The following is a 115,343-nucleotide window of genomic DNA, read 5'->3' as shown; positions in this document are numbered from 1 at the left end:
CTATCCGTCATAATAGAGAACGTTTTAGTCACCGGTACTTTTAATGGATTGCCGTCTGTATTATGCACGGCTTGCGTAATATGCAATGTGTAAGTTTCTCCACTACGGTAATTACCTGCTGGTGGCGCGATATGTACTTTCTTGTCGGAGTCTGAGTATGTTATTGCATTGGTCTGCGTTACTCCTTTAGAATCCTTGATATAAATTGTGTCTTCGCTGACCGTATCTTTATTTACTGGTTTATTGAACGTGACTATCCACGTCTTGTCCGGATTCTGATCAGGCGAAGGGTCCTGCCAAGTAGCAGCTTCAGTTGATAGCGTCATCGCAAGGGTGATCAGAAAAGCGATGACAGCTGTTGTGATAAGTTTTGTCATAGATTTCAAATCTAGTAACCTCCTTTTGGTGTTGATTATACAGGTTATTACTAGATTTGACATATAGAATTACAGAATTGTTCAATAGTATACAGAATACGGCACACGCATTCATCGCGTTGAATTGAGCTGATGGTATGTTTAAGGCTAGCCGACTCCATAACCAGAATAAGTCCTTCTGCTGGAATATAATTTTGTTTCCAAAATATATTGTAAGCAGAGGGACTTATTTTTTCATAATCGCATATGTCTACGTATCGATTCTTTTAAGCATTCATTACTAAACCATTGTTCTCTAGTATAGATCGTGCTGGTGTGTAGTGTAAATCCTGTGCTTCCGCAACAGCTTTATATGTGACATGGCCATTCATCGTATTTAAACCTTTTCGAAGTGTTTCATTGTCTAGAAGGGCCTGTCTACATCCTTTATTGGCAATTTGAAGTGCATAAGGTACAGTTACGTTTGTCAATGCTACTGTAGATGTCTGTGGTACTGCACCAGGCATATTCGCCACTGCATAATGAACTACATCATGTTTTGTATAGATCGGGGCATCGTGTGTAGTTACACGATCTGATGTTTCAAAGATTCCTCCTTGATCGATCGCGATATCTACAAGGACCGATCCAGGTTTCATAGATTGAACCATTTCTTCAGTGACAAGCTTAGGCGCTCTAGCTCCCGGGATCAGTACTGCACCAACCACAAGGTCTGCTGCTTTGACTGATTCAGCGATATTAAATGGATTGGAAACAAGTGTCTGAATATGATTGCCGAAAATATCATCTAATTGACGTAAACGATCTACTGACAAATCCAGCACTGTCACCTGAGCACCCATCCCTATTGCAACACGTGCAGCATTTGCTCCTGCCTGCCCACCGCCAATTACTACGACTTTCCCTCGAGAAACACCTGGTACTCCTGCTAGCAGAATACCTTTTCCACCTTTCGTTTTTTCAAGATACTGGGCACCAATTTGTGTGGCCATTCTTCCTGCCACTTCGCTCATCGGTGCGAGCAGAGGTAATGATTTATTAGGCGACTGAACCGTTTCATAGGCAAGTCCTGTTACTTCACTTTCTAAAAGAGCTTTAGTCAACTCCATCTCAGATGCTAAATGTAAGTATGTGAATAGTAGTAACCCTTTACGAAAATAACGATATTCAGAGGCAATTGGTTCCTTTACTTTCATCACCATTTCAGCGCTCCATGCTTCTTCCGCTGTCTGAACGATCTTGGCGCCCGCCTCGACATACTCCTCGTCTGTAAAACTTGATCCTAAACCAGCTTCCGTTTCAATAAGTACTTCATGGCCAGACGAGCGCAGTGTGTACACTCCTGCGGGGGTCATCGCAACACGATTCTCGTTATTTTTAATCTCCTTTGGTACACCAATCAACATACCCATTCCTCCTCGGATCAAATGCATACTATTGTATAGTTTTCAGTTTTCTGAGATTTAGCGGTATAAGACATCCATATTACAAGACGCTACTTACTGTATAGAAAAGGCACCTCTGACTACACTTCACTAGTAGACTAGAGGTACTTTAAACACAATTACGAGATTACAACCTGTTATTCATTCTCTTTAAATACTTTTTTAATAACGGATACAATGAAGTCTACATCTTCATCCGTACAAGAAAGTGGCGGGCAAAGTGCAAGAACATTATTGAATCCTTCTACTGTCTCACCATTTCGACCGACAATCAGTCCATTCGCTTTACATTCTCCAATAATTTTCGTGATTCGCGCATTCGTTGCAGGCTCTTTTGTTTTTTTATCTTCAACAAGTTCAATCCCCATCAAGAAACCAATACTTCTAATATCTCCCACATAGGGATGATCCTGTAAGCATGCCAGTTCATCCGATAACCGCTCGCCAAGTTCTGCTGAACGATTGATTAGATCTTCACGTTCCAAAATCTCTAAGTTCTTTAACGCGACTGCACAAGCAGCCGGGTTTCCACCAAACGTATTGACATGACGAAAATGACTGTGATCTTCGCCTGTATCAAACTTTTCATAAATATCTTTGCGGATTGCTGTCACCGATAATGGAAGGTATGCGCTAGTTAGACCTTTCGCCATCGTCACAATATCCGGCTTCACATTGTAGTGCTGATGTCCAAATGCTTTTCCCGTACGCCCAAATCCACAAATCACCTCATCAATGATTAATAGGACACCGTGACGGGTACAAATTTCTTGGACTTTCTCTAAGTACACCGGATGTGGGATTAAGATTCCACCTCCCGTAATGAGTGGCTCCATAATAATCCCCGCAATTGTATCTTTTTGTTCCCAAATAATTTTTTCTTCGAGCTCTAAAGCACGCTGTATATTATAATCCTCCACTGAGATCCCTTCAGGTTTTCGATAATTATCTGGAGGTGCTACATGTAAAAATCCTGGTACTAGCGGCTCATACTTATATTTACGCAAAGCTTGACCCGTAGCAGATAGCGCTCCCATTGAGCTGCCATGATAAGCACGATAACGGGAGAGGAATTTATATCTCGAAGGTTCCCCATTTTGCTGGTGATACTGACGTATAAGCTTGAAGGCTACTTCATTCGCATCGGATCCGCTATTTGAATAGAAGATTTTATAGTCGTCTCCTAGCATTTCATTTAATTTGGCAGCTAGTTTTATTGCCGGTTCATGGCTTTGTGTCATGGGCACATAAGCCAGCTTTTTCAATTGCTCATATGCTACTTGAGCTATCTCTTCTCTTCCATAACCCACATTGACACACCAAAGCCCTGACATACCATCTAAATACCGATTACCTTTATGGTCTGTAATCCAGGCGTTTTCGCCACTTTCAATAATCATCGGAGGATTTTTTTCATTATATGCTGAAATATGATGCCAAACTTTATCACGATTTTGTTCCGTAAAGGACTTTTTATTATTCTGATCTTGTTCATGTAAAGTTTTCAATAGCATTGCCTCCCCTTTTATCAATATTCGTGACGTGCAGTCAACATTTTCTTACGTGTGTAAAACTCGATACCATCACGGCCATTTGCATGCAAATCACCATAAAATGACTTCTTATAGCCGGAGAATGGGAAGAACGCCATAGGTGCTGGTACGCCTAGATTTATACCAAGCATTCCTGCATCAATTTCTTCTCGGAATTGACGAATCGCCTTTGAGCTATCTGTATATAAACAAGCACCATTTGCAAAGTCTGATTGATTGGTAAGCTCAATCGCATCATCCAATGTTTCTACTCTAATTATCGAAAGAACCGGTGCGAATATTTCTTCTTTCCAAATTCGCATTTCCGTTGTAACTCCTTCAAAAATTGTCGGCCCTACGAAATAGCCTCCTTCTGAAGTAGATTGATCGCCTCGGCCGTCACGTACGAGAGTCGCTCCCTCTTTGATCCCCGCTTCGATATATGAAAGTGTTTTATCCTTATGTGAATCTCGAATGACTGGTCCGAGGAATACTCCTTCGTCTAATCCATTTCCAATAGTTATTTTATTAGCTTCATCAACTAAACGCTCCACAAGTTGATCCGCAATATCTCCAACTGCGACTACAACTGCAGCAGCCATACATCTCTCACCAGCAGAACCAAATGCTGCATTGGTAATATTAGTGACTGCCAAATCCATATTTGCATCAGGCATAACAATCGAATGATTCTTGGCACCTGCCAGCGCTTGAACACGTTTACCATGAGCCGTTCCTGTTTTATACACATACTCTGCTACCGGCTGTGATCCAACAAATGAAACGGCCGGGATATCTGGATGGCGTAAGATTCCGTTAACGATATCATGTGCGCCATGAACGATATTGAACACTCCTTCTGGTAATCCGGCTTCAGTTAATAGCTCCGCTAATCTATTCGCCAGGAGTGGTGTACGCTCTGAAGGTTTTAAAATAAATGTATTTCCTGCTGCAATGGCAAGCGGGAACATCCAACAAGGGACCATCATTGGGAAGTTAAAAGGTGTAATCCCTCCAACAACTCCTAAAGGATAGCGATACATGCCCGATTCGATGTTTGTTGCAATATCAGGCAGTTGGTACCCCATCATCAATGTTGGTGCTCCCGAAGCAAATTCCACACACTCGATTCCGCGCAGAACTTCGCCATAGGCTTCCGTATAATTTTTTCCGTTCTCTATAGTAATCAGTTGTGCCAGCTCATCCCAATGAGCAATCAGAAGTTGTTGATATTTAAACAGGATACGAGCTCTTTGCGGCACAGCAGTTTTCTTCCAAGTAGAAAAAGCTTTTTTCGCTGCATCTACTGCAATTTGTAGATCCTCTTCAGTTGAAATAGGTACTTCTGCAATAATCTCACCTGTAGCTGGATTTGGCACCTCTTCATATTTATCAGTGAGTGATTTTACCCATTGTCCATTAATAAAATTTGAAAGCGTTTTCTTTTTCACAACTATTGTATTCATTTTCATTCCTCCTATTCATCTAATCTTGCTTTACAACAAGACTTGAGCTAAACTACTTTCTATAGTTTAACAATTATTCTAAATACTTTCATTTTACATTGTGTAACATCGTACTGAAAATCTTTTCACGTTATGGAGGTCTTTTTTCATGAATGAACTTTCTTTGACCGTTAAAGATGTTTTAGCTCGCGAAACGTTCAAGCACGCTAAAGTCGTAGCTGGAAGTAATGGATTGGATCGTCAAGTTAGATGGTCACACGTATTAGAGGTAAGTGAATTCAGTTCACTAGTTAACGGCGGTGAAATCATCTTAACTACTGGCCTGCATCTGCAACTCGATAGTGCGACACAGTTAAAGTATATAAAACAGTTAATCGAACTGGATGTTGCTTGCCTTTGTGTTGAAATAGGGTATTACGTTAGTGAGATACAGCAAGAAATTATTGCACTCGCTGATGCACAGCAATTTCCTATAGTGGTGTTCGAAAAAGCAGTTAAGTTTGTCGATATTTCACAAGATTTACATACCGTTATCATTAACCGCCATTATGAAATGCTGTCTAAATTGGATACACTATCGAGAAGGTTTAATGAGTTAAGTTTAATGCCCAATGGAATTTTGAAGATTCTCCACGAGTTACACTCACTGTTTAATCAACACGTCTTGTTTATATCTGATGAAGCGAAATCCTATTACTACCCTGTTGAATCGAGTTCGTGGAAAAAAAGCATAAAAGAATTTCTTAGTGAGAGCCCTACGCAAAAACTAAAACAAGACATCTATATAATCGATGATCAGGCATTTGTTTTGTTTCCAATCAATGGTTTAGGCCAAGCTCTTGGATATTTATGCCTTCATCTTCCACAAGCAACAGCTGATAAGTTTGCCATTTTAATCTTGGATAGAGCTTCTCTGGCGATCGCTCAAATATTACTACGGATTCGTACTATTCAAGAGAGGAATCAATATAATGAAGATGAATTTGTGCGTAATTTACTGCATGGGCGTCCTGTAGATCAGGAAGATATTCAATCCTACCTACCAACGAAAAGCCCGAATACCCATTACAGAATCTTTGTCATTGAGTTGGATACTAATGAAACCACTATAGATGAAAATAGTTGGGAAGAAATCCGCTTACAACAATCTATGACAATTCGTTCTGTCTTTAAAAGACATAGTTTCTTTCCAACTATCTCCGTAACTAGAAATGAAATTACGATTATTGCATCATTTATTGCTTCAGGTAAACATGTAAAGGATATTAATCGTTTCACCCAAGTAGCCAAGCAATTAACTAGCATGGACGACGACAGTCTCTTTAACGAACGCGAATATACATTTGGTATCAGTTTAGTTCACCATAACCAATCACAAATCAAGGAAGGATATACAGAAGCAAAAAGAGTAATTGAACTCAAACAACTGATTTTATTTGAAAGTGATTTTTATGAAGACTTGGGGATCTATAGACTTTTACTTCTACTCAACGAACAAGAATACCTTGAACACTATGTAGAAGATTACCTACAAGATCTTATTGATTACGATAAAAAGACCGATAGCAACTTATTCGAAACGCTCCGTATTTATCTTGAGTGTGGTGGTTCAAAAAAAGAAACCGCCGATCGTCTATTTATCGTAAGACAAACACTGTATCACCGACTGGAAAAGATTGAATCCATAATGGGTGAGAACTTTATGTCTCCACTAAATCGGATTGCACTCGAAGTAGCCATTCTAGCTAAAAAAGTCTTATCTTGAGTGACATCTCTTTCTACATACAGCCACTGCTCATCTGCATTTAGTGAATAGTGGCTGTATACGATTACATATTTCACTATGACCGCCGTGGAATCCTGTTATAACGGATGATAGCTTCCGCTAATCGCATCCACTATGAGCTGCCCTGATTTCTCATTATCCATCTTGAAATCCGTTAACCAAAACGGACGATAAAAGAGATTCCTATGAACTTCTGTGATTTTAGGCATCGTAACAAACTTGGCTTTCGAAGAAGCATTGTCAAAAATAAACCTTTCAGCCATATCGATCGCTTCTTCTTCTCTAATCATAAGCGCAGGGAAACGACCAACTTCTACTTTCATTCTAGAAAAACTTGGCCGAACATCCACCATCGCTCCTCTTCCCCCAAGCCCATCTATTGTACAAGCTGCTTTCCCCTTAAACTTCAGTAAGCTTTTAGCACTCACTTGATATTCAAAAAAGTAATATGGGTAGTAAATAATATCTTGGATTTGAAAATACGTTTCTTTTTCGTATTGTTGCAATCCTTGCAATACCTCTTCTTTAGTAAACTCGATGTCTTGTAGTAATATAGCGCTCATAAGTACCTACTCCTGTAAGTTATTTATTGTCTGCCAAAAACTTGGATACATTGCTAGCTTCGGGAGCCAAATCGCGTGTAATGTTACGGTCAAATTCTTTTGAAAATACACGTTTGCGTCTGGACTGTTCGAACGCTTCCAGTATTTCACCTGATGGTTTACGACCAAATCGACTTCCGATGATCATACCTAACAGAGATACGATTAAACCCGCCAAGAATGGATGAAGTCCCGTAGATGTTTCAAGCCCCATGGAAGTCCAAATAATATTTGTTGAAGCTCCACCAATCATTGCGCATAGGCAGCCAATATAATTCGCTTTTTTAGAGTAAACAGAGGCAACATAAGGAACTAAGAAAGCATTTCCTAAAGTACCAAAAGCGAATAATACTAAAGCAAACACGGATGGTGGCTCATAAATGGCTACTACAACTCCCACCACTCCCCCCAATAAAATGCATAATCGCGAAACTAGAATCATCGTCTTCGGAGTAGCATCTTTATTGATGAATCGTTGATAGACGTCACGCGAAAGAATAGAGCCTGCCTGCATCAAGATAGAGTCTGCAGTGGACATTACCGCTGACATAATAGCTGAGAGTAATAGTGCCGCAAAGATTCCTGGGAATAACGTATAAGCTAATTCTGTAATAATCATTTCCGGGTCAGCAATTGTGGGTAGTAAGATAATACCAATCATTCCTAGAATGTACGGTACAAAGATAAAGAATTGATTCCATATAGCACTAATTATGACAGCGCCTTTTACAGTTTTTGTACTTTTCATCGACATATGGCGAACTACTACATGTGGAAGTCCCATATATCCAATGGAGTAGATGAGTATTGCACCGAGCACCATCCCCCACTGACCATAGTAGGCTAGGTCTTTCCCCCAGATACTCAAATACGAAGGATCTATAGCTTTCAGCGCAACGTTCAACCCAGTGATTCCGCCTACATGGAAATACGCGAGAATACCGATCCCTACGACACCAAGTACCATGATTAAGCCTTGTACAAAAGAAGTGTATGCAACAGCTAGATATCCGCCTGCCACAGTATAGATAATAATGACGCTAATCCCGATAATCAGAGACAGTTCATAAGTAAAACCTGTCAGTGTAGACATTGCCTTACCTGCCGCAATAAACTGAGCGCATACGTATCCAAACAAAAAGACAATTGAAATAATCGAACCTACCACTCGAACACTTGGGCTTTCAAAACGTTTTTCTAAGTACTCAATCGGTGAAAGCGCTCCCAATATTTCAGACATTCTTCTCATTCGCTTACCTAAAACGGACAGGTTAATAATCGATCCACCTGCATCTCCAATAGCGTACCAAATGGCATACCAGCCATATTTAAAGGCCATCGCCGGAGCTCCCATAAACATGAAACCACTCATTGCTGTAGTTTGCATGGTCATTGCAGTGACTGCCGGTCCGAGAGATCGACCACCGAGTAAGTACTGTTCTGTAGAGGCTGACGATCTTCGCGAAAACCACAAGCCAATCGTTAATAGAATCCCTAAGTATACAATGAAAATTATCCCATCAATGCTCATTGAATGCCCCCCTATCGCAACTACTGATTTTGGTTTTGATTCTGTTCTTTTTCCATCTTCTCTTCCATATCATCGTCTTTTTTCATTTTAAAATAGATAATGGTTGCTAAGCCTAACCATATGAAAGGCCATGGAACAAACCACCAAAATGTTTCTACAGGAAATCCAAGCATATATTCACCTCCCATCTTAATAGAATCTAGCTATTCTAAACCTTTGACATAGTATAGTAATAATTGGACAGTCATACATTGGACACATTGTTATTTAGTGCCAAAAACCTTTAGTCACTATGTCTTGCATATCATTTTCAACGAAATGATTTATGCTAGAGATTTACTAACAAACCTAGAGAACGTCTTATATCCTTGTGCAATATGTGCTACTCACGCTTATAAAAACATCAATATTTGTAGCCAGTTGAATTCTTCCATAATAAAAGCCATCCGAAGATATTCGAATGGCTATCTTTGCTGGATACTACTATTACATCCTTTCATAAAATCGATATAGAACATTGCTTACTTCTGATAAATAGCTTGTTTTTCATACTCTATTCTTCCATCGATCATCGTCAATTCTACAGTTACATCTTTAATACTCTCTATATCTACTGATAGAACACTTTGATCCAGCACAACCAAATCAGCTAATTTACCCACTTCAATACTGCCTTTTTGTTGTTCATCAAAACTCGCATAAGCACCCATGTATGTATAGGCTTTAATGGCATCAAGCACACTCACTCTCTGACAAATTCCTACATCATGGCCTGAAACAGTTTTTCTATTCACTGCCGCATGAATACCAAGAAGAGGATTATGGTCTACTACAGGCGTATCAGAGGCAAATGCAAAAGGGATTCCCTTTTCTAAATAATCATTTGCTGGATACATCACATTTACGCGATCACCGTAATATTCGAGATAGGCATCACCATTCACATACATGAAAGCGGGGTTAGGAATGACTACAACTCCTAATTCCTTCATCCGTTCCTGAAGATCTATACTAGCTATTCCACCATGCTCAATACGATGCCGGTGATCTATTCGCGGATGTTTCTCTAGCGCCTCTTCAATACAATTCAACACCATTTCAATCGCACGATCACCTTGTGCATGCGCAGTGATTTGGTATCCTTTGCTGTGAGCTTCTCCTAGAACTTCATTCATTCTTTCCTGGTCGTAATATAATATGCCTGTATCTGTCGGGTCACTGTTATATGGTTCTCTTGTGGCTAAAGTGGGGCCTGTACTGCTGCCATCTGTAAAGAGTTTAGCCGGTCCAATTTTAAACCATTCATCGCCATCTCCAGTAACTACGCCTGCATCGATCATATGCCGAACGAATGACTCAGAATCCGTCAATGATCCAATGAGAGCGTAGACACGGTTTTTCACATCACCCGAGTCTATACTTTTTTTCATCAGCTTTAAAATATCTGGTCCCCATCCGTAACTACCGGCATCATGCAAACTCGTTATGCCAGACTCCACAAATATCTGAGATGCTAATTTCAATCCACTTGCAATTTCGTCTGCACTATAGTCTGCTATAGAGAATAGTTGCATATGTGCATTCTCAATCATTTTTCCTGTTAATTCTCCATTTGAATCACGCTCGATCTCACCGCCAGCAGGATTTTCAGACTCCTTTGTGAAACCTGCTAGTTCCAACGCTTTGCTATTCGCGATAGATGTATGATTACAAACTCGAATTATCACAATCGGATGTTCAACAGATATTGCATCGAGCTCTTGTATAGTAGGGAAACATTTCTCTTTAATCGCCTGTTCATTAAAGCCCGTAACCCGGATCCACTCTCCCTTTGGAGTATGCTCCGCTTTCTTTCTCATTTCCTCATATAAGATTTCCAACGAATCAATTTCGAGATTCGCACAGTTTATACCGAGCAAGTTCGTTCCATAAATAGTTAAATGTAAGTGCGGATCTATGAAACCTGGAAGAAGGGATTTTCCTTCCAGGTCGATTACTTTTGTGTTTTCTCCAATAAGCCTACCAACATTCTCATTCTGTCCCACTTCGATGATCGTATGATCTTTTATTGCTACTGCTTCCATAATGGAAGAATCCTTATCGACCGTGATCACTTCTCCATTAGTAAATACGATATCTGCATGCACGATAGATCACCTCTCTGTACTAAATTATAATTGGATTGATCAGCTACGAATATAAGTATCTTCTTCCTCGCTTCTCTCTGACTTTGTCAGCAAACTTACTATGATCATGATAATAACATTCACAATCAGTCCAATTATTCCTGCGTGGATACCGAATGGCGTGGAGTCTGCAACTAGTTGGAAATAGAAATTCAACATCGCTCCCACTACCAATCCACTGATTACTCCTTTTGCCGTTGCTCCCCGCCAATACAAGGCACTGTAAACTCCCGGAGCAAATTGTACAATCGCTCCATAAGCTCCTAAGAGTAAGACAATTAATCCTTGACCTCCGAAAATGGTAATAATATAAGCCAATCCTCCGATGACGAATACACCTATACGCATAATCTTTAAAACGGTCTTATCTGATAGATCTTTGAAAATTGTACGAATCACACCGTCCGTTGTTTCCAAGGTTGCGTTATGTGTAATCGCATCAGCAGATGACATGGCAGCCGCTAGTGCACCTGCACCAACTAGCCCATACACCCAACCTGGTAGATTCATGACAGTAGTGATCAAGAATGGGAGTATCTGATCCGCACTTTCAATCAAATTCGCATCTACAATTCCTTTTGCTGCAAATCCAACCAGCAATAAAGGTATTAAGAATAGCGCGAAAATCGGGTAAACCAATACTGTTTTCTTAATGACTTTAGGGCTGGATGCATATGACTTTGTAAATAGATGTGGCCACATCAAGAATCCAATTACGGATACTAAAATAGTCGTTGTAAATGGTATCGTCCCCATCGTAGATCCTTCTTTTCCTATCTGTAAGAATCCAGGGCTTTCTGCAGCTATATTCGTAAACATGACTCCCACTGAGTCGTGTAACTGATTTACGATCGCTATCCCTACAACCCATGAAATAATGATCATGAGTAACCCTTGGAACACGTCAGACCAAGCCGCAGCTCGTAGTCCTCCTGTTGCCACATAGACAACAACAATTCCGTACGCAAGTAAAGCTCCGAGCCAAAAAGGAATTCTACCCTCTGTCATAATATTAAAGATGTGTGCCATCCCTGTTAACTGGGTAGCTAAATATTGAATAGAAGCTAATAATGCAAGTAAACCAACTATTATTCCGAGAGTCTTACTTCTATAACGAATTCTAAAAAATGAAGATAACGTGTAAAGATTGAACTTCTTTCCAATCTTAGAAATCTTAGGTCCGATAATATACCAAGGTAGTATCGCAAATGCTGTATAGATAATAATATAAAAAGCAGGTGCTCCTTTTTCATAAGCCCAACCAGGTGCGCCTAAAAATGAAAATGCACTAAATACAGCTCCCCCCATCAAGAACCACATGACGATTAAGCCTAATTTACCTCCTGCAACAGCAAATTCATCTAGGGAACTGGAATCTTGGCCCTTACCCGCCCACACTCCAACAACCAAGGCGATTACCAAATAGCCAATCATAATAATTAACGCAATTTGCCAATGCTCCATCATTCATCACCTTCTTCTAACTTATGGTCCGGATCAAATCTATACAAAATTAAAACACCTAAAAATGTTAATAAAATTAATAGAATGATATAGAAAAATGAAAAAGGTAGTCCCATAACGATAGGAGTAGCTCGGTTTGCTAACTCGAATAAAGGGAATATTAACAATAAAAAAGGAATAGTAACGATCACTATATAAATAGTATTGAACTTCTTTTTGCTCATCCAATCCCTCCATTAACTATATTCTTTTTGATTTATTACGTTTTACAAGCCATTCTATAAACAGTCTTATAGAGTAGCTCCACTCCAAGCGCAATATCCTCTGGCGAACTATATTCTTTCGGGTTATGACTAATACCATCCTTTGAACGAACAAAAATCATCCCGTAGTCACACACATAGGACATTTCAAGCGAGTCATGAAAAGGGCCACTCATTAATTCCGGTGGAGTTAAATTCATTTCCGCACTTTCTTCTCTCATTATCTGCATAATATTTTCATTACAAAATCTAGGTTCATTTCGCGTATCTTCACTGACTTTATAAGACAAGCTATGTTCAACTGCAATTTTTTCTAGCTCTTGAAGGAGAACTTGTTCAATTTGATCCCGTCGACTTTCATCAATATCCCGCAAATCAACTGTAAAAGTGACTTTTTCAGGAATGATATTACGAGAGTCAGGAAATACTTCCAAACTTCCGACTGTACTAACTGTTGGTGCTCCGGGAACCTCTTGGGCTAACTCATTTAGCTTTACAATGACTTTAGCGGCACCTACTAAAGCATCTTGACGCATAGGCATCGGCACAGATCCAGCGTGACCAGCTAAGCCTTCCATTTCAACAGTCAACCATAAAGGGCCAGAAATACCCGTAACAATTCCAACAGGTTCATCTTTGGCTTCCAATACAGGTCCCTGTTCAATATGAAGCTCTAAAAATGCTGCTATTGTAGAAGGGTCAATAAGGGACTCTTGAAACTTTGATGGGTCACAACCAAATTTGATGAGCGCCTCACGCCTTGTCACTCCATTCTTATCACTCCGTTCGAGCTCTCCCTCCTCTAATTTCCCTAACATGCCTCTGACACCAAACAAGCCCTTATTGAATCGTGATCCTTCCTCATCAGCAAAGGCATATATAACAATAGGTATTTCAGGCTTTATTTCCTTATCGTGTAGCGTTTCCAACACTTCAATCGCCCCGATTACTCCAAGCGCCCCATCATACCTTCCACCATAAGGTTGCGAATCGATATGTGAACCAATTACTAAAGCTGGCGAATCATTCGCTACCCCATCCATTCTCCCGATTAAGTTTCCAAATTGATCAATCTCCGTCTTTAAACCGATTTGATCCATATACTTTTTCACATGTAACACCGCTTCTTTATCTTCAGGTGAGTGTGCAAGTCTGGAGACTCCAGTGGAACCAATTTTCCCTATTCTTCCTAAAACTTGTAGATTATCATTCAATCTACCTGCATGAATTGAATATGTTAACGCCTTCATTTAGACACTCCCCTTTGAATTAAATCTTTCCGTTACTTGGTATGCATACAGTTGTCGCAATTTTCATTACACTTCATATAAAGGTATTGCATAGTTACACAAACGGATAGTCTTATACAATTTTGAATACCACGTGAGAACAGACCAGCGTAGTAACCTCGCTTCCTCTTGTAAATAAAGTCCAAGCGTTTACATTCTATGCATATGATAATAACTTGTACTTTATACAATAATGATTGTCCTACGAAGCAGTTGGTTACCGGACCATGTGAGTCAACTACTCTATTACATGGGGCATCTGATCTATCGCGGGCCGTAAACGCTCTATTACGCGGGATTTCCGCTCTATCGTGGGCCGTATACGCTCTATCAGGAGCCACAACTGCTCTATCACACAGGATTTCCGCTCAATGGTAGACCGTATACGCTCTATGATGTCGGCTATCCGCTCTATAGTGTCAACCGCCATGTCACATGGGACATCCCGCTCTATTGAGGCCCATAACCGCTCTATCACATCAGCTATTCGCTCTATAATAGCCCGCAAACGCTCTATCACAACGACTACTCGCTCTATAGCAGTCCGCAACCGCTCTATCACACGCCATATCCGCTCAATCCCCGCCCCACCACTCTCCCACCCACAAACCCCTCCAAAACAAAAAAGCCCCCCAGCCAAAAAATCTGGCCAGAGAGCTTCCCCTAAACTAAATCTAAAACTCACTCTTTAATTAACTCCAAATCAACCGGAATATCTGCGTCTACGTCTTCGCCGTTCAACATAGCAACCGCTGCTTCCATTGCCTTAACCCCAATCTCCTCGGGCTTTTGTGCAATCGTTGCAGACAACTTACCGTCTTTGACCGATTTAATCGCGTCGTCTGTTGCGTCGAATCCAATGACTGTAATATCCTTACCAGCTGACTGAATCGCTTCCAATGCACCTAACGCCATCTCATCGTTATGCGCGAATACGCCTTGAATGTCTGGGTTAGCTTGTAAAATATTTTCCATGACCGTCAAACCTTCTGCACGGTTAAAGTTCGCTGTTTGTTTCGCTACAATATTCACTTTGCCGTCAACCGCTTCGTTAAAGCCGGCTCCACGGTCACGTGCTGCGGATGAACCCGCGATCCCTTCAAGCTCTGCTACTTGTGGGTTATCTTCGCCAAGCAACTCGATCATGTATTCTCCAGCTAACACGCCGCCTGCTTTATTATCTGAAGCAATGTGGGATACAACTTCTCCACCTTCTGCTCTGCGGTCTACTGTGATGACCGGAATGTTCGAACTGTTTGCTGATTCCACCGCAGATACAACTGCTTCAGAATCGGTTGGGTTAATGATCAACAAATCTACACCTTGTTGAATTAAATCTTCTACGTCACTTGCTTGTTTCGACGCATCATCTTGTGCATCGACAACGATGACTTCTGATCCAGACTCTTTCGCCTGTTCCTTCACGCCTTCACTCAATGTTACGAAGAATGGATTGTTTAGCGTCGATACCGAAAGCCCAACTTTATACGCTTTTTCGCCTTCATTTCCAGCCTCGTCTTTTTCATCTGATGAAGATTTGGAACCGGGTTGTTCTAATGAACATGCAGCCAAAACGAGGACGACGGCCATAAGTAGTAACCATTTGATATTTTTCATACAATTCACATCTCCTTATGCGGTTTTTTTGCGATCTAAGAGTACTGCGATTAATATAACTGCACCCTTTACAACCTGTTGGAAGAAAGAGGATACGCCTATCAAATTCAAACCATTATTCAAAACACCAATAATCAATGCACCAATCAATGTACCGACAATCCAACCGCGACCGCCAGTTAAGCTTGTCCCGCCAAGTACAACGGCAGCAATGGCATCGAGTTCAAACATATTACCTGCTGTTGGCTGTGCGGAGTTTAGGCGTGATGTCAAAATTAATGACGCAATTGCCGTTAGACCGCCTGCCAATGAATAGACATAAATCTTCACTCGATCGACATTAATTCCGGAAAGACGTGACGCTTCTTCATTACCACCGATCGCGTACACACGGCGTCCGAATGTCGTTTTCTTCAATATAAAGTACAGCACTGCAAAGGAGATGGCCATCGTGATGACCGGAACCGGGATACCGAAAATATATCCTTTACCGAGCATTTGGAATGTGAATGAATCGCCAAGCCCTGAAATCGGACGTCCTTCAGTATAGACTAAAGTCAATCCACGGAATATCGTCATCGTCGCAAGTGTCGCGATAAATGGCGCGACCTTCCCTTTCGCAATGATCAACCCGTTGATTGCACCGAGCAACACACCTAGTAATACGCCAAGTAGCATGGCTAAAATTGGATCCATACCGCCTGACATCATACCCGCTGTCACGGCACCGGTTAATGCGAGAATCGATCCAACTGATAAATCAATTCCACCGGTTAAAATAACAAATGTCATCCCGAACGCAATCAATGCGTTAATGGACACTTGACGCAATACGTTGAACAAGTTGTTCAGCGTTAAAAAACTTGGACTCATTACGGAAATAATGACGACGATCAATAATAAACCAATGAACGGTCCTAATTTCTGTAATGACGATTTCATATTAGTCTTGGACAACTTTGTCACCTCCTGTTGCAAAATGCATAATTCGTTCTTGTGTCATTTCTTCTTTCGGTAAATCTGCCATCAACTGGCCTTCGTGCATGACGAGCACGCGATCTGCCATGCCGATTACTTCCGGTAGTTCGGATGAAATCATTACAATCGCGACTCCACGCTCAGCCAATTCATTGATGATGCTGTAAATCTCTTTCTTCGCTCCAACATCGACGCCTCTTGTCGGTTCATCCAAAAACAGAATATCCGGCTCAATACCAAGCCATTTCGCGATGACTACCTTTTGCTGGTTACCGCCACTTAACGACTTGACGATTTGTTCAGGTCCAGACGTGCGAACACCGAGACGTTTAGACATCGTGTCATACAAGTGATTCTCTTTCGTTCGTTGAATAACCCCTGAATTAGAAATTCGATTGAAGTTCGTCAGGCACATATTTTCCCGCACCGAAAATTCGAGAATCAACCCTTCAGATTTCCGGTCTTCCGTAACGTATCCAATCCCAAGCTTCTTCGCCTGCAAAGGATTCGTAATAACGACTTGCTCCCCGTCAATGAAAACCTTGCCCGCAGTCGGTTTCTTAAAACCGAAAATCGATTGAATCACTTCCGTACGACCAGCACCCATTAAGCCGGCGATCCCGACGATTTCACCTTTTCGCACTTCAAACGACACGTCTTCAAAATAGTCATTGCGCGAGAGACTTTCTACTTTCAATTTCACATCGCCTATTTCACACGCACGCGCTGGGAATCGTTCGCCCAATTCACGTCCGACCATCATCTGCACGATCTCATCAAACGTCGTATCCTTTATATTCCGCACACCGACGTATTGACCGTCTCGCAGAATGGTAATGCGGTCGCACATCGCGAAAATTTCTTCCATTCGGTGCGAAATATAAACGAATGAAACGCCTTCAGCTTGCAACGCGCGAACCGTTTTAAATAACGTTTCAATTTCACGATCCGTCAGTGCTGCAGTCGGCTCATCCATCACAATCAGTTCAGCATTAGAAGAAACCGCCTTCGCAATCTCAATAATCTGCTGTTTACCGACAGATAATTCACGCGTGATGGTACGTGCATCAACATGCAAGCCTAACTTCGATAGAATTTCTTCTGCTTGACGATTCATTTCCTTCGTCTTCAAAATTCCTGTTTTCCCGAAAGTCTTTTCTTTCCCTAAATAAAAGTTCTCCGCAACTGTCAAGTCAGGTAAAATATTGAGCTCTTGGTGAATAACCGCAATGCCCGCAGCCTCGGCTTCTTTAGCATTCTTGAATTCTACTTTCTTCCCTTTGACGTAGATTTCTCCTGAATCACGCGTATAGATCCCTGTCAAAATCTTCATCATCGTAGACTTCCCTGCACCGTTCTCTCCCATGAGCGCATGAATTTCACCTTTGACTACAGTAAACTCCACATTGTCGAGTACTTTATTTCCATTAAAACTTTTCGATATCCCGTTCATCGCAATCATCTCTGCACACCCACTTTCAGAATATGACGCCTGACTGTACGATAATATTGGCATAAGGTGTCGACTCTCCTGTACGAATAATAACTTTCGATTGTCTTGATTGTTGTTTTAATTGATCATGTGTCAGCTCATCTATCGGACATTCTAGTTGTGTAATTTCATTATAGATTGTTGGGTTCTCTGCTTTTATTTCGCCTGCAATATATACTTTTTCTGCTTGAAAGTCTTTCAGTAATTCCAATAAAATCTCCGTGAATCCTGGTTTCCCAAGCGTATACGAAAGATCGATGCACGGAACACCTTCAGGAATCGGCAGACCGCAATCTGCAATCGTCAATTGATCGGTGTGACCCATTTTAGCCAGCACAGCCGCCATATCGCGATTGATCATGCCATGCTTTTTCATCGACTCTCCTCCAAACGCGCTTCCACTTCTTCAACTGAAGGCATGCCACCTTGTGCGCCGAACTTTTCTACAGAAAGGGAAGCGGCCGCATTCGCGAAACGAACCGCTCGTTCCAGTTCCATTCCCGCTACTATTCCATGTGCAAGGGCTCCGTTAAACGTATCACCTGCGCCTGTTGTATCCACGACATTTGTCTTAAAGCTTTCTACGATGACATGCTTTTCTCCATCAAAGAATCGCGCACCGTCGTCGCCTAAAGTAATAATTAAACGGTTCGGATACTTCTCTAAGGCGCTCACCATATCCATGCCGAAGATTTGTTCACATTCCGTTTCATTCGGCGTTAAATATGTAATTGAAGGCATCATATCGAGCTCGAATCCGCCCGCTGGAGCAGGATTCAACATCACCGGAACACCAATCGCTTGGCACTTCGCTAATGTATAAATAACAGTAGGAATCGGAATTTCCAATTGAAGCATCACCAAGTCACTGCGCCTGAGCTGGTCTTCTATTTCGTCAATATGAGACGGCATCAACAAAGAGTTGGCACCTGGTACGACGATAATCCGATTATCCCCTTCTGACAACAAAATATTTGCGATGCCAGAAGCTCCGTCTACAGTCGCTACACCGGTGACGCCGACTGTATTTTGTTGAAGATTATTTACAATACTCGTACCAAATAAATCATTTCCCACACACCCAACCATATGTGTTTCACTGCCAAGTCGCGCCGCGGCAATTGCCTGATTCGCACCTTTTCCACCCGGCACTGTATCGAACACATTGCCAAGAACCGTCTCGCCCTGATCAGGGAAATTCTTCGTGCCAACGACCAAATCCATATTGGCACTGCCAATCACCGTTATCATCATGCTTCACTCCTTGTTGTTTGGCGAATAAGCAACTCTGCCGGAATCAATACTTCACGCTCCGTCAACTCTTGCCCTTCAATTAATTTAATAAGCATCCTCGCTGCCATCGCACCGATTCTATACAAGTCCTGCGCTACCGTCGTTAAACCTGGTGTTAATTGGCTCGCCAACATCGTACCGTCATACCCAACGATTTGAAGCTGACTCGGTACATGAATCCCCGCTGAATACGCAGCTTTCATAGCGCCAGCTGCCGTCACGTCACTGCTCGCAAAAATTCCGTCAATCGGCACTTCTTGCAACACCTTCTTCACCATTGTCTCCGCTATATCAAAATGGAACGGACATTCAATTACATGTGTTTCTACATTTTTACCCTTCACTGCATCAGTGAACCCAGCAAATCGATCATCGGCAGGACCTAATCCCGATGGCCCCCGCATACAAAGAATCTGTGTGCAACCACTATCCAATAAATGCTGCGTTCCAATACGAGCACCTTCGCGGTTATCCGTCGCAATATACGGGATCGACGAATGAATTCTTCGGTCAATCGCGACAATCGGAATATCCAAACCCATATAATGATCCGCTTCCGCATGACTCGTCGCAACGATGAAACCCGCCACATATTTCTGTTGTAGCGTCTTAATATAATTAATTTCCTTCTCCAAATCCTCATCCGAGTTACACAAAATCACTGTGTACCCGTACGCTAGCGCAACATCCTCGATCGCACGCGCCAGTTCCGGGAAAAACGGATTGACGATATCCGGAACAATCAAACCAATAAAAGTAGATTGTTTCGTACTAAGAGAACGGGCAATCATACTAGGCTGGTAGTTCAACTCATCCACCGCCTTAGCAATCACCCGTTTCGCCTCTTCACTTATGTATCCTTTATTATTTAAATAGCGTGAAACAGTCGCTACTGAAACGCCAGCAGCCTTAGCCACATCCCGTATATTTGCCAACTATTTCACCTACATTCTGTTCTATGTGGTACCGGTTACACATAATGATAACAGACTAGGTTTTTTAGTGTCAATAGTGAACTAGTTTTGCGTCGGGTGGGGTTTATTGAGTGAATATTAGGTTAGATGCGGGAGTATTGTTGTTGGGGGATTTGGGGGATTGAGCGGTTGTACAGCTGCATAGAGCGGGTGGCGCGGGCTTTAGATCACTTGAGCCCACACATTGAGCGGCAGTGGACTTGGATTGAGCGAATGGCGCGGGCTATAGATCACTTAAGCCTACACATTGAGCGGACGGCGCGGGCTATAGATCACTTGAGCCCACACATTGAGCGGCAGCGGACTTGCATTGAGCGGCAGCGGACTTGCATTGAGCGGATGGCGCGGGCTATAGATCACTTGAGCCCACACATTGAGCGGCAGTGGACATAGATTGAGCGAATGGCGCGGGCTATAGATCACTTAAGCCTACACATTGAGCGGCCGCGGACTTGCATTGAGCGGGTAGCGCAGGCTATAGAGCGCTTAAGCCCACACATTGAGCGGCCGCGGACTTGTATTGAGCGGATAGCGCAGGCTATAGAGCACTTAAGCCTACACATTGAGCGGCCGCGGACTTGTATTGAGCGGTTAACGCGGGCTATAGAGCACTTGAGCCCACACATTGAGCGGCAGTGGACATAGATTGAGCGGATAGCGCGGGCTATAGAGCACTTGAGCCTACACATTGAGCGGCCGCGGACTTCCATTGAGCGGATAGCGCAGGCTATAGATCACTTAAGCCCACACATTGAGCGGCCGCGGACTTGCATTGAGCGGATAGCGCAGGCTATAGAGCACTTAAGCCCACACATTGAGCGGCCGCGGACTTAAATAGAGCGGATACATATCTACATAGAGCACTTACCCCAAACAATAGAGCACTCACCGAACAACAATGATCACTTCCCTTCCACACAATCTCCAAAGCCAATCAAGATGTCTTGTCTATACATATCTATAGAGGTAAAATGAAATTAGAGTCATAGATAATATCCATAGAGGAGAGATCCGCATGACGAAATATCGAGAAAACGAAACTGTCCAATATGAAATACCTGTGGACTTACGCAAAAGTATAGATTACGTCAGTGGGAATTTATTTATTACAAATCAACGTTTCATCTTCCAGCCATACAACATGCATTTTAAAAGAGATATTTTGGAGTTCAATATTACCGACATCAATAATATTGACTCTTCTTACGTGTTGGGTATTGTCCCAAACGGAATTACCGTCGAGTTAAAAGATGGTACGCTGCATACATTTGTTTTAGAAAGTTCACTTTTTGTGAAGTGCGATGATATTATCAAGACGGTTTGGGATTTGATGTAAATATAATGAAGTTTGAGAGAGCTGCCCAACTCGCGGACAGCTCTTTTAAACATTATGGCGCGGTTCCTCCCCCAGCTCTCCAAACAAAAAAAGACTGCCGCTAGAAGTCATCACAACAAACATGACTTCCAGCGCAGTCTTTCTATCTATCGAATCATTTCCATCACATCACAATATTACTTTCCTTCGCCTTCTCAATAAACTTATCACTCGATTTATTGAAGAACTTCTTCAATCCAAGTCCTACTACGAGCGATAGCGCGAAGTAGATCATTAAAAAGAGGATTTGTTTTAACGCTACTGCCCAGATAATTCCGCCGATCGATTCACGCAATAACGTAATCGCATGCGTGAATGGCATAAATGCAGAGATCTTTTGGAAGAACTCTGGTGCCATTTGGATGGGGAATGTCCCGCCTGATGCACCGAGTTGCATGACCATCAACACGATCGCGATCACTTTACCCGTGTTACCGAATACGGACACGAGCGTGTAGACGATGGAAACGAATACGACACTGATCAGTACACCGAATAATACAAATGGTATCTTGTCGACGACGTAGACATTCATAATGAATAACTCGCCGAGTGTGACGATCAACGACTGAACCGCACCAATACCCGCGAAGATAATTAACCGTCCAAGATACGTTTGATAGCTCTTGAAACGTGTCTTTTCTCGGATATCCACTTTTAGCGTGGATACCATGAGCAATGCGCCCACCCACAATGAAAGGGTCGTATAGAATGGGCTCATTGCGGAACCGTAGTTTGGAATCGGATATAAGGCATGTTCATTTAAGACGACCGGTTCAGCGAGAAACTTACTGACGCCTATCGGATCCGTCGAGAGAACATCTAATAATTTATCCAAGTCCCCTTCATCTTCTAACTTACGGATTTTTTCTGCCATTGTTTCAATCGTATCACGAGCTTCTGGGAAGAGTTGCTGAGCTTTCTCCAAATCTTTTTTCCCAAGAACCACTCCTGCATCCGCTTTTTCAAGCGCAGTACGTAAACGTGGAATCCGTCCATTTACTTCATCTAGTACGTCGGACACGTCATACAACGCATTGGTTGCATCACGCATCGCGGATTTATACTTTCTCGTCAAATCACTATTGACGAAATCGATAGCTTCACCAACTGAACGATCCAATTCGCCTGATACACGATCGACTTCGGCCAAATGCCTTTTGCCGTTCGCTTTCGATTCATTGATCCGACCAACTAAACCGTCAACGGATGAATTGGCAGATGACAAGCTTTCTTGAACCGTTTTAATTCGTTCGATTTCGCCAGACAGCTTATCCGAATTAATGAATTTCTCAAGATCCTTTAATCCATTGTTAATGGAACCAATTGCTGAAAGTCCATTATCGATTCGGCCGACCATCGTTTGAAGAGCACCGATCGTAACCTCAGGATTTTCTGCTGTCTCTAGTAAGCCTGCGAGCTTCTCATCAATTTCTGTCTTCGATGCTTGTAGTTCATTGAAGCGATCACGCAGTCCCTCATCGAAAGTTTGTAACTGTTCAATCGCATCTTTTATCGCTTTTTGGCTATTCGCATCAAATTGATTTCGTGCATCGACAATCTTTTGCTGACTCGCCTGTAGCTGTCCTTGAAGTTGATTCAACAACTCGAGGCTCGGTTTCTCGCCTTTATTGATGGCAGCTTGCACTTTATCGATAGCTTGTTTAGTCGATGATAACTGATCACGTAACGCGACGAATCGTTGTTGCAGACCGCCAAGTACGTCACTGCCTGTCACTTTACCCGCAGCTTCTAAAACAGAAATCACAGAATCCACTTTTCCAATCTGACTTTCTATTGCAGTGGACATACTGTCGAGTTGTTCTTGATATTGGCTGAAATCAATGGATTCACGCTTATCGATCAAGCCTTGAACGACTTTCTGCGCATCGCTATTCACTTCAGTCGCACGATCCAATAAGCCCGTAATATTCGCAGACAGCTCATTTAGCTGCTTCATCAGCTTTTGAGTTTGCGGGGATAATACATTTTCGTAATTGCCTTTAATTTTATCCATATCTTCAGCGAGTTTATCCGACAACGATTGTGTTTGCGTAATTAAATCGGTCGCTGGATTTTTACCGCTCTGCAAATCGGAAATGATCGTTTCCAAATTCTTTTTCAGACGGTTTAAGTCTGTGGCGCTTTCATTCAAGGAGCTCTGCAAGTCTTTAATATTTGTTGAGTCTTTTAGATTCTGATCCTGTTTTTTCAAATACTCATAAATATCATCTAAACGTGCATTCGTATCTTCCAATTTGCCTTGCTTATCACGTAGCGAATCGACAATACGATCGACGTCTTCCCCTTTGCCTGACAGTTCACTCGTCAAATCAGGTACTTTACGGAATGCTGTTTGCGCACTCTCCAAGTTGGATGTAATGACGCGCAACGTGTTATCCACGGTTTTTTCATTCTCTTGCAACTTACTGATCAAACGTGCATTCAACTTTTTCGCATTGGCATGCACCGCATTGACGTCGTCAAGCACAAGATCTACGCGATCGATAGAAGTATCTGCAAAATCCAAACCTTTATCTACCATCTGTAATTTCGAATAAATATCTGGAATATCATATTCCAATTGATAAATTAAGTCACGTAGCTTTTCAATATTTCCACGATTGCCTTCCAGTTCAATACCTAAATTATTGAATACCTTAATGACTGCCTCATTCGTTTGTTCAACGAATGTTTTATCGATATTTTCTACGATAGCAGACGCACCTTTCCCCGCAACTTTCGGGGAAATTGCATTGATTTTTTCGTTAATATAATAATCTAATGTTGGCTTTTTCATATCGTCTGTAACGATACTGCTTAAATTCTCTGAGAAATCTTCTGGAATGATGATCGCAGCATAGTAATCACCGTGTTTCACGCCTTTTAACGCTTCCTCTTTCGTTACGAACTGCCAACCGAGATCATCGTTGGTCGTCAGCGAGACGATCACTTCATCTCCGACATTGAATTCCTTGTCCTCGATTTTCGCCCCTACGTCTTCACTGACGACCGCAACTTCCACGCCTTTCGTATTGGAATACGGATCCCACGACGCGAGGATATTCATCCAGGCATATAGCGAAGGTAGAAACGCAATCGCCGCTATGACAATGAGTGCTGCTTTATTCTTGAAGATATTTCGGAGATCCCGTCTGACTATAAACCATATTTTATTCATTTCGTATAAACCCTCACTCTATATTCCGTCATGTGCACGTTAGACTAACAAACTGGAGAAGATCGTCCCGTTTAAAACGTCCGTTATTTGCTTCTCTGTCAGCTGTTCATCATGCGTTTTGGACCAATCATTAACTAGTGCTACATAAGATCTGAATAAAAGAAATGCAATCAGCTCGCTGTTGCATGGCTTCAATTCACCTTTTGCGACTCCTCGCTCAATCTTTCCTGCAATGAATTTTAATATTTCCTTCTCTATAGAAGTTAAAGCATCTCCTACAGCCGGCGTACGCAACTCTTTCTCTTCTTCAATTAATTTAATGAATAACTGATGCGTCTCGCGAAATTTCAGCAACTGCATAATACGTGCATGGGCATTCTCTTGAAACGACGCACCTTCTATAGCTGTCCGTTCAGAAACATCTTTCATTTCTGCGACCATTTTCCAGACAATCGAATGAAATAACTCTTCTTTATTCGAGAAAAACGTATAGATTGTACCCTTCCCCACGTTCGCGATCTTCGCTACTTGATCCATCGTCGTTGCTTTATATCCGAACATCGAAAATGATTTTTCAGCCGCCAACATGATTTCTTCTCTACGATCCATTATGACACTTCCTTTAGAAATGACCGTAATACCGTTTCGGTCTGTTAGTCATTATATTACATAGATTAATGAATGAATGCAAGATATTGCACAAAAAAACTATCATACAAGCCATATTTTATGACTTGCATGATAGTCTGCAGTTTTCATTCGATTACGAATACTTTTCGAATAGGTTCTTTAATCACTTTCCCATTTGCTGACTTCACTTCGGTAATCGTCAAATAGTATAGCTCGCCTTGTGTATATTTAGTAGTTGGCTTAATTTTTAACGACTTTCCATCTTCTCCAAGCGTTGTAGAAACCTTAATGATTTCGCCTTTTGCATTTCGAACAACTACGTTATCTAAGTTCGCAGGATCATTTTGTAATGTACCAGAAAACTTGATGTTCCACTCTTTTGTCGTTTTAATTTCACTTTCAGAATCAAAATAATTATACGGTTGATCATTATCGAGCACTACCGCTTGCACTATGCCTGCAGGCAGTTCAAGACCTGTTAATGCATCCAGTACTTCGCCCGTCTCCCCAATTTGAACGATCATAATTCCATCCAACACTTCTGTTTTCTCTACTTTGGCAGGTTGGAATTCTCCTGTCTTTTCATCTTTCACTTGAATTTGTAGCTTTCCATCTGTAATGGTCGCTTTTACGTTTTCAGGTGTATCGACTGAGTGTTCAGGTGTAGGATCTGGTTTTGGATCTGGTTTCGGTGTTGGAGTCCAGTTATCCCCTATATCTTCCCCCAAGTTCTTCGTGTACTGCCAACGTAAAATATCATCTTTCTCTAATTCATAAATTCCGGCACTATACTGCGGAAACTCACCATTGACTGAATACATCCAGCCACTTAGTGGACCGCCATCAAATTCTCCTAAATTATTTATACTCTTGACGTATATAGTTGGACCTATTCCAGAAAACTTGATTGGTATGGAGCGATTATCTACTTCACGTTTTAGTATCGTGAATGCCGTATCTCCCGACTCAATTTTAAACTGTTTCGGGCTAATAATATCCCCAGTACCCATTGTCCGTGTTTCTACAGAAAACGTAATATACGTTGGATCTGCTGGTGGAGTTACTACTGGCTTAATTATTGAATTCTCATATTGAGTAATTGCTTGTTTCAAATCACTGATTGCTACGATCACCTGTTGCTGATCTACTTCTTCATTCACTTCTATTGCTTTCGCATCTACGATTGTTGATTGCAGTTGATCACGTGAAGCTTTTGTGAATGTTCCTGCAGTTGTGCCTTCTTGAGTGGATGCCAATTTTTCCTCTGCTGTTTGAATAGCCGCTGTTAATTGTGCTTTATCAACAGTTTCTACTGGCGGCTCTACATTTTCCACATCAGAAAATTGTTGCCACACGGATTTGCCTGTTTTGATTTCTTGTAGGGCAATGAATGATTGCTCTAAAGCTTTCGCATTGACCCATTGATCAGCAGGTAAAGTAAAGGCAAATGCCCCATTTTTCGTTTGGAATTTGCTTAATGCATCTACAGGTGATTTCCCACCCTTTTGCCAATCAGCCGATGTAACGTCTTCTCCTAACGCAACAAGGCCTGAGATTACAGTCGCAATACTATTAGAGTTTTCTCCCCAAGCGCCCCAGCCAGCTGTATCCAGTTGTTGTTCGCGTAGGACGTGTTTCGCTCGTTCAATTGCGGCATTCACCGCACTATCATCTTGATAATTTGCTAGTGCCAATAAGACCATGCCTGTCATATCGGGATCAGCTGCGTCTTTTGCTTTTAATGAAAGCGAAAATCCGCCCTTTTCCTTTTCTTGCTTTAACACATGTTGCAAGGCTTTCTCTTTTGTTGTGTTATCCCATGTTCCTACATCTTGCCCGCGTTTCTCACCTGTATCTAAAGCGAGCATCGCCCATGCATGTTTATTTATAGATCCAATTGATCCGTCTGCCTTTTGTTGTGCTGCTAGCTCTGCATAAAGATTTCGTTTAGTTTCCCATGCAGTAGATGGATCTTTTCCAGCTGCTAGCAAACCGAAGATATAGCGAATATGATCCGTATCTGATTCATCTTGCCGTAATCCTGGATCTTTAGTGAGCCAATCTGGTAATTGTGCTGTGCCGTCGCTTAATTGAGAACTAGATGCACCTAATGCAACCAATTCCGTCCAACTAATTCCAGGCATGCTCCATCTGAAATTGGCCTTATTATATCTCTCCACTTCATAAAACCGTAACGTATCCGCAAGCATATCGTCTACCGTACGAATAACTTCTGGTATAGACGGAGTAATATTCGCAGTAGTTTTCACATTCGACTGCACTACTTCAGCAAGTCCAGTTATGGATAATGCTTCATTTGGTACTTCGCCTTGCACATGCAGAAGTACTTTCTGATTACTTTCAACCGTAACGGAGCCAATTGTTAGGGCACCACTTTCTGTAGTCCAGTTACTAACGTCTGAAGCCGCTTCCGTGAACGTGTCTCCACTTAATGTGAGTTCAATAGTCGGATCCTTGTCCCCGACTTTCAACTTCGTCATGGATTCAAGAACTGCATTGCGTTTATAGAAAATGTGAAGGTTATCATTTTCATTGACTGTGTTATCAATTAGTGAAGTAGATGATCCTGCATTAACATCCACAACCCACTGATCGCTGCCATGTAAACTTCCATTTTGAACGTTGTTAATCGATACAAAATTCTTTTTCGCTTGATCCAACTCGTAAGGAATATTTTGTTCTTTTAACAACTGTTCAACCACTTGTACAATCGTACTGCCTGTTTCGAAAGTTACTTCAGTATCTGAAAGAATCGAGCCATTCAATCCATCGATTTTCACTTTGGCTTTGTGTTTATCAGCTACTGCTTTTTCACCAACAATAATCTTGCTGTAAGGACGAGTAATCGAACTAAATTTGCCGTTCTTTTTCTCAGCTGACAGAAGATACTCACCTGGCTCGGCGAATACTATACTCGCTACTCCTTCTGCATTTGTCTTTACTTCTTGGCCATTTATAATAAATGGTTCATCATTTAAAAGTATTGTTGCATCCCCTACAACTCCACCTTCTTGTTTCAGCCTGATATTTACACGTTGTTCAGAAGTTGTCGTTAGTTCCTCTTGATCAAACCACGAATAAATTTGCGATGTGAAATCAGTAGTGAAATAAAGGGTCACTTCATCGTTTGCTGCTAGTGCATAATCAGCTATTCCTCTATCAATATATTGATTATTAACTGCATACATCCAACCATCAAAGCCTGGATTTATATCAAACGTTTTTAATCCATCGATGCTAGTTATATAATTACCTTGGGAAATATCAAGTTTCTTTTTATCCGATACATTAAAACCATTAGATTCCAAAGCTTTTACAATAGCATGAATAGCCAATGGGTTCTTTTCTGTCACATACCAGTTACCTACTTTATTGTTGCCTACCACATGAGTAATATCATATGGCTTTATGCTTATTTCCGTTAACGGTACAATCGTTTTATTAAAACCTTCTACACGAACTTTCACAGGTATTTCTTCTACTTGAATAGAGGTATCTTCAAATACCGCAAACTTCCCTGGGTGTGTGGCTGAAAATTCAAAGCTTTTTCCCTCTATATTATATGTTCCACCAAGCTTCACCCACTGGGATGTTTCATCTATAAACTCATAAGCCGCTAACTTTGCAGTATCAATTCCTTGTAGCTCATGGTCTTCAAATTTACTAATGAACATTGCTGATTGTTGATTCGGAAATTCTTTAATTTTTTCAATAGTGTCTTTACCTTTAGTTAGCATCATTTGGAATTCAAGTGAGTTTCCTATTAGACGCAATGTAGGAGGTGCAGTCAATGCATTGATTCTCTCATGAGTTATTAAGAAACCTTCATGTGTCTCTAGATTGATAATATCCGATAAATCCGGTAATGTAATAGCATATTTTTTCGCTTCAATCGTAGTAGTTATCGACTTTTCTTCTAACCTTTTTATGTCTGATACATAAAACTTCACATAATTTTCATTCATCGCTCGGATGTTAAGTAGAGATTCCTTTAGCTGAGCTTTTTCCATTTTAGATATCAGATTTTTCGAGTTAACAAATGCAGTTCCAGAAACGTCTAGACTAATATCAGGATCTAGCACTTTATGAATTACTCCACCTGTTATTCCTTCATACTCTACTTTTATTTGTACAGTTCCTGGTTTTAGTCCTTTTACCATTTTCTTATGTTCTGTTTTACCGAATGAATTTACTTCTACCTGACTTCCTTCAGGAGCACTCCAAGTAAAACCATTTTCTATACCCGCAATCTCATTTCCATGTTGATCTAAGACATTTGCTGTATATATGATACCGCCACCTACATTTGATACATGTGGTGATCCAGAATTCACAGTGATAGTAGTAGGAATTTGTTTTTGCCCAATGGTCAGTTGTATATTAGAAGATATAGTAGAATCTGCTTTTAAGCTAGCAGTAATAACTACTTCTCCCTCACCTATCGCCGTCACAACTCCTGTAATAGGATTGACACGTGCTAGATCTTCATTTGAACTTGTCCAAGCTACTTCAGGAATAATAACTTCCTTGTTTTCAGCATCATACGCATCTGCGTATAGCTTTACTGAATTACCCAACGGAAGGTTTTCATAGTTTTGTTCAGACTTAATTTCAATAGAAGAAGGGAGTTGTTTAACTGGATGTGAAGCGCCCATTCCAGATATCTCTGTAGAAACTTCCCCTAGATTACCTGAGAATTTATTAATTGCTGAATATACTTTGACGTATTTGATTTCTTCTAAATGAATAGGCTTTCCATGCTCATCTACAGCCCAACTAATATCCATCGCATCTCCGCCAGATCCTTGGATTGGAGTAGTATAAGGATTATTTGGTTGCTCATAATTCGTATTAAGAACTGGAATCGAGTCCACATAACCGTAACTAATTTGCTTTTTCTCTGTTCCAATCTCTGATGCGGAGAAATTATTTAAAATAGAAACTCCGCTAAGTGTATACTTTTCCTGATTAACTGTTGGAAACTGGTCTGGCGATGGATATCGACGCCCGCCTAATAAACCTTCCCTCCCTTTGTTATCAAACCATTTTCCAGCATTTTCACTTTGTCCTGCAGGATTCCAATACGTCACTTCGTAGTCTGTATAAGTATCGTCATTTTTATATTCGGACCCAGCTAAATGATACCAAGGGCCATCTTTATGGACTGCAACTTCAACTGCCCCAGGCTCTTGATTGTAGATCCCAGGTTTACCATTAACCTCAAAAGGATTTCCGAATACCGTAAAGTCTATGCCATACGGATTTAATGGATCATTTTTTATAGGCTCTTCAAATTCGACAACTAAATAACCTCCAAAACCACCTAACGATAATAAACCGCCATTTTTGGAACGGATTTTTTTTACTGCATCTGTCGTATAACTACCATTTGTATATTGACCTGGCGCTGGTACAAATTCAATAGCTTTTACTTTACTATACGATAAGTAAAATACTCTTTTAATATTCTGACCTTTGGAATCTATTGCTGATAAAAAAATTGTATTCAAACCTTCTGAGAGTTTTATTTCGTATAACTGCTCATTATTGGGTTTAATAAATACATTGTTCATTTCTACTCTAGGCACTAGGTTTTGCCCTTTATCATCTATCGCTTCAATGTCTAATGTAATAGCAGATTCAAACACATTCTCTCCGTACTCATAATTATTTACATAAATGCCGGCAGTTCTTTCTTTATCAAATTCTTTTACTGAGTCTGCTACTTCCACTTTCTCTTCTTCTGACTTGAATTGTTCATTCGCATGTACAATCGGATTGAATGACATTAGCACCCACAATACGCTCAATAACATAGACAACAATATATTCACTTGTTTACTATTTCCCAAATACTCCTACCCCCTATTTTTTTCAATAAAAAAATCCCGCCTCCGGAAAGAGACAAGGATGGATGGATGCGTGTGTAGACATACATAATACAACACAACATACATACCTTTTTCCGGAAGGTTGTAAGCATGGTATTATGGTAAGTCTCCTGACTTTTGGATACAAACGCAACTTCACCCTTCCCAGTACGAATACCAGTGGTTGTCTGAAGTCACTTTCCAATTACAGTGGCCGGACCGTTCAGGATTTTCACCTGATTCCTTTTTAAGTCTTGCAAGCTAGCAAGACACCAAAATACGCTATAAACTACTCTTAATCATAAGGAGTCGACATAACAATTGCAATAGCAAGATTTTTGTCGTTTACGGTATTTACCAAATTCCTATAATTGACCAATTAATTCCTGTGCTATCTTGACTATCTTTTCAGTCTATGTAACGATAAGAGATGGATAAACACTAGGGGTGCTGTAGCTGAGAGAGGCGTTCGCCTTAACCCTTGAACCTGCACTAGATAATGCTAGCGGAGGGAAGTGGACATATGACGGATTTCGGCCGTACTATGCAACCGCTTCGCACAGAGAAGTGGTTTTTTTGTGTGTATTTTTTGAAGAAATGAGAAGTGGTAAGAATGATGACTACTAAAGTTTTAGAATTTACGAACGTATCCTTTCATTATCAAGCAACGAATGCTTCGAAACCAACTGCTATTTTCAAGCAAGTCGATTGGCATGTGAATGAAGGCGAATTCGTCAGCATCATTGGGCCAAGTGGTTACGGGAAAAGCACATTGTTCCGACTCGTCACAGGGCTTGAGAATCCTGACAGTGGAGAAATTTCATTGAACGGAGAAGTGACAGAGAAGCGGTTAGGCAAAGTCGGCTATATGCCGCAGCAAGATTTGCTCATGCCATGGCGAACCATTCTTGAAAATGTTCGATTGCCACTGGAACTTCAAGGCAGTAAACCTTCTTCTGATGAAATCATCCAACTACTCGCTGATTTCGGATTGCCTGGAGAAGAAAACGCCTACCCTGGAAATTTATCAGGCGGCATGCGACAACGTGTTTCCTTTTTGCGAACGATCTTGACCGGCTCCACTATTTTCTTACTGGACGAGCCGTTTAGCGCACTCGATGCGATTACACGGCTGACGATGCAAGAGTGGCTGATCGACCAATGGCAAAAGCTCGATAAAACGATCGTCTTCATCACACATGATATCGACGAAGCACTATTTCTCTCGGACCGCATCTTTGTACTCGCGGAAAAACCGGTGCAGACGATTCGCGAAGTCATCGTACCTCTTAGCCGACCACGCACTATGCGTGACTTAGCACGACCTGAACTGATAGAACTAAAAGAGCAACTCATCAGCGAGCTTCGTTCGGAGGCACGGTTATGAAGAACATCACTTCGTATAGTTGGTCGCTACTTTTCGTTGCGATTTTACTTGGTTTATGGGAAATCAGCGCACGTCTATACGACAAAAGCTTTCTCTTCCCGTCTCCTTCAGCGATTCTGATCCGATTATGGGAGCTGAAAGCGGAGCTGTTTATCCACCACTTACCTCCGACGGCGTTAACGATTTTGATTGGCTTATCAATTTCGATCATAATCGGATCGACACTGGCAATTGCTATGTATAGTAAGAAACCGATCGAGCAGGCGTTTTACCCTATCCTGATCGCGTCGCAAACGATTCCCGTGATCGCGCTGGCGCCGATTTTCGTCTTGTGGTTTGGCTATAGTATTTGGAGTAAAGTGGCGGTCACCGTACTGATCACCTTTTTCCCGATTACCGTCAGCGTTTTTGACGGCTTACGCTCGTCTGATAAAAACTTACGTGAATTAATGCTGACAATGGGCGCATCCACAAAAGATATCTTCTATAAACTAGACCTACCTTCCGCCTTGCCGTCTTTCTTCTCTGGACTCAAAGTGGCGGTCACACTGAGTGTAATTGGTGCGGCTATTGGGGAATGGCTAGGCGCTCAGGCAGGACTTGGATATTTCAGCAGAAGAATGATGACGCAATTTGACAGTGCCGCTGTATTTGCACCGATCGTCTTGCTTTCTGCAGTAGGTATTATGTTCTTTCTACTCGTCGTCGTATTGGAAAAACACTTTTTACAATGGAGGAATCACCAATGAAAAAACGTCTGTTCCTTAGCCTCACGTTTCTACTTTTATTGCTAGCTGGATGTACGAATAATACACCCGCTACAGATCAAGATGAGACACCGAACAATGAAAAGAAACAAGTCAGCATCATGCTCGACTGGTATCCAAATGCAGTACATAGCTATATTTATGTAGCCCAGGAAAAAGGCTATTTCAATGAAGAAAACGTGGAATTGGACATTCAATTCCCTGCCAATCCGACAGACCCTATGAACTTGACCGCAGCAGGAAAAGTGACACTTGGACTGTATTACCAACCGGATGTCATTTTAGCGCAAGCCAATGAAGACATTCCGATCAAAGCAATCGCTTCTATCGTGCGTGAACCGCTAAATTACACCGTCATGCTAGAGGAAAGTCCGATTCAATCTCCTAAAGATCTCGAAGGCAAAACGATTGGCTACCCTGGGATTCCACTAAACGAATCTCTAATTAAAACGATGGTCACAAATGACGGCGGTGATTATGACAAAGTGAATATGATCGACGTTGGATTTGAACTCGAATCTTCACTCGTTTCAAAACGTGCCGATGCCGTGACCGGAACATTCATTAACCATGAAGTGCCTGTCATGAACTCAAAAGGATTCAAAACGCGCTATTTTAATCCAGTAGACTATGGTGTGCCGAATTATAGTGAAATTGTGTTGGTAACGAGTGACGAGACGTGGGATAAAGAACGAGACGCAATCCAAGCGTTCTGGCGAGCTGCACAAAAAGGCTATGAATTCATGGTAGAACAGCCTGAAGAAGCTCTCGACCTGTTGCTGAACAACCAAGATCAAGCAAACTTCCCGTTAGACAAAGCCATTGAAACAGAAAGTTTGAATGTCTTATTGCCGAAGATGGATACAGAAGGTGAAGCATTTGGGACACTGGACGAAACGTCTTGGGAAGAAGTACGAGACTGGCTACATGAAATGGAAATGATCAAGACGAAACCTGAAATCGACGATATGATTTTAGATATCAGTACAGGTGAAATGTTTTCTAAAATTACAAAGTAACACATAAAAAAGGCTGTTGCGGAAGTCTCCTTGACTGATCGCAATAGCCTTTTTCGATTATATAAAATTAGCGAGGCTGTACAGTAAACTTCACAGCAAACGACTTCTTCATCGCAACGCCACTTTTATTCTGCAACCCTCGATCCACACGTAAATAATGAACGCCTTGTGGCCATTCGGTAGTAGGTGTAATGAGTAATTGCTTACTATTTATGGGATCTACTCTCGCTGTAAAACTGTCGATACGTTCTGCACTATTTGGCGAGCGGGTAATATAAATATGTCTTGCATAATCTTTACCGTGTAGTAATTCACTAGTAAATTTGATGTTGAATACTTTATTCGTTTGTACATTTAGTTCAGGAAAATCGCCCGTAAATTCAGATGGTGGCAGGGGTGTTGTAAAAGCTGGCAACGCGTTGCTAAGTCGTTCTATATTGACTAATCCTGCACCATAATGAATGTCTTTACCCGGTACCCCTAAGTCTGTCGCGGTCATTTCAAGTAACTGTCTAATCTCAGAAGGCGTCGCTTCAGGCTTCAAAGACTTCACTAAAGCTGCTACCCCCGCCACAATGGGTCCCGAGAAAGATGTTCCACTGAACGACGTATAGCTGTTATGGATTGCAGTTGTAGTGATTGCTGCGCCCGGAGCAACTAAGCTCACGTGAGAGTTATAGTTTGAAAAGGAAGCACGCTGATTATCTCTTTCCGTTGCTCCAACTGAAATGACTGAAGGATAGGACGCAGGAAACATGATCGAATTCCCCTTTGTTGCATCATTCCCGGCAGATGCTACGACCGTGATACCCGAGTCAACTGCACGCTGAATGACCTTTTCCTCCAGTTGGGATCGGTCGCTGCTTCCGTAACTCATATTGATCACATCGACTTGTTTCTTAATAGCGTAATCAATCGCCTTGATACTATCCGACAATTTACTGAGGCCGTTCAAATGCGAGATTTTTAACGGCAATATTTTGGTGTCATATAGTCCCGTAATACCCACTACTCCTAGATTATTCCCAGCCTTAGCCGCGACTACACCTGCGACAGCTGTTCCGTGACCATCAACGTCCTGAACATTCGAATTATCGGCGTAAAAGTTATAACCGCCCGGCTGAATACGCCCTTGTAAATCCTCATGCTGTACATCAATACCAGAATCAATGACCGCCACGACGATCTTTTTCTTTTGCTCCTGCACCCTAGACCAAAGCAACTGTGGCTTCATCTGGGGAATCCACCACTGCTTCACAAGAATAGGATCATTGAATTCTACATGCGAATAACGCTCATAATTGGGCTCAACATGTAAGACGTTTGGATCTTCTAGTAATTGTTCTTTCATTAACAGCATGTCATCTGAATCTGTAAAGCTCCATAACTCTACTTCATCCGTAATTGTTTCACGGCTTTCTACTCCGGGTACGATTCCATCCATAGAAAATGTCTGACGACTTTCTGCATACTCTACCAATAATTCATTTGAAAAATCTTCCGCACTGACTATCCCTTGAAAACCAAGTAACGCCAGCAATCCAATGCATACACTCAAAACTATATGATGCCGTCTTCTCATTCGCCCCTCTTTTCTTCCCTGCCACACTTTAGTAATATGGGATTCTTTTAAACCATTATAACTCACCATTTACCATCTTCATACATCTTACTCATAGAATAGGACTACTTTAAATGACGGATTTTGAAAAATCCACTGTAATGAATATCCTGCGACCTACTCCCTGTATGCAACAATCTTCCTTACTTCTAGAATAATCCCGTCAGTCATAGTATAATCTTGACTACATTGGTATCTATACTTGCGTTCAAATGATAGAGCCATAGCATGAAGTAGGAGAATTTATATGAAAAAGTGTCCGATATGTAATGAAATGAATACAAAACAGCAAGAGTACTGTACAAACTGTAAAGCACTCCTTGCATCACGCTATTCCAATAAAAAACGGTCGTTACTAAAAACATTGCTGTCTCCCATTGTATTAATAGTGGTTGTACTAGTTGCAATTACAAGCTATTATCTTATGGAAAATAAATACGGGCGACATGCCATAACCGAGCAATTCATTTCAGCACTGATCGAGCAAGATCAAGACGCGTTACATGAATTGATCGTACCGAAAGATAGTCGTATTTCGATCGACGGAGAAAGCATTCAAGCCTTGCTTACATTGGTAGAGAAAAACCCTTCCATCGTACAAGTAATTGAAAACAATTTACAAGAAAATACCGACGATGGCATGTTCTCCATGCGTGTAGCAGGAAAGCGATTCGGCCTCTTCTCTCGCTATACGATCAATCCAGCAGGCTATATCCTCAAAGTGAAATCAATTGGGGAGGAAACCGTCCTATCAATTCACGATACCGAGATGGGCTATATAAAAAAGAGTAAAGAACAAGCAGAATTCGGCCCGTATATGGCAGGTATTTATCCCATTAAAATGACCACAACAGTGAATGACGAAAGTGTGCGGGAAGAAATTCAGGCGAATGTATTTGGTGCAAAGCAATCGGTTCACCTCACTTTTGATTCCATCAAAGAATTGGCCGTCGCAACCAACGTGGAAACCGATAATGATTTGCCAGTCGTACAAAATGACGTCCCGAAAGAAGAGCCTGTCGAAACTGTTATTGTCAAAGAAGTGATTAAAGAAGTGCCAGCTGGCGATTCTAACGAGCATTTCATCATTTCGTACAGCGGTGACGTGTTCCTCGACGAATCCGACCTAAAAGGACTGTCAAAAGATGATTTACGTTTAGCGCGCAATGAAATCTATGCACGGCACGGCTATGTATTCCAATCAAAAGAACTGCAAAACTACTTCGGCTCACAGTCATGGTACGAACCGAATCCATCCTTCGATGGAAAGATGACCAAGTGGGAGAAGCATAATATTGAATTGATCAAGTCACTGGAATAAAAGAAGGAGCAATCCGTGAAGTCATCATGACTTCACGGATTGCTCCTGTTTTTTTGTAGTTTGGCGCGGGCATAATAACGCGATGTCAAGCTAATTCAACTAGCCTCTTCATCTACCTCACTACCACTCCCACCATCTTCTACCAACTTCTTCATAGCCCTCGCTTCATACGTCACCCAATCTTCATCTGGCTTATTAATCAATTCATCCAGAATCGAAACAGCTTGAGTATCCTCACCAAGCTTCCACAAAGCACGGCTTTCTTGAAGACGAATTCCGTCTCGGTAAGGGGATTCTTTATAATTCTCATCTTTTTCTTTACGGAAAGCTTTCGCGATTTCCACAACCTCTTCATACTTCTTCTCGCGCAAATAACTTGATGCGAGGAAGTACGAGGCATCATCCGTGAAGTAATCCGTATCTTCCGTCCGCATAGCATATTCAAAATACACAACAGCTGCTGGGAAGTCTTCCTTTACGAATTGTCTATATCCTTCATTATAATACATATTCGCTGCTTCATTTGAAACGAATTCAAGCTCGTCTTGTTCTTCAGGTTTTACGACTACCTCTTGAACGGGCTCGTCCTTCTTCGGCTCTGTCTCCGTTATGGCAGGCTTTTTCACCGGTGCTATAGCTTTCGACTCCGTAGCGACCTCAGGCTGTGACATGAGGTTGGCAATTAACCAGATAAAGAAGACTAATAGGACGGTCGCAATACTAGCAAGCAGTACTGCCGCCTCTTTTTTCAGCTTACGTTTAACTTTAGGCTTCGGAACCGGTCGTGCGATATCCGGGCGCGGAGGTTCTGCCGCCACGACACGTTTAATGGTCGGATCATCGAGCACATACATAGGTAATCCTGCCGTATAGCGAGATAATGTGCCGCTTTCATAACGTGCCAACAACACCGTTTTCATGCGATATAATTCAATCGGGATGGGCAGTTTTCCTGCCAACTCCATCGCATGATCTATGATCTGTAGTGCGTTTTCGCCAAAGCCTAGCTGAATTTCCGATATGGCATCGTTATATTCAGCAATAATCTGCGTATACGTGTCCCAATTGTCAACGATCGTTTGCTGTAACTTAATAGCATGAAGATCATCGCTGTCTAGTTCCTTCAAGTAGGCTAATGCCACGTGCAAATTTCCGACCTTACTTTCGAGCAACGCTTTATGCCACAGAATTTGCTTGCGGCTAACATTCAACTTTTCCAGTTCGCGTATCGTATCAAGCGCTAACGTGTAACGTTTCTGTCGTATCTCTTGTTGCATTTGCTGTATCAGCATAGGAACGTTAGTAAATGAACTCATCGAATCACCTCCACCTACTAAACGGGCGTACGTAGTGACTCACCCATTGATCATTTGTTATGCTCGTCATAAACGTTCCCCCTTTTACGAAACCGTTTTCACTAGTGCATCTTGAATGACTTGATCTTCCATTGAAAAAGCTCTGCGGAATACAGCCGCCACTTTAAAACGCTCAATCCCTTGCGCTTCTTCAGCCGGTATAGTTCCTACCGCTTCCATATAGCTTTCATCGAAATACTCATCGTACACCGGCAACTCTTGTATACCGATTTCTTCAAGCAAGAGTTGCGCTTGATCCATTGCTGCATCCAATTGTGCAAGTAACTCAATCGCTTCAGGATCAACGTTCTGACGTACATCTTCAAATAAAGTAAAGATTTGCACTGCACGTTTCGCCATTTGTACGCGGTCTTGCAAGGCCTCATCTTGTAGACGCGTAATCGCCTCATCAACCGGCAAGATTGCTTGATTGCTTTCGAGCAACTCTTCTAGTGAGCGGAAACTCGTCGACGTAAACTGCTGAAACTGCTTTAAATCTTCTTGCGTGACAGGCTTCTCAATCGGATCCACTTCGAAATCTTCAATCGTAATTTTCTCCAACTGCAATAATTCTTTGTCCAATATACGCTGTAACTCTTCCGGCCTGTTATTCGCGGACTCATGTATAGTACTCATCGAATTCCCCTTTTCAGAAAACATATGTAATGCATAAATCAAGCAAGAAAAGCCCAGTCTAAGCTTAGGCTATTATACTGATAAGATAGCACTTTTTGATGGCTAACACAATACTAGGCCGTGAATTGTCGAAGGAATGAGGCGACATTAGGACGCGGAGTGACGTGTTGTTACAGGATTTTGCATGGAATGACAGAAGAGCCCTCTGTACAGAGGACTCTTCGTTTGGAGTTTTATTTACTTGCCATATGAATAAAACATCAGTCTACTTTCTTTGTGTAAGGAAAGTAGGTTCGTGTTCTGAACATTTTTTGTCACCGTTAGATAATGGAAACCTTCGTCCCAATATGTAGTCGGTTTAATCCATAACTGTCTGAAATTCAGTGGGTTTACTTTTGCCGTGAATTCATAGACGCGTGTTACACCGTTTGACTCTCTTGAGACAACAATATCCTGACTATAATCCTTAAATGGAGACAATGGCTGAGTAAACGTTACAGTGAATACTTTATCTTTAAGAACATCCTGGTTATCAAAGTCGCTCATAAACTCATATCCAATACCATTATACACCACATTAACCGTTGCAATCGCCGCGACTCCACCTGCCCTGGCCGTCACGAATACGGTACCGACTCTTTTTGCGGTGACTACTCCATACTGGTCGACCTCTGCAATTGAAGAATCTGATGAAGACCAGATGACCGCTTGATCGGTTGCGTTAACTGGTCGAACTTTGGCATACATAGCAAATTTCGATTCCATCGTCGCATCCGTCACCGTGACTCGCAATGTTTTCACGACATTACCAACGTAAAATGTAATCGTAGCAGTCCCAGGATTCTTCGCGACTACCACACCATCATTGTCTACTGAGGCGACATCCTTATTCGAGGATTCCCAGTTCGTCATTTCATCCTCCTCATTTAAGAAGAACCTTCTATCATTCACTTTCATCAGTGCATCGCCCAACAAGAAGTTCGGACGTTGCTGCACCATATTACTAGGTGTGAAATTACTGGATATTTCGTATTCGTGATCAATGAAGAAACCTTCATTAGTTGCTGTCTGGGACATTTTTACATAATACTGACCTGCTGGTAACTCTACTTCCAAAGATAAATCATTCTGACCATGGGGAGTTTTATTATGATTGGCTTTTCCAATCCAGTTCTGTTTTTCATCATATAGATCCAAACGCAGAAACTGATTATTGTAACCACCCTCAGAATCTTCTTTGGTCCATCCGCCTACCAATTTCAATATACCTGGATACTTCCATGGCAATTGATAGAAATCCTCGTCCATAGAAGTCTCACTGATCGTCCCTTTAACATTAGAGTTCACGTAGAGCCAATTAGCTTGTTTGAATGTATCATTTGGTTCTTGTTCATAGGCTGTTTCCATCGTGGAATTCATGGTGGGTAATTGAGTAAGCGCAACAGACTGGGCGCTAACACCACTCGACAAATCCATCGTCACCGCTTCTGTATTTAATTCCACATTATTCACCGGAATGTTTTCAACGGGAAGCTTCAGATGCAGTCGTTCCAAGCTCAGTAAGCCTGATCCAAAATATAAAGAAGTGCCAGGCTCTGCTAAAGTTGTTGCTGTAGATTGCAACAACTTCTTGATCTCTTGTGGTGTTTTTTCTGGTTGCAATGACTTCAATATAGCTGCCGCTCCCGCCACGATTGGTGAGGAAAATGAAGTCCCTTCACTACCACCGTATTTCCCTCCATTTGTCGTCGTGAAAATAGATGTTCCCGGTGCTACTAGAGTCAAGCTTTCATTGTAATTCGAGGACTTCACGTGCTGATTGCGTTGATCGATAGAACCTACTGAAATAACATGTTCATATGATGCTGGATAGAAAGGTCGATTGTCTTCCTCTGCTTTATTGCCAGCTGCCGCCACTACGATGACACCTGCTTGAATTGCGCTTTGGATTGCGCGTTCTTCAATATCCGATTTCACTGGACCACCGAGACTTAAATTAATGACGTCTACTTGTAACTTCACTGCATAATCAATGGCTGCGACAATATAGGAAGTTTTCGTTGTCTGGCCAGCTCCGAATACTTTCAGCGGCAAAATCTTCACGTCAAATGGGCCCGCTATTCCCGAAACTCCTTCTCCATTACCGTACTCTGCGGCGATAATTCCCGACACCTTTGTTCCATGTCCAGTTTCATCCTGCAAATTACTAGTATTATCATAGAAGTTCTGTCCGCCTGGTTGAATTCGCTTCTGTAAATCTAAATGTTGTGTATCAATACCTGAATCGATTACCGCCACAGTCACACGCCTCTTCTGTTCAGACACGCGTGACCAAACCACTTCTGCCCCCACATGTGGAAGCCACCATTGTTCTCCAATAAAAGGATCTTCAGAAGGTTCAGCAGCCAATTGTCTTTTGACGTTCGATTCGACGAACAAAACATTCGGATCTTCCTGGAGTTCCTGTCGAAGCGCCTCTACGTCGGTACCTTCCTTCAAACTCCATAACTCCACATCAGAAGAAATCCTTTTACGCACTTCTACTTGTCCCTCAAATTCTTCACTAAAATTCATGCGAGCATCTTCCGCATATTCCACTAGCAACTCGGTAACCGGTAACTGCGCATGACTATGTACGGGTTCAATAGTAACTACTGCAAAAAATATCGACATAAACCATAGAAAACATAAACTACTTTTCTTCACAACATCCCTCTTTCCTACTCATTCCGATAATCACGTGCAGTCAATGGACTAATGAAATAAATGACTTTAGTCTATGTTACCTTGTGAAGTTCAATAGGACTAGTGAAAATTCCATATTAAAGAAATCATTTAGAATACGCATAGTGTTTATCGTAATAAAAAAGTAGAGGTTGCATTTATCGCGTAGACCAAGTACAGTAAGGGTAATTAAACTTTCACTTATTTCGATAATTCGGAAATAAGGATAGAGGCGCAAAAACCATTAGTACACAATCAGAGGATCATGAGGTTCTATGAAGATTGTCGAAAGGGGAATTTGCCGAAGCGGCGAGACACTCATGATCTCTAAGCTGATTCTGGACTGAACAAGTGCAGGATTGTCATATGGGAAACTGTATGGTGGGCTATCTCGTGCAAAGAAATAATTCATTATTTCAACGCAACAGCGAGCCCTCGTTGTTGCTTTTTGCGTTCACTTACGTATCGCCCCCACCTCTATGTTTTTTAATAAAATGATAGGATGTGGAGAATAATGAATTTCGGATCAATTATGACAGCGATGGTTACTCCGTTTGATGAAAGAGGAGACATCGATTACCCAGCAACACAAAACTTAATCAATCACTTACTAGCCAATGGAACAGACGCACTAGTCATCGCAGGTACGACAGGAGAGTCCCCTACGCTTACGGCGCAAGAGAAAGTGGAGCTATTCAAATTCACCGTGCAAACCGTTGCAGGCCGTGCACCAGTTATTGCAGGCACAGGAACGAATAGCACGAGAGAATCCATTGACTTGACGATCCAAGCAGAAGAAGCAGGCGTCGACGGAATTATGCTCGTCGTACCGTACTATAATAAACCGTGTCAAGAAGGCTTGTACCAGCACTTCAAGACCATTGCACAAACGACTACATTGCCGATCATGCTCTACAACATCCCAGGCCGTAGCGCAGTCAATATGTTGCCTGAAACGATTATCCGATTGGCGAACAACGTATCGAATATTACGTCTGTTAAAGAAGCAAGCGGTGATCTAGAAGCCGCTGCAGCGATAATTGAGCATACGGGGGATGACTTCTTTGTCTATTCAGGCGATGACGCATCTACACTTCCTATGCTATCTATTGGCGGCACAGGCATCGTGTCGGTTTCTGCACATATTATAGGCAATGAAATGCAAGAAATGGTCCGTCACTTCAAAATGGGCAATACCAAGCAAGCCGCTACTATCTATCGCGGACTATTGCCGATCATGAAAGCGATGTTCGCTGCACCGAACCCTTCTCCGACGAAGGCTGCATTGAACTTAACAGGCGTACCAGTTGGTGGAGTTCGTTTACCAATGATTGCGTTGCCTGAAGAACAAGTAGATTCGTTGAGAGACCTTCTAGCTCTTCGTAATCAATCCGCAGTCGGTCTTTGATCAATCTATAGAAACAACTTTAAGCTGCTCCGAGACGACCGCAACATACGGTCATCTCGGAGCAGCTTTTTAATTCACTTCTATATATAATAAGTTGAACATAAGAAATAGCCATTCCATTGGAACCGTTGATTTCCGTTCCAGGCGGACGCGTTCCGCGGGCACGGCCTCAATCTCCTCGTCCGCTACGCTACCTGCGGGGCTTTCGGCTCGCGCTGTTCCCGCCGGAGTCGCCGCCTTCCACTCCAATCAACTTAGTGTATCCTAAAATCTTCAATTCAACTTATATAGTAATAAAAGTCGTAGTTACCTATTACGCATCCTGCAACTGACGCCATAAGATCTTTCCACTACTCGTTGTCGGGAAACTATCACGGAACTCGACAATTCGCGGATATTTATAACTCGCCATCTGCCCCTTTGACCATTCGATAATCTCTTCCCCAGTCACGTTTCCTTTATATTCTGAATCCAGAATAATAAGTGCTTTTACCGTTTCACCACGCACTTCGTCAGGAGACCGAACGACACATGCTTGCTGAACCGCCGGATGTTTATAAAGAATCGACTCCACTTCCGTCGGCCACACTTTAAAGCCGGCCGCATTAATCATCCGTTTGACACGGTCTACGATAAAGAAATAGCCTTCTTCATCCATTCGAACGATGTCGCCAGTGCGGAAGAATTGTATACCGTCTAGCATCATATGACTCGCTTTCGTTTCTTCCTCTTGATTATAGTAGCCTTTAAACATTTGGGGCGCATGGACCACTAGCTCGCCTTCCTCTTCTACACCGAGTTCTTCACCTGATGTCGGATCAATAATACGGGCATCTACACCGAACGCTGGAATGCCTAGACATTGCAACTTAGGACGGTTCGGTGGATTGAAATGGGTATGCGACATCGTTTCGGATAAACCATAGCCTTCTACATAATCAAGGCCCGTACGCTGACGCAGTTTTTCACCTACTGCGATAGGAAGCGTAGCCCCTCCACCACCGACAATCTCAAGAGATGAAATATCATAATCAGCGAGCTGAGGATTCGCGAGGAAGTCAATAAGCATCGTACTAATATTGATCCAGTGACTGACTTGGAAATGCTCAATCGCTTTCATCGCATAGTCGCGATCCCATCTTGTCATAATGACCGTATTACTCCCTGCCAAAATCGGATTCAGCGCACTATGCGTGAGTCCGGTCACATGAAATAAAGGCAAACTTGTTAATACGACCGTGTCAGGACTCATTGCCATCCAATGATACGAACCGATCGTATTGGCCTGCACCGTCCGATTCGTATGAATACACCCTTTAGGCGCCCCAGTCGTTCCTGACGTATACGGAATCATTGCCATATCATCACTCTCGCCTGTGTAAACTGAAGGAGTCTGAGCCGCATCCAGCGCAGATTTCCACGAAACAGTCTTCGCTAGTTCCTTAGCAGGTGCCTTTACTTCTTCAGGAATCTCAGCTAATGCTTTTTCTTCATAAATATAATCAGAATAAGCAGCAGAAATAACCGTTTGTAGTGTCGTCGTACCAATTAACGGCTCTAGTTTTGGGTACAATTCCTGTCCTATAAACGCCAGTTGAATGTCCCCGTCTTCTAGGAAAAACTGCAAATCTTCTGTCGTACTCATCGGATTAATCGCAACAACGACTGCCCGCAAGCGTAATATTGCAAATAAACTGACGAGAAATTGTGGCGAGTTTTGCATGAGCAGCAAGACACGATCCCCTTTTTTCACTTGGCATTCTTGTTCCAAATACCCAGCCATCTTCTCTGTCTCGTCCAATAATTGGCCGTACGTTGCAGATCCGCCATAAAATTCATAAGCCGTTTTATTCGGATATTTCTTCGCAGTGATCGCTAAATTATCATAAATCGTCGTTTCAGGTAATGTAAGAGATTTCGCAATACGTGGCGGCCAAAATTCAAAATGGGCTGTATGTTTCATTCGATTCACTCCTCAACTTTTGTATACGCTTATATGCGGATCACAGACTACTTCCTGTCCTGACAAAAACGGTGCCACGTCAAGCACACCTTTTTGACTGACGAAATGTAAATCATCACCTACATCCATCTCAAGCATCGCTCTGCCTACTTGCGTTTGTGCGAGTAACGGTTCATTTTGATCTTTCTGACTGTCGTAAAACAACTTGGCACTGAGTGCACTATCCGTTAATTGAACAGCATTCTCCCCTGCCAGCAGAATCAGCTCGGATAAAAAGTACCCCGCACCGTAGAAGTCTTCTAAGCAAAATTGATTGGCAGATCCTGCACAAGTAAGCAAAATCGTTTCATCTTCATATTCGTCAAATACTTTTCTGGCGACCGCCGGGCTATTAAGCAATGAAGCAATCCACACTTTACGTGCACCCGCAGCTTTTCGGATGGCCACTGTACCGTTAGTCGTTCTCAGTATCAACGTTTTACCCGCCACTTTCTCTTTAAGAGCTAGCGGCAATGGATAGGAAAACCCTTCTATAGGCAAACCGTTCCACTCACCCGCCATACAATACTCATCAGTCGGCAAGTTTTTCGCAATGTCACGTGCTTCCTTTTCGTCAGCTGTCGGAATCACTGACCGTGCGCCAAATGACAGACAGGTAGAAATCGTAGAAGTCGCTAATAACACATCAAAGACTACAACCGTTTTGGTCGCATCGAGCTTCGCCTCATCCAATTCTTCTTTCTTAAAAAGCAAATGGATTCTCATCCTGTCACCCCTTACTTCCTAGCGCTAATTAACGCGTACTGAATTAGATTTTCAACAAACACATTAAAGTGAGCAAAACGTTGATCTTGCGTTTGTCCCTTTTTGTAACGGTAATAAATCTGCTGGCAAATGACGGCCAGTTTAAAGTAAGCAAACGTCAAATAATAATCAATCGAGCTGACATCACGTCCACTCTTCTCTGCATAACGCTCGATAAATTCGTCTCTTGTGAAAAACCCTTCCATCACGGTGACCGGTGGTTTACCAAGTCCTTTTTTCAGCATTTCAGGATCGTCTACTTGAATCCAATAACTCATCGCAGCCCCCACATCAGCAAGCGGATCGCCTACTGTTGTCATTTCCCAGTCAAACAGCCCAGTCATTTCAGAATAGTCTTCCGAAAACATCGCATTGTTTAATTTATAATCATAATGAATAATCGTAGGCTCAGCAGACTCCGGTACATTACTCTTCAAGTACTCGGTCAATTTTTCCAGATCTTTCACGTCATCCGTTTTCGCGCGCTCATAACGCCCGATCCACCCCGCAACTTGTCGCTCCATAAAGCCTTCAGGTTTCACCATATCCACTAACTTTGTTTTCTTATAATCCACTTGATGCAAACTAACTAGTTGGTCCACTAGCAATTCAGAAATTTTTCGTCCGAGTTCAGGTGTGTATGCCGTGTCGCTAGGGAATTCCGTGTCTAGCACGATACCATTGCGACGTTCCATAATGAAAAACGGACTTCCAACAATCTCTTCATCTTTAGAAAAAACATAAGGTTTAGGAGCCGGCTTGAAATACGGATGCAAACTCAATAAAATTTGATATTCCCGCTCCATATCATGTGCTTTCGGTGCGACCGGCCCTAGTGGCGGTCTGCGCAACACCGCTTCCCATTCTTTGATTTGCAGAAGATACGTTAAATTGGAATGCCCCGCACTGAACTGGCGAATGTGCAATTCCCCTTCAGGCGCTTCCGGAATATGGTCACGAATGAATTGTTGCAGTTTCTCTATATTCAGTTCTTCCCCAGATCGTACGTCAATTGTTGTAGCATTCTCCATAGTAAATCCTCCTTTATACTAACCAGTAGGTATGTTATACGTAAGCTGATTTCTCAGCTTAGCGTGGAATGATTCCTTCAAGCAATAGGCTAGAAAATAATTCAATCAATTCATCAGCAGACATATTCCCTTTTGGATTGAACCAGTTATAACTGTAATTTGTAATGCCTAATACACCAAATGCCACAATATCCGCACGCAAATCTTGACGGAACTCACCCGCTTCGATGCTATCCGTGATCAGCTGCTCAATATTCAAACGAAACAGATCGCGTTGCGTTTCAATCGTTTCCACATTCTGTTCAACTAAATGGCGCATCTCACGGAAAAACACGCGACCACTTGGCCCGTTATTCTGAATATCATGGATCAGCAACGCGATAATCGCTTCCAACTTTTCACGGCCTGATAGATGACCCGTTTCCAAAATCGCCTGTTGGCGTTTTAGTAAATCCGAAATATATTCAAGATGAATTTCCATCAATAATTGCTCTTTACTATTAAAATAATAATAAAATGTTCCTTTTGTTACACCGATTGCTTCCACTATATCTTGAATCGATGTATCGCTAAATCCCTTTTCCTCAAACAACAACACACTCGCTTGTGTAATTTTAGCTTTCATACTCATTCCCCGACCCTCTTCATGTTATTTACCTCATACTATATCACATTTTAGCGGATCGAATCCTCACGCGGAATGAATGAAACGGTAGTCTAATCTTATCAATTACTTATCGGTATTTTTTCAATTCCAGTCTCGCAATCTGTCTCGAATGCACTTCATCCGGACCGTCTGCAATGCGTAACGTCCTAGCCGCTGCATACATATAGGCAATCGGAAAATCTTCACTGACACCCGCTCCGCCAAATGCTTGGATAGCCCGGTCGATGACACGCAATGCCATATTTGGTGCGACCACTTTAATCATGGCGATTTCAGCCTTTGCGACTTTATTGCCGACAGTATCCATCATGTATGCGGCTTTAAGTGTCAACAGACGAGCTTGTTCAATATCCATGCGTGATTCCGCAATCCATTGCTGCACGACACCGTGATCCGAAATCTTCTGTCCAAACGCCTCCCGTTCACTAGTTCTCTTACACATCAATTCAAGCGAACGTTCAGCTGCGCCGATCAAACGCATGCAATGATGAATCCGGCCAGGACCTAGTCTACCTTGCGCTATCGCAAATCCTTTACCTTCACCCCATAATATGTTTTCTGCCGGTACACGTACATCAGTAAAGAGAATTTCTGCGTGTCCGTGCGGTGCATCATCATAGCCGAACACTGGCAACATACGCTCCACTTTCACACCTTCCGCATCCATCGGCACGAGAATCATCGATTGCTGTTCATGCTTCGCTGCGTTCGGATCACTCTTGCCCATAAAGATCATCACTTTACAACGAGGATCCCCTGCCCCTGAAGTCCACCATTTCCTACCGTTTATCACATACTCATCGCCGTCACGTACAATACTTGATTCAATATTCGTCGCATCACTCGACGCCACGTCTTTCTCGGTCATCGCAAATGCAGAGCGGATTTCTCCTTCAAGTAACGGTTCAAGCCATTGCTTCTTCTGCTCATCCGTACCATAACGCGCCAACACTTCCATATTGCCAGTATCCGGCGCATTACAATTGAAAATTTCCGGCGCCAAGAAAGAACGTCCCATAATCTCACAAAGCGGAGCGTATTCGGCATTCGTCAATCCCGCTCCATAGCTATCGTCAGGAAGAAACAAATTCCAAAGCCCCTTCTCTTTTGCCTTTGCCTTCAATTCATCTACAATCGGCGGAATCTTATTCCAACGGTCCCCTTGCTCCTCTTGCTGCTGACGAAATACAGATTCATTCGGATAAATATAGTCCTCCATAAATTGCGTCACTTGCTCTTGTAACTTTACTACTTTCTCTGAATATGAAAAGTTCATAGTTTTTGACTTCCTTTCGTTTATACTAACCAGTTGGTATGTTCCGAATATTACACTTACTATACGGGATTTGGTTTGGGGTTGCAAGGGGTTTTGACGATACGGTACCAGGTCCCCGTGCAATTCCCACACAATTCTGCTGCGACACAGTACCAGGTCCACATACAATTCGAACACAATTCTACTACGACACAGTACCAGGTCCACATACAATTCGAACACTGCGACACAGTGCCAGGTCCCCGTGCAATTCAAGCATAATTCACTCAGGAATTAAATTCTTCTACTGTAACAGCCACAAAAATTCAATTCTTCAAACTCACAACGTGATTCGTATGCACTTTTCGCTATCCAAAATTCAATTTCATCCTTTTGACCAAAACAAAACTTCTCCTCTATACTCAATATATTCATGAAATAATAGGAGATGAAGTCAATGGCAAGACGTAAACGGAATTGGAGGCCAAATGCAAACTACCATGTCGTCATGCGCGGTAATAATAGACAGAGCATCTATGCTAACGAGGAAGACATGTTGCACCTGATGCGCTGCATAGGCCATGCATCTATAGATTATCAATTTACTATTTTCGCATTCTGTATTATGACAAATCACTATCATATTCTACTTCAATCTGAAGACAATCTATCTAAAATTATGCGGCATATCAATCGGAAATACAGCGATTATTACTCTAAACGATACGGGTATATCGGACAGCTTTACCAGGGCCGTTATTATTCGAAAGAAGTAAAATCTCCTTATGCCATGCTCGCCGTCAGCCGCTATATTCACCGCAATCCGATCGCAACCAAAACACCAATGGTCAAACAGTTGGCTGATTATCCATTCAGTACATTCCCCTACTACTATTATTCTTCTGATCCATCACCTTATCCGTATATTGATACATCAGAACTACCGCACTGCCTACCTCAACCATTCAAGAAAACCACAGAAGCCTACGTGAATTATTGTTTAATGGACTTGGAAGATATATTAAATGTCCGCAAAAGTACTGACATTCTAAATGTGCTTACGTAATTCCAATAAAACGAAACTCAAAAAGGCTTCTAATCCAGTGGATTAGAAGCCTTTTGTATTGCGCATTTAATTGTCAGAATAGTTCTTAATTGTGTGAGGACCTGGTACCGTCAGTCTTTGTGTGGGGACCTGGTACCTTAGTCAATCCAGTTTGTAAGTCTTCGTCTCTATCGTCCTATTCTTCTCATTATAAGCCTTGATAGTAACAGAACTTCCCGCTTTTAAGTTAGTAAACGTATGAGTAAACTCGTTCCACCCTGTCATACGAAGTGAAATTCCATTAATCTTTACCGAATGAACTTCAGGTTTTACGGTAATTTTAAAATGATGCAACCCTTTGCCTGAAGTATAGTGCAATGTCTCTATAGCTGCTGATGGATCGGTAACTTCAAAGGGCATTGTTGTTTTAGCGCTCAACACTTCCCCTTTGATCGAGCGCATTTTATCTGACACTTCTAGCTGGTATACCTTTCCTGGCACGTAAGATGTTCGTGGTGTCACTTTAATGGTCCTACCATCACGTAATAACTCTACGGAAGCTGCATGTTTTTTACTACCATCCATTATATAAATATTCGCTTCAGTTACGGTGCTCGGATCAACCTGTAAGCTAAATTTAATGTGCCATGTTTTCATAGCGTCATGGACTGATTTAGATGGGAGTGACTTTGCCGAGGCAGCAGGTGCTATGACTAAAGTGACCAAGCACATTAGTACTGTCGATAAAAAGAATCGTTTCCACATATTCAATACTCCTCACCTTCCTTAATAGGTCGTTCCTACTTTCAAGTCTTCAAGAGAATAATATTTAAGTATGTTCGTCAATAAAGATTGATCTGTCAGTAATGAATATAATGTATAACTTCCTTCAAGTGGGCTAGCAGGTAGATCTGTAAAAACTTTATTCCCTGCGACCATCTTATTAAATGAAGAGTCTACAAGAATATCTGCATCATCATACACTACAACTTCTAAAGTACTGTCTGGCTGAACATCATCAAATACAAAAGTGAATTTACCATTCACTCTAACTTCCGACTCTTTTGATACTTCTCCATCTGCTGAATGAATTGTTGCGACTGCCTTCTTTGCAAATGCATCTGCTTCGACTTCGACTGTAGTTAGTGAGTTGTTACCGAGTTTAGTTGCATACGTGTAAACCTTCTGAATTACCTTCTTTGGAACTTCAATGCGTATATTGTTAATTCCAAATTGATCGATATAATCAGCTAATCCCGAGTCGAGAATATCAGCAAATGATTCTTCAGATTGAATAACGGGGACTCTAATCAATAAATTTTGATTCACTTGTATATCATTCTTATAGTTTCTAAGCACACTTTTTGCAACAGTTACTACTATCCTTTGATCTCGTACAATAGAGTAACTAGTGTTTTGGGGTAATTGTATACTAAGCGTTTTGTTATTTACAATAAACTTACCATCTTTCGCTATAGCGGAAGATGCGATCGCCCACTCTTTTGTTTGGTCAGTTGTCACAAATCCTTTAAGTAATGCAGCTTTTTTACTAGCATTCGTTTCAATGGTAGGATCCCATTCTGCATTCACCAATGTAATGGATATAGAACGATTGCCCGCTCGAACTTCAGACTCTGCAAAAGAGGTCTGTCCTAAATTCGCAGACGCAACTCCACCTATAGAAACTGTTCCATTTTCTATATTCTTTTCTTTTAATCCCATACTATCATAGTCTTTTAATAAACTAGTCTTCATTTTCAAAGTGAAAGACTGTGCGGTTTTCGTTGAATATGTTGGAACAGCAGGCAGTTTAATCGTCAATTTGTTTTTAGCCACTGAGTAGTCAGAAGGCGCGAAATTCCAAGGCAATGATCCACCACTAAACATTGCTTTTACCTCTATAACACTTAATTTATCTTTAAACTCTGCATTATTCAGTGTTACAACAAGCGTTTTACTTCCTTTTTGAACGTCTTCCGTCTCTAAATTCATTCCCGTTCCAGACAACGATGCTGTGACAGCAGCCACTTTAAATGCAGATTCCACTAGTAGTGGTTCAGATGCACGAACACTAAGTAACTCTTTAGGTATGGAAATATTTACATTTTGATCTTCTGTCAATTCGAACGTAGTGTTATTCTCAAGCTTCAATGTTGCAGTTGTATCATTTGTTCTAGTTATATTATAACTAATTGGTTTATTATTAGTTGTCACTAAACCAATCGGTTTGGTAGCTTGAAGACTTTCTAGATTTGATTTCCAACTATCATTTTTCAAAGAAATGATTACAGTTTGACCACCTTTTACCACGTCCAAATCATTCATTTTACTTGTGGCAGTACCTGTAATGGTTGCTGTTTGATTTTTGATAGCTTCAACTTTTAGATTATACACTTTACTTAAGAAGTTTTGATCCGATTCTAGTAGAGACTTTTCTGTTAGCTCTCCGCTCTTAAATTTAATGTCTCCACTAAATTTTGCGGAAACTGCTGGTAACTTGATTGTTACTGTATAATTATTTGTACGTTTCACATCTGCTCGGGCTAATACTTCTGCTTCAGAAGTACCCCATGTGAACGCTTTTAAAAGCTTTTCGCGCTTTATCGTATTAATCGCTATATCGTTTTCCCATTGATTATTTACCAATGTTAGTACAACGATTTTTCCACCTTTAGCGAAGTCTGTCTGCGTTATAACTGGCATTGCTGTACCAGATAATAGAACTTTGGGTTGCGCTTTTATGCTGAATTGTTGAACAGGAATTTTCACATCGTTCTCTAGCAATTGATAAGGAATATTTATAGACAAATTCAGGTCTTTTATTAAATGAAGATTGTCCACTGTAGGAAAAGTAATAGTGACAACTGAACCATTAACATCGACATCTACATTGTTAGAGGTTAATTTGTTTTTAATTAATTCCCACTGATCTTTCTGATCCTTTGCTTGAATACTTTCGAGAAGAAGATTTTTCTTTTCGGCAGAAGACAAAGCCCACTTGGCATTCTCTAATTTAAGCATCAATTTCGGTGAAGGCGATGCATCCCTTAAATCTTTTTCTTGTAACGCTCCATTAACGCTCATAGTAGGAGTGACATCTGATTTAATTGTAAACCTAACAGGAGTTGTTGATATTTGATCGCCAGTAATGATCGTCCCCGTTTCACTAATAATTCCTTCGCTATTTACATTCTCAACTGTATAAAATACTTTAGGTACCTCAACTTGGACATTACCTATGTAGTTACTATTTAAGGCAGGCAATTTTATTTTTAATGTTCTCTTGTCATCAGAGTATGAAATCGTTTTGTTAGGGTCGGTATTTTTAAGTAATTTTGCTGCATCCCAAACACCTACACTCGAGTCTTTAAAGCTATCTAACAATACATTAAAATTAGTAATTTTCGTTATATATTGTTCATTCCACTTGGCATTTAACAACTGTAATTCTATTACTTTGCCACCCTTTTGTATGTTATTCAGTGCTGTATCCTTCGTAATAGACCCACCTAATGAAATCTTCGGCTCAGCAAAAATCCTGAAGTTTACAGACGTTACTTCACCTGGCCAAATTTCAATTAACACAGGATTAATATTGATTGTCACGTCTTGGTTTTCAGTAGCTTTATAATCTTTTCCACTTGGTAATGTTAAGATCAACTCAGTTCTAACTAGTGGATTTAGTTGGACGGTAATATCTTTTTTAAATTTATCCCACTCTTCTTTTTCTTGATCGGCAATAATGGCTTCAAGTAAGATTTTCTTTTTTTCTACATTTGTTAATATGTCAGTAGCCCATTCTTTGCCATACGCCAATTTCAAATTAAGTATAAATCCTGTCTTGTTAATATCTGATACAGTAGTGTATTTTTTATCTAACGTGACCGTTGTGACCGTCTCATCTGCCGCTATAGCAAGTGTGGGTGAAACAGTTGAAAATACAAGCATAATTGCAATTAATGGAAATAACACTATCCTCCATCTGTCCTTGTTCTTCATTTTCTTCATTACATCTCCTCTTTTCTCTTCATCCTGTCTACATTGTAAACATAGCAGTTTGATTCACTTTACTGTTTTGCTATCGGTCAAAACCACAAGAAGTTTAGTCCTTTTTACCAATTACATTAGGTAGATCTAAAGCTCTGTATTACAGGTGCAATTAAACGTTTATTGAAATTCCATTAAGTAAGAATATATTTCAAATTAACATACACTTACTCATTTCATCAGACTCCAAAAAGACCTCTAACCCATTGGAATAGAAGTCTTTTTGAGTTGCGTATAAAATTGTCAGAATAGTTTCGAAGTTGTGTCGGGACCTGGTACCGCCACCGACCGACCAACCAACCCAATCAATAAATCCCCATAATCCCAAGCGCAATCGCAGGAATCAACGAAAGCATAGGGAACACTATCGCAATCACACCCATCTCCCTATACGATTCCTTATGCGTCATGCCCGTTACAATCAAAATCGTCAAGATCGCGCCATTATGAGGAAGGGAATCCAATCCCCCTGAAGCAATCGATGCAATTCGGTGAAAAGCTTCAGGCGCAGGACCAGTAGTCGTCGCAATTTCATAATAGTGCGAGCCAAGCGCTTCTAATGTGATACCAAGACCACCGGAAGCCGACCCTGTTGCTCCCGCTAACACGTTTACCGCAATAGCTTCAGAGATTAAAGGATTTGCATTGATTCCTAAAATTGCGTCGCTTAACTTTTCAAAGCCTGGAACAGATCGTACAATTGTTCCAAACCCTACTGCCGCACTTGTATTAATCATCGCCATGACGGAATCGCTCGCTCCACTGTTTACCGCTTTTGTGAAGCCTTTAAATTCTCTGATCGAAATGATTAATATAAGAACAATTCCCGTTGCAAGAGATATGACAATATCCCATTTTAAAAAGTTCAATGTGATGATTACAGCCAGTAAAGGTAGTAAAGAAAGAATGATATGTGGATACTTCGTACGTGGTTCTGCATTCAAATCCTCTTCACGTTCTTCGAAAACTTCTCCTGCTTCTCTTAACACGCGTACTCTACGATTCAAATACAATATGGAAGAGACAATCATGAACGCTGATGAAACAAGTCCTATTATTGGAGCCGCTGCCGCTGTCGTATGAAAGTACTGTGTTGGAATTAGGTTCTGAATTTGCGGTGTGCCCGGTAATGCCGTCATGGCGAATGTCATCATCCCCGCAACAATCGTTCCCGGTAGAAGACGTCTGCTTATATTCGCTTCACGGAACATATTCAGTGCCAATGGATAGACTGCGAATACTACAACGAACACACTCACGCCACCGTAAGCCAATACACTTGCTGCCACAATGACACCAATGATGGCACGCTCTTTACCAAAAACGCGTGAGATTCCAATAGCTACTGAATGGGCCATTCCGCTGTATTCCATCAACTTCCCGAAAATCGCCCCCAACATAAACACTGGGAACCATTGCTTCGCAAAGTTAACGAAACCCGTCATATATGTATCCGTATACGCATCCAATAAGTTCAATCCACCAAATAACGCTACGATTCCTGCACAAATCGGTGCAATCCAAATGATCGACCAACCTCTATAAGCCAATACCATTAGCAACACTAAACCTATAAATATCCCTAACATCCTACCCCTCCTCCATCAGGCTGTATACTTTTCAATCGTCAAACTACTTTATGTTAGAAATAAAACAGGATCGAAGTTATGTATTCACTACGATCCTGCTTATGGTCAATCAACTACTTGGGAAGTCGAAATCTGTTTTACTTTCATCATTATAAGAAGTATCGAACCATCTCTCAGAAACGGTTTTAGTTTTCGTAAAGAAACGAACAGTATCCGGACCGAACATTTGCCCTTCACCAAATCTAGAGCGTTTCCATCCACCGAAGTTATGGTAACCAACCGGAATCGGAATCGGAACATTCACTCCTACCATTCCCACTTCAATTTGATCCGTGAACGTTCTTGCAGCGCTTCCACTGTTGGTATAGATCGTAACGCCATTACCATATTCATGCTCATTAATCAGATCAATCGCTTGTTCCAGCGTATCTACCCTCACAACGATTCGTGCAGGACCGAAGACCTCTTCCTTATACACATTCATATCGGTTGTTACATGATCAAGCAATGTTGGCGCTAAGTAATAGCCATTTTCATCCGCTACTTTAGGATTTCGTCCATCCGCTGCGAGAACAGCTCCTTCTTCTATAGCCAAATCGATGGATTTTATGACACTCGCTTTGGCCTCAGCACTGATCACAGGTCCGAAATCTGCCTCTTTGTCATCGAACTTTCCGACTTTTAGTTCATTCACTTTTTCTGTTAGCTTGGCAACAAACGCGTCAGCTGTTTTCTGACCTACAGGAATCGCAGTAGAAATCGCCATACATCTTTGTGATGCGGCACCATAAGCTGCACCGAGGAATGAATTGACCGCTGTATCGATATCCGCGTCCGGCATGATGACCATATTATTCTTTCCGCCACCGAATGCCTGTACACGCTTATGATTTTTCGTCCCTTTTTCATAAACTGCTTCAGCTACCGGCGTCGACCCTACAAAGCTAACAGCCATAACATCTTTATTCGTAAGCAGTGCATCCACAGCCTCTTTGTCGCCATTGACCACATTCCAAACACCAGCTGGTAATCCCGCTTTAGACCATAGTTCCGCAAGAATTAATGCAGAATGAGGAACTTTTTCTGAAGGTTTCAGAATCATCGCGTTACCCACTGCAACTGCCATCGTACTCATCGCGACAGGTACCATTACTGGGAAGTTAAAGGGTGAAATACATGTTACAACACCTAATGGCTTATGCATGGAATACGAATTGATCTCTCCCCCTACATTCACCGAGTGCTCTCCTTTTAACAAGTGTGGAGCGCCAATCGCAAAGTCCACTGACTCGATACCACGTGTAATCTCACCTGTTGCATCAGAGATTGTTTTTCCGTTTTCCTCACCTATCGCATAGGCCAATCGATCCGTATTTTCTACAAGTAGGGCACGAAACTTGTGAAGCACTTCCATTCGTTTTCCAACTGAAATCTTAGACCAGTGAGTAAATCCTTCTTTCGCTAGCTTCACGACCTCATTCACTTCTTCTGTTGAAGCCAATGGTACTTTCGCAATCTTCTCTCCAGTGGATGGATTAAAGACATCTCCAAATCGTCCACTCTTACCTTCTACCTCTTCACCATTAATAAAATGAGTTAATGTCTTTACATCTGTTTTTTGCATATGTCTATTCCTCCTAATTTATAGTAGATTTTCTTATACGTTTTGCTTTTGTTTATTCAACTTGTCTTGGATCATCAAGTAGGAAGAAGACATATCTTCATGAGCGTGACCCTTTTCTACTTCCGCTTCATAGTATTCAATAAGTTGCGACGCAATCGGCAGCTCTCCGTCAAGAGAATCCGATACGTGCTTTGCAAGCTTCAAATCTTTTAATAGTAATGAAGTCGTGAATGCACCTTTATTGTACTCATCTTGTGAAATATACGTCTTATAGTTACGAGTAAGAATTGTACTTGCACCCGAGCTAACGTTGACGATGTCATACACGATATCCTGATCAACACCTGCAAGCTTTGCTAATGAAAGAGCTTCAGCAACCGCTTGATTGTGAATACCTGCCATCATATTATTGATGAGCTTAACGATAGTACCAACACCCGGATCTTTTCCTACATGGAATACATTTGATCCAATAGCCTGTAGATAAGGCAGTACCGATTCAAATGTTTCTTTCTCGCCACCGACCATGATGGATAACGTAGCGTTCACCGCACCACTGACACTTCCACTTACCGGTGCACCCAAATATTCAAGATTTTGTTGCAACGCTTCTTTTTCAATCTTCCTATTCAACTCAGGTGAGATCGTGCTTAAATCTACTAACACTATTGGCTTCGTAGCGCTATTCACGATTCCCTCTTTGCCTAGATACACATTTTCTGCAATAGCAGGAGTAGGTAGACTAGTGAAAACGAGATCCACTTCCTTTAGTAACGAAGCAGTTGTCAGACCGACATGCCCACCCAATTCACCGAAGCTCTTTTCCGACTCTTTATTGATGTCCAAAGCATAAACCGAGTAACCTTTTTTCAATAAATTACTTGCCATCGGGAAGCCCATATTGCCAAGCCCAATAAATCCAATCTTCTTTTCATTAGCCATACATATTCCTCCTCTTTAATTCGCTTAGCATATGTAAGCGTTATCATTTATAGTAAAAAAATATAGATACCTAACAGTTTGTATACGATAAACTACTTTTCAATTAGTAATGATTTCTTTCACATACCGTAGTCACATACTACAGTCACTCAATAATATCTAAAATTATCCAAACAGTCAACCCGTTTTCTAAAAATTTTAAATAAATTCGTGAACATGGTATCCTGTTAACAAACATGGTAGAGGAGGAACAGAACATGACAGAACTTACACCCCGACAATTAAAAGCGCAAGAGACCAAGAAAAACCTCCTAGAAAAAGGCTTAGAGCTTTTCCATGAAAGAGGTTTCGATAATGTAACGGTAGAAAGTATTGCAAAAGCATGTAATGTTTCCAAAGGAGCATTCTACGTCCATTTTAATTCGAAATATGATGTCTTTTTGGAAAAGTTTAAAGATATCGATGAATTTTACCTATCATTCATTCCGAGCATTCCCGCTGATCTCAAAGCTTCAGAAAAAATTCTTCTTTTTTATAAAGGCCAAATGACGTATTTGAGGGATGTCTTAGGAAAAGATTTCATACATACGATTTACACCAGTGCGCTTGCTTTAACGATAGATGACGATCACTATTTAACTGACCAAAATCGCCAATTGTATCAAATCATTCGCTCTTATGTAGAAGAAGGAGTAGAACGAAAAGAGTTTAAACGAGAGCTTTCGGTCGATGAGATTTCCATGCTCGTCACACGCTGTATGCGCGGAACGATATACGATTGGATCATTTTTAGAGAGCGTCTGGATCCTGTAGTAGAAATTCACAGTATTACTTCTGTAGTATTGGATGGATTAAAATGTGATAGTGAATGAATGTAATTCTATAAAGAGAATGTGATAACATAACAGACTGCCTAGCACTCGGTTTCAACTATAGAAAATACTAAACACCTTCTACCTGTTTTTAAGGAAGGTGTTTTTACTGTCGGAACGAAATTCCCTCCTTATTCAGTATCGTGCACATGTATGATTTTCACGCTATAATTGAGTAACACGAAGTGAAATAGATATCCTACGGAGGCTTTTATGTTTAAAGATTCATTTATTAATACACTTATACAGTTTGAAAATGATAAAAAGTGGATGTCTGTAGCGAATTGGATGAATGAAAACTTTTCGGTCATCCAATCAGATAAGACATTGCTTGAGGCAGCTAAGATTTTGAAGGAATGGAACATCGAGTATCTTCCTATTATTGATCCACAACTTAGACCGATTGGTATGATGACTCCCCACCATATACTCGAAGCATTCGTCACGGGTCGTGATCAGCACACATTGCTCGAGACTATGTTGCCGATGCAAGTCGCTGAAATAGATGAACGGACATTGTTGAGTGAACTTCCTTTTGACTCCGATAATACGACTGTCTATATGGTGAAAAATCAACAAGGAGTTCTCACTGGCCTGCTAACGCAAAAAGAAATCTTCAATGGGCTAACGGCATTGATGGAAAGCTATATACAAAATGACAAAGTAACGGATATTTTATCTGTTATTCTAGAAAAAGCGTATGAAGGAATTGCTGTAGTCGATGAGGATGGTATGATCATCGAATTCAATGATGCATATAGTAAATTCACGGGTGTACCTAGATCCGAGGCAATGGGAAGGCATGTAACTAATGTAATTGAAAACACGAATTTACATAAAACGGTTCAAAAAGGCATTCCGGAAAGAGGCGTTCTACAAAATATACAAGGACAAGACATGGTCGTTCACCGAATCCCTATCTGGAAAAATGGCAAAGTAGTCGCAGCAATTGGGATGCTCATTTTTGAAGGGGTTTCAGATATTTACCGAATTTATGAACGATTACAGTTGCAGAAAGTCATGGCCGATACAGAACTCCCTCCCCTATCATCCGAAGGCTTTTCGAGTCTCAATCAAATTATCGGAACGAGTGAAGCGATATCCGACTTGAAAAGAAAAGCGCGGACTGCTGCACGGACACAAGCTGTCGTTCTACTATCAGGCGAAAAAGGTACGGGCAAAAATGCATTCGCGGAAAGTATTCACTTATTAAGCCCGATCGCATCAAAACCATTCACGATCATACACTGTACGATAGAAGACTCGAAATACGTGGATGAACAGCTTTTCGGTCTGCATGGAATCCTCACTTCTGGAAACGAAAGCACCCTCTACTTACGGGATATAGAAGCATTATCCATGACTACACAAATGAAACTATTGGACTATTTAAGACACGCTCCAGAAGACTTCCCTGTCCAATTAATTATTTCTTCTACACAAAATTTATATGAATTAGCCGAGAGTGATGCATTCAGCTCCGAGTTATATGCGCAATTAAATCCGTTGCAACTGACCATTCCGGCACTTCGTAACAGGAAAGAAGACATTCCCTATTTACTGTCACACTATATGCAGGAAATATGCTTCACACATAAAATACCCGAGAAGTCTTTCACCACTTCGGCTGTAACGTACTTGATGAATTACGAATGGAAAGGCAATATCGAAGAATTGATTGAGGTTCTTGAACACTTAGTAAGCACAGTTAATTCCGATAGTATAGACGTCACAGACTTACCCGAATTGATAGTGCATGGACAAAGCATCCATACGTTAGAAAATATTAGAGAGAAACAAGACGCGGAAGAAAAAAAGATGATTATCGATTTACTAGATAAAACAGACGGTAATAAATCAAAGACTGCCGAGCTTCTCGGAATCCACAGAACTACATTATACAAAAAAATGAGAAAATTTAATATTTGACCTAAGTGTAGTATTAATGCTACACTCGGTTCATTAATAAAAGTGTAGCCTAGACGCTACACTTTTTTCACTCCTGCTTTAAACGTACTACTCTATTACAAGTATTATAATTTAAGGAGCTGACCTAATGGAAACTTGCAAAACGTTTCAAATGCCACCGACGATACTGTATCAGCAAAATTCTTTTGCACAGATCGGTGAAAAAGCCGAGCTTCTCGGTAAGAAAGCACTGATCATCAGCGACCAAATTATGCAGAAACTCGATTATGTAGATAATTGCCAGCAGAAATTATCGGATCACTCTGTTAAAAGTGTAGTATTCCTCGGTGTAGCATCAGAGCCAAATGATCAATATGTAGAGGGAGCACTTCAATTATATCAAGTTGAAAAATGTGACTTGATTATTTCATTAGGTGGCGGAAGCTGTATCGATACGGCCAAAGCGGTTGCAGTAGTAGCGACTAACGGTGGAAACATCGAAGACTACGTAGGCATGAAGAAAATTGCGCAAAAAGCACCTGTACCTCACATCGCGATTCCAACTACTGCTGGAACCGGTTCAGAAGCAACAGACGTAACCGTCATCACCAACTCAGCAACTAAAGTAAAAATGATGATTAAACAGCCTGCTTTCATGCCGAATGTAGCGATCGTCGATCCATTGCTGACGCTCTCTTCTCCTCAAAAAGTAACAGCTGCGACAGGCGTAGACGCACTGAGTCACGCGATTGAAGCATATATATCTAAAAAATCTCATCCGATGACAGATATGATGGCCTTATCCGCAATCAAGTTAATCTCAAAGAATTTGCATAAAGCATTCACGGACGGTCAGAACATTGAAGCTAGAGAAGGCATGTCACTCGCTGCCCTTCAAGCTGGAAGTGCGTTCTCGAATGCGTCTGTTTGCTTAATCCATGGAATGTCCCGACCAATCGGTGCACTATTTGATGTGCCGCACGGTTTCTCGAATGCGATGCTTTTACCTGCTATACTGGAATATAGCAAAGATTCATGTATTGATAGACTGGCAGACATTGGTCGAATATTTTCTTCCGAAGCAGAAAAATTATCAGATAATGACGCTGCAGAAGTTGCTGTACAATCAGTGAAGGACTTATGTAAATCATTAGATATCCCCAATCTTGAACAATGGGGAATTCAACGCGAAGAATTTGTAAGCGCTCTCAGCAAGATGTCTACAGACGCAATCGATAGCGGGAGTCCTAGCAATAATCCTAAAACGCCTTCAAAAGAGGAAATCGCAGAACTATACCAAATATGTTATGAATACCAATTTTAATACGATATGTAATTACAATAGGAGGTCAACTATATGACAACAAACGCTACATTGACAGTACAAAACTATATTAACGGTGAATGGGTATCCGCAACGACAGACCAAACAGAGCCTGTTTATAATCCCGCCACTGGAGAAGTAGTTGCCCACGTTCCGATCTCAACAAAAGAAGATTTGGATCGTGCAGTACAAGCAGCAAGCGAAGCATTCGTCACTTGGAAGGAAGTACCCGTTCCACGTCGTGCGCGTATTTTATTCAAATATCAGCAACTATTAGTAGATCACTGGGATGAACTTGCTAGAATTATCACAGTCGAAAACGGAAAAAACTTTACCGAAGCGCACGGCGAAGTACTACGCGGAATTGAATGTGTAGAATTTGCTACAGGAGCCCCTACTTTGATGATGGGAGATAACTTGCCATCCGTCGCATCTGGTTTGGAATCCGGAACGTATCGCTACCCGATCGGTGTCATAGGCGGGATCACCCCCTTCAACTTCCCGATGATGGTGCCATGCTGGATGTTCCCGATGGCGATCGCAACAGGAAATACATTTGTACTCAAGCCATCCGAGCGTACGCCGATGCTAGCAAACCGCTTAGCTGAACTACTTGAAGAAGCCGGCTTACCAAAAGGCGTTTTCAATATTGTGCACGGAGCACATGACGTAGTAAATAGCATTCTAGATCACGAAAAGATCGCTGCTATTTCCTTCGTAGGATCTCAGCCTGTTGCAGAGTATGTTTACAAACGCGGAACAGATAATCTAAAACGCGTTCAAGCACTAGCTGGAGCAAAAAATCACTCCATCGTCTTGAAAGATGCGAACTTGGACAACGCCGCTACACAAATCATCAACGCAGCATTCGGTTCAGCCGGAGAACGTTGCATGGCATGTTCAGTCGTCGCAGTTGAAGACGAGATTGCAGACGAGTTTGTTGAATCATTACTTAATCGTGCGAATGAACTCACAATCGGAAACGGTTTGGACGAAGGAATCTTCCTTGGACCTGTCATTCGTGACACGCATAAAGAACGAACAGAACAATACATCGCCACTGGTGAAAACGAAGGCGCAACACTCGTTCGCGACGGTCGCCAAGACAGCGCAGCTAAAGAAAAAGGATACTTCGTCGGACCTACCATCTTTGATCATGTAACGAGCGAGATGAAGATTTGGCAAGACGAAATTTTTGCTCCTGTTCTATCGATCAGCCGTGTGAAAAACTTAGATGAAGCAATAGAATTATCGAATAGATCCAGGTTCGCTAACGGTGCTTGTATCTTCACAAGAGACGGCGGAAATGTACGGAACTTCCGTGAAAATATCGATGCGGGAATGCTCGGATTAAATATCGGCGTACCTGCACCAATGGCCTTCTTCCCGTTCTCCGGTTGGAAAGATTCCTTCTACGGTGATCTTCATGCGAACGGAAAAGATGGACTGAACTTCTATACACGTCAGAAGGTACTTACGGGTCGTTGGGAGTAATCACTATACAATTGAAAAACACCTTCTCTTTGTTTTAAACAGAGAGAAGGTGTTTTACGTATGATCGAATGAAAATTGTCTGAATAGTTCCGAATTGTGTGGGGACCTGGTACCGTTTCTGGTACCGTTTCAACATCTGTACTAATCCCCCCTCCCCCAACATATAGATAGTCCGTAAGAGAAAAGGGAGGAATCATTCATGAAGTCAGCAATTCAAAAAAGCAACGCAAGAGGTACTACAAAACAAACCACAATGAAAGCAGCAATCGTTAAAGAATTCCAGACGAAATTGCAGATCGAAGACACACAAAAACCGACAGCAGGAGCCGGTCAGGCATTAGTTAAACTAGAGGCATGCGGCGTTTGTCATACAGACTTACACGCAATCAACGGTGACTGGCCTGTCAAACCGAAACTTCCTCTCATTCCAGGACATGAAGGCGTAGGAATTGTAGAAGCTATTGGACCGAACGTCACGTCCGTAAAAATCGGAGACCGTGTCGGTATACCTTGGCTCTACTCTGCATGTGGTGAGTGTGATTATTGTCTAGAAGGGAAAGAAACACTGTGCCATAGTCAAGAAAATGGTGGCTATTCAGTGGACGGCGGATACGCGGAGTATTGCCTCGCAGCCGCGGATTACGTCGCGAAAATCCCTGAAAATCTAAGCTCTGTTGAAGCCGCACCTATTCTTTGTGCAGGCGTGACAACATATAAAGCATTGAAAGTATCCGGTGCAAAACCAGGAGACTGGGTCGCAATTTATGGCATCGGTGGATTAGGTCACGTAGCGCTACAGTACGCGAAAGCTATGGGGTTCAATGTAGTGGCGGTTGATATTGCGGATGAAAAGTTAGAGCTTGCGAAGAAACTCGGAGCTGACATTACAATCAACGGCAAAAATGAAGATCCTGCCGAAGCGATTCAAAAGCAAGTCGGTGGCGTACAGGCAGCTATTAGCGTAGCTGTAGCCCAAGTACCATTTGAGCAAGCATATCGTTCCGTTAAACGTGGCGGCACTTTGGTCGCTGTTGGACTTCCACACGAAGATTTACCGATTCCTATTTTCAATACGGTTCTCAACGGCATTACAGTAAAAGGTTCTATCGTTGGAACACGAATCGATATGAAAGAAGCGTTGGATTTTGCTGCACGCGGTAAAGTGAAGGCGCAGATTGAAACGGCTCCCCTTTCCGATGTGAATGCAGTTCTTGAAAAGATGGAAAAAGGACAGATTAATGGGCGTATTGTGTTGACGTTTGATTGATGACAAGTAGAACAGTAACAGCATAATTGCATATCCAGATCATCAGAGTGAGGCTTCCAATCGGTTTATCGATTGGAAGCCTCGTTTTTTGTAGATTATTCAGTTGGTAGAATAGCCTGTGCTGCAAATCCTTATTCGATAATAGAAGAAAAAACACAAAACTCCTTCTCTTACTACTCAGCCAGGTAACCTTTGGCCTCTATTTATTGAAGGATGTAAAAGTCTACTCTATATAATTACTCTTTTATTAACAACAACCGAGTGTATTGCATTACATCGACTTGCTGAACTCGACATATAGTACAGCAAGGAGGTGAAGTTTATGTCTAAATATGAACATGTAAGCAATGAATGGCTTTTCTTCTTCGGGATTATAGCCGGATATGCTTTGCTCGGCTTGTTTTTGATTGTGCCTGGTATATTGGCGGGTCTCTCTGGAAACTTGCTGTTGATAATTCTAGCTGTGATTATCGTGATCATCATCGTGTTGTTCGCCTTGGCGATCATTCTGAAAGGCCTATCTCGGCTGTTTCATCATCGTAGTCACTGATGAATAAATGCAGCCGCCACTTTAATACTGGCGGCTGTGTTGTACATATTGAATTGTGTGGGGACCTGGTACCTAATCCCAAGTGAATTCAGCTAATTTCATTAAATAATACATTTCTTCACGTGCCATGTGATCTGCCATTAAGGGGGTTAGTGTCCCTAGCGTTTCTTTCTTCAAATCCATCTCTTCCTGTAAACTCTTCAACTCATTCATTCCTTCCCTAATCATACTGTGTAGCCGCTGCTTTTATGTATGTGTTCACAGTGGAGATACACCATGGGCATTCCAGACAACCATAGACTTTCACGCGCAACCAGTATATATAAGCGGAGGTTAAATAACTCATGGACGTGCTGCATATAGTGAGCATAAATACAATCAGAGGAAGTGGTTTTCATGATAGAAAGGGCGCTGCTTTTCATTATTCTATTACGAGTTATTTCAGGAAGTATAGAAATAACAGCTGCTGCACTCATGTTTAAATTCAATGATTTGGAAAAGGCGTTTTATATTAACTCTTTACTTGCATTAGTAGGTCCATTTATATTAATTGTAACGACAGGAATTGCACTGCACGGTCTCACGGAAAAAGTATCTTTAGTACGAATGATTTGTCTTTTCACAGGAATTTCCCTCATTCTTTTTAGTTTAAAATCTGAATAAACTCTCCATTCCGTACATATTTCTAAATAGAAAAGAACCTGACAGCTTTTTACTGTCAGGTCCTTTTCAGTCTTTTTGATTGGATTCTTCAATTTCTTCAACATTAATGAACTTAAACACCATAAAAGTCAAAATGACTCCTAGTACAGTGGCAATGATATAACTGCCATTCAGAAAATCTTTCATGGCAATTGACATCAACGGAGGGCCTGCTGCTACACCGATAAATCTGGCCGAACTGTAAAAAGAGGAAACCGTGCCTCGCAGTTCTTTTTCAATATTTTCTGTAATAATGGCATCCAATGCAGGCAATAATGCGCCAATGGCTATTCCCACTATACTAGTCACAATCAACAAGAGGATCAAGTTCTTGCTTGTAAATCCAACAAAAACGACACTGGCTGACATGGCGATTAAGCAAATGACCATGATCCTTTTTATAGTTTTCAGTTCCCCTTTAATTTTTCGGCCCGATAAAAAAGAAGCAATACAAAGAAATAATAACGGAATGGCCAAAACGAATCCTTTCTTAATCCCCTCAATATCATGTGTTTTCTCAAGGTTTTCCGATAAAAAAAATAACATGCTGAATAATACTAGCATGACCAGAACTCCATTCAGAAATACGGTATACAACCATTTACCTTCTGACGCAAATATCTTTTTAGTGTTCTTGATAAACACCTTAAACTTTACGGGTTCGTCTTTTTCTTTCGGGACTTTAACAAAGAAAAAGATGAGTACAAAAGAAATGACACTGAGTGCAGAAATAGAGAAGAATGGTAGAAACCATAATATAGCAGCAAATGCCGAACCTAAGATAGGAGCTAATACTTTTCCAAACGTGTTTGACGTTTCAATAATTCCTAAGCACTTACTGCTTTTTTCGCCATCATCTTTATATAAGTCACCCACAAGCGGTAGCACGATTGGCATGGCACCGGCTGCTCCTATACCTTGTAATACCCGACCAATAATAATCATCATATACGGGTCATCCATCTTCCACGAAGCAAATCCCGCAATCAGCCCCCCGATCAATGCAAAGACCAAACTTGGTAATATCACCATCTTCCGTCCGAAACGGTCTGATAAATATCCGGCTACTGGGATAAGGAAAATAGCCGCCACCGAGTAACTGGTAATGATCATACTCGATTGAAACGATGTAATCCCTACTTTATCTTCCAATAAAGGAAGCACGGGTATGAGCATAGAATTCCCCAGCGTCATAATAAGAGGAATTGAAGCCAGACTAACAATGCACCAGACACTAACCTTGTCCGCACTTTTATCCATTACCACACCTCATCTTATTTTGTTCTAAATGATTAGAGGTATGATTTCCAAACGAGACTTTTTTATACTTGACTACTAATTTCTATATCGTTTTCAACATTATATGTAAATAGCCATGCAAAAACAGCCCAGCGAAGATTAGTTAAAATAACGCTTGATAAGCCTGGATCCCGAAGTAAATTCCAAAACCGATCATAGATATAGAAGAGATAATGGAAACGATTATTAAAAGCCGATCGGATAAGAGCTTGCGTGCCCCACTGGATAAAAAGGCCATAATAAAATCCACAATCATAATTCCCGACAAAATCGCCAGACTGTTTATAATGATTTGATGACCCGTCGAGCCACCAGCTGTTTTTGCAAGAATGGAACCGTATATACCTAGCCAAAAAATTATAGTCAACGGATTCAATAATGACATCAAAAAGCCCGTCAGCATAGATGTTCTTAGTCTGACTCTTTTACCGAATTTCCAACTCATTTCAACTTTATTCAAAGTCAACAAATTTTCTATACCTGTGTACATAAGAACAAAACACCCGAACGACCAGAGAATGATCTTAATTAAAGGATATTCAATAAATTGTCCAACGCCAAAGTACACGAGGAACATATACATAATATCCGTTATCACGGAACCAAAACTAAAAGCCCAAGCATGAAAAAAACCTCTTTTTATTCCCGTATTTAACAGAACGGTTTTAACAGGACCTATTGGCGCAGCTAAAGATGCGCCCAAGAATATATAGACAAACAGTGAATTCACAAATCTCCCCCCTTTGAAATACAGTCCCTGCATTTTATTCGAAAATAATGACGGATAGGACTTTTTAGGAGAGATTTCAGAATATTTTTCCATGCACTACGAATGTTGGCAGCTCAGTCTATCTTTAAGTATTCATCATGAGAAACACCTGGGGACCTTCTGCCGTCTTCAAATGGATTGAATAATAGCTTCCATTTTGTAAATACTGAAAGTAGATAACGAAGATATGTAGCACAAACAAGGAATGGGGTGTCTTCTTGGATCAACAACTATCTAACGGAGAAGATTATAAATATATATGGGCTACATCTATTGGAAGTGGTTCGGGCATTGAAGTGTTACCGGATATCTATTGCCATACCATACAAATTGTGAACATTGTTTTAGTAGGGCATCCAAATACAAAGGATTTTGTTTTGATTGATGCTGGTATGCCTTACTCCGCAAAGAAAATACTAGCGGTTGTAGAAGAGCGTTTTGGTGCGAATGCTCGTCCGAAAGCTATTATTTTAACGCATGGACATTTTGATCACGTAGGGGCAGTCATTGATTTGGTGAAGCATTGGGAAGTGCCGGTGTATGCTCATGAATTAGAGTTGCCGTTTTTAACCGGACTATCCAGTTATCCAGACCCTGATACGAGTGTAGAAGGTGGAATGGTTTCTAAGATGTCTTCTATTTTTCCAACGGATCCTATTCAATTAGGAGACCATATCAAAAGCTTACCACCAGACGGCAGTGTTCCGTTCTTGCAAGAATTTAAATGGATTCACACACCAGGTCATTCACCGGGTCATGTATCGTTCTTCAGGCAGAAGGACAAGGCTTTACTTGTCGGAGATGCATTTGTAACTGTAAAACAGGAATATCTGTATAAAGTGCTAACGCAAGAACAAGAGATAAGTGGTCCACCACGCTATTTAACAACGGATTGGGAGGCTGCTTTGGAATCTGTGATCAAACTAGAAGCGTTACAACCATCTGTCGCCATAACGGGCCATGGATTGCCTATGGAGAAAGAGTTACTAGCCGACAGTCTAAAAAAGTTAGTTGATGACTTTGAACGTATTGCGGTTCCGGATTATGGTGAGTTTGTTGATAAAGATAGAGATTGAACTATTGAATGCGGGTGATTTATCACGTTTAAGTTATCAAAAAGCGTCAACTCCGAAGTTTCGGAGTTGACGCTTTTTTTCTTTAGAATTGTGTGGAAATTGTGTGGGGACCTGGTACCCGTTAAAACGGACCATACCCCGTAAGCACCGCATAAGTAATAGCAATAACGCCCACAACAATCCACATAAGCAATAAAGGAATGGCAAACCTAATCCATTGAGTCCACTTGACGCCACCGATAGCCAGCACCGCCATTAACACCCCGGATGTTGGCGCGATAATGTTTGTAAATCCATCTCCAAGTTTAAATGTGAGAACTCCAGTTTGTCTCGTCATTCCTAAAATGTCGACAATCGGAACCATAATCGGCATAACGATGGCTGCTTGAGCATCTCCTGCTGTGACTAGTAGATTAAAGCCCATATTAAACACGAAGAGCAGTAGTGCACCTACTAATAATGTGGTCGACTCCAATGGAACTAGAACCATATTTACAATCGTATCTAATATATGGCCATTTTCCATTACAATGACGACACCTCTTGCTAAACCGGCTACGAGTGCACCGTATGCGATAGATTGTGCTCCTGAAATAAAGATTTTAACAAAGTTGTTCGGATTGATGCGTGCAATGATTGCCACTACTACACCCATCATAATAAAGATCCCTGCTAATTCATTTATCCCCCATTGTTTAGTGAAGGCTCCGTATACGAAGAAGACTAGTGATCCAACAAACGCCAGAATGACCAACTTTTGTGTAGTCGTAAAACTTGTTACTCTATTTTCCGGAAGATCTCCAACCTCGTCTGACACCTGTTGGTGATCACCGAAAGGTCTACCAGCCATAATGGATTTCTCCGGATTATTTCTAATCTTTCTTGCATAACTATTTGTATAAAGTATAGTGACTGTAATTAAAGCAATAAATACAAATATCCGAAGAACGATTCCTGAGAATAACGGTAATTCAGCAATTGTTTGAGCAAACCCTAAAATCGTAGGATCAAAAACGCCTGCAATCATCCCGGAATAATACCCCAAATAAATCATCGCAACTCCTGTGATCGCATCCAACTTCAAGGATCGTGCTAAACCGATACCAATTGGAATAAAAGCGATAACCGCATTGGCTACAACTCCCATAGAAGCTAAAATACCAAACATGGCACTGACCGTTGTGATTAATATAATATACCGGCCTCTAGTTTTATCTATTAATTTATTTAAACCCGAATCAATAGCACCTGTAGATTCAATAACGGCTATTATTCCTCCAATAATGAAAATTAAGAAAATGATATTTGCAGTTTCAACCATTCCTAATTGAATCGATGTAAACAAATCTAATAAATTGGCTGGATTAGATTCCTGTGCAGTATAACTATTAGGTACGACTTTTGTTATGTCATCAACGGTTTCCCGATCATAAGACCCCGCAGGTATTAGATAAGTGGCAATAGCCGCCAAGGCAATAATACTAAAGATAATGATATATGCATCAGGCATCGTAAATTTCAGACGCTTCTTTTTTCGTTCTTGCTCCATAATGTTCTCCCCCTTCAATCCATCTGATTGCCTTGAATAGATTCTTTTATCTTATGTGAGTATATTTTTATCATCCTGCCAATTAAAAACTAAAACGTTGTGTATCTATTGGTTGGCAAGGCTGCCCTTCTTTTAAATACAAACTTTTATTTGTTAAGTTCATAATGACCGAAAAACAGGTAATCGTATCTGTATAATCTGAAGTCCCAGGTACTTTATGAATACAAATGGAATTGGGTTGGTTTTCGTGGTCAGCTAACCATCCTTCGATGTCTTTTTCTGTTACTACATTATGGTCTTTTGTAGAACCTTCTATTAATTCTCCAATGCGATCAATTCGATTGTATGAATTTTCTTCTGTACTTAAATTATCACTACCAATATCGTCAATAACGGCTTTTGAACAGAAATGATTTGTGTGGCAAAGGTACGAGTCTACTGTTTCCTGCTCGCCAAATTTATTCGGAGATAGCTCTAAATTTATGGCTTTATGGACAGCGCCTTTTGCTTGGGCCATTAAAAAGTTAGCTGAAGATCCTAATTGACCATTCACCACTTTATTTCTAGCCTCTTCAATATCCTCTGAATTTAACACTTCTCTTAATCCTAGATGAATCGGTAGCTCATTTGATTTAAGATTTGAACGTAAAGCATTGAGACAAACACCTAATCCATGTTCATTCAACCCAATCTTCCCAATAATCCCAGCCTCAGTGACCATATGAATTTTCGGGCCATTCTGTTGAGTGATTTTCGTCATAATCAGACTTTTAGATTGAGCCGAAGTCCAATCCCACGTTTGACCCAAAAACGCGTACTCTGATTTAGGAGGCATGATCGCAAAGCTTGTACAACCGTCCGTTTTGTTTTGTGTTAATACAATTTCACTTCGTGCATTTAACACTAAAATATCTTCAAAATCTACAGAAGCACCTTTCGCAAGCCCTTCCATTTCTTCTAGTAAATCACTATTCGTCTTATAAATAGCATGTAAATATTGTTTCCCCATCTCTCTAGCCTGACTCCACGTTATATTCGCATTTTCGAAAAATAATTTTTCATATGAAGTGATACTGGATAGAACTTCACTTTTAGCTTGTTCTCCATGACGTAAACCAATCTCATACGGTGACCCACTTAAGTTTAATATCTTCATTTTACTCCACCCTTTAATAGTATTTACTAATTATTATGAAAAGATGATGATACCGCTTTCATTTTCGACCGCAAAGGTAGTATACTATGAAAATCATGCGCGTTCTTCGTCAAACTTTCCTGACAAACTTTCCACCTGTGTACTTTTTGACAACGACTTCTTCTTGATTCATTTGATATTCTAAGTTTAGCTTGCTAGTCGCCATTCGAGAAGTATATAATTCATATAACAACTATACGTTTTTCGAATACTTAGAAAGTAGGTGACGGAACAATGGAATTAAGACAGCTACGTTATTTTATAGCCGTCGCGGAAGAATTAAATTTCAGTCGTGCTGCAGAACGACTACATATTACCCAACCGCCTTTAAGTATTCAAATTCAAAATCTAGAAAAAGAAATGGGTGTACTTCTATTTCTTCGAACGAATCGGAGCGTCGAATTAACGCCGGCTGGACAACATTTTTATCATGATCTCGTCAAAGTGATCGATATCCTAGAAGGTTCAATTGAAAATGCAAAACGGATACATCTTGGAAAACTGGGGTCTTTGCGTGTCGGATTCGTTGGTTCTGCCACCTATGATATTCTCCCTGCAGTTTTACGGGTATTTCGCAAACAATTCCCTGACGTTCAAGTGCACCTATCCGAATTGTCTACGTTGGCCCAACTTGAAGCATTGCGCCAGAATGAAATCGATGTGGGTGTCCTAAGACCGCCAGTCCTTGAAGACACGCTTCACACCGAAATCGTCTCCATTCATCCTTGCGTACTCGCGGTCCCAAAACAACATCCTTTACTTGAAGTAGAAGTAGTCACACTGGAAGACTTAAAACCATACCCGTTCGTATTAATATCACCAAAGACATGGCCCGGCCTCTACACCGAAATTCTAGGACTGTGCCATCCGGTCATCCAACAGGAAGCACTTGAATTTCAAACAGTCATCGGCTTAGTTGCTGCTGGTATGGGCATATCCATTGTTCCCCAATCGATCATGAACATGCATACACAAGAAGTCGTCTACATTGATTCAGTTCAACAATTACCGCTTGCCTCGATGGGCATTACTTATCGGCGTAGCGATCAATCCATCCTTGTCAAAGCTTTTTGTGAGATTGCAGTTCGAGTTGCTAGGAGTGTTGAGTAGTTTTTGGAACTCGAAGTATATGAGCTTAGACACAATTGTGTGGGGACCTGGTATCAATTAAGTGTGTCATTTCCACACAGCTATTGTTTTACTAGATGTTACATATCTAAAAGCATCAACTCTGAGATGTTGGAGTTGATGCTATTTTCAAAGACGGAATGATTTTTCCATATTCATTTATCCGAATCGTGCGGGAATTATGTGGGGACCTGGTACACTGTTTGAAACAACAAAAAAGCCTCTCGAATGATTGCTCAAGAAACTAATTCGTTTTGCCTGTATTAAATATTCTTTCTAATAGCTAACTTGCATCGTGCGTCATGATCCGACTTGGAGATCATGTGAGAACGCAGCACACTTATGGTTCAGGTTTCTAAATACAAACTATTGATTCATTACATTAATAGATTCTATAATCTTTTGAACTGAACTTGCAGAGCGGTTCAATGCTTTCTTCTCGTTTTCATCTAAAGGTAATTCAATAATGCTTTCGATTCCGCTACCGCCAAGTATTGTAGGGACTCCAAAATAAATATCTTTAAACCCATACTCTCCATCTAAGTAAGCAATCGCTGGCAATATTCGTTTTTTATCTAATAAAATAGCTTCTGCCATCTGAACAAGTGCTGCAGCAGGGGCGTAATATGCACTCCCTTGACCTAGTAAGCTAACAATTTCTCCTCCACCTTTTCTGGTGCGTTCCACTATCTTTTGTATCTTTTCAGAAGATATCAATTTATCTAATGGGATCCCCCCCACATGAGAATATTGAATGAGGGGTACCATATCATCCCCATGTCCACCCAATACAAATCCTGATACATCTTCTACCGATATTTTCAGTTCCATTGCGACAAATGTATTAAACCGCGCTGTATCTAATACCCCGGATTGACCAATTACGCGATTTTTAGAAAAGCCCGTAGTTTTATAACAAACATAAGTCATTGCATCCACTGGATTACTTAAAACTAATACATAGCACTCTGGAGCATAATAGGCAATTTTCTCTGAAACGTCCTGCATAATTTTGGTGTTTGTTGTCACTAGTTCGTCTCTGCTCATACCAGGTTTACGCGCGATACCTGCTGTAATGATAACGAAATCCGAATCCCGAATGTCTTCGTAATTAGACGTGCTAACAATTTTTGAATTTGTTCCCTGTATAGGGCCGCTTTGCTGGATATCTAAAGCTTTTCCTTTAGCTGCATTCTCTAAAGTAGGGACATCAACTAGCACTATATCCCCTAACTCTTTTTGTGCCAGCAAAAGGGCAACGGTAGATCCAGTATTTCCAGCGCCGATGACTGTAATTTTATTCCGGATAAACGCCAAGATGTAACCCCCTTTTATTTATTTCAGCTTCACTTTTTTGTTTTCTTACTTTTAGTTTCTTCGTCCATTAGTCTAGGCTTAGCAACATGTTTTGGAATACTTTCTACTTCTACATTCTTTTTCTGCTTTTTCTTCACCGTAGTCTCTGCATTTGGTAATATTAATTTCGACATCGATTCATCAATGTTTGGTATTGTATGGCTCGCTAGAAGTTCACCAACCCTAGCAGCAGCGACTTTCCCTGCTTCAATAGCCGCTGTTACCGCACCAACATCACCTTCAATTACTACCGTGACAAGCCCTGCATCGATTTGTTCATGTTTTATTAAATGAACATCTGCAGACTTAAGCATAGTATCCGCTGCTTCAATAGACCCAATAAAGCCTTTTGTCTCAATCATACCAATTGCTTTCCCCAAAATATTCACCTCTTCGCTTGAATGCTCATTCAATTACTTTTATTACTTTTCCAAGCTCCTTGGCAGTGTCACGGGCCAATGGAGTGACAATGGTGGCACGTCTAACGAAAATATTTTTACTTGTAATGCTTTTCACTATTTTTTCTGTTAATAGTTTGTCGACTGAAGGTGATTTTTCCTGTGTAGAAAGCATAGTAAACTCATTCAATCTAACGAACTGCACGCCAAATTTTTCAAGCTGTTCTTTATACGCTAACAGGTGACGTGTATATGGTGTGTCCTTTTCGTCAGAGTCTAGTAACCACTCCAAGTCCTTTGAAGGGATCATCGTTACTTTCTTTCCATTTAATAAAAACGTGGCAAGCAACTTACTACACGGATCATCCGCTAAACCTAGCGCACCTTTTACAAGCGTGTTTTGTGAAACGGCACAAAACAGCACATGGTCTACACTTTCCTTTAAGTCATCAGTTACTTCCCATTTCTTTTTCAGCATTTGAATAGCTTCATCATCAGCTTGGTGGACATATAATAGAGGAAGTGATATATCATTTCCATACAGCTTTGATTTCCCCAACTGATTTAACACTTCTTGAACTATGTCCTCGATCACTTTTTTATTATTCATTATTCTTCTCTATGTGACGAATTTTTCCGAACGAGCCATTTTCAATAGCACCCGCATTCGCTTCATCCGTGTCAATATGCATATCCGTTATGTAGTTGGGAGACACACGGATAAGCACTTTTTCAAAAGTCACAGGTCTCTCATTTTGTACTGTCACTTTTACATAATCGCCATTATCTACTTTGAGTGTTTGGGCATCTTTTGGACGCATGTGAATATGCGCTTTTGCAACAATCAGTCCTTCTTTTAAATACACACTTCCTTTAGTGCCCACTAACGTAATAGAAGCTGAATTTTTAATATCTCCAGATTCGCGCAACGGAGGATTTATTCCTAATTTCACCCCATCCGTTTTGCTCACTTCTACTTGAGATACACTACGAGCGGGTCCTAGGATACGTACAGAATGTATACTGTCACGCGGCCCTATCAAAGTGACAGTTTCATTAGCTGCAAATTGTCCAGGTTGCGATAGTTCAGACCTTTTCGTTAATTCGTACCCTGGTCCAAATAATGTTTCAATATCCTTTTGACACAAATGACAATGTCTTGCTGAAATAGATATTGGGATGGCACGACTATTTGATGTACCTGTAGTCATTTCTTTTATCACGTCTTCCACAATTGCTTGAATTACCTCCCCGTCCATGAAGTTCCCCCCTTAGTCTCAATTTAATGAATCCATTTTTGGCAATAAGCTCTCTATTTCATTATGAGGTCTCGGTATTACATGCACTGAAATTAGCTCGCCTACTCGTTGAGCTGCAGTAGCCCCTGATTCTGTCGCCGCTTTCACAGCTCCGACATCACCTCTTACTAGAATAGTTACAATCCCTCCACCCACATGGACTTTACCTACCACTTGCACATTTGCAGATTTCACCATTGCATCTGCAGCTTCTATAGATGCTACTAACCCTTTTGTTTCTATCATTCCTAAAGCTTCGCTACTCATATTGTATTCCTCCTATTTTTCATACATTATTTTTCAACAAACTAGTGATCGTCTCTTTCATCTGTCTCGCTATTACTTTTGATGCAATAAGCACACTTGCTTTTCCGGCAATTTCTCTCCCATGTTCAATTGCCAAGTGAACGGAGTCTACATACCCTGCAATGACTATTGTATAATACGCTTGACTTACTTCTTCTGTTGAGATTACACGAATATTTGCTGTCTTCAGCATGGAATCTGCAATAAGGATAGAGTGGGCAACTCCATAGACTTCTATCATGCCTAATGCTTCATTCATTTTTCATCACGTTCCATTCGTAGGTGTGTCTACAATACCGATCACGATAGCATCAATTGGAATCTTTAAATCCATTTGAACAGCACCTGCAGGAGAACCTTGTGTAACTATCACTCTATCTCCTATTCCGGCACCTATACGATCCACCGCTATAATCGGCATCTCAGAAGATATATGTTTCTGATCTACGCCTGGTTGTATGACAAGGAAGGTTAAACCTGTTAATCCGTCCTCTTTACGGGTTGCCCAAATATTTTCTATGACAGTACCCAGTAACATTCCTGATCACCTGCCTTCGCTTCAAATATGTTTCAAGAACTTACTTTTGGCAGTATGCCAGAAATTTCATTATGCGGTCTTGGTATTACATGAACAGAAAGTAATTCTCCTACTCTGCTTGCAGCTGCACTTCCTGATTCAGTGGCTGCTTTCACCGCTCCTACGTCACCTGTTACAAGAACAGTTACGATGCCACCACCGACATGTGTCTTACCAATAATTTGTACATTCGCTGCTTTGACCATTGCATCTGCTGCCTCTAACGCGGCTACCAAGCCTTTTGTTTCTATCATCCCTAATGCTCCATTGATTTCATTCATTCTAATTTCCTCCTTTTAATTACTTAGTGTATTGTTTGACAACTTGTTCTATCGTATTAGAAATCGATAACAGATTTGAATCAAGATCGTTTCTATTTATTTCTCTTATTACTTGATCCACAACTTCTTCAATGTTGATATTGGTTATCCTTTTAGAAGTACGTTCTGTAGGAGCTAGTTCTGAATGAGATGTTTTTGGAAGTATCACTTCATTAATTCCAAAAGCAATTCGCTTCGTATTATACAAATGACGTGCAGTAATATTATCTGATGAAATATTACCTCCATACGATCCGCAACCTAACGTTAAAGACGGCATAAGCGCTGTAGTCGCACCCGCCGCACCGATTGAAGCCATAGTATTAACTAAGACACGAGAAACAGGCATTGCAAGACCAAATCGTTCGGCAGCATCGTCATCTGATGTATGAATTGAACAACTATGTCCCTTGCCGATAAAGTTCAAAAGTTCTGTACAGATTCGATAGGCATCTTCTTCACTTTCGGCAGTGTATAGCGGGAAAATAGGTGCTAGCTTCTCAAGTGAGAATGGTATGCTTTTACCTATCTTGTCCTCTTCAGCAATTAATACTCTAGTACCCTTCGGCACACTAATATTGGCCATATTTGCTATCCACTCTGCTGATCTACCTACTATTTTGGCATTTAACTGCCCCTCTTTAGGCGCTATCACATTCCCTAATCGTTGCTTCTCCTCTAGATTCAAAAAATATGCACCGTGATTGCGTAATTCACGCATTGCTAGTTCTTTAATGTTCTTATGCACAACTATCGATTGTTCTGTAGAACACAGTGTCCCATTATCAAATGTTTTGCTATCCAAAACTAATTGAACAGCTTTCTTTACATTTGCTGACTTTTCAAAATATACAGGACCGTTCCCGGGACCAACACCATACGCTGGCTTGCCCGAACTATAAGCCGCTTTCACTAGCCCACTACCACCCGTGGCAAGAATCAAGTCAATGGATGGATGTTGAATGAGAGCAGTAGTAGCCTCCATAGTTGGTTTTGAAATCCATCCAATAAGTCCTTCAGGCGCCCCCGCCAATATAGCTGCTTCCAAACAAATCTTTAAAGCTTCTACTGTACAATAAGCAGCTGTAGGATGGGGACTGACTACGATAGCATTTCCTGCCTTTAGTGAAATCAAAGTCTTGAAAATCGCTGTAGACGTGGGATTCGTCGTCGGACAAATGGCTGCAATAACTCCAAATGGATAGGCAACTTCGGTTAACTTCAGCTTTGAATCACGCTTGATTACACCTACTGTTTTCTCATCTTTAATGGACTCATATACACCCATAGATCCAAGTTCGTTTTTTATCTTCTTATGCTCTACTACACCCATACCTGTTTCTTCTACAGCAATCATTGCAAGATAGTCCGCCTTTGCAAAAGCAGCTTTAGCAATACTTTTAACTATTTGATCAATTTTTTCAGGTTGAAAATTACTAAACCTCTCCTGAGCTGATTTTGCTTTCTGCACAGCTTCCATCATCTCTACCGTTGCACTATACGAAGTATTGTATGATTTAATAGGAAACGCCCTCTCTACATCCGACGTAAATGTTTCAAATGAATTACGCTAAGTAATCGTTAGTATTGCGTATGAAATCTAACGTTGTCTGAATTTCTGTTAAGCGGTTGCCTCTTTGAATTCTTCTCAGAAATACTATTCCAATTTCGTAGATCCTCAGGTGTTAAGGGAGAGAGTACACTTTGTATCTCTCCTTTTTTTCCACTCGATCTTTGTATCGTTGTTGAAATATCATTCCAGCGTTTTATTTCCGAATCTGTTAATGAAGATGACGGCATTTCTTCTTTCCCCAAGCGTTCCATAACTAATTTAGTGATTTCTGCAACAATATCTGTGTTCATTATTTTGCCTCCTCACTCGAAGAAAGTAATTCAGAGTAATTATGAATTAGTAAATCTGCTTCATGTAGATGTGTTACTTCACTTCCGGTGTAACTGACTATTCCTATAGTAAATTTCACTCCTGCGCTTTTTCCTAATTGAATATCCGCATTAGTATCACCAATCATAACGGAGTTTTCCAACTTCACTCCGTATCGATCGCGAGCGGCATATGCTAAATCTGGGAACGGCTTACTTCGGTCTACCAAATCGCTACCAATTACAAAGTTAAAGTACTTTGATATGTTCAACCTGTTCAATTGCTCATTCGCTTTATCTGTATCATCAGCAGTCAAAACCCCTAAATTATAACCTTTTATAGATAGATGATTGAGCAACTCCTCAACGCCATCGACCAAGCGTAGAGACGCTGAATTATTTTGTCGCTCATTCGCATAATCGACACTATCTCTCGCATATAAAAGTGCGCTATCCCAAGACAATCCTTTTTGGTAGAGCAAGAATGCAATAACCGAAATACTTTCTTCTACACTTCCAATGGCAAGCGGACCTTTAGGATCAATCCCACCATCTTGTTTATTTACACCGACTAGATACTTGATCCCTTCAGCTTGATACGGATAGTTCGAAATAGAATCAGATAGATATCGGTCCACATCTTCTATCCACGGCAACCAAACAGAAGGCAGATCAATTAATGTACCATCTTTATCAAACAGAATAGTCTGCACGTCTTCTTGTGAAAGGTTCATCAAATACTCTCCTTAGCAACCTCAGGAATTAAGTGCACTTCACCTTCTTCTTTTTGCAAAAATTGTTCCTCAGGCGCATCTGCATTGATATTGTGCCGTGCCCATATGAAGTAATAAAGAATAGCTACTCCAAAAACTGCAATACTCACCCAGAAGAAAGTAAGATTTGCAAAGAAGCTTGCGAAAAGTGCTATACAGGCTAACACCATAGAAACAATCGGCATAAACGGATACATAGGTGATTTATACGGCCGATGCAAATTAGGTTCTTTTTTACGTAAGATAATAAGTGAAAGGTTAACTGAGATGTACGAGATCAATGCACCAAAAGTAGCAATTAAGATCAAGTCATCCGGATTAAAGAATGCGACTAAGACTAATCCAATAAAGCCTGGTAAAATTATTGCCATATAAGGCGTTCGACGTTTTGGATGTAGTTTTGAAAATACTGCTGGTAAATACCCCGCTCTTGACAAGGAAAATATCTGTCTAGAATAAGCAAGTATTACTCCTGAAAAACTAGCTATCAAACCAACCAAGCCAACAGAAGCAAGTAATTGAGCCAACCAATAGGTGCCTCCAAATGCTGCGGCAATCGCAGCAGGTAATGGATCTTCCGCTGTACTTAATTGATCGTAACCACTAAGACCAATCGCTACGGTTGTAGTTAACACAGATAAGATTATGAGTGTAAACATTCCCGACAAAATACCTTTTGGCATATCTTTTTTCGGGTCACGAGTTTCTTCTGAAAGCATCGGTAGCATTTCTATAGCTAGGAACAGCCACATTGCAAATGGTAAGGCTGCCCATATCCCTTTTATGCCACCTGGGATCATAGATTGACCTTCACTTCCAAATAAATTCTCGACTTTAATTTGAGGTAAGCCTACAAAATACATAAGCACTAAGAGGGCTAATGCTATAAACACCAGTACCGCTTCAAGTCTAGCGTATTCTTTTACGCCTAGGATATGGATAGCCATGAAGAACACATACATAACCGCAGCCGAAACAATTGGATTAACAGTTGGAAATAGAAAATTAATGTATGCACCAATACCAATAGCTACGACCGGTGCAGCAATAACATATTGCAACATGACTCCTATGCCTGTAACAAAACCTACAAACGGGCCCATGGCACGTCTAGCAAATGAATACGGTCCACCAGCAAAAGGTAAAGCCGTCGATAACTCGGAAATGCCGAATGACATAAATGCGTACATGACACCCATTATGGCTACAGCTATTAACATACCTACATATCCCGAAGAACTTAATCCAAAGTTCCAACCAAAGAAGTTACCCGATATAACGATACCAACACCTATAACCCATAAGTTAAAAGGGGTGAGTGTTCTCTTTAATTCTAAATTTTTCTTATCACTCATAATATTCTCCTTTTAAAGATGTATTTTTTGTTTTATCTGCGGCCGTAAAATATTTTTCAATATTCAAACTTCTCTAGGTATGAAATAGCCAAGTCATCGGTTTCAACTGAATATTCAGCTCCGAGTTCTTCGGCAGTCTCATTATCGCGGGAACCAATCCAAGCTATGAGTTGCAATCTTCTCATCATAATAAACGTTGGAATTTCTTTTTCTTCTTTCGGAGATAGCGAACGCACTTCCCTATATCCTTCAAGCCAAGCTTCTATCAGTTTAGGGACGTAGGAACGATGTTCAATAAATGATAAGGACGTAGCCAAATCATATAAGTACCAGCCAAATCCACTGTCATCAAAGTCGATCACCTGCACAACTTTTTTGTCATTGTCTATTAGTAGATTGGCATGTCGCAAATCCGCATGAATTAAACCAAAGGATTCAGGATCCTTACCAAAGGCCTCCAAACGAGATTTAATCGTTTGTGAAACACGTGTTAAAAGTTGCTCACGTTCTGGAGTAATGCCCCTACCATCTTCCCATCTTCCCCATTTAGGTTGTTCACCCAACAAATTATCATAATCCCAAATAGGACGTTTAATCTCTTCAAACTTTGCATAATTAGAAGTAGAATGTCGATGAAACTGCGCTGTAGTTCTTCCGATTTCTCTAAATATGCGTATTAGTTTTTCTTCATTATCAACATCCGGTGTTTCACCCTCAAGAAAGGTAAATAGCACACAATGATAATTCCGACTATCTCCTTCCAATGTAACCGTTTGCAAAAACTCGTTGTTTGAACCTAGAATAGGCTTTGAAACCATAATAGTCGTATGTTCATCAATAGATTGTAACCACTTGACTTCACTTTCGATTTCCACTTTCTTATGATAGTCAGGTCGGCAAACACGTAAGATGAACTTTTCATCGGTTTTTGGATTTTCCACAAGGTAAGTAGCATTTTCAGAGTAATCCAGGAGCTTGACTGAAAAGTCGTCTAGCCCCTCATACATATCCTTCGCTTTATGCGACACCTGATTAAAGAATTCAATAGAACGATCCCATGTATTCGCACTCGTATTACTCATCTTTAAAATCCCCCTTTCTATCTATCACTACATTTTCCGTACAGCTTGACCAATACTCGTTTCCACACGATTCAGCAAATCATCACAATACTGCTGATCTAACAATAGCCCAGGCTTAAATTGTAAAACCTTTGTATCTAGCATTGAATAAATGGCCCATACCCCATTGTCATACAAGGATCGCATAATATCTTTAGCACCATCATTTTTTTCGAACTCCAAGCCAAGAATGACACCTTTTTGACGTATCCCTGTGAATTGATCTGAATATTGGTTTTTGATTCTCTCTAAACCTGAACGTATATATCGTGATGTATACTCTACATTCTCTATCGTTTCGGGGCGCTGAGAAATTTCTAATACCTTCATCGCCACTACACAGCCTAGTTCCGATCCACCAAATGTAGATATGTGTGCGAATCCATCTTCATTCATCCATTGACCTACTTTATCGCTGACGATAGTAGCTGCAATGGGATATATTCCGCCACTCAGACCTTTGGCAGTTACCAAAATGTCAGGTTTGATATTATGATGCTCAAAGCCCCACAGTTTGCCAGTACGTAAAAGTCCTGTTTGCACTTCATCTGCAACATATAAACTGCCATACTTCTCGCATAAACGTTTTGTCTCTTCAAGATAACCAGGATCAGGTAAAGGGAAACCATATGTAGCTGGTATCGTCTCAATAATCACACACGCTACATCTTCTTGAGAAAGGGCTCTTTCCATTTCATCTAAATCATTGAATAAAACGTTGACTACTTCATCAGGGCTTCCTTCACTCAAAAACAATTTAGAATAGCGTTCATTTCCTAAAGAAACTGCTATCCCTGTGTGACCATGATAGGCGTATTTAAGCGAGACTACTTTTCTTCTTTTCGTTGCGTAACGCGCACTCTTAATAGCTACATCTATAGCCTCTCCACCGCCACTAGAAAATATGGAGTAACGAAGATTGTCTGGCGTACACTTATCAAACTGCTCTGCTAACTGCGCACGTGCGGTCGAAGGGAAATGGTGATTTCCGATATCAAAATGATCCATCGCTTCTTTTAATGATGAGATGATCTCCTGATTTCGATGTCCCAGATTATACGTTCCACCATTTAAATGAAGGTCCATCAACTTTTTTCCTTCCATATCATATAGAAAATAATCTTCACGTTTGCCTATTACTAAGTCGACGCCATCCGTTTGCCACTGTTTCGTCTTACCAGGATTCCAATATTGAATAGATTTATCTAAAACTGCTGATTTGCTCATGTTATATTCCATTATTTCTATCTCCACCTTTACTTAGAAATTAATTTATACAATCCATAAACGATATTTCAACACGTATTTCATTGAGATATACTTTCATTTTAATTTTCAGTTTTCCAAATTAGCTATGATTAAGCCAATTCCATTTTCCTCTAATACATTATTCCATTCATTAGAACACCTTTTATCTGTAACAATCATGGATATATCCTTTAATGAACAAATATGAGCAAATGTTGTCCTTCCAAACTTTGAGTGATCGGCAAGTATTATAGTTTCATCTGCCCGTTTCATCATATGTCTCGAACTACTCGCTCCCTGCAAATCATAATCAGACATGCCTTCATTAATAGATAACCCTCCTGCTGCTACAAAAGCTTTATTAGCTTTTAATTGATTGAGGATAGAAGTAGATAAAGGACCACTTGTGAATTTTTGATTTGCTTCATACTCACCTCCAACAAAGATTACTTTTCCCTGAAAATGTTCCATAGTAGCTAACAATACCGGTACTGACGGTGTAATGATGGTGATATTTTTTTTACTAATTAAGTTAGGGATAATCCCTACTGTTGTAGTACCATGTCCAATAATCACACTATCTCCATCTTCAACTAATTCTGCCGCCGCTTTACATATAGCACTTTTTTCAAAGCTTAGAATATCTGCTTTCAAATCAAATGGCAGCTCTACTGAAGACTTTTCTTTAACCGCACCGCCATACACCTTCTTTAAAATTCCTTCTTTTTCGAGACGATCTAAATCTCTTCGAATTGTTTCACCAGATACTTGGAACTCACTTGCTAGCTCAGGTACATATACTTTTTCATCTCGTTCTAATACTTCTAAAATCACTTTTTTTCTATCTTCAAATGATAATGACATAATTCAATCCCCTATCCTGTTTATGTATGTAGCACCTCACATTCACAGTATAATAGACCCCTTCACTAGAATCGAATGAAAGCTTTCAATATTTGTGGAATGACTTTGATTCCTGTGGATTTACAAAATAATATCATCATCATTCCAAATAGTCAATAGAAAATTCAGAATTAACAAAATAGTAATTTCACTATTTAAAAACGGTTCAATAAATTGTTTTCTTTCTTTTCCAAAACTAATTAGATCATAATAGTATCAGTGATTTTACAACTACAGTCTTAATTACTGTATGTTGTACTTACCTAATACATACATTCATAGAATTCTTAACAATATTTTAACTACTCATATGCCTATATTAAATTCAGAAAATTATAACATTGACTAATTATCTAGCTAATGATAGTATATTTGGAATCCACAAATTACAGCAATATATTGTGGATTCAACAATATAGTTAAACCTTTTATTTACACTTCTATATGTAAGAAATTTTCATTCAATTTTAGGAGGATGATAGAATGAGGAAACAATTTGAAGGAAAAACGGTCGTAGTGACAGGTGGAAGTAAGGGGATTGGCAAAGGTATCGCAAAAGTCTTTTCTGAGAAAGGGGCAAACGTTGCCATTATCTCTCGCGATTTAACACTAGGTCAAGAAACCGCAAATGCATTACAACATAACAATAATAATGTTAACGCTTATACAGCTGATGTAACCTCTTTACAATCCTTAGAGAAAACGGCTCAAACTATTTTTAATGATTTCGGTGGTATTGATATTGTTTGTGCAAATGCAGGGATTTTCCCATCTGCTACTATAGATGAAATGACAGAAGAACAATGGGATCACGTGCAAAACATAAACTCCAAAGGTACCTTCTTCACAGTGAAAGCATTTATGCCCTATGTAAAAAAAGCTGAATATGGACGTTTCATATTAACTTCTTCCATAACCGGACCTATAACTGGATACTCGGGATGGGCACATTACGGAGCGAGTAAAGCAGCACAACTCGGTTTTATGAGGACAGCTGCACTCGAATTAGCCACTGACCACGTTACAATTAATGCCGTCTCACCAGGCAATATCCTCACTGAAGGTTTGGATGGACTAGGAGATGAGTATTTACATGCTATGGCAGCTGCAATACCTTTTAAACGCTTAGGGATTGTAGACGACATAGGACATGCAGCTGCCTTCTTCGCTTCTAAGGAGGCAAACTTCATTACCGGACAAACACTCGTAGTAGATGGCGGTCAAATTTTACCTGAGAGTATTGAATGACTCGCATGTGGATCTAGTACCATACAAAAAAACGGCTATTCAGGAATACCACCATTCCCAAATAGCCGTACTTTCTATTCAACGTCCCAACGCTTCACTTAAAATTTCATCGCGACGTTCTTTCTTCCCCGCTTCATATTCATCTTTAAAGCCTTTTGAGTATACGTTACTGTATCCATTAGCCGCCAAATCTTTTTCCAAAGACTCTATTATTCCATTAAACATGAAATCCGTCTTGGCTTCAAAGGTGTCCGCTACCCCCATATATTTACTATACATATAGGCATAACTGAAACTCTCCTCTGCCTCTTTTTTTATACTGTGTTCATCTTTCACACGGTCAATCACGGAATGGTGCTTGGCATACATTTGACTATAGAAACTTATAATGACCGGTTCGTATTTCTTTTTAATTTCGGCAACTGTTACTTTAGCAGTCGGCATCGGGTTGTTTGCATCCGCATTCGGAGACTCGTCTTCAAATGTCGATAGCGATGAGGGCCTATCCACACTACTGTTCCCCGCAACTTCTCCAGCTGCAGTAGCACTCGATAATCCAGTATCATCAAAACTAAAAGTAGTCTCGTCTTCTGACTGTTCTCCTTCCCGCTTATCTTCTTCTATTACGGGATGTACTTTAATTAGTTTGTCCCCTTTACCATCTTTATGGTCTAACAATAGCTTTGTGCCTTTAGGCAATACCACATCGTACGGATCTTCTAAAATCTCCTCTATCCGATCATCTGCCACATCGTATTCTTTGAATTGAAATAAATAAAGAAGATAGCCGCCACTGACGACAATAAGTGCCATTACTACAGATGATAGAATAAATAATCTCTTCTTCATAAAGAACTCCTTCACTTAATAGGTTTTCTATAAGTTTATCAGATTGCTTACTAGATAGGGAATAGCAATAGGTACATTACAGAACTATTTTTGTGTATAGTAGGCGACTGGATGCCCTTGCTATAACTTTGAGTAAGGTCCCTTGTTTGTCGTCCACTTAAATAATAATAAAAATGTCTACCAGCGCATTGTATCGCTGGTAGACACCTATTAGCACAAAACAAGTAAAGCATAATAAAGAAACTTATCCACCATACTCCCGAATCATTTCAGTTGTCTTTGCCTTTTCTTCATCCGGCACTAACAAATACCAAATGTCATCAATCACTTTGTTCTCACCTGTTATTTGATACGTGGATATATCACGTCGTACATTTTTATAATTTTTATATAATGTTTGAATTTCGTCAAAATCCAAGTTGGTTACTACGTTTTTCCCAAGTATACCAATTAATTTATTAATTTTAGTAACGGACTTGACATTGACTCCCTTGTCAATAACGGCTTGAATTACTTTTCTCTGTCTTTCGTTACGACCTACGTCGCCTTCTGGATCGTTTTTACGCATACGTACATACGAAAGTGCTTCTTTACCGTTTAGCGTGACTTCCCCCTCTTTAAAGGTTCGTCCACCTTCAGTAAACTCAAAATTATTATGAATCGTAATACCGTCAACCGCATCTACTAAATCTTCTAACCCTTCCATATTCACCCGCACATAATAATCCAAGTCAATATCCAAGAACTTTTCAACCGTATCAACAGACATTTCACTGCCGCCAAATGCGTACGCATGGTTGATCTTATCCTTTACACCTTTTCCGACAATTTCCGTCAACGTATCTCGAGGAATACTTACCATTTGCGCTCTAGAATTATCCGCATCTAATGTCATGACAATCATCGTATCCGAACGGCCCTTGTCTCCCTTTCGCTCGTCGACACCCATTAACAAGACGTTTATAGAATCACGCTTCGCCACTTTTTCTTTTGTGACTTCTGTATCAATAGCCTTAACAGGTTCATGAGTATCTTTATTTACGGTAGATTTAACAGAGCCGTACACAGTGAATAAATAAATTCCACCAGCCACTACGAGAATTGCGATCGTTGTGAGTGTAATCCACAACCACTTCAATTTACTTTTTTTCTTTCTTGCCAATCCATTCAGCCCCTAATTCCCTATATTCTACAGAGTATGTATTCTACAAATTTATAGTATGTATGACACAATCTATTATACTCTATAATATCACAGAACTTTTTGTACAGCTAAGATTATTTAAAATTCAAGTAATGTGTATCCTTTTCAAGAAAACCCTCTATATGAAGTATAAAAAGTACAAATTGAGTACTCCAACTACACTGATCTCTTGGGGGAAAACTGTATGAAATTATTAATAAACGATGAGCCGATTCTATTATTAACTTCACTCGAAATGAAAGTCGGATTAAACGTTGCGCTATTCTTGCAGCAACTACACTACCGCTTGAATATTTCAAAAAACATACGGGATGGCCATAAATGGGTGTTCAATACATACGACGACTGGATCGAAGAATTTCCATTTTGGTCCCTCAACACTATCAAGCGCATTACGTACGACTTAGAACAAAAAGGATATATAATCTCCACTTCGAAGCACAACAATATGAAAATCGACAACACAAAATGGTATCGAATCGGTTATGAGCAACTACCCTCTTCCTATAAGCAAAGTGAGATACCCGATGACCCAATAGCGGACGAGACACCATCCCAACATGAGACGACTGCCAACTCACAATCAGACGCTGTGCCAACTCACAGTGAGACGGTGGTGTATCCCACTATGGGACGGCCTATAACCAAAGAACTTAAGAATATAAAGAATAAACCCATTGTCGAGAAGAATCTCGACGTCGCACATTCTGTGATTCAGTACTTAAACGACAAAACCGGAAAACAGTTCAAAGCGGAGTCTGCGGCTACCCGTAAATTCATCAACGGTCGTATCAAAGAAGGCTACACACAAGAAGACTTCATGCGTGTCATTGATCTAAAGACCAAGCAGTGGTTGGACCGTCATGAGCTCAGCGCATTCTTGCGACCGTCGACGTTGTTTAACGCAACGAACTTTGAAAACTATGTTAATGAACAAATCACGTGACCGAAACCGAAAAGACGCCCACTCGTTGCACCTGTGCTTGATTTCAGCGGAGGTGACGAGTAAGTGATAATTACGGAATTAGTAGATCAGGGAATTCTTGCTATGTTTATTTTATGATATACAGGTATGCGGTTTCTAAAAAGTCAAAAGAAACGTTACTCCTAATTAATACTATTTGACTACAATCAAAGGTAGTGATAAAGTTTTAAGATATACGATGATGAATAGAAGCAGTCGAACAGGATATACATAAAGGTAACGATAGAAAAGAATACTGCACATCAGTGAAAAGCGCTTTAGAGGCTGGTTGTAATGAATTTCTGTGTGGTTAAGTTGAGTTACACCCAATGCAATCTGAGGTAAGTGAAGGCGATTAACTAATTGCACAACTGATATCTTGTCTAACCTCATTCAGTAAAAGACCTATTACCGTAAACGTAGAGAGAAGACTCTCTTTTAGGTCGATAATTAAGTTGAAAATACCTTAAGCGAAAACCCACTGATAAAGTTTTCACTCGACATATTTGCAGCTTAATAATAGAAGGTAAGAAATTTAACCTTGCATTGCTAAGGATTGATATGAATAGATAAGAGAGATCCTAAAAGTTATGTTAGGTGGAAAAAATCAGTAAAAACGCTCACGGGTGAGTGTTATCAAGAAGGAGTCTATTGGGATACATAAGTCAGATTTCATCGATAGGCACAGGAATGTCATAAGCTATTGGAAAGAGAAGAATTTAGGTAATGAGTTTAATTTCATTCTTACTCCAGAGGTATAATTCTTCCCTATCGACTCCATTGTAACAAGCAAGTATTTTCTTCCTGAAGCATTCAATTTCTATCTACTGGCGAACGATTTCAGCTATAACTCACACTACAACAGTTTAGGAGAGTGGTTTTTCAGATGCCGCTCTTTTTGTCTTGATATACTATCATTCACCTATTTCCTGCAGCCTGCATTCTGTTTTTTAACACAATAGGTATCTTGTCGTATAAGATAATTAAAGGAGATCTTAGAATGAGAGTATTAGGTTTTTTAAGAGTAAGATGGAAATTTGTATTAACGGCATTGATTGCATTAATTATTGGAACCATGATTGGTCCATCTCAGGATCAACTAGATAGTGCAAATGCTAGCATGAAAGAATTGAAGAAAGATCTATCAGTAAAAACAGGAAATGAAGAAAATTTGGAAAGAAAGAACAAAGAATTACAAGCAAAAGTAGATGAAGCTGCCCCATTTTTTAAATTAAAAGAAGAAGAGCGTAAACAAAAAGCGGCCGAAGCGAAGGCTGCAGAAGAAAAACGCTTAGCTGATGAAAAGGCAAAACAAGTAGCCGAAGAGAAAGCTGCGGAAGAAAAACGTTTAGCCGATGAAAAGGCAAAACAAGTGGCGGAAGCGAAGGAAAAAGCAGAGGCAGAGGCTAAAGAAAAACAAGGCTACAACACGGGAATTACATACGATCAATTAGCAAGAAATCCCGATGAATATTTATTAGAAAAAGTGAAATTCCGTGGTAAAGTAATTCAAGTAATTGAGGATGATGGTGAAACTCAGATTCGTTTAGCTGTTAATGACAATTATGATACTATTGTTTTAGCTATTTTTGATTCTAGTATTGTTGCGTCAAGAGTATTAGATGATGACAGGATTACTATTTACGGAATGTCTAAAGGCCTAATCACATATGAATCGACTATGGGCGGAAGCATTTCTATTCCCGGGATCGCTATTGATAAGATTGATCAGTAATACATCAAAGAAGTTGTCCTAGGTTTATTGGGACAACTTCTTTGATGTGCTCGGAATATGCAGAGTCTATTGCGATAAGTCCAATGATTGTTTCATAAATATTGAGCCAATATTATCATCAAGTTCAATCCGAATTCTGGCGCATAGCGTTCATCAAAAGTCTCTTATCTTTTACACTCTTCAATTGTCGGAATTATATGAGGCAAGTATAATTACTTGTGCAATAAATCATAATTACGAGAAACCAAAAGTAATTGGAGCCAATTGATTGGCAGTTTAGAAGTTGATAGTTATTGCATAATTGCATGATGCACAGGTGCACTTTTTATTCTTTTCTAATACATCATAACTTATCTGATCTGTTTATGAATTGCATCAGGTACCCTTTATTTTCTCAATCCATATACTCTTCCATGCCGAGAAGTTCGTCTATCGTATGTAAACAGTAGCTAACGTAGCCGGAACGAGTTTTCTCAAAAGGTGGTGGCAAGTACCGAAGAATGGAATCCGTATCTATAAAGGTCAATGAAGATATAGCACCCGTGTCATAGGAAGGAAAAGAGCTGAATGGATAATCAGTGAGGCGATCCACCATTGGAATTTTCGTTTCGATTGGATTGCGGTGAATATAGCGGCTGACTGCGAGGAGGGCTTGCGGGGTATCGACTTCTTTGGCAAAATAGCGACTTTGGTAAATACGGCCGACATGTCGATAGCGCTTCGAATAATAGTCGCTATATCTTCGGTTGATCTGTCGCATGATGTGGGACAAGTCGTCTTCCGATCGTATGAGTAAATGAAAATGATTGGTCATGATGCAAAAAGCAATTAACGCAAAACGATAGCTTTCCGCAGCGTGGCTGATACAGCGCATTAGGTGATACATGTCTTCTTCACACGAGAAAATATTCTGACGGTTATTGCCACGCATCACGACATGAAAATAGGCATTCGGTCGCCAATTTCGTTTACGTTTGGACAGCACCTTCACCCCCTATCGTCTGCAAGCCAGTAGGTAGCTGTTTCCATTTAATCGCTTCTTCCAGCGCTTCCATCGAAATATCCGGTCTCTCTTGCAAGTCCGATATTGTGCGGGCGATCCGAATGAGTTTGACCTGTGTCCGATTACTCCATTTCCGTTCAAAGCAGACATCACCAATTATGTTCAACTGCTCAGCCGTAAATCCGGCAGTCCGTTCTAGTTGTTGAAACGAAACCGTACCGTTACAAAGATCATTACCGTATCGCACACGTTGAAGTTTGCGTGCTTTCGCTATCCGCTTGCGAATATCTTCAGAACTTTCAGATGTAATTTTCTCTTTCAATCCGCTGCTCTGTAAAGACAAAACAAAATCCAGCCTGTCTAAAATCGGACCAGACACTTTCAGTTGGTAGTTTGTCACCTGTTTTGAAGAACATGTACAGTATCGCTCATGGGAACCATAATAACCACATGGACAAGGATTCGTGGCAGCAATCAAAGTAAACGAAGCCGGATAGCTTACAGTCTGCTTGACTCGACTAATCGTCACTTCACCAGACTCCATCGGCTGCCGCAACATCGCCGTGATGATGAATGGATAAAAATACGCAAAATATATCCCCTCTATTCAAGCCTATGATATTTAGGGTTTTGCAGCTATTCCGCATAATGGATTCTTTCCACAAAATAAAATGCCCACCACGTATTGTGATGAGCAGGAATTTGGCGAGTTTCTTCTATTATATTAACGTTTGGCTTTTTCGTTGCAAAATCCGGATGAGCAACAACCACCTTTTAATTTAAGAAATCCTTTTTCACACTTCCTAACTCTTCCTTTAAGGATTTCCTCATAGCCTTCAACATTTCCCGCATTCTTTTATTGTAGTGCTTAATCTGAGTATCATCCGATTTAAATGCAGAAATTAAGACCGGAATTAATTCGTCTTGGAACTTGATAGCGTCTTCGACTAGCTTATAACATTCTTTTTCCGTTCTTGCATCAAGAAAATCTTCACCTTCAACAGTTACAATGTGTTCGAAAATCTTAGTGAATACAAAGAGCGTAAAGAAACGAACAAGCAAAGGGGAATTTTCCTTTTCGACTGTAAAACATAAATTCTTATCTAGATAATAATTTACTATGCCAAAATTGCTATGAGCAAAAGGGGACAGGAAACCATAAAACATGTAATAATACTGTTTATCCTTACCAGTTTTAAATCCACTTGGATTTATTAGCTTACCTACTTTATCCCCATCTCGATCAAATATCTCTCCTTCTTCTCGAAGATTGTATTCAGCAAAGAATAAATTTAAGGGAAATGTTATCAGCTGGTCAATGAATTCTTCATTTTCATTAAGATATCTGCTGCTCAAATAATTTTCAAACATACTTCTTATTAATATCAGCGCATCTTCATTCTGCCCCATTTTCAACAGTTCCCTAATGCTAATCAAGGTTTTAGTACTTTTGGTAAAATTAAAGTACTCATGATCATAGGTAAACTTTGAATTTGTTTCCCCTGTCATCAACATCTCCGAATAACCGTAAAGATGTGCCGCATAATCAACAAAGTCACGTGACCTGAAAATAAACTTGTTTATTAGCTTATCGAGATTTTTTATGTATAATTCCTCACTCAATATTATTCACCCCTTAGCTACTGCCGAACGATTTTCACACCTTGCTTCTTACGCTCACGGCATTGCTTTTTAAATTCTTTACTTGCTTCTTTATTCCCCATGATAGTAAGGGTAGTAGCAAATTCATTTTTATTGATAGATCGGTACAAGGCGTTAATTTTACGTTTAATATAATTCGCAAAGTAAAAGGTAAGAATAGCTCTATCACACTCAAAGTCTCTATTCTTTATAAACCAATCAGCTAGACGTTCAACATGAATTTCATCTGGCATTAGAAACGCACCATTCAGATACTGGGCTGACCCAATAATTGTATCAACAGTATTGGTTGCTGACATAACGCATCTGGCACCTAAATGTTCATAATGTTCTTGCCCATTATATTGGATAGCATAATGTTTAACTAATCTCATTGCTTCGTCTATATCAGTTTTAATAGTTTGTATATCGTCTGATGTAAGTTTGATAGCTTCACTCATTTCACATTCCCCTTCATTTTAAAAACTGACCTTTTTGTTAATTTTACCATACCAATAAAAAGGCTTGTCTCAAAATAAAATATATCCCAACAACCAAAAAAGAACCCACCAAGCGGCTGCATCAGCCAACTCAGTGGGTTCACATTACTTCTTAACCATATAATATTTACGCTTACTTTGACTATTCGGTAAAACGTCCTTCTGCAACTTCCCCTCTTTAATCAATGGATGAATAACACTACTTCTCATATGCGAATCAGATATGAACATCATGGTATTCATAAAGTCCAGGATTTTACTTTTAAGGTACCAGGTCCTGATACAATTCAGAATTGCGTCATAACCTGGTGTAAACGTTAAACTAGATTCAACAGCTTCCAACAAATAAGAATCAACAGTTTTCCAATATAAATCTACTTTCTATATACTGAAGCTAGTCTATAGAAAGAGAGGAATAGGAAGTGGAAAAGTGGATGGTTTACAATGAAATACATAGATTGCGTAAAGAAGGATTCTCTAATAGTGCAATCTCCAGAAAGCTTAAGATTTCTAGAAATAGGGTGATTGATTACGGAAAAATGAAACCAGATGAATTCTTTAAATTCACTTTGTCTTTACAGACTAGAAGTAAGAAGTTGGATCCCTATCGAGATCAAATACTTGAATGGTTAAAGGAGCATCCCGATCTTTCTGGGGCACAGATATTTGATTGGTTGCAGGAGAAGTTAGCAGTGGACTCCGTGACAGAAGGAACCGTTCGTAATTTTGTTAATGAACTTCGAGAGTTGCATTGTCTGCCGAAATTCAATGTGGAAAGAAGCTACATGGCAGTTCCTGAAATGCCCAAAGGAAAGCAAATCCAAGTGGATTTTGGAGAGACCAGACAGCTAACTACGGATGGGAAATATAAAAAACTGTACTTTATTGCATTTGTCCTGGCCCATTCACGCTATAAATATGTGGAGTGGTTAGACCGACCTTTCAAGACAACCGATTTGATCAGGATGCATGAGAACGCTTTTGATTATTTTAAGGGGATGACTAAGGAAATTGTCTATGATCAGGATCATTTATTGGTCATCAGTGAAAATGCAGGAGATCTTATTCTTACAGCTGAATTTACAAAGTATCATCAAAAAAGGAAATTCAAAATCTACCTCTGTCGAAAAGCAGACCCAGAATCTAAAGGGAAAATTGAGCAAGTAGTGAAATACGTAAAATATAATTTCGCAAAGAACCGTACTTTTGACAATCTGGTTGATTGGCAACAAGCATGCTTAAAATGGCTTAAGCGGACTGGAAATTATAAAGTGCATCACAATACAAAAAAGAGACCCGTGGATGTGTACACTCTGGAAAAGGAACACCTCACGAAGGTCTCAGGGACTTATATTTTTGAAGATATCTATACTTCCAGTATAACAAGACAAATACACAAAGACAATGTCATACGCTTTGACGGTAATCGATACAGCGTACCTGCCGGTACGTACCGTAAAGACGCTCCTAATATCGCTTATGTCGATACATTAGATGGACAGCTCCTAATCCGTCTTCAGCAAGGTGGTCAAGTGCTTGCGAAGCATAAGATTTCTCAAGGGAAGGGGCAAGTTATTTCAGATCCTTCCCACAAAAAAAGCAGCCACACAAAACGGAATAAGCTTATTCATGAAGTGGAGCAACTACTTGCAGATTCTAGTTCTACCAAGTGGTTGATCGAAGAGTTGACTGAGCGCTATCCGCGTCACTTACTTGATCAACTGCAGATTGTCCTTTCTGTAGGCCTCAAATATCCAGACTTTATAGACGAGGCAGTTCAAGAAATGAAACGTTTGAAGCTCACTAGCGCCAATGATTTGCGGGATATCGCATTTTCACTAGAGCTTCAAAGCAAAATGAATCCAATCAAGGAAACTCAATTAAATGAAAAGTACATGAACCTGGTCGCTCCTGAACGGAAGGAAGATATTTATCTTCACGTTCTTCAGTGAGGTGATTCATGATGAAACCCCCTTACGAATCCTTACAGGATAAATGCAGGGCCCTTCGACTCGCAGAGTCGGCTAAAGAGCTGCCTACCCTATTAAGAGAGGCAGAAGCAAAAGGCTGGACTTATCATGAGTTTATTCATGAATTTCTAAGCTATGAAGTGGGCTGCCGAGAACAAAAGAATACCGAGAAACTGATGAAGTGGGCAGAGTTTCCTGAACTTCTGACACTTGAAAATTTTCGTTTAGAAGAACAGACCGCAATTGGTCTAAAACAACTCCAGGTATTGAAGGAATTATCTTGGCTTGAGGAGTGCTTTACGTTAATCATGATGGGGCCGACAGGCGTCGGCAAGACCCATCTTTCAACCGCCTTAGGTATTCATGCGATTGAACAAGGATATCAAGTATCCTTCATCTCGATGGATCGTTTGATTTACGTATTGAAGACAAAAGAATATGTGGCTAAATCCAAAACTAGGTACAAGCGAATTGAGAAATCTGACTTAATTATCATCGATGATGTCATGTATATGGCTTATGAGCCACAGGAGGCCCATTTATTCTTCCAATTCATTTACGAACTATATGACACGGCAGCCTTTATTTTGACCTCAAATAAGGGGCCAGGTGAATGGGGAAAGTTCTTGGGTGACCCAACTCTGACTACTGCAATCCTAGATCGTCTTCTTCATCGCAGCGAAATTCTTACATTTAGTGAAGAGCAGGATAGCATTCGGATGAAATACAGAAAAACCCTTTTTACAGAATGAAGTGTTGAGTCTTAATTGATGAAAACTGTTGAAAGTTATTTATCGAAAACTGTTGAATTCTACTTGACGGTTACAAAGGAGATGGTAAATATCGGGGAAGTTGCTCTGTATCGATGTACGGATCAGGGATTCTTTTAGGTGAATGGTAATACGGGAAGGAGCTGAAAGGATAATCAGAAAGTTGTTTTACCATTGGTGTTTTTGTTTCAATCGGGTTGCGATGTATGTAGCGACTTACCGCCAACATAGCTTGTGGAGTATCAACTTCTTTAGAAAAATAACGACCTTGATAGATTTGTAAGCGTCAAATAATGAACACGTTGTTTCACATAAAAGAAAATGCCCCAAAAGAATCGACCATAAAGATTCTTCGGGGCATTTTCTATTTCTTTGAATGGATATAACAATTCTTTGGCAAGGTCTTCGACCAAGGCGTTAACTCTTCAAACTCCTCGATGTTTTCAAGATTGCGTTGAGGAAGTTCTTCGAAAAGGAACTGTAAGTAGAAGAAAGGGTTCACGCCATTCTCTTTTGCGGTCTCTACGAGACTATAGGCGATTGCACTTGAAGTAGCACCTCTTGTGGAAACTGCAAAAAGCCAGTTTTTTCTACCTATTACGAAAGGCTTTATTGATCGCTCTGCTCAATTATTGTCGATCTCGATACGACCATCTTTCATAAATGCCCTCAATTTAGGCCATTGTTTTAGCGTATAGGAGATGGCAGTTCCAGTTGCCGTCTTCGGAGCGACAACTTCCTTTTGTTCTCTTAGCCATACCAAAAAATCATCCAGCACAGGCTGACTGTCGTTTTTCCTTATTTCAAGTCGTTCTTCAGGCGTTCTGTCTTTCATCTTGCGTTCAATTGCGAACAATCGGTTGCAGAAATTAAGTCCCATTTTAGCGACCGTCGTTCGACCTGCACCAGCTGGCGCACCTTTTAATGCCTTGAGTGCCTCATCAAATTTACGGCGCGCATGGGCCCAACAGCCAGCGAGCTCCACGTTTTGAATAGACTCGTAGGCTGCATAGCCATCCACATGGAGATAACCTTGGTAGCCATTTAAAAACTTTTGCGGATTCTCTTTGGCACGACTTGCTTGATAATCAAAGAGCACAATCGGTGTCTTAGAGTCTCTACCTGTCCGATATAGCCACATATAGGATTTTGATTCCGCCCTTTTCCCTGGTTCGTCTAGAACTTGTAGGACAGTTTCGTCCGCATGGAGCACCTCTTCTTCACGAAGGCGACGATAGAGTTCATCATAGAACGGCTTGAGCCATCGCGTCGTACTCGAAAGCATCCAGTTGGATAGCGTCTGTCGATTCAAAGGAATGCCCATCCGTTCGAGTTGTTTCTCTTGTCGATAAAGAGGAAGCCCATCAGCAAACTTCTGCGTCATCACGTGTGCAATGGCAGATGGGGAAGCTAATCCCTTCGGGATCACTGGGTTCGGCATCTCAGCTTTCTTGATAGGCGTTTTGATTGCATGTTCTTCACAATGACGACAGCTGTAGATATGCTGCACATGTTCGACAACTGTCACTTGCGCTGGGATGATCTTCAGTTCTTTGCGTATCTGTGTGCTCATCTCGTGCATCGAATGATCGCATTCTAAACAGACCTTCTCTGAATCAGAGAGGTCATAGTGAATCGTCTCGACCGGCAGATCTTTCAACTTGTCAGCACGTCCGGTCTTCTTTTGGCGTGTATAGCTAATCGTCTCAAGCGTCGGTTCTGCAAGAAGGATCGCTGAAGAAACTTCTGCCTCATTGAATAATGGTAGTTCAAACTGGTCCTTGTTTGTCTTCTCACTAGAAGTTCCGAAGCGTTTCTGTTGGAGTAGAGTGAACTGTTGCTTGTACCATTCCATCTGAGCCTCAAGCTTTTTCTTCTCTTGCTCGAGTTGTTCGTTCTTCTTCTCGAGCTCTTCAATTGTAAGTTGGGTTTTCTTGTCTGATTTTCTCATAGGAATAATAATAGCATAAAATCATTCTGAGAAGTAGACTCAAATTACTTTTTTCGCAGAGACTGAAGGGTGCGCGTCACGTTGGTTCAACGGTAATCCATCGAGGAGCCAGTTCAACTGTCGACTCGAAATAGAAAGTGGTTGAACAGACTCAAGATCTGGCCAATCGAACAGCCCTTTCTCCAGCCTTCGATAATAGAGCCAGAATCCATTGTGATCCCAGAATAGAATTTTGAGTTTGTCTCTCTTTCGATTACAGAAGACAAAAAGTGCTTTGGAGAAAGGATCAAGTTGGAACAGCTCTTGGACAATGACAGCTAGCCCGTCAATCGACTTCCGAAGATCTGTCGGACCAGTAGCCAGATAGACGCGCCCAACGGCGCGACCATTCATCATATCTGACGTAGCGTCCGGATCACTTGAAGTAACAGAGTTTCATCATAGCCACTCGTCACCTCGATATCCACATGATTTACTTTCAAGGAAATTGGGTTCTCTATCGATTCTTCTACTACGCAGGAGACCCAACTGGTCTCCTTAAGTGCGATATGATGATTAACTGGTGACTGTTTCCTTAGCCAATACTTCATATTGTGAACCGCAACTTCTGCGGTTTCACACCATTCAGAAAGTGCTAGTCCACTGTTTTGATATTCATCGATCTTTGCAGACCAGTATGCTTCTTTTTCTTTTCTTTTCAAATAAATACCTCCCAAAATATGTTCTATGGGAGGAGTATCTCACGAATTAACTTCTATTAGAATGTGTTCACTATTTGACGCTTATTAATTGTGTGTGGACCTGGTACACTATTTTACGGTTATTAAAACTAAAACCTGTTTTTTTCAAAATTCCATGAGTCATGGCACATTGCCACAATGTCATACTTAGCTTCCCATCCTAGCTCTTGCTTTGCCTTTGAAACGTCAGCATAGCATGAAGCTAAATCTCCAGGTCTTCGTTCTACTATTTCAATGGGTATTTTAATATTGTTAGCATCTTCAAAAGCTTTCACTAATTCCAGTACACTGACCCCTTGACCGGTCCCTAAGTTATAAATGTGTATACCTTCATTTAGATTCTCTAAAGCGGCCACATGCCCTGCAGCAAGATCAATAACATGAATATAGTCTCTTACTCCAGTTCCATCCACTGTATTATAATCATTCCCAAATACACGAAGTTTTTCTAGTTTTCCGTTTGCTACTTGACTTATATACGGCATAATATTATTTGGAATTCCAACAGGTGATTCGCCAATTAGTCCACTTTTATGAGCTCCTGCTGGATTAAAGTAGCGAAGAATAGATAACGATATGGCAGGATTTGCTTTTGCTATATCAATTAAAATACGTTCGTTAATTGCTTTGGTTTCTCCGTATGGATTAGTTGTCGGAAGTAAATCCATCGTTTCGACAAATGGTACTTTATTATCCCCATATACGGTGGCGGACGAACTAAATACAAACCTATGCACATTATATTTTCTACAAGCTTCTGCTATTATGAGTGTACTGACCACATTATTGTGGTAATATTCTATAGGCTTTTCTACTGATTCACCAACCGCTTTAAAACCTGCAAAATGAATTACAGCATCTAAATCATGCTTAGAGAAAATACTATTAACAGCTAACACGTCAGTTACATCAACTTTATAAAATGGTATATTTTTTTTTGTTATTTGCATTACTTTATTCAATGTGTCAATTTTGCTGTTAGAAAGATTGTCTACTATAACCACAGTATGACCTGCTTCTAGCAGAGCAACACAAGTATGACTCCCAATATATCCAAGACCACCAGTAACAAGTACTTTCATGATAAACACTCCTCCATCTTTACTAATTGGTTACTTTAGATCCTGAAATCTATAATTCGTTTAATATAAAATTATTGGAACTTCGATTTAAATTTTACAAAGGTAGGCTTGATTAAGTTATAAAAATATTTAAATTCCTTTGTTTGGTAAAATAATATTAAAAATACAAAGTTGGGTATAATAAAGCAAATTAAAGATTTATAAAAGAATGCAAGCATGCTATCCCCTTTAATTAACGAGATAAATTCATAAGTGATCATTCCTGCAAGTATTACAGCTAATGTATAAATGAAGTATTTTTTGAAATATATTTTTAATGGCTTGTTAAAGCCATATTTAAATAACACTTTAGGTTCAACCCAAAAACAGGTAGATAACGTACTCACTAGCGTAGCAAAAAATATACCTACTAAACCAAACTTAGAAGCAAGCAAAAGAGACACAACTAAATTTATTATCGCCTCAAATATTGGTTTATAACGACTATACCAATACAAACCAAAAGCATCTGTAAAAGTTAGAGAAGTTCTTCTCATTCCATTAACAAAAAAATTAATGATTAGTATTAAGATAATATTTATTTCTAATATAAATTTACTACCTAACCAAATTTCGATAAATGGATTCGCTAAAAAGAGTAAAGAAATCGAGCTAAATCCGAATATCCAAAAATTAAAAAAGAATATATTTTGAAAAACTAGGAACGATTTAGTTGCACCTTCTTTTGCACCAAGGTTTCCTACACTAGCTGTTATAGCAGAAAAGAATTGTCCAATGATTGTATTTAATGCATTAATCATTAATTGATAGTTTGAATATAGCCCTACCCATACTATTCCTACATATATAGAGATGATTATATTATCAGTAGACGTTACTACTATTCCTCCCACTTTATGTAAAACGAGTGCTTTAGTATTTTTTTTAATTTCAGTTAATGTTGCTTTGTCTATTTTCTCATACTTCTTTTGGCTTAAAAAAGGATACATTTTATTAGCATGTCTACTTACAAAAATGTTTTCAATAACAGTTAATGTTATTTGCAATATTAAAAACACTATATAGCTACCTGTAATTATTAAAAATATAACTTGCAATATATTGAGTATAGTAAAAAATGAGTATCGATAAATAGTTGCAATATAACGATATTGATCAGCAATAATCAAGTTTCTTTTGTACGAAAAAAAATAAGTTGCAGCAGCATTAATTACAAAAAGAGAAAAAGCAAAATTCAACTCTTTACTAATACTTACATCATTTATAATATGTGGTAAAAGTGGGATCATACACAAACCTAGGACAGCAATAACAATGCCTATTATGATATAAACTTTTTGATAAAATTTCATTAGAGACAAAACCTTTTTTGTATTTTTATCTGCTAATGGTTTATATAAACTGAAAATTATTGCTGGTCCTACTCCCAACTCTACAAGTGAAAGTATCGATAAAATATTTGTGAATAAAGCATTGATGCCAAGATATTCAGGACCTAGTACGCGAATGAAGTAGATACGCGCAATAAAACTTACAATCAGACCAATTAATTGCCCACTCAAGGCAACTGATATATTAATTACCGAACTTTTTGTTCTTCCCATAATTTTACCCCTAAAGTAATTCCGCATTTATACGTACATATACGAATACTATTAATTCAAATTTAGCATGCAGAAAATGATATCTATAAACTATGATTCTTAAACTGCGAGCATATCTAGTGAAATGATTTTATATATTCGAGCAAATACTGTAGAACGGATTGGATACGATTTAAGTTTTGAACATTTCTAATTTAACCCCATTTTAAATTATGGATTCATCTTGTTAGGAAAAAATTATCATAATATCAAAATCCCCAGCGTCAACCTCAAGATTACGGATACTTAGAAAAGCTTTATATGTTTTCTGACAAGAACTTAGTCCAAGACATTTTTAAGTCAAGCTCTTTATATGCTCTGTTAGTAACATAATCATCTAATTTTCTTGGATATTTAATTTGATTAAAAATTGTAAAATCAAGTCGAACGTGGCAGATAATTCATGAACACCTCAAAGGGCGTATTCAAATTAAGTACTTTTCTAGGGACTTAATTGAAATATAACAAGAACTCTATGATTTCCTGTTGAGTCAACTTGCTGAAGTCTGTACCTTTAGGATAAGTGCGGCGTATTCGACCATTTGTATTTACGTTGGTACCGCGCTGGTCAGGAACGCCAGAATCCGAAAAGTAGAAGGGAAGCCCAAGTCGTTTTTCAACTTCAATCCACATATGAAATCCCTTTCCTCTGTCGGCTGTAATAGACTTCACAAGCTTCTTAGGCAGGTGTTTCAGAAGAGAAATGATTTCCTTAGATGTTTCTACTTGCCGTCTTAGACGCCAACTTTTGAACGAGTGTAAAACGACTCGTTCGTTCCGTAAGCGTAAGAATTTGGCTTTTATTAACTTTTACTGATCACTTGTACCTACTTCCCGGTTTCCGATTTCATTTCTAGGGGCCTGACTTGCATGAATCTTTTTCAACTGGGGCATCTTTCCACGCGTCTCTTGTTCATTATTTTTCAGTTTATTACCTTTACGAATGAGAAGCTTTTGTGATAATCGAGAAAAGTAGGCATCAGCGTAACGATAAACACTTGAAACGCCTACAGGAAAGGATTTTCAGTCCTTTTTTATATCAGCCTACAACCATTTCAGGTGAACGGCCCTTCTTCAAATGATAAAGAATGTGCGTAATATCTTCAAGGTTAACCTGACGTTTACAGCCGCAGTTTTTACGCTTACTATCATAGTATACTTGCGCTTAAAGAGCATTATTAGGAGAAATACGCTGTAGTTCATAGTGAATCGTACTTTTACTTCTCTTTAGCTGTCGTGCAATATAACCGAGAGTCTTGTTTGCAATCGTATATTCTTCGATTGAAACACGTTCCCGTGGTAAAATGTGTGTATAGCTCATCGGGGGCACTCCTTTATTAGTTGATTGGCGTTAACTAATGTGTACCCGATTGAGCTATTTTTATTTATCTACCGATCGACTAAATATGATAATCTACAAATATAATTCATTAATCTGATTTTCCCTAAGATTTGTTACTAAGTTTAAATTATAGTTCAATTTAATATTGCTTAGGTCCAGAAAAATTTATACGGAACAATATTAAATCCATCAATATTTAAGAACCATATATATATGATAATATTAAGTACTATTAAAACATATACAATTAGCAAAACAAGACGTTTATCTTTAATAACGTTTATTATTTCCGGTATAAACAAAATTACAAACATATAATAATAATTTGAAATTCGCATAATATTTGTACCAACTAATGCAAATATCATCAAAGAAACACCAATAATAAGAAGTATATAGAGAGCGTTATTACTTTGAGAAATTGAAATTACCTTTTTGTAGAAAAACAATCCAACAATCACTATTAAAGCGCATAATAGCATCCATTTAAATGATTTCGATTCTACAATTCCATAATCTTCGTAAAAGAAATTTATAAATATCGCAAAAATTTGTTGTCGAAAAGTAAAAATCATAACATTAAATAATAAAATACTTATAATAGTGAATTTATTTATTTTTATTTTCACAAGGAAGTATGCAGGTAAAAATATTAAAGCTGACTGATGGAAAAGAGATGCTATCAATACCGAAAGAATAAATTTGAATATTTTTCTTTCTTGTATATAACTGTAGCTATTAAAAATAATTGCGTACGAAATAGCTTGTCTCAGTCCAGAAAATGTGAACGAATAATAATTTAGTGTTATATAAAGTGTAAAACTTAAAAAAGGCATCTTCGAATGTTTATATATTGTTATTCCTATAGGAATAATTGCAATACAAGCAATAACCATCAAGAAAAGTTGGTTATTTGTTGTGAAAATACTGATTAACTTGTTTAAGATTTTATAGCCTGACTCAAAACGATGCCCTAGCATTAATGAATCAAAAGTAGAATACTGTGACATAGAAGAAAAATATGTTAAGTACGTAGGAACATCCGCTCCTATTGTATAACTTCGAAGTGATAGAACTATTATCAACAACGAGGTTGCAAACAAAACGAAAAGACTTTTTATCTTTTCGTTGTTTTTATTAGATACTTTCAATACGTTATATCCTATAGAAAATAGTCCTATCATTGACAAAGTAAATATGTAAATTAACATTTAAATACATTCCCCTATTTATAGCTTATGATTCAATACATTTCCTAGCCAATTTTCATATTTGATCGCTTGTTCTTTTATTGAATAACCTTCTCGCTTTATATCTTCACTTCTCGAATTTCTATTTTCTATTTTTGTATTGATTATTTTTTCAACCCAAAGTTCTTCTTTTTCAATTGATATATATTCAATTAAATCTGTAATTGCAGTTTCTTTCGTTATTTCACTTGAAGCTAATATATTAATACCAGTTGATTGTGCTTCAATTAAAGTCACTGGAAAACCTTCATGCATGGAGGGCAATAAAAAAATGTCTGCAATATTCATTAATTCTGCAATATCTTTTCTAACTCCTAAAAAAATAATATTATCCACTAATCCTTTATCTTGTACACATTTCTTGAGTGTATCTTCTAATATGCCATTCCCAACAAATAATAAAACATACCTATCCGACTTCTTCACTAATAGCTCCATAATATTAATTAAAAATAAATGGTTTTTTTCTTTTGAAAACCGTCCTACATGCAATAACACTATTTTTTTGCCAAGTTTATATTTTTCTCTATTCTGACTCCTAATTTCTTTATTATATCTAAACTTGTTCACGTCAATAGCATTATTCATAAGTATATTCTCTTCATTTTGCAGCCATTTTTCACCATGCAGCCATTTTCCAGCTCTAATCCCACAGGAAAAGTAATAGTTTGCAAAATAGTTGTTTATTAAGCGAGCAATTTTATTTTTCATTATTACTTTAAGTTCATATTCTTCTTTACTGCCATGAGCATGAGAAATTCGTACTTTTACACTATTTAACTTTGCTATTAAAAGTGTTGGAGCGTTAGAAAAGTTTTGATGACAATGAACTACATCATAATTATTTTTTTTAATAACTCTATTTATTTCGATCATATTTTTTAAAACAGAAACTTTTTTAGGTGTCACATGAAAAATATTTGTATTGTAGATGTGTAGACGCTCTTCTAGCATTCCAACATCATCACCATGAACAACAAAATCAAATTGTATTTTTTTTCTATCTAAATTAGAATAATAATTAAATAACATACTTTCCACACCGCCACCATCAAGTGATGAAATAACATGTAGAACTCTAATCATTATTTATACAAACTCCCTCACTAAACAATTTATAAAATTTATTTCTCTTTTGATCTAACAATTTGTAGTTAAACTCTTTTGCTTTCTCAAAACTTCGGTTAGCTTCATCTAACATTAACCTTTTATCCATCTTTTTCAATAAACCACATATTTCATCTACTGAACCAGGTGAAAAAGTAAGTTCTTCATTTATTAGTTCAGGAATCCCTCCAGCTTTCGATCCTAAAGAAGGGCACGCCCTACTCATCGCTTCAACCAAAGCTCTTGGTAAACCCTCTGTTTTACTTGGCTGGATGTATATGTCTATAGTGTCAAGATACTCAAAAATACTTTTGTGAGAAAGAGTACCCATAAAAACAACTTTATCATCTACTTCATATTTTTTTGCTAAATCTTTTAAATATCTATTATCACCACCACCAGCAAGATGATATTCGAAGTTGTATCCCTCTTTATTTAATTGAGAGATGGCTTTAATTACAGAGTCTTGTCCTTTATATTGTACATTCATAGCAGCGATTGTACCTATTATAACTGGAGTGGTATTTTTCATATGTTTTATTTTAGTTATTCGATTTAATAATATATCCCCTTCAATTGAAGGTAGTATTACATCTGAGCAACCAATTGAGATTCCCTTAGTAGGATATCGTTTCTGCAAGAAAACGTTAGTGACATAAACAACATATGATGCATCTCTCAATATTTTTTTTGTGAAAAACCACATGAAAGGAGCTACTACTTTCCCTTTTAAACTATGATTCCATAGGGAATCCCATGGACATCCAACTAATTCAATTAAATATTTTTTTTTCGTTTTTTTTGCATAAGAAACAGCTAAAATTCCATATAAACTTGGCATTCTTACAATTACAAAACTATTTTTATCAATAGCTGTCTTCAACTTGTTGGAAGTTGTTAGAATGCCCTGCTCTCTGTTTTTTTTATTAACAAGCTCAAATTCCACATTTGTAACTTCATTATAATCGTTAATAACTTCTGTGTTTTCTCTAGTAGCAAAATATTCATTTGCAAATACAGTTACATCATCAAACCAATAAAGGTATCTTTGAAAAACTTTATTATTTAATGATCCACTTGTATAAATCTTTCCATTCTTATTTATAAATTTATGATCATGAATAAAAATCATAGTTATTTCTCCTTTATTTTCTTCGATAAATCGATGTGTTTTTTCACTATAATTTCCTTCTGTCTTTTAAGTTCCAAACGAATACTTTCTTGATTATTACATAACATAATGAAAATCTCTTTTGCTTTGTCACTATTAAATTCGCTCATCGAAATGGCATATTCTCCAAGACCTAAATCCTTCATTATGCCTTGTCCTTTATTCCCTCCGTAAGTTACAGCAATAGACGGTATACCTTCAGACATCGCAAATATAACTGAATGAAATCTAGTACCAACTACATAATCAAATCCACTATAAATAGCTTTTAAATCTCTACTAGTATAATCTTTATTTTGTATAAAAGAATATTCATGTGTTTTTAATTTTGATGTAATTTCTAATATACAACTTCTATCACTCTCGTGAGTAGTTTCAGATAATGTATGATCAACAAATACGGGTAGATAGTTATTTTCATAAAGCCATTTTGAAAATACAATCATATTTTCAAGATAGCTTTTATATTTTTGTTTTGGTGAATTACTTCCAGGAAATCTATATGGTCGAGCAGTTATGGCAACTAATTCATGATTTGGATATTCCATCCTTAACTTTATTAATTCATCATTTGAACGCTTGGCTTTCTCTAAAGAAAATCCAAGGTCTGGAAACAACTCAGATTTTACTCCAATATCTGAAAGCATCTCTTGTGATATACTTTCTCGTACCGTCACTAATTCACATCTATCTAATACTTTACGCACTAGCCATTCTACTCCGAAACCTTTAAACGGACCAAAAGAGTTCGGCATCACATAGATAGGTTTTTTAAATGATTGAGCTAATAGAATATGAAAAACTAAGTAGTAGATAGTGTAAGAATCAGTGAACCTTCCACTCGAATGAATAAAACCACCACCTTTTACGAAACATGCTTCACTTTCCTTAATCGTTTTTATTGTTTGTTTAGTTTTTCGAGATAGGAATGGCTGAATAATACTCCTTGTTATTTTTGGCAATATTAACAAACTTCCTAATAAATCAAATAATGCTACAGAACCCCATTGTATAAGTAGCTTAATATCATAATTATTATTTTCATTATTTTTAAATTTTCTGCTTGGGTGTTTTAAAATTGGATAAAGTACTTTTATGCCTATTGCTTTAGATTGTTCAGTTAAAGATTCTTTCTCTGCTAACATATAATATTCTCCAACGAATCCCGCTTTCCTAGCCACTTCTATAGTTTGCCATATTAGTGCTTGATCACCACGATTCAAATCGTTATTTGCTGGAAGAATTACATTTTTTTTCATTTATTTGAAACCACCTTATTAATAATGTCACTATATTTTTTTAATACGTTTTCAATATAGAATTTTTTTATGCTTTTTTTATTCGCAATAGTCATTTCTTTACTTAACTGTTGATTACTCATAATTTCTAGAATTTTTTTAAAATACCCATTTACGTCATTTGGGTCAAGCAAATATCCACCTATACCATTTTTAATTAGATCTGAATTTCCTCTTATGTCAGATGCCACTACTGGTAACCCAGAAGACATGGCTTCCATTAAAGATAATGAAAGACCTTCTCTATAGGATGGAAAAGCAAATAGATTAGAAATCTTATAAATTTCATCTACATCATTTCGATAACCTAATAAGATTAATTGTTTCTCTATACCTAAATCACTTGCTAATTCTTTTAATTTTTTTTCATATGGACCCTGTCCACATATCAAATATTTTATATTTGTATTTCCTAACTTTGCTATAGCTTTAATAATTACTTTATGATTTTTATTTTTGTTTAACTCACCTACGGAGAGTATTAAATAATTATCTTCTTCAACACCTATCTCATTCCTTTTTTCTTCACTATCCAACTCTATTTCATTAAACGTTCCACTATCTAAACCAACACCTGGTATATACTCAATACACTTAGACTTAAAATTCTGTGCTCTTTTATAATCCTCATTATTTATAGTAAGCAATATATCAGTGTATCTTGAAAGCCATTTTTCGATAGGGTAATAAATCAACCAATTCAAAAGTGACGCACCTTTATAGAAATGAAATCCATGTGCCGTATAAATGACTTTAGTATTAGTATCATTCCTAACATCCTTCGCAGCCAATCGTGCTAGAGCACCCCCTACTGGTGTATGACAATGAATGATATCAAATTCATTAGAATGAATAATGTGTTTTAATTGTTTATACGTTTTAAAGTTATTAAATTTAATAGGTGCCCTCTCAAAAGGCAAGTCATAATAATTATCACAATAAGGTATTGCACAGTTTCCCTTAATCTCATAATCATTTTTTGCACAAACGTATGTTTCATAACCGTTTTCTTTATACCATTTTAAAAAAGGAACATGAAATGTCATTATATGAGCTTTTGCAACTGTAGCTACAAATAGAACTTTTTTCTTTTTCATTTTTCTGTCAACCTTATAGATGTTTCAAAATCATAAATTGCATATAGGTTTTCATATTCTTCCGGTTGTCTTTCATATATCAAATCACCAAACATCTTTTTAAATGTATTAATCTTAATTATTCTTATGAAAATATTGAATAATCTGGTCATTTTAATTTTAGTACCATGGATTTCCGCAACCATTTTCACCATTTCTGAAGTACAGACATAATCAATATTCTGCGGCAAAAAAATACCTGTTTTTGTATTTTCAATTACTAACCTTATAAACTCACATAAATTGTCAATATAAATCATACTACGTTTATTTTCTATTGCAGGGAATAAAGGTGTTTTTAAAGCTAGTTTTGCTATTTTTGAATAATTTCCTTTACATCCTTTTCCATAAATCATCGGTGGACGGATGATTGCAATTTTAAAATTACTACTTTCTAAATATTTTATCAGATTCTCAGCTTGTAACTTAGATTTACCATAATTACTTTTAGGTGTGAGAGGAGTATTGATATTTATTACACCATTATCTACTCCAAAAACACTCATTGAACTCAAAAAAATAAACTGCTTAATATTTTCTTTTTTGGCTTTTTGAGCAACTTCATATGCTAAATCACGATTCACTTTATAGTATTTTTTTTTATTTTCTCTAGTTTCTTTTATATGTGCTATTCCAGCTACATGAATCACTACATCGTACTCCGAAAAATCTTCTTTCTTCCATGAATCATTTCTTAAACTAATTGAATCTATTAAATACTTTTCAGGATAATTTGCAAGCCATTTCACCAAACTCATGCCTACATAACTACTTTCCCCGGTAATAAGTATTTTTTTCATTTAGACATATTCTCCTTACTGTTGATGCTTTTTTTATTAACTTTAGTTGCAGTCACACCTTCAACAACCCCATCACTTTTAGCAATACTCAAAATCGTTCCAAAAAAGCACTTCGTATCCATCCAACAACCGATATTATCTACATATTCTCCATCTATTTCCGCCTTAACCTCGATAGATAGTTCATCCCTGCCACTTATTTGCGCTAATCCAGTAAGTCCTGGCAGTACATCATTTGCACCATACAAATCCCTTTCAGACATCAGATCATATTGATTCCATAGTGCAGGTCTTGGACCGATAACACTCATTTGCCCAACGAAGATATTCCATATCTGCGGTAGTTCATCTAATGAAGTTTTTCTGAGAATACCGCCTACTTTAGTTATATGTTTATGTGCATCCTCTAACAAATGAGTTGGTGTATCCTTTGGTGTATCAATTCTCATAGTACGGAATTTCAACATATTAAATGTTGTTTTATGAATACCTATACGTTTTTGCTTAAAAAATACCGGTCCCCTTGTTTCTAATTTGATCGCAATAATTATAACTGCAAATAAAGGTAACAAAACTATTAACCCTATAAATGAGAGCAAGATATCAATCGATCTCTTAACCTTAAAAAACATTTTTCAAACACTCCTTAAAATTTTTAGTAACTTAGTATTTAACTGTAATCAGATAAATTCCAACTACAATCAACTACTAAAACACCAAATATCAGTTCTATCAATTAAGCTTTGCAATGTAAGAAAGGAATTCGACTCCCTTCTTACATTGCAAAAAGTTAAAGTGTATTTAATACGTCTTGTTTCCTCATAGTCTATTCTTTCATCTTGTTGATGTTTCTATTTTCGGCGCCTCCACAAACTTACGATTCGTCAAGCCAACAAGCGTCTCTTTCAACTCTTCATCACTCATACTAGGCAACTTATCCAATACATAAAGCTGCTCCGTCTCCGATATCGGCGTAGCCTTTCCAATATAAATCTTCGGAAACACATGCTCACTTTGACGTTCATTTTCATTCAACAACTCTTCAAATAGCTTCTCACCTGGACGAATACCAGAGTACTTAATTTCTATTTCATCTTCTTCATAACCAGAAAGCTTAATCAAGTTCTTCGCTAAATCGACAATCTTGACCGGCTCCCCCATATCGAGAACAAATACTTCGCCACCTTGCGCAAGCGTTCCTGCTTGAATGACTAGGCGGGATGCTTCCGGAATGGTCATGAAGTATCTCGTCATTTCTGGATCGGTAATGGTGATCGGTCCACCTTTAGCAATTTGTTGCTTGAATAACGGTACGACACTGCCTCGTGAACCTAAGACGTTACCGAATCGTACAGCTGCGAATTTTGTTTCACTGTCTTTCGCTAAATTTTGCACAATCATTTCAGCGAAGCGCTTTGTTGCCCCCATTACGTTCGGTGGGTTGACTGCTTTGTCGGTCGATACGAGAACGAAGTGGGAGACGCCGAAGAATCTAGCGGCTTCTGCTACGTTTTTTGTACCGAAGATATTATTTTTGACGGCTTCCATTGGATTGCTCTCCATGAGTGGTACGTGTTTATGTGCAGCCGCGTGATAAATAACATCCGGCTTTAGTTCACTTATTAGGTCAAATATACGCGTACGATCTTGTACGTCTGCGATCACTGGACATATTTCTGTATCCGGTGAAACTTTTTGCCTTAGTTCCATGTCTATAGTATAGATCGAGTTTTCCCCGTGACCGAGTAGGATGATTTTCTTCGGTCGGAACTCAGTGACTTGTCTACAAATTTCAGAACCGATCGAACCGCCAGCTCCTGTGATGAGGATGGTTTTACCCGTTAGTTTCTTTTCTATCGCATCCATATCGAGCTGTACTTCGTCACGCCCGAGTAGATCTTCAATCTTGACGTCTCGCATATCCTTTACAGATACTTTTCCTGTCATCAAGTCTTCGATACGTGGAATGGTCTGCGTTTTGACGCCTGTTTCGATACAACGTTTCATTAACTCGGTCATTTGTTGTTTTCCCATGGAGGGAATGGCGATGATGATTTTATCTATGTAATGCATATCCACTAGTTGTTGGATGGTCTTTGTTCCTTTATAGACACGCATTCCGTAAATATCTAATCCTTCTTTCAGTTTATCGTCATCTACAAAAATAACTGGTTGCATGCCGTACCCAGGATTATGTAGTACTTGTCTTGCAATCATCGTACCTGCTTGTCCAGCCCCTACAATCATTGTGCGTTTCATATTGGTATTTTTGTCTTTGATGACGACATCGCGTACAATACGCCACGATAGTCTAGATCCTCCAATTAAAATAACGTGGAGCATCCATGTGATGGCTAATGCGCGCACATAGACATCTTGCGTAAGAATGAATTGAACGGCCGCAACGACGAGGATCGTGAACGTGACGGCTTTGACAATAGACTTTAGCTCACCGATCGATGCATACGACCACGCTTTTCGATACAGGCCGTAATGCCATGCAAAGAAGTGATGCGCAATTTGTATCGTAATGGCACTGATTAGCAACATTTTATTAAAGATAATAGACGTGAATGGATGAAGCATAAAGTACCCGATATAGATCGACAATAAGACAATAATAGAATCTGCTGCTATTAGCATGGTCATTCGTTTGCGTATAGTCAAAGGATGTTCCTCCTTTCAATCTAGATTTCTCTTAGATCTTCGTTCATATGGCGTTTTACCCTACCCAATCACTTGCCACCATTTTTTAGCGACAGGTGTTTCGGGTTCATAGATGGTCAGCAATTTATTATTAATAATTTGTTGATTATTCAACAACAACATGTCGACCGTATCCATATCTACTTTTTTTCCAAGGACTTCTAATCCTTTGTTAAATAAGAATGGACGATTGTCTGTATTATGAGCATCTGATCCGTATGCATGGATCAAGTTCGCTTCTATTAGTTGAAGAGATAACTTTTGAATATTTTTACCGAAGTGACCAGCTACACTACCTGCCGTTACTTGTGACAACGCACCGTGGCGTACGAGTCGCTCCAAACGCTCCGGCTTCTCAGCTATACCTTTATTGCGTTCAGGGTGTGCAATGATCGGCACGATGCCTTCTTCAAGTAAAGACTGAATGATTCGAACTGTGTAGGCCGGAACGTTTTGTGTAGGCAGCTCCAATAGTAAGTAACGAGAGTTCGCTATAGTAAGTATGTCTCGATTTAATAAATTGGCGATGAGATGTTCATGAATTCGCACTTCTTGTCCTGTCAATAGCGTCAGGTTACTATTGGCTGCTTTGATGACATCTCTCATCATTCGAACTTGGCTTTCAACTTGGTTTACAGGTACGTGATATTGCGGGCTATAGGCGTGTGGTGTGACGACTAGCTGCGTAATTCCTTCTGACGTTGCCTCTTCTATCATGCGCATGCTACCTTCAATTGTTTCCGGTCCATCGTCCACACCGAACAATAGATGGCTATGTATGTCAATCATGTAGATCCTCCTTACGTTTTACTACACTAAAGAAAAGCGAAAAGGCGCATGGCCTTTTCACTCATTGTTTCCATAATACTGATAGTAATAATGGTCTTTTTGCAGTATAAAGTTATTTAAAATGGTTCCTAGAATATTTGCTTGAGAGGACAGAAGCGCCTCTTTTGCTTTGAGAATACTATCTTTTTCTGTAGTGCCTGCATTCAAAACTAAAATCGTGCCTTCCGCTTTGTTCGACAATATTTGCGCGTCGGTCACAGACAATATTGGCGGAGCATCAAATATGATCATGTCATACATTGTTTTCAACTCTTCTAACAGCGTATCCATCGTCTTAGAGCCTAGCAACTCTGCTGGGTTCGGTGGAATCGGTCCACTTGTGATTAAATCAAGTCCTTCTACATCAGTTTGCTGAATCACGTCTTCCAGATTCCATTGACGTGTAAGTAAGTTGGATAGACCCGTTGCATTCATACGAGAAAATGTATAATGTGTAGTCGGTTTCCGCATATCCGCGTCAATTAGGAGCACTTTCTTTCCTTCTTGTGCAAAGACTACTGCGGTATTGGCTGACGCTGTAGACTTCCCTTCTCCAGGTGCTGCCGATGTGAACAGAATCGATTTCAGATCATGATCTGGCATAGAGAAATTGATATTCGTCCGTACTGTACGGAATTGCTCGGATACAACTGATTTCGGGCTAATTGCCGTGACTAGTTTACGTGCAACGGATTGTTTATTTTGTTTGTTCTTTTTAAATATGCGCTTTTTTGACATGTGGACTTGACCCTTTCTGCGGTGCATCAGTTGCCGTGTTGACATCTTTTCTGGAGATGGGACTTACTAGCCCAAGAACCGGTAAACCGAGCAGTTCTTCAATATCATTCTCTGTTTTCACTGTCGTATCTAAGTATTCAAGTAAAAATGCTATTCCTACTCCGATCATGAGACCGATGACTGCTGCGATTGCTACGTTTAGCTCTTTATTCGGCTTAACAGGCTTCGGATCTTCCACGTAGACAGCAGGCGATAGAATATTCACATTATCGACTTGCATCAAGTTGACAATTTCTTTCTGGAATACTTCCGCAATGGTATTTGCTATATCGACTGCTTTATGTGATTCGGGATCTTGCACAGTCAAATTGACAACTTGTGAATTCTGTTCACTGTTTACCGTAAGCTGATTGCTAAGTTC

99 protein-coding genes, 1 pseudogene and 3 riboswitches (2 of these 103 cut by a window edge) are annotated in these 115,343 nt (G+C 39.7%); of the genes and pseudogenes, 22 read left to right on the top strand and 78 right to left on the bottom strand.

Annotated features, from left to right (window positions below):
- The 4 genes from CSV68_RS05840 to CSV68_RS05825 form a co-directional block, all read right to left on the bottom strand.
- Positions 1–377, bottom strand: partial view of a glucosaminidase domain-containing protein gene (locus CSV68_RS05840; protein WP_233192871.1) — the beginning only. 1,288 nt of this gene lie to the left of the window's left edge; only the first 377 of its 1,665 coding nucleotides appear in the window; the start codon lies at positions 375–377; the stop codon falls past the left edge of the window.
- Positions 378–643: 266 nt separating this feature from the next.
- Positions 644–1,783 carry an alanine dehydrogenase gene (gene ald, locus CSV68_RS05835; protein ID WP_099635499.1) on the bottom strand — a complete coding sequence of 380 codons (1,140 nt, stop codon included), beginning with the start codon at positions 1,781–1,783 and terminating at the stop codon, positions 644–646.
- Positions 1,784–1,959: 176 nt separating this feature from the next.
- A complete protein-coding gene (locus CSV68_RS05830) occupies positions 1,960–3,330 on the bottom strand; it encodes an aminotransferase (protein WP_483315667.1) in 1,371 nt (456 codons plus the stop codon).
- A 20-nt stretch (positions 3,331–3,350) separates the two neighbouring features.
- On the bottom strand, positions 3,351–4,820 hold the full coding sequence (locus tag CSV68_RS05825) for a CoA-acylating methylmalonate-semialdehyde dehydrogenase (RefSeq protein ID WP_099661682.1): 1,470 nt from the start codon (positions 4,818–4,820) through the stop codon (positions 3,351–3,353).
- A 148-nt stretch (positions 4,821–4,968) separates the two neighbouring features.
- Between CSV68_RS05825 and CSV68_RS05820 the strand changes: the two genes are divergently transcribed.
- A complete protein-coding gene (locus tag CSV68_RS05820) occupies positions 4,969–6,585 on the top strand; it encodes a PucR family transcriptional regulator (protein WP_099661681.1) in 1,617 nt (538 codons plus the stop codon).
- Positions 6,586–6,683: 98 nt separating this feature from the next.
- Here CSV68_RS05820 and CSV68_RS05815 read toward each other — a convergent pair whose 3' ends face one another.
- The 13 genes from CSV68_RS05815 to CSV68_RS05755 form a co-directional block, all read right to left on the bottom strand.
- Positions 6,684–7,169: a hypothetical protein gene (locus CSV68_RS05815; protein ID WP_099661680.1), complete on the bottom strand. Its 486-nt coding sequence runs from the start codon at positions 7,167–7,169 to the stop codon at positions 6,684–6,686.
- A gap of 19 nt (positions 7,170–7,188) precedes the next feature.
- A complete protein-coding gene (locus CSV68_RS05810; protein ID WP_099635504.1) occupies positions 7,189–8,739 on the bottom strand; it encodes a sodium/proline symporter in 1,551 nt (516 codons plus the stop codon).
- Positions 8,740–8,759: 20 nt separating this feature from the next.
- Complete coding sequence (locus tag CSV68_RS17290) at positions 8,760–8,912, bottom strand: hypothetical protein (protein ID WP_199168610.1); 153 nt, start codon at positions 8,910–8,912, stop codon at positions 8,760–8,762.
- A 348-nt stretch (positions 8,913–9,260) separates the two neighbouring features.
- A complete protein-coding gene (locus CSV68_RS05805) occupies positions 9,261–10,886 on the bottom strand; it encodes an amidohydrolase (protein WP_099661679.1) in 1,626 nt (541 codons plus the stop codon).
- 39 nt (positions 10,887–10,925) lie between these two features.
- Entirely contained in the window at positions 10,926–12,389 is a 1,464-nt protein-coding gene (locus CSV68_RS05800) for a sodium:solute symporter family protein (RefSeq protein WP_099661700.1), read from the bottom strand.
- A complete protein-coding gene (locus CSV68_RS05795; RefSeq protein ID WP_099661678.1) occupies positions 12,389–12,613 on the bottom strand; it encodes a hypothetical protein in 225 nt (74 codons plus the stop codon). Before CSV68_RS05795 ends, CSV68_RS05800 begins: the two co-directional genes overlap by 1 nt.
- Positions 12,614–12,648: 35 nt before the next feature.
- Positions 12,649–13,902: a M20 family metallo-hydrolase gene (locus CSV68_RS05790; protein WP_099661677.1), complete on the bottom strand. Its 1,254-nt coding sequence runs from the start codon at positions 13,900–13,902 to the stop codon at positions 12,649–12,651.
- A gap of 720 nt (positions 13,903–14,622) precedes the next feature.
- Positions 14,623–15,558: a ribose ABC transporter substrate-binding protein RbsB gene (gene rbsB / locus CSV68_RS05780; RefSeq protein ID WP_099661675.1), complete on the bottom strand. Its 936-nt coding sequence runs from the start codon at positions 15,556–15,558 to the stop codon at positions 14,623–14,625.
- 15 nt (positions 15,559–15,573) lie between these two features.
- Positions 15,574–16,515: a ribose ABC transporter permease gene (gene rbsC, locus CSV68_RS05775; protein ID WP_099634028.1), complete on the bottom strand. Its 942-nt coding sequence runs from the start codon at positions 16,513–16,515 to the stop codon at positions 15,574–15,576.
- Positions 16,502–17,998 carry a sugar ABC transporter ATP-binding protein gene (locus CSV68_RS05770; RefSeq protein WP_099634029.1) on the bottom strand — a complete coding sequence of 499 codons (1,497 nt, stop codon included), beginning with the start codon at positions 17,996–17,998 and terminating at the stop codon, positions 16,502–16,504. Before CSV68_RS05770 ends, rbsC begins: the two co-directional genes overlap by 14 nt.
- A gap of 16 nt (positions 17,999–18,014) precedes the next feature.
- On the bottom strand, positions 18,015–18,404 hold the full coding sequence (gene rbsD / locus CSV68_RS05765; protein ID WP_099661674.1) for a D-ribose pyranase: 390 nt from the start codon (positions 18,402–18,404) through the stop codon (positions 18,015–18,017).
- Positions 18,401–19,279, bottom strand: a complete 879-nt coding sequence (gene rbsK / locus CSV68_RS05760) for a ribokinase (protein WP_099634031.1) — start codon at positions 19,277–19,279, stop codon at positions 18,401–18,403. The genes rbsD and rbsK overlap by 4 nt, the downstream gene beginning before the upstream one ends.
- A complete protein-coding gene (locus tag CSV68_RS05755; RefSeq protein ID WP_099634032.1) occupies positions 19,279–20,256 on the bottom strand; it encodes a LacI family DNA-binding transcriptional regulator in 978 nt (325 codons plus the stop codon). The genes rbsK and CSV68_RS05755 overlap by 1 nt, the downstream gene beginning before the upstream one ends.
- Before the next feature lie 1,054 nt (positions 20,257–21,310).
- Between CSV68_RS05755 and CSV68_RS05750 the strand changes: the two genes are divergently transcribed.
- Complete coding sequence (locus CSV68_RS05750; protein ID WP_099661673.1) at positions 21,311–21,631, top strand: GRAM domain-containing protein; 321 nt, start codon at positions 21,311–21,313, stop codon at positions 21,629–21,631.
- Positions 21,632–21,794: 163 nt separating this feature from the next.
- Here the strand turns inward: CSV68_RS05750 and CSV68_RS05745 are convergent, their stop codons facing one another.
- The 3 genes from CSV68_RS05745 to CSV68_RS05735 all read right to left on the bottom strand — a co-directional run bounded on the left by CSV68_RS05745 (position 21,795) and on the right by CSV68_RS05735 (position 31,354).
- A complete protein-coding gene (locus CSV68_RS05745; RefSeq protein WP_099661672.1) occupies positions 21,795–24,851 on the bottom strand; it encodes a YhgE/Pip domain-containing protein in 3,057 nt (1,018 codons plus the stop codon).
- 39 nt (positions 24,852–24,890) lie between these two features.
- Positions 24,891–25,460 (bottom strand): TetR/AcrR family transcriptional regulator, encoded by a 570-nt coding sequence (locus tag CSV68_RS05740; RefSeq protein WP_099661671.1) that lies wholly within the window; start codon positions 25,458–25,460, stop codon positions 24,891–24,893.
- A 146-nt stretch (positions 25,461–25,606) separates the two neighbouring features.
- Positions 25,607–31,354 carry a DUF4430 domain-containing protein gene (locus CSV68_RS05735; RefSeq protein WP_099661670.1) on the bottom strand — a complete coding sequence of 1,916 codons (5,748 nt, stop codon included), beginning with the start codon at positions 31,352–31,354 and terminating at the stop codon, positions 25,607–25,609.
- Positions 31,355–31,476: 122 nt separating this feature from the next.
- Positions 31,477–31,664: riboswitch (cobalamin riboswitch) on the bottom strand.
- A 141-nt stretch (positions 31,665–31,805) separates the two neighbouring features.
- Positions 31,806–31,903: riboswitch (TPP riboswitch) on the top strand.
- A gap of 85 nt (positions 31,904–31,988) precedes the next feature.
- Between CSV68_RS05735 and CSV68_RS05730 the strand changes: the two genes are divergently transcribed.
- Genes CSV68_RS05730 through CSV68_RS05720 form a run of 3 tightly spaced genes read left to right on the top strand, consistent with a single transcriptional unit; the run spans position 31,989 to position 34,545 of the window.
- On the top strand, positions 31,989–32,759 hold the full coding sequence (locus CSV68_RS05730) for an ABC transporter ATP-binding protein (RefSeq protein ID WP_099661669.1): 771 nt from the start codon (positions 31,989–31,991) through the stop codon (positions 32,757–32,759).
- A complete protein-coding gene (locus CSV68_RS05725) occupies positions 32,756–33,508 on the top strand; it encodes an ABC transporter permease (RefSeq protein ID WP_099661668.1) in 753 nt (250 codons plus the stop codon). Before CSV68_RS05730 ends, CSV68_RS05725 begins: the two co-directional genes overlap by 4 nt.
- Entirely contained in the window at positions 33,505–34,545 is a 1,041-nt protein-coding gene (locus CSV68_RS05720; protein ID WP_099634039.1) for an ABC transporter substrate-binding protein, read from the top strand. Before CSV68_RS05725 ends, CSV68_RS05720 begins: the two co-directional genes overlap by 4 nt.
- Positions 34,546–34,612: 67 nt before the next feature.
- Here the strand turns inward: CSV68_RS05720 and CSV68_RS05715 are convergent, their stop codons facing one another.
- Positions 34,613–36,127, bottom strand: coding sequence for a S8 family peptidase (locus CSV68_RS05715; protein WP_158233496.1), 1,515 nt, complete (start codon positions 36,125–36,127; stop codon positions 34,613–34,615).
- 286 nt (positions 36,128–36,413) lie between these two features.
- Here CSV68_RS05715 and CSV68_RS05710 point away from each other — a divergent pair, with 286 nt between their 5' ends.
- On the top strand, positions 36,414–37,487 hold the full coding sequence (locus CSV68_RS05710) for a YARHG domain-containing protein (protein WP_099661666.1): 1,074 nt from the start codon (positions 36,414–36,416) through the stop codon (positions 37,485–37,487).
- A gap of 95 nt (positions 37,488–37,582) precedes the next feature.
- Here the strand turns inward: CSV68_RS05710 and CSV68_RS05705 are convergent, their stop codons facing one another.
- The 3 genes from CSV68_RS05705 to CSV68_RS05695 form a co-directional block, all read right to left on the bottom strand.
- Positions 37,583–38,803 (bottom strand): tetratricopeptide repeat protein, encoded by a 1,221-nt coding sequence (locus tag CSV68_RS05705; protein WP_099661665.1) that lies wholly within the window; start codon positions 38,801–38,803, stop codon positions 37,583–37,585.
- An 84-nt stretch (positions 38,804–38,887) separates the two neighbouring features.
- Entirely contained in the window at positions 38,888–39,478 is a 591-nt protein-coding gene (grpE, locus tag CSV68_RS05700; RefSeq protein ID WP_158233014.1) for a nucleotide exchange factor GrpE, read from the bottom strand.
- Between the two features lie 237 nt (positions 39,479–39,715).
- A complete protein-coding gene (locus CSV68_RS05695) occupies positions 39,716–42,184 on the bottom strand; it encodes a S8 family serine peptidase (RefSeq protein ID WP_099661664.1) in 2,469 nt (822 codons plus the stop codon).
- 237 nt (positions 42,185–42,421) lie between these two features.
- A riboswitch (Lysine riboswitch) is annotated at positions 42,422–42,599 on the top strand.
- A gap of 117 nt (positions 42,600–42,716) precedes the next feature.
- Between CSV68_RS05695 and dapA the strand changes: the two genes are divergently transcribed.
- Positions 42,717–43,610, top strand: a complete 894-nt coding sequence (dapA, locus tag CSV68_RS05690; RefSeq protein WP_099661663.1) for a 4-hydroxy-tetrahydrodipicolinate synthase — start codon at positions 42,717–42,719, stop codon at positions 43,608–43,610.
- Between the two features lie 313 nt (positions 43,611–43,923).
- On the opposite strand, the gene CSV68_RS05680 is transcribed toward dapA, so the two are convergent.
- From CSV68_RS05680 to CSV68_RS05660, 5 genes are all read right to left on the bottom strand, one after another.
- Positions 43,924–45,573 (bottom strand): long-chain-fatty-acid--CoA ligase, encoded by a 1,650-nt coding sequence (locus tag CSV68_RS05680; RefSeq protein WP_099661661.1) that lies wholly within the window; start codon positions 45,571–45,573, stop codon positions 43,924–43,926.
- A gap of 12 nt (positions 45,574–45,585) precedes the next feature.
- Positions 45,586–46,338 (bottom strand): 2-phosphosulfolactate phosphatase, encoded by a 753-nt coding sequence (locus CSV68_RS05675; protein ID WP_099661660.1) that lies wholly within the window; start codon positions 46,336–46,338, stop codon positions 45,586–45,588.
- 11 nt (positions 46,339–46,349) lie between these two features.
- A complete protein-coding gene (locus CSV68_RS05670) occupies positions 46,350–47,408 on the bottom strand; it encodes a phosphotransferase family protein (protein ID WP_099661659.1) in 1,059 nt (352 codons plus the stop codon).
- Positions 47,409–47,466: 58 nt separating this feature from the next.
- On the bottom strand, positions 47,467–48,039 hold the full coding sequence (locus CSV68_RS05665) for a TetR/AcrR family transcriptional regulator (RefSeq protein ID WP_368665170.1): 573 nt from the start codon (positions 48,037–48,039) through the stop codon (positions 47,467–47,469).
- 103 nt (positions 48,040–48,142) lie between these two features.
- On the bottom strand, positions 48,143–49,351 hold the full coding sequence (locus tag CSV68_RS05660) for an acyl-CoA dehydrogenase (protein ID WP_099661658.1): 1,209 nt from the start codon (positions 49,349–49,351) through the stop codon (positions 48,143–48,145).
- A 436-nt stretch (positions 49,352–49,787) separates the two neighbouring features.
- On the opposite strand from CSV68_RS05660, the gene CSV68_RS05655 reads away from it, so the two are divergent.
- Positions 49,788–50,396 (top strand): transposase, encoded by a 609-nt coding sequence (locus CSV68_RS05655; protein ID WP_099661657.1) that lies wholly within the window; start codon positions 49,788–49,790, stop codon positions 50,394–50,396.
- Positions 50,397–50,537: 141 nt separating this feature from the next.
- On the opposite strand, the gene CSV68_RS05650 is transcribed toward CSV68_RS05655, so the two are convergent.
- From CSV68_RS05650 to CSV68_RS05630, 5 genes are all read right to left on the bottom strand, one after another.
- Positions 50,538–51,140, bottom strand: a complete 603-nt coding sequence (locus CSV68_RS05650; RefSeq protein ID WP_099661656.1) for an Ig-like domain-containing domain — start codon at positions 51,138–51,140, stop codon at positions 50,538–50,540.
- A 21-nt stretch (positions 51,141–51,161) separates the two neighbouring features.
- The gene (locus tag CSV68_RS05645) at positions 51,162–54,383 is read right to left on the bottom strand and encodes a hypothetical protein (protein WP_099661655.1); all 3,222 of its coding nucleotides are present in this window, start codon (positions 54,381–54,383) and stop codon (positions 51,162–51,164) included.
- Between the two features lie 344 nt (positions 54,384–54,727).
- On the bottom strand, positions 54,728–56,011 hold the full coding sequence (locus CSV68_RS05640) for a GntP family permease (RefSeq protein WP_099661654.1): 1,284 nt from the start codon (positions 56,009–56,011) through the stop codon (positions 54,728–54,730).
- Positions 56,012–56,120: 109 nt separating this feature from the next.
- Complete coding sequence (locus CSV68_RS05635; RefSeq protein ID WP_099661653.1) at positions 56,121–57,635, bottom strand: CoA-acylating methylmalonate-semialdehyde dehydrogenase; 1,515 nt, start codon at positions 57,633–57,635, stop codon at positions 56,121–56,123.
- 33 nt (positions 57,636–57,668) lie between these two features.
- Entirely contained in the window at positions 57,669–58,577 is a 909-nt protein-coding gene (locus CSV68_RS05630) for an NAD(P)-dependent oxidoreductase (RefSeq protein ID WP_099661652.1), read from the bottom strand.
- Between the two features lie 257 nt (positions 58,578–58,834).
- On the opposite strand from CSV68_RS05630, the gene CSV68_RS05625 reads away from it, so the two are divergent.
- The 6 genes from CSV68_RS05625 (at position 58,835) to CSV68_RS05600 (ending at position 65,992) form a co-directional block, all read left to right on the top strand.
- Positions 58,835–59,449 carry a TetR/AcrR family transcriptional regulator gene (locus tag CSV68_RS05625; RefSeq protein WP_099661651.1) on the top strand — a complete coding sequence of 205 codons (615 nt, stop codon included), beginning with the start codon at positions 58,835–58,837 and terminating at the stop codon, positions 59,447–59,449.
- Positions 59,450–59,662: 213 nt separating this feature from the next.
- Positions 59,663–61,378, top strand: coding sequence for a sigma 54-interacting transcriptional regulator (locus tag CSV68_RS05620; RefSeq protein WP_099661650.1), 1,716 nt, complete (start codon positions 59,663–59,665; stop codon positions 61,376–61,378).
- 127 nt (positions 61,379–61,505) lie between these two features.
- Positions 61,506–62,681, top strand: coding sequence for an iron-containing alcohol dehydrogenase (locus tag CSV68_RS05615; protein ID WP_099661649.1), 1,176 nt, complete (start codon positions 61,506–61,508; stop codon positions 62,679–62,681).
- A gap of 33 nt (positions 62,682–62,714) precedes the next feature.
- Positions 62,715–64,175 carry a CoA-acylating methylmalonate-semialdehyde dehydrogenase gene (locus CSV68_RS05610; RefSeq protein ID WP_099661648.1) on the top strand — a complete coding sequence of 487 codons (1,461 nt, stop codon included), beginning with the start codon at positions 62,715–62,717 and terminating at the stop codon, positions 64,173–64,175.
- Between the two features lie 253 nt (positions 64,176–64,428).
- On the top strand, positions 64,429–65,442 hold the full coding sequence (gene adhP / locus CSV68_RS05605; protein WP_099661698.1) for an alcohol dehydrogenase AdhP: 1,014 nt from the start codon (positions 64,429–64,431) through the stop codon (positions 65,440–65,442).
- A 322-nt stretch (positions 65,443–65,764) separates the two neighbouring features.
- Positions 65,765–65,992: a hypothetical protein gene (locus CSV68_RS05600; protein WP_099661647.1), complete on the top strand. Its 228-nt coding sequence runs from the start codon at positions 65,765–65,767 to the stop codon at positions 65,990–65,992.
- A gap of 72 nt (positions 65,993–66,064) precedes the next feature.
- Here the strand turns inward: CSV68_RS05600 and CSV68_RS05595 are convergent, their stop codons facing one another.
- Entirely contained in the window at positions 66,065–66,196 is a 132-nt protein-coding gene (locus CSV68_RS05595; RefSeq protein ID WP_483315666.1) for a DUF2935 domain-containing protein, read from the bottom strand.
- Between the two features lie 192 nt (positions 66,197–66,388).
- Between CSV68_RS05595 and CSV68_RS05590 the strand changes: the two genes are divergently transcribed.
- Positions 66,389–66,655: a YqhV family protein gene (locus CSV68_RS05590; RefSeq protein ID WP_099661646.1), complete on the top strand. Its 267-nt coding sequence runs from the start codon at positions 66,389–66,391 to the stop codon at positions 66,653–66,655.
- 66 nt (positions 66,656–66,721) lie between these two features.
- Here the strand turns inward: CSV68_RS05590 and CSV68_RS05585 are convergent, their stop codons facing one another.
- Positions 66,722–67,954 carry an MFS transporter gene (locus CSV68_RS05585; RefSeq protein WP_099661645.1) on the bottom strand — a complete coding sequence of 411 codons (1,233 nt, stop codon included), beginning with the start codon at positions 67,952–67,954 and terminating at the stop codon, positions 66,722–66,724.
- Positions 67,955–68,096: 142 nt separating this feature from the next.
- On the bottom strand, positions 68,097–68,723 hold the full coding sequence (locus tag CSV68_RS05580) for a LysE family transporter (RefSeq protein WP_099661644.1): 627 nt from the start codon (positions 68,721–68,723) through the stop codon (positions 68,097–68,099).
- A gap of 257 nt (positions 68,724–68,980) precedes the next feature.
- Between CSV68_RS05580 and CSV68_RS05575 the strand changes: the two genes are divergently transcribed.
- Positions 68,981–69,838, top strand: a complete 858-nt coding sequence (locus tag CSV68_RS05575) for an MBL fold metallo-hydrolase (RefSeq protein WP_099661643.1) — start codon at positions 68,981–68,983, stop codon at positions 69,836–69,838.
- Between the two features lie 121 nt (positions 69,839–69,959).
- On the opposite strand, the gene CSV68_RS05570 is transcribed toward CSV68_RS05575, so the two are convergent.
- Together CSV68_RS05570 and CSV68_RS05565 are read right to left on the bottom strand one after the other, a co-directional pair.
- The gene (locus CSV68_RS05570; RefSeq protein ID WP_099661642.1) at positions 69,960–71,387 is read right to left on the bottom strand and encodes a YfcC family protein; all 1,428 of its coding nucleotides are present in this window, start codon (positions 71,385–71,387) and stop codon (positions 69,960–69,962) included.
- An 82-nt stretch (positions 71,388–71,469) separates the two neighbouring features.
- Positions 71,470–72,543, bottom strand: a complete 1,074-nt coding sequence (locus CSV68_RS05565) for a C45 family autoproteolytic acyltransferase/hydrolase (protein WP_099661641.1) — start codon at positions 72,541–72,543, stop codon at positions 71,470–71,472.
- A gap of 273 nt (positions 72,544–72,816) precedes the next feature.
- Between CSV68_RS05565 and CSV68_RS05560 the strand changes: the two genes are divergently transcribed.
- Positions 72,817–73,692, top strand: coding sequence for a LysR family transcriptional regulator (locus tag CSV68_RS05560; protein ID WP_099661640.1), 876 nt, complete (start codon positions 72,817–72,819; stop codon positions 73,690–73,692).
- 384 nt (positions 73,693–74,076) lie between these two features.
- On the opposite strand, the gene mdh is transcribed toward CSV68_RS05560, so the two are convergent.
- The 15 genes from mdh to CSV68_RS05485 all read right to left on the bottom strand — a co-directional run bounded on the left by mdh (position 74,077) and on the right by CSV68_RS05485 (position 85,207).
- Entirely contained in the window at positions 74,077–75,027 is a 951-nt protein-coding gene (mdh, locus tag CSV68_RS05555) for a malate dehydrogenase (RefSeq protein WP_099661639.1), read from the bottom strand.
- A 29-nt stretch (positions 75,028–75,056) separates the two neighbouring features.
- Positions 75,057–75,446 (bottom strand): BMC domain-containing protein, encoded by a 390-nt coding sequence (locus CSV68_RS05550; RefSeq protein ID WP_099661638.1) that lies wholly within the window; start codon positions 75,444–75,446, stop codon positions 75,057–75,059.
- Between the two features lie 25 nt (positions 75,447–75,471).
- A complete protein-coding gene (locus tag CSV68_RS05545) occupies positions 75,472–76,074 on the bottom strand; it encodes a hypothetical protein (RefSeq protein ID WP_099661637.1) in 603 nt (200 codons plus the stop codon).
- Positions 76,067–76,723, bottom strand: coding sequence for a phosphate propanoyltransferase (gene pduL / locus CSV68_RS05540; protein ID WP_099634068.1), 657 nt, complete (start codon positions 76,721–76,723; stop codon positions 76,067–76,069). The genes CSV68_RS05545 and pduL overlap by 8 nt, the downstream gene beginning before the upstream one ends.
- An 18-nt stretch (positions 76,724–76,741) precedes the next feature.
- The gene (locus tag CSV68_RS05535; RefSeq protein ID WP_099634069.1) at positions 76,742–77,029 is read right to left on the bottom strand and encodes a BMC domain-containing protein; all 288 of its coding nucleotides are present in this window, start codon (positions 77,027–77,029) and stop codon (positions 76,742–76,744) included.
- 19 nt (positions 77,030–77,048) lie between these two features.
- Entirely contained in the window at positions 77,049–77,327 is a 279-nt protein-coding gene (locus CSV68_RS05530; protein WP_099661636.1) for a BMC domain-containing protein, read from the bottom strand.
- A gap of 6 nt (positions 77,328–77,333) precedes the next feature.
- Positions 77,334–77,606 carry a EutN/CcmL family microcompartment protein gene (locus CSV68_RS05525; protein ID WP_099634071.1) on the bottom strand — a complete coding sequence of 91 codons (273 nt, stop codon included), beginning with the start codon at positions 77,604–77,606 and terminating at the stop codon, positions 77,334–77,336.
- Positions 77,607–77,638: 32 nt separating this feature from the next.
- Positions 77,639–77,926, bottom strand: a complete 288-nt coding sequence (locus tag CSV68_RS05520; protein WP_099661635.1) for a BMC domain-containing protein — start codon at positions 77,924–77,926, stop codon at positions 77,639–77,641.
- 19 nt (positions 77,927–77,945) lie between these two features.
- Complete coding sequence (locus CSV68_RS05515) at positions 77,946–79,448, bottom strand: aldehyde dehydrogenase family protein (protein WP_099661634.1); 1,503 nt, start codon at positions 79,446–79,448, stop codon at positions 77,946–77,948.
- 98 nt (positions 79,449–79,546) lie between these two features.
- The gene (locus tag CSV68_RS05510; protein ID WP_099661633.1) at positions 79,547–79,828 is read right to left on the bottom strand and encodes a hypothetical protein; all 282 of its coding nucleotides are present in this window, start codon (positions 79,826–79,828) and stop codon (positions 79,547–79,549) included.
- Complete coding sequence (locus CSV68_RS05505; RefSeq protein ID WP_099661632.1) at positions 79,828–80,580, bottom strand: HAD family hydrolase; 753 nt, start codon at positions 80,578–80,580, stop codon at positions 79,828–79,830. The genes CSV68_RS05510 and CSV68_RS05505 overlap by 1 nt, the downstream gene beginning before the upstream one ends.
- Positions 80,580–81,974, bottom strand: a complete 1,395-nt coding sequence (gene eat / locus CSV68_RS05500) for an ethanolamine permease (RefSeq protein WP_099634076.1) — start codon at positions 81,972–81,974, stop codon at positions 80,580–80,582. The genes CSV68_RS05505 and eat overlap by 1 nt, the downstream gene beginning before the upstream one ends.
- Positions 81,975–82,030: 56 nt before the next feature.
- On the bottom strand, positions 82,031–83,056 hold the full coding sequence (locus CSV68_RS05495; RefSeq protein WP_099661631.1) for a phosphotransferase enzyme family protein: 1,026 nt from the start codon (positions 83,054–83,056) through the stop codon (positions 82,031–82,033).
- Positions 83,057–83,083: 27 nt separating this feature from the next.
- The gene (locus CSV68_RS05490) at positions 83,084–84,334 is read right to left on the bottom strand and encodes a class-III pyridoxal-phosphate-dependent aminotransferase (RefSeq protein WP_099661630.1); all 1,251 of its coding nucleotides are present in this window, start codon (positions 84,332–84,334) and stop codon (positions 83,084–83,086) included.
- A gap of 96 nt (positions 84,335–84,430) precedes the next feature.
- On the bottom strand, positions 84,431–85,207 hold the full coding sequence (locus tag CSV68_RS05485; protein WP_099661629.1) for a DeoR/GlpR family DNA-binding transcription regulator: 777 nt from the start codon (positions 85,205–85,207) through the stop codon (positions 84,431–84,433).
- A 522-nt stretch (positions 85,208–85,729) separates the two neighbouring features.
- Here CSV68_RS05485 and fabG point away from each other — a divergent pair.
- Positions 85,730–86,494, top strand: coding sequence for a 3-oxoacyl-ACP reductase FabG (gene fabG, locus CSV68_RS05480; protein WP_099661628.1), 765 nt, complete (start codon positions 85,730–85,732; stop codon positions 86,492–86,494).
- A 78-nt stretch (positions 86,495–86,572) separates the two neighbouring features.
- On the opposite strand, the gene CSV68_RS05475 is transcribed toward fabG, so the two are convergent.
- On the bottom strand, positions 86,573–87,343 hold the full coding sequence (locus tag CSV68_RS05475) for a hypothetical protein (protein ID WP_099661627.1): 771 nt from the start codon (positions 87,341–87,343) through the stop codon (positions 86,573–86,575).
- A 244-nt stretch (positions 87,344–87,587) separates the two neighbouring features.
- Positions 87,588–88,505 carry an LCP family glycopolymer transferase gene (locus tag CSV68_RS05470; protein WP_233192868.1) on the bottom strand — a complete coding sequence of 306 codons (918 nt, stop codon included), beginning with the start codon at positions 88,503–88,505 and terminating at the stop codon, positions 87,588–87,590.
- Between the two features lie 226 nt (positions 88,506–88,731).
- On the opposite strand from CSV68_RS05470, the gene CSV68_RS05465 reads away from it, so the two are divergent.
- Positions 88,732–89,493, top strand: a complete 762-nt coding sequence (locus tag CSV68_RS05465) for a conserved phage C-terminal domain-containing protein (RefSeq protein WP_099661625.1) — start codon at positions 88,732–88,734, stop codon at positions 89,491–89,493.
- Between the two features lie 1,018 nt (positions 89,494–90,511).
- Positions 90,512–91,246, top strand: a complete 735-nt coding sequence (locus CSV68_RS05460) for a toxin regulator (RefSeq protein WP_099661624.1) — start codon at positions 90,512–90,514, stop codon at positions 91,244–91,246.
- A 394-nt stretch (positions 91,247–91,640) separates the two neighbouring features.
- Here the strand turns inward: CSV68_RS05460 and CSV68_RS05455 are convergent, their stop codons facing one another.
- From CSV68_RS05455 to CSV68_RS05440, 4 genes are all read right to left on the bottom strand, one after another.
- Positions 91,641–92,231: a transposase gene (locus CSV68_RS05455; RefSeq protein ID WP_233192866.1), complete on the bottom strand. Its 591-nt coding sequence runs from the start codon at positions 92,229–92,231 to the stop codon at positions 91,641–91,643.
- Positions 92,215–92,808, bottom strand: coding sequence for an ATP-binding protein (locus tag CSV68_RS05450; RefSeq protein WP_099661623.1), 594 nt, complete (start codon positions 92,806–92,808; stop codon positions 92,215–92,217). Before CSV68_RS05450 ends, CSV68_RS05455 begins: the two co-directional genes overlap by 17 nt.
- A 215-nt stretch (positions 92,809–93,023) precedes the next feature.
- Positions 93,024–93,872, bottom strand: a complete 849-nt coding sequence (locus CSV68_RS05445; protein WP_099661622.1) for a DUF5677 domain-containing protein — start codon at positions 93,870–93,872, stop codon at positions 93,024–93,026.
- Positions 93,873–93,889: 17 nt separating this feature from the next.
- Positions 93,890–94,351 (bottom strand): hypothetical protein, encoded by a 462-nt coding sequence (locus CSV68_RS05440; RefSeq protein ID WP_099661621.1) that lies wholly within the window; start codon positions 94,349–94,351, stop codon positions 93,890–93,892.
- A gap of 461 nt (positions 94,352–94,812) precedes the next feature.
- On the opposite strand from CSV68_RS05440, the gene istA reads away from it, so the two are divergent.
- Entirely contained in the window at positions 94,813–96,342 is a 1,530-nt protein-coding gene (istA, locus tag CSV68_RS05435) for an IS21 family transposase (RefSeq protein ID WP_233192862.1), read from the top strand.
- A gap of 11 nt (positions 96,343–96,353) precedes the next feature.
- On the top strand, positions 96,354–97,112 hold the full coding sequence (gene istB, locus CSV68_RS05430) for an IS21-like element helper ATPase IstB (RefSeq protein WP_099640096.1): 759 nt from the start codon (positions 96,354–96,356) through the stop codon (positions 97,110–97,112).
- Positions 97,113–97,494: 382 nt separating this feature from the next.
- Here istB and tnpC read toward each other — a convergent pair.
- The 18 genes and pseudogenes from tnpC to CSV68_RS05340 form a co-directional block, all read right to left on the bottom strand.
- Positions 97,495–99,081: pseudogene (tnpC, locus tag CSV68_RS05425) on the bottom strand (IS66 family transposase).
- A 39-nt stretch (positions 99,082–99,120) separates the two neighbouring features.
- Positions 99,121–99,477: an IS66 family insertion sequence element accessory protein TnpB gene (tnpB, locus tag CSV68_RS05420; protein WP_143560581.1), complete on the bottom strand. Its 357-nt coding sequence runs from the start codon at positions 99,475–99,477 to the stop codon at positions 99,121–99,123.
- Positions 99,474–99,782, bottom strand: coding sequence for an IS66 family insertion sequence element accessory protein TnpA (gene tnpA / locus CSV68_RS05415; protein WP_099661620.1), 309 nt, complete (start codon positions 99,780–99,782; stop codon positions 99,474–99,476). Before tnpA ends, tnpB begins: the two co-directional genes overlap by 4 nt.
- 128 nt (positions 99,783–99,910) lie before the next feature.
- The gene (gene galE, locus CSV68_RS05410) at positions 99,911–100,903 is read right to left on the bottom strand and encodes a UDP-glucose 4-epimerase GalE (RefSeq protein ID WP_099661619.1); all 993 of its coding nucleotides are present in this window, start codon (positions 100,901–100,903) and stop codon (positions 99,911–99,913) included.
- A gap of 71 nt (positions 100,904–100,974) precedes the next feature.
- Entirely contained in the window at positions 100,975–102,507 is a 1,533-nt protein-coding gene (locus CSV68_RS05405) for a lipopolysaccharide biosynthesis protein (RefSeq protein ID WP_099661618.1), read from the bottom strand.
- A gap of 489 nt (positions 102,508–102,996) precedes the next feature.
- Positions 102,997–103,233: a transposase gene (locus CSV68_RS17600; protein ID WP_483315668.1), complete on the bottom strand. Its 237-nt coding sequence runs from the start codon at positions 103,231–103,233 to the stop codon at positions 102,997–102,999.
- A gap of 478 nt (positions 103,234–103,711) precedes the next feature.
- On the bottom strand, positions 103,712–103,867 hold the full coding sequence (locus CSV68_RS05395) for a helix-turn-helix domain-containing protein (RefSeq protein ID WP_099661616.1): 156 nt from the start codon (positions 103,865–103,867) through the stop codon (positions 103,712–103,714).
- Between the two features lie 170 nt (positions 103,868–104,037).
- A complete protein-coding gene (locus CSV68_RS17595; RefSeq protein WP_368665171.1) occupies positions 104,038–105,072 on the bottom strand; it encodes an EpsG family protein in 1,035 nt (344 codons plus the stop codon).
- Between the two features lie 45 nt (positions 105,073–105,117).
- A complete protein-coding gene (locus tag CSV68_RS05385; RefSeq protein WP_099661614.1) occupies positions 105,118–106,224 on the bottom strand; it encodes a glycosyltransferase in 1,107 nt (368 codons plus the stop codon).
- A complete protein-coding gene (locus CSV68_RS05380) occupies positions 106,217–107,377 on the bottom strand; it encodes a glycosyltransferase (protein ID WP_099661613.1) in 1,161 nt (386 codons plus the stop codon). The genes CSV68_RS05385 and CSV68_RS05380 overlap by 8 nt, the downstream gene beginning before the upstream one ends.
- Before the next feature lie 2 nt (positions 107,378–107,379).
- Entirely contained in the window at positions 107,380–108,675 is a 1,296-nt protein-coding gene (locus CSV68_RS05375) for a polysaccharide pyruvyl transferase family protein (RefSeq protein ID WP_099661612.1), read from the bottom strand.
- Positions 108,672–109,811 carry a glycosyltransferase family 4 protein gene (locus CSV68_RS05370; RefSeq protein ID WP_099661611.1) on the bottom strand — a complete coding sequence of 380 codons (1,140 nt, stop codon included), beginning with the start codon at positions 109,809–109,811 and terminating at the stop codon, positions 108,672–108,674. Before CSV68_RS05370 ends, CSV68_RS05375 begins: the two co-directional genes overlap by 4 nt.
- A complete protein-coding gene (locus CSV68_RS05365) occupies positions 109,808–110,650 on the bottom strand; it encodes an NAD-dependent epimerase/dehydratase family protein (protein ID WP_099661610.1) in 843 nt (280 codons plus the stop codon). Before CSV68_RS05365 ends, CSV68_RS05370 begins: the two co-directional genes overlap by 4 nt.
- Positions 110,647–111,282 carry a sugar transferase gene (locus CSV68_RS05360; RefSeq protein WP_099661609.1) on the bottom strand — a complete coding sequence of 212 codons (636 nt, stop codon included), beginning with the start codon at positions 111,280–111,282 and terminating at the stop codon, positions 110,647–110,649. Before CSV68_RS05360 ends, CSV68_RS05365 begins: the two co-directional genes overlap by 4 nt.
- 202 nt (positions 111,283–111,484) lie before the next feature.
- A complete protein-coding gene (locus CSV68_RS05355) occupies positions 111,485–113,317 on the bottom strand; it encodes a polysaccharide biosynthesis protein (RefSeq protein WP_099661608.1) in 1,833 nt (610 codons plus the stop codon).
- Between the two features lie 60 nt (positions 113,318–113,377).
- Positions 113,378–114,145, bottom strand: a complete 768-nt coding sequence (locus CSV68_RS05350; RefSeq protein WP_099661607.1) for a tyrosine-protein phosphatase — start codon at positions 114,143–114,145, stop codon at positions 113,378–113,380.
- A 57-nt stretch (positions 114,146–114,202) separates the two neighbouring features.
- Positions 114,203–114,922 (bottom strand): CpsD/CapB family tyrosine-protein kinase, encoded by a 720-nt coding sequence (locus tag CSV68_RS05345; protein WP_158233495.1) that lies wholly within the window; start codon positions 114,920–114,922, stop codon positions 114,203–114,205.
- Positions 114,900–115,343: the 3' portion of a YveK family protein gene (locus CSV68_RS05340; protein WP_099661606.1), read on the bottom strand. Its footprint extends 303 nt past the window's final position; 444 of the gene's 747 nt are visible here — the last part of the coding sequence; the start codon falls outside the window, past its right edge — the gene reads right to left on this strand; the stop codon is at positions 114,900–114,902. Before CSV68_RS05340 ends, CSV68_RS05345 begins: the two co-directional genes overlap by 23 nt.

The sequence above is a fragment of the Sporosarcina sp. P29 genome, from assembly GCF_002743265.1.
Lineage (GTDB): Bacteria > Bacillota > Bacilli > Bacillales_A > Planococcaceae > Sporosarcina.
Note: the sequence above shows the minus strand (reverse complement) of the source record. Positions and strands in the feature narration are given on the sequence as shown.

Excerpts from the sequence above, each read along its gene's own strand:
- eat (WP_099634076.1), bottom strand. The coding sequence starts at position 81,974 with ATGAGTGATAAGAAAAATTTAGAATTAAAGAGAACACTCACCCCTTTT.
- CSV68_RS05750 (WP_099661673.1), top strand. The coding sequence starts at position 21,311 with ATGACGAAATATCGAGAAAACGAAACTGTCCAATATGAAATACCTGTG.
- CSV68_RS05810 (WP_099635504.1), bottom strand. The coding sequence starts at position 8,739 with ATGAGCATTGATGGGATAATTTTCATTGTATACTTAGGGATTCTATTA.
- CSV68_RS05505 (WP_099661632.1), bottom strand. The coding sequence starts at position 80,580 with ATGAACCTTTCACAAGAAGACGTGCAGACTATTCTGTTTGATAAAGAT.
- CSV68_RS05665 (WP_368665170.1), bottom strand. The coding sequence starts at position 48,039 with ATGAGTATGAAAGCTAAAATTACACAAGCGAGTGTGTTGTTGTTTGAG.
- CSV68_RS05800 (WP_099661700.1), bottom strand. The coding sequence starts at position 12,389 with ATGGAGCATTGGCAAATTGCGTTAATTATTATGATTGGCTATTTGGTA.
- CSV68_RS05520 (WP_099661635.1), bottom strand. The coding sequence starts at position 77,926 with ATGAATGAAATCAATGGAGCATTAGGGATGATAGAAACAAAAGGCTTG.
- istB (WP_099640096.1), top strand. The coding sequence starts at position 96,354 with ATGAAACCCCCTTACGAATCCTTACAGGATAAATGCAGGGCCCTTCGA.
- adhP (WP_099661698.1), top strand. The coding sequence starts at position 64,429 with ATGAAAGCAGCAATCGTTAAAGAATTCCAGACGAAATTGCAGATCGAA.
- ald (WP_099635499.1), bottom strand. The coding sequence starts at position 1,783 with ATGTTGATTGGTGTACCAAAGGAGATTAAAAATAACGAGAATCGTGTT.
- CSV68_RS05740 (WP_099661671.1), bottom strand. The coding sequence starts at position 25,460 with ATGGATCGTAGAGAAGAAATCATGTTGGCGGCTGAAAAATCATTTTCG.
- CSV68_RS05460 (WP_099661624.1), top strand. The coding sequence starts at position 90,512 with ATGAGAGTATTAGGTTTTTTAAGAGTAAGATGGAAATTTGTATTAACG.
- CSV68_RS05795 (WP_099661678.1), bottom strand. The coding sequence starts at position 12,613 with ATGAGCAAAAAGAAGTTCAATACTATTTATATAGTGATCGTTACTATT.
- CSV68_RS05375 (WP_099661612.1), bottom strand. The coding sequence starts at position 108,675 with ATGAAAAAAAATGTAATTCTTCCAGCAAATAACGATTTGAATCGTGGT.
- CSV68_RS05655 (WP_099661657.1), top strand. The coding sequence starts at position 49,788 with ATGGCAAGACGTAAACGGAATTGGAGGCCAAATGCAAACTACCATGTC.
- CSV68_RS05440 (WP_099661621.1), bottom strand. The coding sequence starts at position 94,351 with ATGAGTGAAGCTATCAAACTTACATCAGACGATATACAAACTATTAAA.
- CSV68_RS05630 (WP_099661652.1), bottom strand. The coding sequence starts at position 58,577 with ATGGCTAATGAAAAGAAGATTGGATTTATTGGGCTTGGCAATATGGGC.
- CSV68_RS05825 (WP_099661682.1), bottom strand. The coding sequence starts at position 4,820 with ATGAATACAATAGTTGTGAAAAAGAAAACGCTTTCAAATTTTATTAAT.
- CSV68_RS05820 (WP_099661681.1), top strand. The coding sequence starts at position 4,969 with ATGAATGAACTTTCTTTGACCGTTAAAGATGTTTTAGCTCGCGAAACG.
- CSV68_RS05715 (WP_158233496.1), bottom strand. The coding sequence starts at position 36,127 with ATGAGAAGACGGCATCATATAGTTTTGAGTGTATGCATTGGATTGCTG.
- CSV68_RS05610 (WP_099661648.1), top strand. The coding sequence starts at position 62,715 with ATGACAACAAACGCTACATTGACAGTACAAAACTATATTAACGGTGAA.
- CSV68_RS05705 (WP_099661665.1), bottom strand. The coding sequence starts at position 38,803 with ATGAGTTCATTTACTAACGTTCCTATGCTGATACAGCAAATGCAACAA.
- galE (WP_099661619.1), bottom strand. The coding sequence starts at position 100,903 with ATGAAAGTACTTGTTACTGGTGGTCTTGGATATATTGGGAGTCATACT.
- CSV68_RS05535 (WP_099634069.1), bottom strand. The coding sequence starts at position 77,029 with ATGAGTAGCGAAGCTTTAGGAATGATAGAAACAAAAGGGTTAGTAGCA.
- CSV68_RS05670 (WP_099661659.1), bottom strand. The coding sequence starts at position 47,408 with ATGGAGAATGCTACAACAATTGACGTACGATCTGGGGAAGAACTGAAT.
- CSV68_RS05350 (WP_099661607.1), bottom strand. The coding sequence starts at position 114,145 with ATGATTGACATACATAGCCATCTATTGTTCGGTGTGGACGATGGACCG.
- CSV68_RS05650 (WP_099661656.1), bottom strand. The coding sequence starts at position 51,140 with ATGTGGAAACGATTCTTTTTATCGACAGTACTAATGTGCTTGGTCACT.
- CSV68_RS05790 (WP_099661677.1), bottom strand. The coding sequence starts at position 13,902 with ATGAAGGCGTTAACATATTCAATTCATGCAGGTAGATTGAATGATAAT.
- CSV68_RS05475 (WP_099661627.1), bottom strand. The coding sequence starts at position 87,343 with ATGAAGAAGAGATTATTTATTCTATCATCTGTAGTAATGGCACTTATT.
- CSV68_RS05465 (WP_099661625.1), top strand. The coding sequence starts at position 88,732 with ATGAAATTATTAATAAACGATGAGCCGATTCTATTATTAACTTCACTC.
- CSV68_RS05365 (WP_099661610.1), bottom strand. The coding sequence starts at position 110,650 with ATGAAAAAAATACTTATTACCGGGGAAAGTAGTTATGTAGGCATGAGT.
- CSV68_RS05680 (WP_099661661.1), bottom strand. The coding sequence starts at position 45,573 with ATGAAACATACAGCCCATTTTGAATTTTGGCCGCCACGTATTGCGAAA.
- CSV68_RS05385 (WP_099661614.1), bottom strand. The coding sequence starts at position 106,224 with ATGATTAGAGTTCTACATGTTATTTCATCACTTGATGGTGGCGGTGTG.
- dapA (WP_099661663.1), top strand. The coding sequence starts at position 42,717 with ATGAATTTCGGATCAATTATGACAGCGATGGTTACTCCGTTTGATGAA.
- CSV68_RS05345 (WP_158233495.1), bottom strand. The coding sequence starts at position 114,922 with ATGTCAAAAAAGCGCATATTTAAAAAGAACAAACAAAATAAACAATCC.
- CSV68_RS05625 (WP_099661651.1), top strand. The coding sequence starts at position 58,835 with ATGACAGAACTTACACCCCGACAATTAAAAGCGCAAGAGACCAAGAAA.
- CSV68_RS05570 (WP_099661642.1), bottom strand. The coding sequence starts at position 71,387 with ATGGAGCAAGAACGAAAAAAGAAGCGTCTGAAATTTACGATGCCTGAT.
- CSV68_RS17290 (WP_199168610.1), bottom strand. The coding sequence starts at position 8,912 with ATGCTTGGATTTCCTGTAGAAACATTTTGGTGGTTTGTTCCATGGCCT.
- CSV68_RS05600 (WP_099661647.1), top strand. The coding sequence starts at position 65,765 with ATGTCTAAATATGAACATGTAAGCAATGAATGGCTTTTCTTCTTCGGG.
- CSV68_RS17595 (WP_368665171.1), bottom strand. The coding sequence starts at position 105,072 with ATGATAGGACTATTTTCTATAGGATATAACGTATTGAAAGTATCTAAT.
- CSV68_RS05525 (WP_099634071.1), bottom strand. The coding sequence starts at position 77,606 with ATGTTACTGGGTACTGTCATAGAAAATATTTGGGCAACCCGTAAAGAG.
- grpE (WP_158233014.1), bottom strand. The coding sequence starts at position 39,478 with ATGAGTACTATACATGAGTCCGCGAATAACAGGCCGGAAGAGTTACAG.
- CSV68_RS05565 (WP_099661641.1), bottom strand. The coding sequence starts at position 72,543 with ATGAAGATATTAAACTTAAGTGGGTCACCGTATGAGATTGGTTTACGT.
- CSV68_RS05490 (WP_099661630.1), bottom strand. The coding sequence starts at position 84,334 with ATGGAATATAACATGAGCAAATCAGCAGTTTTAGATAAATCTATTCAA.
- CSV68_RS05530 (WP_099661636.1), bottom strand. The coding sequence starts at position 77,327 with ATGAATGAAGCATTAGGCATGATAGAAGTCTATGGAGTTGCCCACTCT.
- CSV68_RS05560 (WP_099661640.1), top strand. The coding sequence starts at position 72,817 with ATGGAATTAAGACAGCTACGTTATTTTATAGCCGTCGCGGAAGAATTA.
- CSV68_RS05495 (WP_099661631.1), bottom strand. The coding sequence starts at position 83,056 with ATGAGTAATACGAGTGCGAATACATGGGATCGTTCTATTGAATTCTTT.
- rbsK (WP_099634031.1), bottom strand. The coding sequence starts at position 19,279 with ATGATAACGGTGATTGGCAGTGCCAATATGGATTTGGTCGTTGGCACG.
- rbsB (WP_099661675.1), bottom strand. The coding sequence starts at position 15,558 with ATGAAAAATATCAAATGGTTACTACTTATGGCCGTCGTCCTCGTTTTG.
- rbsD (WP_099661674.1), bottom strand. The coding sequence starts at position 18,404 with ATGAAAAAGCATGGCATGATCAATCGCGATATGGCGGCTGTGCTGGCT.
- CSV68_RS05360 (WP_099661609.1), bottom strand. The coding sequence starts at position 111,282 with ATGTTTTTTAAGGTTAAGAGATCGATTGATATCTTGCTCTCATTTATA.
- CSV68_RS05590 (WP_099661646.1), top strand. The coding sequence starts at position 66,389 with ATGATAGAAAGGGCGCTGCTTTTCATTATTCTATTACGAGTTATTTCA.
- CSV68_RS05395 (WP_099661616.1), bottom strand. The coding sequence starts at position 103,867 with ATGAGCTATACACACATTTTACCACGGGAACGTGTTTCAATCGAAGAA.
- fabG (WP_099661628.1), top strand. The coding sequence starts at position 85,730 with ATGAGGAAACAATTTGAAGGAAAAACGGTCGTAGTGACAGGTGGAAGT.
- CSV68_RS05660 (WP_099661658.1), bottom strand. The coding sequence starts at position 49,351 with ATGAACTTTTCATATTCAGAGAAAGTAGTAAAGTTACAAGAGCAAGTG.
- CSV68_RS05485 (WP_099661629.1), bottom strand. The coding sequence starts at position 85,207 with ATGTCATTATCATTTGAAGATAGAAAAAAAGTGATTTTAGAAGTATTA.
- tnpB (WP_143560581.1), bottom strand. The coding sequence starts at position 99,477 with ATGATGAATGGTCGCGCCGTTGGGCGCGTCTATCTGGCTACTGGTCCG.
- CSV68_RS05720 (WP_099634039.1), top strand. The coding sequence starts at position 33,505 with ATGAAAAAACGTCTGTTCCTTAGCCTCACGTTTCTACTTTTATTGCTA.
- CSV68_RS05770 (WP_099634029.1), bottom strand. The coding sequence starts at position 17,998 with ATGATTGCGATGAACGGGATATCGAAAAGTTTTAATGGAAATAAAGTA.
- CSV68_RS05640 (WP_099661654.1), bottom strand. The coding sequence starts at position 56,011 with ATGTTAGGGATATTTATAGGTTTAGTGTTGCTAATGGTATTGGCTTAT.
- CSV68_RS05510 (WP_099661633.1), bottom strand. The coding sequence starts at position 79,828 with ATGAACACAGATATTGTTGCAGAAATCACTAAATTAGTTATGGAACGC.
- CSV68_RS05585 (WP_099661645.1), bottom strand. The coding sequence starts at position 67,954 with ATGGATAAAAGTGCGGACAAGGTTAGTGTCTGGTGCATTGTTAGTCTG.
- CSV68_RS05620 (WP_099661650.1), top strand. The coding sequence starts at position 59,663 with ATGTTTAAAGATTCATTTATTAATACACTTATACAGTTTGAAAATGAT.
- CSV68_RS05725 (WP_099661668.1), top strand. The coding sequence starts at position 32,756 with ATGAAGAACATCACTTCGTATAGTTGGTCGCTACTTTTCGTTGCGATT.
- CSV68_RS05635 (WP_099661653.1), bottom strand. The coding sequence starts at position 57,635 with ATGCAAAAAACAGATGTAAAGACATTAACTCATTTTATTAATGGTGAA.
- pduL (WP_099634068.1), bottom strand. The coding sequence starts at position 76,723 with ATGGACGGGGAGGTAATTCAAGCAATTGTGGAAGACGTGATAAAAGAA.
- CSV68_RS05645 (WP_099661655.1), bottom strand. The coding sequence starts at position 54,383 with ATGAAGAAAATGAAGAACAAGGACAGATGGAGGATAGTGTTATTTCCA.
- CSV68_RS05405 (WP_099661618.1), bottom strand. The coding sequence starts at position 102,507 with ATGGGAAGAACAAAAAGTTCGGTAATTAATATATCAGTTGCCTTGAGT.
- CSV68_RS05730 (WP_099661669.1), top strand. The coding sequence starts at position 31,989 with ATGACTACTAAAGTTTTAGAATTTACGAACGTATCCTTTCATTATCAA.
- CSV68_RS05370 (WP_099661611.1), bottom strand. The coding sequence starts at position 109,811 with ATGAAAAAGAAAAAAGTTCTATTTGTAGCTACAGTTGCAAAAGCTCAT.
- CSV68_RS05745 (WP_099661672.1), bottom strand. The coding sequence starts at position 24,851 with ATGAATAAAATATGGTTTATAGTCAGACGGGATCTCCGAAATATCTTC.
- CSV68_RS05545 (WP_099661637.1), bottom strand. The coding sequence starts at position 76,074 with ATGAATAATAAAAAAGTGATCGAGGACATAGTTCAAGAAGTGTTAAAT.
- CSV68_RS05615 (WP_099661649.1), top strand. The coding sequence starts at position 61,506 with ATGGAAACTTGCAAAACGTTTCAAATGCCACCGACGATACTGTATCAG.
- CSV68_RS05710 (WP_099661666.1), top strand. The coding sequence starts at position 36,414 with ATGAAAAAGTGTCCGATATGTAATGAAATGAATACAAAACAGCAAGAG.
- CSV68_RS05380 (WP_099661613.1), bottom strand. The coding sequence starts at position 107,377 with ATGATTTTTATTCATGATCATAAATTTATAAATAAGAATGGAAAGATT.
- CSV68_RS05515 (WP_099661634.1), bottom strand. The coding sequence starts at position 79,448 with ATGATGGAAGCTGTGCAGAAAGCAAAATCAGCTCAGGAGAGGTTTAGT.
- CSV68_RS05675 (WP_099661660.1), bottom strand. The coding sequence starts at position 46,338 with ATGAGAATCCATTTGCTTTTTAAGAAAGAAGAATTGGATGAGGCGAAG.
- CSV68_RS05450 (WP_099661623.1), bottom strand. The coding sequence starts at position 92,808 with ATGTTGCGGCAGCCGATGGAGTCTGGTGAAGTGACGATTAGTCGAGTC.
- CSV68_RS05815 (WP_099661680.1), bottom strand. The coding sequence starts at position 7,169 with ATGAGCGCTATATTACTACAAGACATCGAGTTTACTAAAGAAGAGGTA.